This is a genomic window from Alteromonas sp. KUL49 (assembly GCF_006538345.1).
Lineage (GTDB): Bacteria > Pseudomonadota > Gammaproteobacteria > Enterobacterales > Alteromonadaceae > Alteromonas.
Window position 1 is genome coordinate 346,027 of record NZ_BJKL01000003.1, and the last position, 115,343, is coordinate 461,369.

Sequence of the window (115,343 nt, forward strand, 5' to 3'; positions counted from 1 at the left end):
AACTTTTACTTACTTTTTCGAAAACGTCTTTACTCAATCCTTCATGATTAAGTAATCTTCCCAACTGTTGTTTCATTAAACTCTGATGATGCTCAGAGAACTGCTGCCACTGGGTTAACGGCGTCACTATTCTTGACGCTACTTGTGGATTCACTTTATCGAGCTTCATTAGATAATCCGCTACATATTTATACCCACTACCGTCTTTAGCATGAAATCCGTAGCTGTTGTAGAACGCAAAGCTACCAATGACCGCACGGACTCTATTAGGGTTTGATTGCGAGAATTGGGGATGTTCAAGTAACATGGTTAGGTTCGCAAGTATACTTTCTGATTGCTTGGTTGCATGAAGTGTGAACCATTTATCCAACACTAGCGGGTCATTCTTCCACTTATTCTCGAACTTAGCCATCATGTCGTCGAAGTATTCAAGTCCGCTGACTTGTGCAGCTTTCAATGCAGCTAAACTATCAGTCATACATGTCGCATTATCGAATTGGGTGCTTACAACATCACTAAAGTCACTCACCCGTGCGAGTAATGAAAGAATAACGTTCTTACAACGTCTAGCGTTTACTGCCACTTGTTCGTAGCCACCATTTTGCGCATTACATGATTGGTAAATAGCGAATAGTTGTTTGCCAAATCGATGAGCAAATTGAGTTACGAACGCCTCTCTCGCCGATAGCAGTGAAGCGACGTCGATATTAGAGCGACTTTGGCACAGTGTTTCGAATGATGGAATAACCAAACACTCGCCTAGTAATTCAATGTTCTGACTTTCATTGGTAAAAGCGGTCTCTAAACCATGCCAAATATCGTCGGTAATGGCTGATGTGGGGTCGTCCGTTAACTGCGAGATACACAAGTCATACAATCGTTGCAATGCATCCCAACGACTAAATTGATCTGTAGCGAAAGAAAATATACTTAACAGCGCTTTTGGTGATAGATCTTGTTCAATTTTAACGGGTGCCGAAAAGTCACCAAGGATCACAGGTATCAAACCGGAAGTAACATTGCCAACTTCAAGTACCGCAGTGTCTTGCTCTAGTACAAAAATGCCATTTTGAATCAGCCCTGCTTCATCATCATAGCGATTGCCTAAACTATCAATTAATTCTATGCGAAGCGGTAACGTAAGGGCGTGCTTCTGCGACTGCCCCGCTGTAGCTGGCGTTTTTTGTGAAATCGATAAAAGTGTTTTAGCATTTTCGCCTTCGCTGACGTCTACTGACACGACTGGCGTGCCAGATTGACTGTACCAGCGTCTGAAGTTGGTCAAGTCTTTATCAGTGGCCGCTTGCATCGCATTGACGAAATCGTCGCAGGTAACCGCCTGCCCATCGTGACGCTCAAAGTAGATATCCATGCCTTTCTTAAAGTCATTTGCGCCCAAAAGGGTGTACATCATGCGAATAACCTCAGCACCCTTGTCGTATACCGTTACCGTGTAGAAATTATTCATCTCGATAACTTCATCTGGTCGTATGGGATGACTCATGGCGCTAGCATCTTCAGCAAATTGGTGTTCTCGCATTACTCGTACTTGCTTGATGCGATTGCTCAGTGCTGATGTCATGTCTGTACTAAATTGCTGATCTCTGAAGACAGTAAGACCTTCTTTTAAACTCAGTTGGAACCAATCTCTGCAAGTAACACGGTTGCCAGTCCAGTTGTGAAAGTATTCATGAGCGATTACTGATTCAACGTTAAAGAAGTCTTCGTCTGTTGCTGATTCTTCATCAACAAGGACAAATTTACTATTGAATACATTGAGCCCTTTGTTCTCCATGGCTCCCATGTTGAAGAAGTCCACGGCGACAATCATGTATATATCGAGGTCATACTCTAAATCGAAGACTTGCTCATCCCACGCCATTGCGCGCTTCAAGGATTCAAGTGCAAAATGTCCTCGGTCTCGCTTTCCTTTGTCGACAAACAATTCGAGTGACACCTCTCTGCCACTGCGAGTAGTAAAGGTATCTTTAAGTACGTCGAAATCGCCTGCTACTAGTGCAAACAAATAGCAAGGTTTTGGATGAGGGTCATGCCACTCAACCCAATGGGTTCCGTCTGGATTGTTTCCTGAATCAACTAAATTTCCATTACAGAGTATGTATGGTAGCGATGTGTTCCCTGTTATCTTCACCCTATACTCTGACAGAACATCCGGTCTATCAAGAAAGTAGGTAATACGGCGGAAACCCTCAGCTTCACACTGTGTGCAATACGCCCCGCCAGAAAGATATAGCCCTTCTAACGCAGTATTCTCTGAAGGGTTTACTTCTACAACAAGGGTAAGGTTAAACGTGTCCAAATCCGTGTGTATATGGAGTTCGCTATCAGACTTTTGATAATCCTTTGTTTCGACGCCATCTATCGCAGCACTAATCAGCGTTAAATCATGACCATCTAGCACTAGCGCCTCGTTATGATCACCTTGCCGAGAAACACTGAGTTGGCTGGTGACTAACGTTTTCGTCTCATGCAAAACAACATCTAAAAATACATTACTGACAAGAAAATTAGGCGCAGTGTAGTCTAACCTACGCTTGGCTAAAACGGTCATATGCAGTTAAGTCCTCGATAAATCTATGCTTTTTCGCTAAGGTCTGGTGGCGTAATACGTAATATTTTAACGCCTAGGTAGCCGTAAATTATAGCTAATATCGGGTTAATTACGTTAAAGAATGCATAGAATACGTAATCAAATGGATTAACGAGCAATACACTGTGCATATATGCACCACATGTATTCCAAGGAATCAATGGTGAGGTTAATGTTCCACCGTCTTCCAAGCTACGAGACAAGTTGAGTTGATGTAACCCACGTTTGGTGAATTCCTCTTTGTACATACGGCCGGGCATAACGATAGAAATGTATTGGTCTGCAGTTACTAAGTTAGTACCAAAGCACGTTAGGATGGTGCGTAGTATCATGTCTCCAGCAGATTTTGCACCGAGGAGAATCGCAGACACAGCACGTTTAAGTAATCCAACATTTTCCAAAACAGCACCAAAAGACATGGCACAAATAATCAACCAAATGGTATTCAACATTGATGACATACCACCGCGAGATAATAGGCTGTTGAGATTTTCGTCTGGTGTGGAAAAACTTACCCCATCAAATAACGCCGTCCAAACGACTTTTAATGTACCAATGGCGTGTGTATCACCTTGATCAGCCATACCAAGTATTACATCAGACTGAAACAGAACTGCCCAAATACCACCTAACAGTGCGCCAATGAAAACTGCTGGGAACGCGGGCATCTTTTTGATAGCAAGCGTGAGTAAAACCACAAGTGGTACAAGTAAAATAATGCTCAAATCGAAAGATTCATTTAAAAGCGCCTGCATCTGCTGAATGCGTTCAACCTTTGCGCCACCCTCTTCACTGAAACCAAGGATTGCAAACAAAATTAATGCGATGATAAAACTTGGAATAGTTGTCCAAAGCATATAGCGAATGTGCTCAAACAGGTCCGTACCTGCTACAGCCGGCGCTAGGTTTGTTGTTTCTGAGAGGGGCGATATTTTATCACCAAAATACGCGCCCGATACCACAGCACCAGCGGTGATAGTGGCCGACATGTCCATGCCCCCTGCTACACCCATAAGTGCAACACCTACCGTTGCAGCGGTTGTCCAAGAGCTACCGATACTCATTGCGATAACCGCACAAATTAAACAAGCAGCAGCATAGAAGAATGATGGGTTCAACAACTCAAGACCATAATAAATAAGCGTTGGAACCGTACCTGCAAGCATCCATGTACCTATCAGTGAACCGACGGCTAATAGAATAAGACAAGCCCCTAATGACATTGAAATGCCTTTTACAATGCCTTTTTCAATTGACTTCCAACTGTGGCCATTTTTCATACCGATAATGGCTGCCATGCCCATTGCAAGAAGTAATGCTATTTGGTTTGGCCCATATGATGAGTTGTCTTCAAAGAGAATTACTGCGCTTCCCATCATGACTACGAGCGCAACAATAGGAATAAAAGCGTCTAATAGCGTTGGTGTTTTGGTTTCTTTATTCATTTTTATAATTTTCTCTTAGCGCTACGCAATAGAGCGGTAAAACATTAGGGCAATAACTACAGGGCACACAAAGCGTACATACCAAGGCCAAACCTTCCAGAAAATACCTTTCTCTGCTTCCGGGTTCCCCGCTTTAAGTTCATTTAGGATATTATCTCTGCGCCATACCCAGCCCGCAAAAATACATAGTGCTAGTCCCAACAGGGGCTGACTGTATTGGGTCGTCGCTGTGATGACCAAGCCAAATAAACTGCCAAAATTAAAAATAATCACGCAGCTGGCTGCAAAAATCGCTAAGGCCATGAAAACAACAGCGCGTTTTCTGTCAATGTTTTTACTCTCGACCACATAAGCCACGGGAACTTCAAGCATCGATATCGACGACGTTACTGCAGCGATAGTCATTAGCGCAAAAAACACAAATGAAACGAACACACCTACAGTTCCAATGGTATCAAACAGTGCGGGCAGCACAGTGAAGATAAGGCTATCGCCTTCAATTAATGCACCTTGAGGCGTAAATATCTCGATACCATTATTCAGCGCTACGTACATTGCTGGAATAATTAGCATACCCGCAATAACGGCGACACCAATATCGACCAGCGCAACAGATGCACCAATAACGGGTAAGTTTTCTTGCTTACTCAAGTATGAGCCGTACACCAACATTGTTCCTACGCCAAGCGACATAGAGAAGAACGCCTGCCCCATTGCACTGATGAGCAAGTCAGGGTTGAGCACTGATGAAAAATCAGGCACTAAGTACGCACTCCACCCTTCAACAGCGCCAGGTTGGAAACTTACATATACGATTAACGCTAATATTAGAATGACTAAGGTTGGCATTAAACGAACTGACCACTTTTCGATGCCAGCTTTTACGCCACCAACAACGATGAACGCAGTGAGTGCCATAAAGATTGCACAAAAAATGATATTGCGAGTGTCACTAAAGGTTAGTAACCATTCGGATGCGCCTTCCAAGCCAACCAAGCTCACCGCTGAATCTGCAAAATGCACAAGCATCCAACCGCCCACAATAGCGTAAAAAGCGAGGATAAGTGATACAGTTAGACAACCCCACAACCCCGTTGCGCGGCCTACAAAGTTATTCGAAATCTTACCCAGAGCATCGACCATATTGGAGCGAGATGCCCTTCCTATAATCAATTCTGCCATTAGAACGGGATAAGCTAGCACAAATGCGAGTAGCAAATACATTAGTACGAATGCAGCACCACCGTTACTTGCTACTTTTGTTGGAAAGCCCCAAATATTGCCTAAACCCACGGCAGATCCTGCCGCCGCTAGAATAAATCCTATGCGCGAAGAAAATTCGCCTCTGACTGCCATTGTGTTTCCCTTTATTATTTTTGTAGTAATTGTTATTTAGACATAAAAAAAAGGGCTGGCCCAAGACCAGCCCTTCATTTAACGCTAATTAATTAGCTGAGAAGGCGTAACGACCTGTTTCAATCATATCAAACGTGATGTTGGCTGCTTCGTCAAGGAATGGATCTAGCTCATCGAGATCATCCGGTAAATCATCCAACGATGCCACTGCTTCCATACCCATTCTTGCTAAGCGTTCATTGGCACGTGCGAGTGATTTGACTTCCCGTTCTTTCTTCTCTTCTAAACGCTCTGATTTGACCAATGAAATAAACTCTCTGTCCTTGTTTTCACGATATTCAGCGATGTCTTCATGAATGTATGCAAACTCGGGGTCTTGTAACACGCGACGGTTGTGTTTTGCAGTAAGAACGTCAAGCGCGCCACTACTGTCAGCGAATGTCGTATAGTTCGCTCTATTTATGCTGTCCCAAGGTAGCGCGTTTTCTGCTTGACTCTCACCCCAATCTTCAGGCTCGATGGCGGATGGATATAGAATGTCTGGTACTACGCCTTTGTGCTGCGTACTTCCGCCGTTGATTCTGTAAAATTTTGCGATAGTGAACTGCACGCTACCCAGTGGGTTATCATACAAATCGTATATCTTACCCAGACCGCGGTGTTGCTGAACTGTTCCTTTACCAAAGGTTTGCTCGCCGATGATAAGTGCACGATTGTAGTCCTGCATTGCTGCAGCAAATATCTCAGAAGCTGAAGCGCTATAGCGGTCTACAAGCACAGTTAATGGACCGTCGTAAGCCACTAGGCCATCAGTATCACGATTTACATTAACTTTGTTATGACCATAACGAATCTGTACCACAGGCCCTTTTTCGATAAACAAGCCTGTTAATAGCGTGGCCTCAGTCAATGAACCACCGCCGTTGCCTCGAAGGTCAACGATAATCCCTTTCACTTCTTGGGCTTTTAGTGCATTAATTTCTTTTGCAACATCCGCGCTTAGGTTGTTGTAGAAACTAGGGATAGTGATAACGCCTAAAGGCTGACCTGCATTAGGACCAGTCTCAGGTGTGTATACTTCAGATTTTGCTGCACGGTCTTCTAGCTTTATTTTGTCTCGTACTAAATTCACAATAGTCGTAGAGGTTGCATCTGAAGCGCCCTTCTGGATCTGTAAACGTACAGTGCTGCCTTTAGGACCTTTAATTAGCTCGACAACTTCATCTAAACGCCACCCTACTACATCGACAAATTCTTCTTCGTCCTGCGCCACACCAACAATTTTATCTTCTGGCTTTAACGCGCCTGATTCATCAGCTGGACCACCAGGAACGATACTCTGGATAACGGTGAAATCGTCTTCTATCTGTAACACCGCTCCAATACCTTCGAATGATAGATTCATTTCCATTTGAAAACGATCTGCATTGCGCGGTGACAGGTAGCTAGTGTGAGCCTCAATAGTACGAGCAAAGGCGTTCATCGTGGTTTGGAAAACATCTTCGCTTTTGGTTTGGATAGTGCGTTTAATTGCGCGAGTATAACGCTTGGTTAAAAGCTCTTGTGTCTTTTCCCAAGTGCGATCCGCAAGTATTAAACTCAGCGCATCGTATTTTACTCGCTGACGCCAAATTTCATCGAGTTCGGCAGTGCTTGTAGGCCACGTTGCCTCTTCGCGATCGTAATAAAACTTATCGCCTTCCTGTTCGAAATCGAATGGTTCGCCCTCTAACAAAGACAATGCGTATTCATAACGCTCTATGCGACGTTGCGCACTGAGATTATACATCTCATAGGCAACCGACAAGTTACCGCGACTTAGCGCTTCATCAAAAGCATTTCTGTGCTTTTCAAACCCTTCCACATCAGACAACAGGAGCACTTGTTTATTGTGGTCAAGTGACTCTAGAAATCTGTCATAGACTCGAGAAGATAGCTGATCATCCAACGAAATTTCCATATAGTGTGAACGTGTAAAGAGTGCGCTCACCCTTTTAGCTGCAACACTGTGCTGTGTTTCTTGAGAAAGCACAGGTAGCTCTTCAACACTCGGTGTTGTAGTAACTGCAGACGCACCTACGCCCACCGTTAAAAAAGCTGTTGCTATGGAAACTCGAAGGATATCTTTCATATTACGACCTCTTGGAACGTGCCAAACGTAACGCGTCAGCGTTGACTTTGACAACCATACCCGAATCTAACTGAACATGGATGCCATCTTTAGCCACCTCGGTAATAACAGCAGGCATAGGCGCTTTGCCCAGTTTCACCGTAACGTTAGTACCTTGCTTAAGATCACTGTCTGTAAGCTTTTCAGGTGGTGTCTTATTTGGTCTTTGATTTTTCGGTTTAGTTCCGCCCTTTCTCTCAGCATGGCTTGAATCTGACGATTTTTCACCTTTTGGACGAGAAAATTGTTTGCGCTCTTTACGCTTGGGCTGTTTTGCTTGTTTTTCTTTTCTAAGCTCAGCCGCTTTCGCTTTACTTTCTTCAAGCTGGTTTTTAGCGTGATCCGCATGTTCTTTTTCTATCACATCACCTTCATTACCATCAAGGTCTACGCGATGAGCGCCTTCTTTAATGCTGTAAAGGTAGCGCCAACTGTTTGTATAGTGGCGTAGCGTTGAACGAAGCAAGGTTTTGCTTACTCTCGGCTCTTCCTCTAAACGGCTGGCTAGTTCTTGAAATATACCAATTTTAAGTGGGCGAGCCTCGCCCTCAGTGGTAAAACAATTCGGAAAGGTTTGTGCAAGGAAAGCGATAACTTCCTTACTGCTGTTAAACTTCTCTGGTGATTCCATTAATCTTTCTAAGTAGTTCAGGACAAATCTGTGTTATCTGCATCATCCCAAGTTGCCAGCGTGTGGTCAACCCAATCGAGCAATTCATCGTCGTCTATGTCTAATAAAAGTTTATCTTGTTGCCAGTTTTCCCACGTAAACTGCAAGATTTTTTCGAGTCGTGAGGTTTCGATGTCATCTTCAGCCCTATCGTAAATGGCATGGAGAATGAAATTGAGTCGTTCTGATGCCTCATCAGGATCATCATGCATGTCTTCCATATCTTCATAGGTTGACAATACCACATGAATATCGACGTTATATTTCATTGTGATTCCATAAGTTGTTGGAACAACTCTACGATAGCTACCAAGCCTTTTTCGTCCTGTTCGTCAAAACGGGAATATATAGGACTGTCGATGTCTAAAACACCAACGAGCTGATTACGAATTATGATGGGAATAACAATCTCAGAGTTTGAAGCTGCATCGCATGCAATATGGCCATCAAATGCATGTACATCGTCGATGCGCTGAACCGTTTTAGTTGCTGCTGCAGTACCGCAAACACCTTTACCGAGAGGAATACGGATACACGCAGGCTGCCCCTGAAACGGCCCAAGTACTAGCTGCTCTTCTTTGAAGAGATAGAAACCGGCCCAATTTACGTCGTCTAAGCCGTTAAACAACAAGGCACTGATATTAGCCAAGTTTGCAATTAGGTCAGGTTCTCCCTGAGTCAAACTTTTTACTTGGCTATATAATTGAGCGTAATGCTTCTCTTTCAAATGAAACTTCTCTTTACTGATTTATTGCGAAACTCACATTTACATGCGCAGAAACGCTTCTTTCACCGGGCAACGACACTGGCATTTCCCGAGCAAAAGTTTCACTGCGCATAATGGGAACGGGCATATTGCCACTTGTTTCAGATATTGCAACCACTTCACCCAAATCTACATTGAATTCCTGTGCTACTAGCTCAGCTTTTGAGCGAGCATTGGATAAAGCAAGTTTTAAAGCTCTTGTATAGGCTTGATTGTCGTCCATCACAATCAACGAAAATCCGGAGATACTGTTTACGCCGCGCTTCAGCGCGCCGTCAATAATGGCGTCATAATGATTAATATGATTGTGCGTTAGCTGTATTTCACGACGAACGATGAAACCCTTTTGCTGACGCCCCTGAGGTGAGTGTTCGTAGTTGGGCTGAACGCTAAGTTGCATGGATTGAATGTGACGCTCGACAACACCGCTCTCGAGTAAAAAGCCTACAACACTCGCTCTTTGTTGCTCGAGTTTACTATTGATTTCAGCGATTTCATTGCCCTTTCCTTCCAGTACCAATGTGACTTTGTAGCCGGTAGGTACAAGACTTACAGCGCCGCTACCACTGACATTGATAGTACGGTCGGGATCAGCGCCAAAAGCATTAGCACTCACAAATACACACAGGATTAAGCCGATAAGTGAAAATTTTTTCATAGTCTTCCTTCGTATTGCCACATTTGAACCATTACGTTAGAAACTATAATCTCACTTTTAGCTTAACCCTAGGTGAATACTTGCTAAATATGACTAAAAGTCTGTTTTTTTGATTACGCGTTACTTAAGAACTTGGCTAAGTGCTGATAAACAGTGATGAATATTACGAGTTTTAGCACTATGGCCCATGAGACCAATACGCCATACTTTACCAGCGAACTCACCCAGTCCAGCTCCAATTTCAAGATTAAACTCGTTGAGTAATTTTGAACGAGTTGCGGCGTCATCAATACCCTCGGGTATATTGACTACATTGAGTTGAGGTAGGCGATAACTACTATCTACCGCGAGTGTTAAGCCCAGTTCATTCAGACCATCGACAAGTTTCAAGTGATGTGATTTATGTCTTGCCCAAGCATTCTCTAGCCCTTCGTTATACAAAAGCACGAGTGATTCGTGAAACGCATACATCGAATTGACTGGTGCAGTATGGTGATAAGCACGTTTAGTACCTGTACCCCAATACCCCACAATTAGGTTCATATCCAAAAACCAGCTTTGTACTTTTGTCTTTCTTGACTGGATAACGCTCACAGCACGCTCGCTGAACGACACAGGAGAAATCCCCGGCACACAGCTCAAGCACTTTTGAGAACCTGAATAAATAGCGTCAATTCCCCATCCGTCCACATCAATTTCAATGCCACCGAGCGACGTCACTGCATCAACAATCGTTAGACAATCATATTGCTGAGCAAGTGCACATAAAGCTTTAGCATCGTTTTCTACACCTGTAGAAGTTTCAGCATGAACGAATGCGAGAATTTTAATATCCTTGTGCTCTGCTAGGGTCGATTCCACTTCGGCTAAGTCGGTTTGTTGTCCCCATGGGCTATTAACTGTTAAAGCAACACCACCACAGCGCTCAACATTTTCTAACATACGATTGCCGAACACGCCATTTATGCACACTAGCACCTTATCACCCGGCTCAACCAAGTTAACAAAACATGCCTCCATGCCTGCTGAGCCCGGCGCTGAAATAGGCATAGTTAGCGCATTACTGGTCTTAAATGCATATTGAAGTAACGATTTGGTTTCATCCATCAAGCCTACGAAAAGTGGATCTAAGTGACCAAGTGTGGGTCGAGCCATCGCATTCAATATACGAGGGTGGACGTCTGATGGGCCTGGCCCCATCAATGTACGTTCTGGAGGAATAAATGTTGAAAACTGATCATTTGAAGAAGACATACCCAATACTCGTCATCGAATCTAAACATTCTTGAAGTATTGTACGTTGGCGCATGAGATACAATAACCTGTTCCGAGCATTCATAAAATGAATGTGTTTTACCCATCTCATAAATATTATAGCTTTGGATAAGGTGTGAACAAATTGTGCTCAGTGCAGGTATAAAAAATAGACTGTGAAGAAATACTAAAACCAAAAATCAGACCACTTGTATCTTAATGATATTACAGCGCTTATTCGAAGTTGATCTGAATAATTGTGTAATTAGACGATTTTCAGCAAATATATGTTTATAAAATGAACAAATGTGAACTATACTATTTATCCGTTAAAGATTTGCATGAACCTCTCCCTTTGCAATAGTTAGCGCACGGCTCAGCAATGAGCCATTCCCCTAGGCCCGGAACGATTGTTTCCGGGCATTTTTTATCTGTTGCTTTATCTTTACAACTGACGAATTGCTTTTAAACTTGGCGCAAATTCGCTTTGTAGTTGGTAGCGTTTTCGACGTAGTGCTCTGCAGACGCCCTTAGTTTCATCGCGACTTGCTCTGGAAGGGTTTTTAACTATTTTTCCTGGTGAGCCGACAACCATACTGTAATCAGGCACTTCCATATTCTCAGTAATCAAAGTGTTCGCGCCGATGACACAAAATTTGCCGATTTTTGCTCCATTGAGTACAACGGCATTAATACCAATAAGCGAGTAGTCTCCAATTTCGCATCCATGCAGCATTACTTTGTGTCCTACAGTGACTCCCTCACCTAATCGGAGAGGAATACCAGCATCTGTATGCAGTACAGAACCATCTTGTACATTGGTATTTCTACCGATAGTAATAGTATCCATATCACCACGGACAACAGCATTAAACCAAACGCTAGCACCAGCCTCCAAAATCACCTTGCCGATAACATGTGCACCAGGGGCGACAAAGGCAGTAGTATCACATTGTGGTTGATATTCACCGAGGACGTATAACATCATTTACTTCCTTTTGACTCTATTTGACGCATCAAGCCTTCTTGCATAGTGGTTGCCACTAATTCACCGGAGCGATTAAAAATTTGACCGCGAACAATGCCACGGGCGCCACCGCTGAAAGGACTCTCCATGGCGTACAATAACCAATCGTTGAGATCCACCGGGCGGTGAAACCACATAGCGTGATCGATAGTCGCTATACGCAACGTTTTGTCGGTGACCGCTATCCCATGAGGTTGCAAAGAGGTACTCAAAAAATGGTAGTCAGAGGCATAGGCTAACGAGGCTTGATGAAGTTCTGAGTCAGACTCTAGTGGATCTCGCGCTTTTAACCAAAGATAACGCATGGGTTCACGAGTTTGTGCATGATACGAGTTCGCCGCATCTACTGTGCGTATATCAATGGGTTTATGGTAAGCCAATGCTTCTCGCATTGTGCGGGATATCTTGTCGATATTGTCTTCGTAGAAACTGATATCCGATTGCACATCTTCTGGTGCTGGAACATCGGGCATATCGGCTTTTTGATGGGTCATTCCAGGCTCTGGTACCTGAAATGATGCCGTCATGTAAAAAATACTTTTGCCACCTTGAATAGCTTTAACTCGTCTGGCAGAAAAGCTTCGTCCATCCCGCACTATCTCTACATCGTAAACCACCGGCCGCTTGGCATCGCCCGGCGAAAGAAAGTAGGTATGAAAAGAGTGTACAACGCGATTGGCGTCCACCGTTTGGTAGGCCGCACTCAACGCTTGCCCCAATACCTGACCACCAAATAAAGCTCTAAAACCCAAGTCCCAACTTTGTCCGCGATAAAGCCCCTCTTCTATGGGTTCTAGCGAAAATAATGATGAAAGTTTTACATCACTCATGAGACTGCTCCATTAATTCGGCTTTTGGATTACGGGGATAATAATTATCTGGCCGTTTAGCACTATGTTCAAAAAATCGGGTGTCTTTATACGGCAATTTCATGAAACCTGAAATACCCAATCCCTTAATACTGGGTATCAACCTTACTATTGACCGCAAGCATTGTTCAAATTGATATGCTTTTGTGTGATCTAACAAAGTAAAGTAGTTGTGTATTTTCAAATGCGTGGGTAAAGCCTCAAAAATTATGCAACCAGTGTGATGAATACTATTAAGTGTATGAATATGCTTCATGATCTCGTCGGGTAGCACGAGTAGTTCATCAGGGTCTTCACCATCTTCAAAGTACGAATGGAAGCGACTCTCTTCTGTAGCCACCGAAAGCATCGAGCGCTCAAATGGGATCACGCAACTATGATGAGGAATAAAGGGTTTAGTGGCGTCTTCGCGCTCTACATGTAGGGTATTTTTCGCGTTGAACATACAGCACTTAAATACACCTGTTTTATGTAAGGCAGCAGCCAGCGAAATAACATTATTAACCGAGAGTTCAAACGATTCTTGAAGCGATTTATCATAAAGATTTAAACTTGAATCAACATAGATTCCCTCTGGTGCCCAACGTATCGCGATGCCGCCCACCACCGGATAACGACCTAATCGACTGATCCCCGATACAAAGGCTTTTTCTGTATCCCCCATACCCTGCAGATAATTTTTGTAATAACGATCAAACTGTACGTCGTTGATGTTGTAGAGGCTCGGCTCATGATTAGGGGCGCTATCTCTGAGATAAGACTTTCTAGAGCTGTAAACTACTGTTTCTATATCTTGGGTAGACTGACTGATCCACGTTGGAATACTTGCGCTGTAGTCTCTTTTGTAGTGTTTTGAAAAAACGATGTTTTTCAACACATGCAAATGGTTAAAAAAGTAATCTGCTCCTTGCTTTCTTTCTTGTTCGTTCTCGCTGAGCATATAAGTAAGGATACTCGCGAGCATCTTGGGTAATCCAAGGGAATTGGGCGTAATGACTTTACTGCCATAACGACAGGATTGTCCAGAAGCTAAGGCATAAAGGGTACTTGCTAATCCATCCTCATCGAATCGAGGTGAAGACAACTCGCCATTTAACTGAGCATCGCCAATAAAGTAAACGTCACCCAATCTCGCATTTGTTGTATGCATTGACTGAGACATTAAGTCCATTACGTTACTGCTCGTTGCTTGCCCATGTTCGTCTAACTGTGCAAATACCGACGAACCCCAATCAATGAGTTCAACGGTTTCGGTAAGACTATTCCACACCAAATTAGAGGGCTTAATGTCTCCGTGTACCACAGGCTTAGTCACGTCGTTGTGAGTATTTGATCGTAACTTTAAAAGTAACTCGCCCAACTGCACCGCTATTTTAACCACTAAATGTGGAGCAAGAGGTCCACTGTTTAAGCTGAATTGCTCCAAATCTGCACCGGGCGCTCGAGTCATCACTAAAATGGGTTGCTTACCCACATGCTGAAAATCAACAACCTTAGGTACTTGGGGATGGTGAACTTGGGATTGCATGAAAGCCTCTTCCTCGAGGCGATCTCGCACATGTTGAGGTAAATTTAATCGAGCGAACTTAAAAACAAGTGCTTCGTTACTCGGAGAAACCCCTGAAAACGCGAAGCCGAACGCGCCTTTTCCCAATAAAGTGATCTGCGTGTATCCCAGACTCTCGAGCTGATGGGTACACAAAGCAACCCAATCTTTTAACTTTTTGGCGTCAGCGTGAGAGAGCAGATAAATTGACTGCTCTTCAGGAATATAAAAGTGTTTTATATCCCGCGCGCTATTCATTATTCCCCTTCTCGCTTTAACCAACGAAGAGACGAGGTAACGTCATCACCCATAACCGTCGTTAGCTCATCAAGTGCAGATGAAAGGTGTTCGTCAAGTTGCCAAGGCGGGTTAAGCACACAAACCCCCGAACCATACATACCGTTATCATCACTTGCATCTTCAACCACAAGCTCGGCAACGAAACTGGTTTTCGCGAGATCACCCAATACCTCGTACATTACTTCACTAGCACCGTGCTTTTTCCCTGCGCGAGCAGATAGTAGTGGATACCAAATCACAACGATACCTTGTTCCCAATGGCCAAACATCTTCTTCAAAGTACGAGACACATCCTGATATTCTTGGAATCTCTCATAAGGAGGGTCAATAAGTACGGCACCACGATTAGGCCTTGGCGGAGTCAAAGCGAGTAAGCCTTCAAAACCATCTCTTTTGTGGAGGTGACATCCGCTTCTACGCTTCATTACGTGTTGAAGCTTGTCAAACTCCGCTGGGTGTAGTTCCATGAGATGCAGAGTGTCATTCTCTCTAAGCAAAGATTGGCTTATTAACGGCGAGCCGGGATAACTGCTTTCGTCGTAAAAAGGTTTCACAATTGAGAGGTAGTTGTTGAGCAGACTAGAGCGCGTTTGCGAAATACTTTCCAATTTACTGATACCCGACTCAAATTCTTTATTTTGAGCCATCGTAGTTTCTTCAAATTGGTATTTACCTGCACCACTGTGAGTATCAAACAAGGTAAAGGGTTTATTTTTTTCTTCAGGTGTTCAATAACGCCCATCCACGCAATATGTTTTATTACGTCGGCGTGATTTCCGGCGTGAAAGCCGTGTTGGTAACTTAGCACTTAATGATCATCGCGGTTGTTTGTGGGTATCTTTGGATACCCACTTTACTGTATGTAAAACGCAATAATATCTCGTGTAGCCTCACCGTGACAAGCAAAGCCACACCACTTGCCGTTAACGTAGGTGAATCAACATAGTTTCTGGTTGAGTAAGGTATTGCATCCAAAGGTTATTAAACTTAACCATAGTCGCACCATCGATAATACGATGATCACCCGACCAATTAACCGTCATGATTTGCTGGCTTACCACATTCCCATTGTCGTCAAATCGCGGCAGTGATTGGGTTTTGCCCAAGGCCACAATGGCCGCTTCAGGCATATTGATGACAGGTGTAGCATTTATACCGCCAATAGCACCAATATTCGAAATACTGATAGTACCACCTTTCATTTGGTCTGAAGATAGTGCGCCCGCTCGTGCCTTACTGACTATATCTTGGTACTCACTGGCAATATCAAACAAACTTTTCTGTTGAACAGACTTAATGTTTGGCACCACGAGCCCCAATTTACCATCAACCGCAAAACCAATATTGTGGTCTTCAAAAAAGCTTATTTCCGTTGCATCAGCATTTAACTGACTATTGATGATTGGGAATTCATGTAATGCCAAAGATAGAGCTTTGATAAAGAACGGCATGAATGAAAGCGAGGTGTCTTTAGCTTCAAACATAGGTTTAAGCTGACGTCGCAATGCAATCAAATTATTCATCACCACGTCGTCAGACACGGTAAAATGAGGAATGGTAGATACAGAAGCAACCATCTGTCTCGCCATTGCTGCTTTTACGCCTCTTAGTTTTTCTACGCGAACCTTACCAGAAGCAGAGGCAATAGAAGTATTAGTCTCTGCCGCCTCATTGGCTGCAATTACTCTTTGTTCGGGCTTGCTTTCAATGTTTTGTGATTGAATACCATCAAGTGCGTTCAACACGTCAGCCTTTAAAACTCGCCCCTTTTTACCGGTACCTGTTAACTCAGCCAAATCAACATTATGTTCTCTTGCGATACGGCGTACTGCGGGGCTCGCTAATACTCGTCCATCAATAACGATTGGAGGTTCGAAGTCCCCTTCCGTTCCCACTGAATTTTGCGCTGACGTGTTTGCTGGTTTTATCCCATTGCTAGCGCTACTTTCATTTTGATCGCTTTGCGCCTTAGCGTTCTCTTCACTGCCACCTTGCATAGTACTGAGAGCGAACAAGGGTTTATGCACCTTCGCAATTTCGCCCTGTTGGTAGTAAAACTTTTTAACCACTCCACTGTGTTTAGCAGGGATTTCTACCACCGCTTTGTCGGTCATCACTTCAACCACACTTTGGTCTTCCAGTACCTCGTCGCCTTCTTCGACATTCCATTTAACAATTTCACACTCGACGATCCCCTCGCCAATATCTGGCAAGATGAAATCGATAAGTTGTTCGGTTTGTGATGATGGGATATCAACCTGTTGAGGGCTGGAATTAGAGGCACCATGTTCATTCGAAACGTTACTGTCTACTGGGGACTCGCTCGCATTGGTAGCTCTATCTGTAATTGTGTCTGTATCTAACGAGAACAGAGGTTCATCCACCTTGGCTATTTCACCAGCTTTGTAGAAAAGCTTTTTCACAACACCGCTATGCATGGCGGGTATTTGTACGGTCGCCTTATCTGTCATTACCTCAGCAACGGGTTGATCTTCTTCAATAACATCGCCTTCGTTAATCAACCATTCCAGAAGTTCACACTCAACGATTCCTTCACCAATATCAGGCAATATAAAATCTACAGTCATTGTTATATTCCTTAATAGTGAAGCGTACGTTTAATGGCTTCGTACGTCTTAGTTTCATCTGGCATGTATTCTTTTTCATGCGCCAGCGGATAAGGGGTATCAAGACCACAGACTCGTGCAATTGGTGCCTCTAGGTACAAGAAGCACTTGTCTTGAATAGTTGCTGCTATTTCACTTGCGAAGCCACCCGTAAGCGGTGCTTCATGGTTAATCAACAACCGACCTGTTTTCATTACTGACGACGCCACTGTCTGGGCATCCCATGGGGCGATACTACGCAAATCGATAACTTCACAAGACACGCCATCGTTTAATGCACGTTGCGCGGCTTTTTGTAATATTTCAATTTGCGCGCCCCAACCGACTAGAGTGATATCTTTACCCTCTTGCACTATGTCAGCCTTGCCTAGGGGTAAGGTGTAGTCTTCTTCCGGTACGTCACATACAGAAGCGCGATACAAACGTTTGGGCTCTAAAAAGAGCACAGGGTTTTTGTCTCTTATTGAGGACAACAATAAACCTTTGGCCTGGTATGGATCTCTTGGAATGACAATCTTGATACCCGGACAATGGGCAAAATAGGCTTCTGGTGACTGGCTGTGATAGTGCCCGCCATGAATTCCGCCGCCATAAGGCGTTCTAATAGTCAGTGTACCCACATCAAATTGCCCGCCAGAGCGGTATCTAAATTTGGCTGTTTCGTTAACGATCTGGTCAAAAGCAGGGAATATGTAGTCACCAAACTGGATTTCAGCCACTGGAACCGAGCCCTGTGACGCCAATCCGTTCGCAAATCCAATAATGCCTTGTTCCGTTAATGGCGTATTAAAGCATCGCCCTTTACCAAACTTCTCTTGAAGGTTACTTGTTGCCCGAAATACCCCACCAAAGTGGCCCACGTCCTCACCAAAGGCCATGACGCGTTGGTCTTTTTCCATCGCGGTAATGAGTGCATTGTTTACTGCTTGAAGTAGATTCATTTGTGGCATTACTTCACCCTCGCCGACGTACTTGGATATTGTTCAGGATACTTTTTGATATGACGCTTTAAATCAGCCAATTGCTCTTCTAGGTGCCAAGGCACTTCGTCCAACACATCAGTGACAAGCTCTTCCACAGGACATACGTCAATAGTTTCAGCAGTCTTTAAGGCGGTTAAAACGTCTTGTCGCACTGTATCAAGCTGCTTGGCATGGGCTTTGGTATCTAACCAGCCTTTGTTTTCTAACCAAATGGCGAGACGACTGATAGGATCTCTGGCTTGCCATCTTGCTTCCTCATCTTTTGATCGATAACCGCTCGGGTCGTCTGAAGTAGAATGCGCAGCTAGTCGGTAGGTCATTGCTTCGATTAACACTGGCGTATTTTGTTCAAGTGCAGTTTTGCGCGCTAATTTAGTGGCGTGGTAAACGGCTAGCGGGTCATTACCATCCACTCGAATTGTTTTTACACCGTAACCGATACCGCGAGAGGCAATACCATCGCCAGCAAATTGCTCGTCTGCTGGCGTAGAAATCGCGTATCCGTTGTTTCGGCAAAAGAATATTACGGGGCAATTAAGCACTGCTGCCATATTCAATCCAGCGTGAAAGTCTCCTTCAGAAGCAGCGCCCTCGCCAAAGTAGCAGATAGTCACAGCTTCGTTCCCTTGCATTTTTTGACCGTAGGCATAACCCGCAGCTTGTGGGATTTGCGTACCCAAGGGTGACGAAATGGTCATAAAGTTAAGCGCTTTATCGCCGTAATGGATCGGCATTTGACGACCTTTATTGGGGTCTTCTTTGTTACTGAACATTTGGTTCATGAACTGAGTAGTCGTATACCCGCGATAAGCTAGCGCGCCCTGCTCTCGATACTGTGACATGATCATGTCGTTGTCTGACAGCGCTGCCGCACTTGCTACGGATGCAGCCTCTTCGCCCGTACTGGCAAGATAAAAGCTAATACGACCCTGTCGCTGGGCTGCCACCATACGTTCGTCCAATACACGGATGTAACTCATCGTATGATGAATTTTTATCGCTATATCTTTAGAAATGTCGAGTTCTGGTGCCCCATCAACTTCAACGCCGTCTGCTGCGAGCAGTTGCAACATAGGAATATCAATAACACCATTCTCGATGAGATTGGCGACAGGCGTGGTGCCAACGTTGGCAAGATGATTTCTGTCTATCATGGTTTTCGCGCTCCATTTAAGGTCGCTATTGTATTTATAAGGTTTATACAATGTTTATTATTTGTTAATTACCATGCTAGTAGAATGTGTACTTTGCCACTTTGCTATTTATTGTTCATTTAACCAGCAAATTAGGAGCTTCGTCCGCCACGAACAATAATAAATAGGACAATTATCCTTTTACTCGTTCTTCTTGGAATTCTATTTGCCAATTTGCGGAGTGATGTATGTATTACAAATTGGTCATTTTTTCTTAGGAACTGAAACACTTTAATTTTTGAAAACTTATAAACCCTTGTATTTCAAATTAATTTGAAGTGAGAAAATGTAACAAGATGTGTAATTTGTTTCATTAGACACAAGTTATTACAAACCATGAGAAATTGTGCTAGAACTATAGACGTTGCCGCAATCGGCGAATTAATGCACACGCAAGCATTCGATCATCGAAAACAACAAACAACGCGGCAACTCCAGGGAACTTAAAAAGAGATAAATTATGAAAAAAACATTACTGAACACCCTAGTGGTAGCTGCACTCGCAGGTACTGCCGCTGGTTCGTATGCCACCGTCAGTGGTATTTCTGGTTCATCAGTAGAACAATTAAATGCGATGGAAGCGGCTTTTGATAAGAAGGGTATTTTAGCGAATGCCATTGAAGTCGACAGCAACCACGTTCGTGTTATTGTTCAGTTAGATGACGCACCTATGGCGCAATTTGAAGGCGTTAACCCTATGGTTAGTGGTCTTGTTGCAGATAAAGGCCAAAAGGTTAACTTTGAATCTAGCGCAGCGCTTACCTACAAAGAATTCCTAGTTTCTCAACAACAAGCGACAATTGCTCAAATTAAGCGTTTCGACGCAGGCTTTGCAGCTGATTACTCATACACCGCTGCGTTTAACGGTTTCGCTGGTGTAATCTCTAAGAATGCGCTAGACAGCCTAGCTTCACTTCCAGGCGTGAAAGCCGTTTATCCTGATGCTATTCAGCACTCTCAAATGGATGCCAGCCTTGACCTTATCAACGCCATTGATACGTGGGAAAAAGTAGGCGGAAAAGAAGGCGCAGGTGCGGGCGTTAAAGTAGCTATAATCGATAGTGGTATCCGCCCAGAAAACCCTTTGTTCAGCGGTGAAGGCTTCACTGCACCAGATGCATCTGAATTACCGGATGACGATTACTGTTCAGTAGATGCAGATTTCTGTAACGCTAAGCTTATCGTTGCCCGTCACGCAGTTGTTCCTGCAGGCTTTAGTGTTGTAGATGACGAGCATGACTCACCACTTGGCTTCAATGGTCACGGAACTCACGTAGCAGGTACTGCTGTTGGTAACTATGGTGTAATGGCTGAGCGTGATGGTGCAACAGCAGAAATTTCCGGTGTAGCTCCAGCAGCATACTTAATGGTGTACAAAGGTTTGTACGCAACACCTGCTAACCCAGCTTCATCAAGCGGTGCGAATTCAATGCTTCTTTCTATGCTTGAGTACTCGCTAATGGACGGTGCAGACATTGTGAACAACTCTTGGGGTGGCGGCGCAGGTGGTTCACCTGAAGGTTCTCCTTATGCAGATGTTTTCGATGCAATGAACGATGCAGGCGTAGTTACTGTATTTGCTGCAGGTAACGATGGCCCAGGTGCTGGCACTATCGGCTGCCCAGGGTGTTCTGATGCAGTGCTTACTGTTGCTAACACAACGACTGACCGTTTGTTTGCTAACGAAGTCACTATTGAGGGTGACACTACTATCGGAGCGATCCCTGCGATTTTCTCTGGTGAAGAAACGTTATTGTTAGACGAAGCCCTAACTGGCCCAGCAGTTTATGCTGGCGAAGTAGAACCAGAGAACTTTGAAGGTTGTGTGGCATACGCTGACGACACTACGTTCGCAGGCAGTGTAGCTGTAATTAGCCGTGGTGCGTGTTCTTTTGCAGATAAAATTGCCAATGCCGAAGCTGCTGGCGCAACAGCTGTTCTGATTTTTAACTCTGCAGGTCGTGGTGAAGCGCCATTCCAAATGGGTGGTCTTAGTCCAGATCAGGGCATTCCATCATTTATGATGCCTTACACTTCTGGTTCTGCACTTGCTGAGTTAGCGGCATCAACTGATGACGCGGTTAACGTAACTATCGGTGCAGATGTTGTTCGTTCAACGTCTCCAGCGCTAGCAGACATCATGAACGATTCTAGTTCACGTGGTCCAAACGGTGACCCACGTTTCCTTAAGCCAAACCTTGCTGCTCCTGGTACGCGTATCTTCTCTGGTGAATCTCCAGAAGCTCCAGGACACTTAGGCGAAGACTTCTCTTTCAAAGGTGGTACGTCAATGGCGTCTCCACACGTAGCAGGTGCTGCTGCCCTACTACGCCAAATGCATCCTGATTGGTCTTCACAGCAAATCAAGAGTGCTCTAGTTGCTTCAAGTATTCGTGATGTAGTTAAAGAAGACGGTATTACACCGGCTGATAACTTCGACATGGGTGCTGGTCGTCTTGACGTTCTACGTGCGAGTACTGCTGAACTAACTTACAGTGACCTAAGCTTAGTAAGTGCTGATTGTTTCTTGTCATGTGATATGACTATCACGGTAACGAACACCAGCGACGGTGATGTTAGTGTAAGCCCAACTGTAATGTTTGACGACGCAGGTATTTCTGCTTCTGTTTCTCCAGCTGACGCGACGCTACCAGCAGGCGCATCTGCAGAAATCACGCTAACTGTTGATGTTTCTACAGCAGACACAGGCGCTTGGACATTTGGTGGTATTAACTGGACAGACGGTGACGATGCAACCACTGACTACTTTGTACCTGTAGCAGTATACCCAATCAGCAGCGATGAGCCTTCTCTATTCACTACTATGGTTAGCAGTGACCTGGTTGCTGAAAACGGCATGGTTGAAGTAGAAGCGTCTGCTAACAACCAGTCTGTGACTGGCCTTATCAGCATCAAAGGTGAGCTGGATCATAAATTTGATCTTAACGAAGCAACCCTATCAGCTGTTAAGAACGGTAACCAAGAGCCGGTTAGCTTTGATGAAGACACAAACACTATCATGTGGGAAGGTGCATTGAATACAGCATCATTCACCATGACTGAAGATGGTACCATCGGTGACCTACTTCAGGGTTTCAACCTTCCTCGCTACCTGCCTATGAGCGCTATCGGTGTATCTCCTGTTACTTGTTCTTCAGTATGTGATGATACAGTGGTTGAAGTTAGCTTCGGCGGTAACATTATTACTTACCTAGGTCAAGAATATACGTCGATGCAAATCTCTTCTAACGGTTTTGTATCGCTTGGAACCGACTCAGGTAACGTTTCAACGTATCAGCCACACGAACTTCCTGGTTTGGAAGAGCCAAACAATGTTATCGCTCCTTTCTGGACTGATTTCGATCTTGACGGTACTTCAGATACAGATACTGGCGCAGGTAACATTTATGCAGCAAGCTTGACTACAGGTCACTTCGTTGTTGAATGGGAAGATGCGCAAATCTGGGGTGTAGAAGGTACTAGCGTTAACATGCAGCTTTGGTTCGACTACGAATCTGGCGATGTTCACTTTGTATACGGCGACATGAGCGCTCCTGTATACGAGACCGTTGTCGGTGCAGAAAACAGCACTGGTAGTGTTGGTATGACGCACGCAGCAGTATTCTCTGATGGCGTAATCGGAACTATGCCTTCTAGCAACCAAGAATACGTGCTAACTGCATCTTCTGGTGATGAAATCGAAATTGCATTCGCTGGTAACATCATTCCTGCAACTGAATACATGGACGACATGATGTATGTTGATGAAGATGCATCAGCAACTGCAATGGTTCTTATGAACGAAGCTGATAGCACAGTCATCAACACGTTCACTATGGAATCTCTGTCTGGCGACTTCCGTTCATTCGCGCCTATCACTATCGACAAGCCTGAGCTTGACGCGTCTAGTGTTATGGTTGCCACAGCACCTGAAAATGGTACAGCAACGGTTAACGATGACGGCACTATCACTTATGCACCTAATGCAGACTTCTACGGTGAAGACTCATTCACTTACACTGTAGATTATGTAGCTGCAACAGACGCTGATCCAGTGACTGTTGGTGAAGGTACGGTGAGCGTGATGGTTGCGGGTGTACAAGACGCACCGGTACTAACAGTACAGTCTCCTGCTTCTGTTGACGAGATGAGCACATTTACTGTGACTGCATCAGCTACAGACGCTGATGGTGACGATGTTGTTATCACTATTAACGGTGTTGAAACTACGTCTTACACTGGCACAGCGCCAATCGCAGAAGAAGGTAACATTAGAGTGACTATCACCGCTACAGATGGTATGGACACTGTAACTGATACTGTAACAATCCGCGTTAATAACAAAAACGACGGTGGTTCAACTGGTTGGTTAGCATTGCTACTTCTTCCAGTAATCTACCTACGTCGCAAAATGAAGTAATTCATTAGCTAGAAATTAAAAAGAGTCGCTTTTAGCGACTCTTTTTTTAACCTTTCGAAAAGTTATTCGTCACTTGTTCTATCAGCCATGTTGCTAATGGTTGCACTCAACGATTTATTGGTTTGAACTCCCATATCGCGGAAGTTTTCAACCTGCTTTACTATATTTCCTCTTCCGGTTGCCAGCTTATTCAACGCAGTATCATATTGTGACTGTGCATTTAGCAGTGACTTGCCGACTTTTTCAAAGTCAGTGACAAACCCAACAAATTTATCGTGCAGCTTAGCGGCATGTTGAGCAATGTCTTGAGCGTTTCGATTTTGATACTCATACTGCCAAATATTATTGATTGTACGAAGTGCGACCAACAGATTGGTTGGACTCACCAACATGATATTGTTGGATAGTGCAAGTGATACCAGTTCGGGATCTTCATCAATGGCTAATAAAAATGCAGGCTCCACGGGTACAAAAAGCAAAACATAATCGAGGGTCTTAATTCCCTCTAATTGATGGTACGCCTTTTTCCCCAACCCCTTAATATGATTCTCCAGTGATAATACATGTTCTGCTAAGTATTGTTTTCGGCTTTCTTGATCATCGCTGTTAAAATAGCGCTCGTAGGCATTCAAGCTCACTTTAGAATCAATAATTACGTCTTTATCATTGGGTAAGTGAACCACAACATCAGGTTGATAACGCTTGCCATCATCATTGTGACTAGAAACCTGAATATCAAATTCATGCCCTTCTCTTAGACCAGACTCTTTTAAAATACGTTGTAAGACTACCTCGCCCCAATTACCTTGAGCTTTATTGTCGCCTTTAAGTGCAAGGGTTAATGCGGCAGCCTCTTCGGTAATCTTCTGGTTCAACGCTTTTAAGCTGAGTATTTCAGTTTTAAGAGAAGCTCGCTCCTGTCCCTCGCGGATATGTTGATCGGTTATCTGACGCTTGAACCCCTCTAGCTCAGTTTTAAATGGCGATAGCAGCTCGTTGAGGCTTTTATGGGAGTTATCGCTAAACTTCTTAGCATTGCTATCGAGAACCTTAGTAGCGATGTTTTCAAAGTTAGTTGTCAACTTTTCTTCAGTGGCGTGAAGTAGCGCTAGTTTTTCTTCATGACTTTGCAATAAGGCATCAATGCGAGCCGTATGTGCCTCGTTTTTAGCAATAAGTCGTGTGTTTTGCGCTTGCAACTCAGAAGTTATTCGTTTTTCTTGTTCTAACGCTTCCGATAACAGCCTAGCGTTGTTTACTTTCTCGGTTAGCACGCCAACTTCAATATTCAAAGTTTGATTGATTTGTACTAGTTCATCGTGCTCTTTCCTGATGGCTATTATTTTATACAAAGCGAAAAGAAAGAAAGTAAAAGACAGTGATGAAAAAACGATAAATGTGGGAAAAATCCATTGAGATGCCAACAAAGCCATGCCCTTAATACTGATAATATATACAGCATTAAAGCAAAAACGGGTGCATTGCGCACCCGTTTTTTAATTAGCGATGTAGCGTGACTATTTAGATAGTTCGCTATCTAGCTCTTCAATTTTAGCCTGCCAAATAGCTGGGCCAGTTTTATGTGCGTTAGCACCTGTACTATCAACTGCAACTGTCACTGGCATATCTTCTACTTCAAACTCGTAGATTGCTTCCATGCCCAAGTCTTCAAATGCAACGACACGAGACTTCTTGATCGCTTTAGACACTAGATAAGCAGCGCCGCCCACAGCCATCAAGTAAACAGCTTTGTGCTTAGCTATAGAGTCTACAGTCGCTGGTCCACGTTCTGCCTTACCAATCATTCCAATAAGGCCGGTTTCTTCTAACATAAGGTCAGTAAACTTATCCATACGCGTTGCCGTTGTTGGACCTGCCGGACCTACCACTTCGTCACCAACAGCATCTACGGGACCTACGTAATAGATAAAGCGGTTTGTAAGATCAACGCCTTCAGGTAAGCCTTCGCCATTTTCCATCATGGTCTGAATACGCTTATGCGCTGCGTCACGTCCAGTTAGCATCTTACCTGAAAGTAGTACCGTTTCTCCGACTTTCCACTCTTGAATGTCTGCTTTTGTCACATCGTCTAAGTTCACACGACGAGTATTCTCACTCACTTCCCAAGTCACTTCTGGCCAATCTTCAAGTTTAGGTGGTGTGAGCTCTGCGGGGCCTGAACCATCTAAATAGAAGTGAGCATGGCGGGTTGCCGCACAGTTAGGGATCATAGCAACGGGTTTTGAGGCAGCATGGGTAGGCATAGATTTAATTTTGATATCTACTACAGTGGTTAACCCACCTAAGCCTTGCGCGCCAATACCTAGCTTATTGACCCGATCAAAAATCTCTAAACGTAGTTTCTCATCAGTGGTTTCGGCGCCGCGATCGATAAGCTCTTGAATATCCACAGGATCCATTAAGCTTTCTTTGGCTAATACCGCAGCCTTCTCAGCAGTACCGCCAATACCTATACCTAGCATGCCAGGAGGACACCAACCTGCCCCCATTGTAGGTAATGTTTTTACGACCCAATCGGCAATATTATCGCTGGGGTTAAGCATTACCATTTTTGATTTGTTCTCAGAACCACCACCTTTAGCTGCAATCATGACTTCAATTTTGTCACCGGCAACCATATCAAGGTGGACAACCGCGGGAGTGTTGTCTTTGGTATTTTTTCGCGCACCCGCTGGGTCTGCAACAATAGAGGCACGAAGTGGGTTATCAGGGTTGGTGTAAGCGCGGCGCGTCCCCTCGTCTACCATTTCCTGAACCGTCATGTCTGTCTTGTCCCAAGTAACTGCCATACCCACTTTTACGAAGCACGTCACGATACCTGTGTCTTGACATAGAGGACGTTTACCCTCAGCAGACATACGAGAATTAATTAGGATTTGCGCCATTGCATCTTTTGCTGCTTGGCTTTGCTCTTTGTTGTAAGCCTCTTCGACGGCTTTTACGTAATCTAACGGGTGATAATAGGAGATAAATTGTAGGGCATCTTCGATGCTGTCAATGAAATCTTGTTGACGGATAACGGTCATGACATCCTCTTTTTTCTTTGGCTTTCGTGGTCTTAGCTTAGTAAAAAAGCGTATACTAGCGCATCTCTTGTGATGGCACCATGTAAACTGTAGTGTCATTGCTAAACAAATTAACGATTTAACACTAAAGTGGTAGCTTCTTGGCCCCAATAGGATAACTTCGTTAAGCGTAGGTCATTGCTCCTGTTTTACTATGTTGTTTGATAAAGATTTAACTATTTCAATTACCCCCTTTCCTCTTGCGTCAGATACGTCTATTCACACGCTATTCTCAAATATTGCCCATTTGCCCGGTGCAATACTGTTTGATACCTGTCAATCAACAAAAAGTGATGGACGGTTCAATATTATGGTGTGGGGCCCGTTAAAAACGGTAAGAGCGAGTAATGGTAAAGTTGAGGTTATCAATCAGCAGAATAACGCAGCACACACCGTAGACGTTGACCCGTTCAAAGCGGTAGAGGACCAACTTCACTCTCAGCTATCAGGCGTTGTTGTACGAAAGCAGGACATATCAAAAGCAAAAGAGCTACCCTTTTTGGTGGGCGTGGCCGGTATGGCAGGATATGACACAGGCCGTTACTATGAGCAACTGCCCTGTATCGCTGAAAATGACTACCAGACACCAGAGTTTGAGGTGCATCTGTATCCTCATTCGATTATTCACGACAATCACACCAATGAGACGTTCTTTTGTGCATTGGGTGAGCCAGCATTGCCGGAATTTATTAATGACACCAGCACGGGTGACTTCAGTTTAACGTCGATATGGACCTCAAACCTCACTCAATCAGCCTATGTCGATAAACTAGACGCCATTCACAATTACTTGCGTGCAGGCGATTGCTATCAAATTAATATGGCACAACGCTTCTCAGCGACTTACTCTGGCTCAAGTTGGACTGCTTATCAACATTTGAGTCAAGCTAACAATGCGCCTTTCTCTGCGTATATGCAGTTAAATAACTCCAGTATCTTAAGTATTTCCCCAGAACGTTTTATAAAAGTAAAAGATCGCAACGTCGAAACTAAGCCTATCAAAGGTACCCGCCCGCGTTTTGACGACCCGATTGAAGATACTAAGAGTGCCGATGCTTTGTTAGATGCAGACAAAGACCGAGCAGAAAACCTAATGATTGTCGATTTGCTGCGTAATGATATGTCAAAGCACTGTGAACCTCACAGCGTAAAAGTACCCGCTTTATTTGCATTGGAAAGCTACGAGGCTGTACATCACTTGGTGAGTACTGTGGTTGGAAAGCTGAAACCCGATACATCGCCATTGTCATTACTTGCTTCGGCATTCCCAGGGGGGTCGATAACGGGTGCACCAAAGGTCAGAGCGATGGAAATCATTGATGAATTAGAACCACATCGACGTAACATTTATTGCGGCAGTATGTTTTATATGGGTTTTCGTAATGATTTAGATTCGAGTATTTGTATTCGTACAATACTGGCTGAGGGCAATACACTCTATTGCTGGGCTGGTGGCGGTATCGTCTTAGATTCACAACCCGAAGATGAGTATCAAGAAACCTTAGATAAAGTATCAAAAATACTCCCTGAATTGGAAAAGCTGAGTGACCAGAACTGAATTTATACAACGTTATTATCACTTACGGTCAGTAAAGCAGGCCCCTGATTATCCGCTCACTTATGAGGGAAGAGCTGCCTCCGTACTCATACCGTTGGTGGAACACCATGACGAACTTCGAGTTATCCTGACTCAACGAGCACTCCATTTGAAACATCACCCGGGCCAAATCAGTTTTCCAGGCGGTGGAGTTGAAGATTCAGACCTGTCTGTGTTCGACACAGCCTTGAGAGAGACCCACGAGGAAATTGGGATCCCTCCGAACTACATTGAGCCTATTGGCTCCCTTTCCCGTTATAGAACGATTAGTGGATACAGTATTGAACCAGTGGTTGGCTTTGTTCAACCGAATTATCCACTCATGATTGATACAAATGAAGTCGATTCTGTGTTCGAGGTTCCGTTAGGGTTTTTAATGGATCGAACCAATTACCTCGCTCACTACATTAGCCGAAAAGGCGAACAGCACGCCGTGTATTTTATCCCTTGGCAGGACCGCCTCATATGGGGAGCCACTGCTGCATTACTGCGAAATCTCTCTTATCACCTATCTCCCTAAACTCGCTTTTTGCATTTAGTTATTTTCGTAACTATATGTATACAAGTATTAGCAATTCTAATCTCTACATTAGGTAATCTAAATTGCAGTCGTTTGGTGCGGCGTGCAATATAGCCAAAGCATAATAATAAGAGCATAAGTTTATGATTAGTGTATTTGATATGTTCAGTGTGGGCATTGGACCATCGAGTTCGCATACAGTAGGGCCAATGCGTGCTGGCGCTGAGTTTGTTAAACAGTTATCTCAGTCACCCGAGGTTTTTAACAGAATTACTCACGTTACCGTAGAACTGTTTGGTTCTTTAGGACAAACAGGTATCGGCCACGGCACGGGTAAAGCAGTCATCTTAGGATTATTAGGTGAAATGCCAGATACTGTTGACGTTGACACGGTAGAGTCATTGTTGGAAGACGTAAGAAATACCGAGAAGCTGAACTTAAATGGTACCCATAAGGTTTCATTTCCGAGTAAAGGCGCAATTGTTTTTCACCGCCGCAAAACACTTCCAAGGCATGCCAATGCACTCACCTTTTTCGTCTACGACGGCGACACCTGCCTAGCTGAGCAAACCTACTACAGTATTGGCGGCGGATTTATTATCAAAGACGAAGAATTTGAAGCCGCTCGCAACGAGGCCATTAAAAACAATAGCGCCGTACCCTACCCATTTTCAACTGGTGCCTCTCTTATCAGCACATGTAAAGAGACAGGCCTAAGTATCAGCGCGCTCATGCTAAAGAACGAGCAAGTACTCAGTGACCTAAATACCAAGGCAGAGCTATTCTCTATTTGGAAAGTAATGGATGCTTGTATTCAACGTGGTATCGCGCAAGAAGGAATTCTTCCCGGTGGATTAAAAGTGGTACGAAGGGCCCCTGCTCTACACCGCAAGTTACAGATTGAACAAACCAATGATCCAATGAGTGCCATGGATTGGGTAAACTTGTTTGCATTAGCCGTTAACGAAGAAAATGCCGCCGGCGGTCGAGTTGTGACTGCACCCACTAATGGTGCTGCGGGTATCATTCCAGCCGTATTAAAGTACGTAGACAAATTTATTCGTCCGGTTGATGAGGATACTGCTAGCCGTTTTTTACTGACTGCAGGTGCTATCGGCATTCTGTACAAAGAAAATGCATCAATTTCTGGCGCAGAAGTTGGATGCCAGGGTGAAGTTGGTGTTGCCTGTTCAATGGCCGCTGGTGCACTTGTAGAGGTGTTAGGTGGAACGGTGGAAGCCGTTGAAAATGCTGCTGAGATCGGTATGGAGCACAACCTGGGCTTAACCTGCGATCCAGTAGGTGGATTAGTTCAAGTGCCTTGCATAGAACGCAACGCTATGGGCGCAATCAAAGCAATTAATGCAGCTAGGCTTGCACTTCGCGGAACGGGCGAACACAAAGTATCTCTCGATAAAGTCATTAAAACGATGAGAGATACGGGCAATGATATGAAGACAAAATACAAAGAGACCGCACGAGGCGGCCTGGCAGTAAATATTATTGAATGTTAATTGAGGGCGTTACTCAGTTTATTTAACTGGTAAGGTAACGCCTTTGAACATCTTCTCAACTTCATCGTTGTTTTTAAGCATCATTGCTTTTTCAACTTTATCTTTAGTTAGGTGTGGTGCAAAACGTTCGATAAAGTCGTACATGTAGCTTCTTAAGAAAGAACCTTTGCGGAAACCGATTTTAGTAGTGCTGTAATCAAACAGATGACTTGCATCTATTTTGACAAGGTCAGAATCTAGTTCTTCATTAACAGCCATAGATGCAATCACGCCAATCCCCACCCCTAATCTTACATAGGTTTTAATGACGTCTGCATCTGTTGCAGTGAATACGATTTTAGGTGAAAGGCCTGCGCGCTCAAAAGCCTGGTCTAGCTCAGACCGGCCAGTAAAGCCGAAGACGTACGTGACCAACGGATACTTTGCGATATCACTAATCTCAATAGTGCCTTTCTTTGACAACGGATGGTCTTTATTCACAATGACACTTCGGTTCCAGTGATAGCAAGGTAGCATCACTAGGTCGTTATACAAATGGAGTGCCTCAGTGGCTATTGCAAAATCTGCTTCTCCCTTTGCTGCTAAGTCACTGATCTGAGACGGCGTTCCTTGGTGCATATGCAAAGACACTTTTGGGTACTTACCCATAAACCCTTGAATAACATCCGGTAACGCATAGCGAGCTTGTGTATGAGTGGTCGCAATGTTGAGTTTACCTTGGTCCGGTAAGGTATGCTCTCGAGCAACCGCTTTAATGCTCTCTACTTTTGCAAGGATTTCGCGAGATATATTGATGACGTCATGGCCCGCATCAGTAACGTGAGTTAAATGCTTGCCACTACGACCAAAAATTTGAACACCTAGCTCGTCCTCTAGCATACGCACCTGCTTACTGATACCTGGTTGAGAGGTATACAGGCTCTCTGCGGTGGCAGAAACATTCAAATTATTGTTCAATACTTCAACAATATAGCGCAATTGTTGCAGTTTCATGGCTTTCCTCGCTCGTAATAGTCACCCTATTTAGTAACTACCGTTATAACCAAAATAACGCATTATTGCTATGAGATATTACGCTAAGCGTATAATTAAAGGTAAAAAACTTAGCAAACTATGTATAATTAACAATAACGTACGCAATATCTGTTACCAAATTGGTCAAGTTAAGGTGTTAGTGTTATGAGCACGCAAAAGCCATTAGCGTCATCGATTGATTATTCTTCCGTACTTGCTGCGGCAGTGCATGACATGAAAAATTCACTTTTTATGTTAATTCAGTCAATAGACACGCTAAGCGACGAACTACAACCCAATAACAATAGTGCAACTGCTCAATTGGCAAGTGTGCATTATGAAGCTTCGCGTCTAAACACCAACCTTGTTCAAATATTGTCTTTATACAGAGCTGAATTAAACAGCTTTCCCATCACTGTTGATGAGTGTTTTGTCACCGATTTGCTCGATGATGTTGTGGGCTCAAATGAGCGTTACATCGCGCAACGGGGTATTTCAGTGACCTTAAACGCCGAGCCAGACCTGAACTGGTATTTCGATAGAGACCTCATATACTTACTTATCAATGATGTCTTAGTTAATGCACTGAGATACGGCAAGAATACCATCGCTATTAGTGGCGTTGTGGAAGACGATTATCTTGTATTGCGAATCGAGGACGACGGTGAAGGCTATCCCGAATCAATGTTAGAGAGAAGCCATGAAGAGCTTAACGATTTTCAGTTAAGTCAGGGTCGTACAGGGTTGGGATTGTTTTTCGCACGGCTAATTGCTTCTGCGCATTCACAAAGTGACCGCAAAGGCGAGATTTCGTTGAGTAATGGTGGTACGCTTGGTGGAAGTGTGTTTGAAGTAAAAATTCCATAAAATCATTTAGTAATTTTTATTTGTGCACCTAACGCGTTAAAGAATTAAAACAGAGAACGGAATTACGCATGTACGAAGCCATAATAATATCTATCGTTGTACTGTTAATAGCAGCGATATTTATAAACGCACTTCAGCAGCACAAAGCAAAGGTTGACGCGGAGAGGCGTGCGGAAGCAGCAAAGCAGCGCACGATTATCGACGAAACTGAGAATGTCATTATGGCTTGTTCTAATATGCCCATCTCTCCCCGTCTGATGGATATTCTTCACACCCGTGTTGTCAACGCACTTAGAATTTACGATGAACTCAATGGCAGCGCCGAAACCAAACAGCGCGTCGCTGATGCAGAACAACGAACCTCGTCAGGGTCGGATAAAGAAAAATTAACTGATTTTGTTTTACCCAGTAACGACAAACTTATTATCCAATATATCCAAGCCGTGAAAAAACTCCGCGTGCTTTTGCGCTCAGAACACAGCCGTGGGAAAGTCGATTCAAAAGTGTATGCTGAGGAAGATCGTCAGCTAGAACGTCTACAGATAAAGGTTAACGTAGAGACGCTTATTAAACGAGGTAAAGGTGCGCTACAAACCAACATGCTTGGGTCAGCACGTCAGTATTTTGAAAAAGCCAAGTCAGCGCTTGAAAACCAAACCCAGCACGACGACTACACTAAAAATCGTATATCCAGTCTGAATGAATGGTTAGAAGAAATTCAATCAAACCTCAAAAGCGTTAACGCCCAAGACCGCGCTAAAAAGCACGAAGAAGAGCGTGACGAGCTTGATGAATTGTTTGCACCTAAAAAGAAATGGTAACTGCTCAGCGGTTTTCCTCATAGGTCTAGCAAGGCTAGACCTTCAATATGGTATTAAAACCGCCGAAGATTAGTCGTTTTCCGTCAAATGGCATAGGGTTAGTTTCAGGCGACATACGTGGGTCTTCCATCGCCGCTTTCCACCCTTCATCACGTACTACTTTAGAAGGCCAAACTACCCAAGAGAACACTACACTTTCATTATCCTCGGCTTTGACCGCCATCGGCAATGAAGTGACTTCACCTTCTGGCACATCATCACCCCAGTTTTCTACGATCTCTAACGCGCCAAACTCCTTAAACAACTCAGCAAAGGTACTGGCGTGTTGTATATACTTCTCCTTGTTTTCGTTGGGTACTGCAGCAACAAAGCAATCTACATATGACATGTTTATCTCCTCTTGTGTTACTTAAACTGTCCAAATTAATCAGACTAAGGGTTTAACCTTTAACACGCATTTCGCCCCACTTCACAGAGATGCTTACACTTTCCACAGTATCGCCTACCGCTCCCACTGCAAAGCAGGTATGATTTAGTTGAGTTGAACTCTCGGCCGCGAAAACGTTATTTGATTGATACTCACAGTCAAAAATGTGCTTTGACTGACTGTCCAAAAACGAAAATTTGAGCATCAACTTAGTGTAATCGGCAACTGCCGAGTTTTTAACTAGCGTATCAACTATGAACTGATCGCCCACCTGTTCAAAAAACGTATTATTGAAGGTTATCCCTGTGGCATGTTCACCGGGGACGTAAATGCCATCATTATCGAAAGTTAATGATGACAATATGATCGTAATAATGACACCACAAAGAAGTAGGCCTGCCATCAAACCCATTCCTAGAGCGACGCCATTTTTAAATGTGCTAAACATCAAAATTTCCTTATAGCATTTAACAATACGAATTAAACTACATGGTTTCTGACCATTTTTCGATAAAGTTAATCAACTCCTTAAACACCATTTTTGACGCTTGCGGTGCCGACCGGCTTAAACTATGTGTTCCACCTTCTACCTCATAGTAATCAAAATCGTGATTTATTGCCTCTAGCGCTTTTACAAATTCACGACTCATATAAACAGGAACTAGTTCGTCTTCCGTTCCATGGGAAAGAAAAAATGGAGGATCACTAGGATCTAAATAAGTTTCTGGAGACATTTGCCTTAGCGTTTGAGAGTAGTTTTGACTGCTAGCATCAACTAATCGTTGTACAGTCAATGATTCTCGGTATTTGGGCAGTGTAAAATTAGCTATTGGTGATGATTGCGCCACGACCGCACGAACCGAACTACTCTGTTCTGAATAAAGTCCATGATGTGCAAACTCGTCGAAGTTTCCTGTAACACCTGCCATCACTGCAAGATAGCTCCCAGCCGATGCGCCAACGAGAATGATTCTATCCGGGTCAAGACCAAAGCGAATAGCATTAGCTTTTAAAAAGCGTATCGCCAATTTTATATCTTCAATTTGTGAAGGGAACCTATACGTAGGAGACAATCGATACATAGCACTAGCGGCAACAAAGCCTTTTTCAGCAAACTTTCTGAGTTGTCTATTTTTGGAATTTTTATCTCCAGAAACAAAACCTCCGCCATGTATAAATAACACCACTGGTAAAGACTGGGTTCTATTGGTTTCTGGAAATGCAATATTGATGGAAAGCTGTGTGCCCTCCACTACGCCTATAGGGATATCCTTGTGCAAACCTGAATAAACGGCATCTTCTGCAAATGCCGTTATTGAAAGTGAAAAAAATACAGTGACTAAAAGCTTATAATTAACCACTAATCAGCACCACCGCCACAATCACCACCCGATGAGTCACTAGACCAGCTATCTTCTGTTCTACCGCCAGTTCGCTGGCCACTACTATTAAAAATGTCGCCCATAATGGGTAAGCTGGTGCTTTTTTGACTTGGGCCAAAGTTGAATTCTGATGATTCCTTTCTCGCGATGTAGCGCTGTGTACCGAAAATTACTAGCCCAAGAAAGATGATAATAAACGAGACGACGCTCACCCAGCCTTCGGCATAAAAACCATAGATTTGTAGTGAGGTGCCGATGACGATGATGAAGATGCCTATACAGTTTCGAAATTCCATATCTGACTCTCTTCTATTAGCTGTGAAAATTAAGTAGCCACATTCGAGTTACGCTGTAAAGCCTTCAAAAAAGTCGTCGGATCATCAACAGAGAGTACAGCACTAGACCTACGCTTAAACCTGCCAAATTGACCTTTGAAGGTCATTGGTTTCTTGAATTCTAAAATTACATTTTTGGTCGATCCAATGGGCGAAACAAAATGACTCATACCAGTATAGCTATCATTGAAGGACAAACTGCGAGCTTCTTTAATAAGTGCAATAGGTATATTGGCGGACCACGAAAGTCCATATCGATATCGTAACTCTGAGTTGTTGATAGTAATAGGATTAAATTTTGTTGAATAAATTTGAGCCAAATAGTGGATGACTGTCCACCCCGTAAGCAAAGTTACTATCCACGCCACCGCAGCATTTGACTCCTTTTCAATAAACACGTGTATTAGTGGCAATGTGGGAATTTGAGCGATGGCGATCACCCAAAACATATCTCTCGCATTAGCGCTATTTTCATAGCTGAATGAACGCGGCTGGGTTCGTTGATTTGAGGTATATTTTCTAACGAGAAACGCATAAAAAATCGTAGCAAAAAGTGACTTCGAGAGGAAACAAATACTACGCCCAAGCCTTGATGTGAGACAGCCCTCGATGTGTTCCAAGCTAAAGCGATTTGAGCTAGATGACTGTGAAAGGGTTTGAACTGTACGCTGGATGCAGAAAATATCTATAGTAAGCGCCAATACGACAATCAGATATATTGAAGGTGATGTGTCACTGGGCAAAACCGACGCGTAAAACGAACCTACTAATAAAAAAACGCCAAGCAATAAGCTGTAACCGCTCACACTAACGGTGGGTTTAACATTCAAATTGGGTTTACTCCCACAACCTATTAATTTTCGACTGTAGTTGCATCGGGTAACGATAAAGACTGCCTAGCCATCTCCAGGCGCGAAGTTACCTCAACAACATCGCCACTCTCTAGGAAATCACGAAGTACCAATTGGGTCGTTTGAGCAAGTTGCAAAGATGCATCACGATCAAAGTACTGCCCGACACCTGCAGCTGAGTATATATTGATTCTACCTTGATCCACAAAGTAATCATCTGGCACTGATGCATCTGGGTGTGTAGGAATGAATGATGTGGCATCGTTTAACAAGCGCTGAGCGTATGGCTTAGCAATAAACGCTAAAAACGCCTTGGCTAACGGTTTATTATCACTGCCCTTAGGAATAATAAACATGTCAGTAGGTGCCAATTCATAATGCGCGATATTATCTAAACTCCCTTCAGTTGCAGGGAATGGGAAAAAGCCTATATCGTCACGAACTGAATCAGGAATCTGAGATGTAAAAAAATTGCCCGACAACAGCATTGCGGCATGCTTTCGAAATATCATTGGATACGTTTGATGAAATTCATATTCCGCAGCGTCACTAAAAAAACACTGATTGTCTATTAAGCGCTTCCACTCTTCGAGCACATTGACCACTTTAGGGTCAGTAAAAGGGACTTCTCCTCTTGCTAAAGAAAGATAGAAATCTAGACCATTATTTCTCAGGTTGAGGTAATCAAACCAAGCTAGTAGCGGCCATGGAGTTTTTACACCAAGGGCAAAAGGAACTACATCAAACTTCCTTAATACCAAACAAGTTTCTAGTAATTCTTCTGTGGTGTTTGGTACATCTAGATTATGGCCATCAAATAGCGGTTTATTGTAGTAAAACCCCCAAAAGCCTGACGCATAGGGAATAGCAAATTGATTGTTGCTAACCGTAACACTCTCTTTCATTGCGCCAGAGTATCCCTGCATATAAGGCATTCCCCATAGGTCACTGACCGGTTCCACCAACCCTCTAACGCTCAATTCTCGCAGTCTAGATGGCCATGGCCAGTTCATTACATCTATATCACCTGGTGAGGAAAGCCACATGACTGATTTAGCTTTGTAGGTAGGATCATCGGCTGCAATATAGTCAATAGCTGTGCCAGGATGCTGTTTAATAAACTCCGCGGCAACACGCTCAAAAGCATTCCGTTGCTCTACACTAAAAACAAGAATGCTTACTGTTAACTTATTGATATTATTCGATTGTGCCCATGCGCACTTAAAACAACAAAACGTGGCACATATCAACAATATCCCACAACGTAGCGAGGTGGACACTTGCATTACACTCTTTACAAAGTTCTCTATTATTAGCGTAGCCGCTAAGTGGCTAAAACACTATATATCCTAAAAAGTCAACCCATCGCATCGTAACGATAATCACACTGTCAGAAGGTCTGTTGAGTAGGTAACCGTTCCATAACCACGGTTAACTGATTATTGATACCGGGGCTTGGGTACGGATTAAAAAATGCCACCTTCCACTGCACTTTAGGAAAAAGCATAAACATGGTTAAGGCTCCGAAGAGGCAGCCGATTATAAATGTGAAAGCAGTTTTCAATGTGTTCACCAATTATGGTATTTGAAAAAATACCGTTCTACTGTCTTAAAAAATTTTACATAACTCGTTGAACAATCGGCTGCGTGCAAAGCATGGCTTCATAACGTATCCAAAACTTCCTTCAGCTTTGAAACTATTTCTTCTCTTTCATCGAGTAAACCAGAGTTACCACAGTAGTCGGCAGCAAATTTACCATCTGAGTTTTGATACAAAATTAAAAGATATTTTTTTCCAATGTCAGGTGCAAATCGCCCGCTGTTATTTGGATCCCATAGTTCTACGTTAGTGTGTACTGTTGAGAATAAAGTTTGATGAATTTGTAGTTCATAAATCGAGCCTGAGTAAAAATCAGGTTCATCAACATCGTTAACCCATTCTCGTTTAACAGGCGTAGCTATTAGGATTGCTGATGATCGTTTTACTTCCGCTTCCAGTGAATAGTCTACAAATTCAGGAAAACACGCGGCAATTGAATCAGATGAAAACAACATTGTAAAAGCAAGCAACGCAGGGCTAACAATGCTTCGCTTAACCAAAGCAAATGTTGCTGCTATCGATGATTTTATCGTTAGTTTTTTAATCAACGCTGTAACCACTCTTTTGGGTTTTGGACCAAAACCAGGCCCCTACTCCTATGGATAGACTAAAAAATATAAAAATATAAATTGCGCTAGATATGGCCACAAAAAAAACTGTCTCCTCACTTACCACATTAAATACGAGAACGGTTAAATGAAGAATGAGTAAAGACTGTATGATTATGGCGAACTTAAAAGGACGATTCTTTTTTGCAGATAGTACTAAAAAATACGCAAACATAACCCCAAAGACAAATGGCAGTAGACCAATTAGAACAACGGCTATCCTAATGTGGCCGTCGTCTTGGGGTGTACTCGGTACCACGAGGATAACAATAATTAACAGAGCGAATACAATGACAGTTGAGGCAATGGCACCCTTTATAGCGGCCCATACACTCTCACCAGTTATATGTGGTTCGGTACTCATAATTTTTACGCAACGCCAGTCAAGAAAAGGGAATTTGGTTTTTATTTGGAATTACTGCTTAAATTTATTCAAATCGAAATGGTCTGGTGGAGGAAAAATCAGCGCTAGTACGGTGTAAACAATTAATGCAAATCCAAAGGATAGAATGCCAAATAGAACAAACCCGATTCGAGCTCGAGTGGGAGACCAACCAACAAACTCACCAAATCCTGCGGCTACACCTGCTAACAGATTGTTCTGTGACTTTTTCAAACTGCGAAACCTAGACATAAAAACTCCTTCTTTTTTGGAATGTCCTTCAATGTGTTTACGACCCATCCTCAGGAACTAAACACGGTATGATAAAACGATTACCGAAGCAAACTCATCAAACACTCTCTAGTCCAACTCAACGGAAAGCATCTCGAGCCCACTCTCGTATCCTGTTTGATTAAAATTATCCGACAGCTTATTCATAAAACCATGAAGATATGGGACTTCTTTAATTTCAACATTGTGTACTGAACTAAGTTCATCAACTAGTTCTGGAACGGAAAAATGTTGCTCCTGATGTGGAAAAATCAATGATACAGGAAACAAGGGTTTTACACGTCGGTGATGTCTAATTTGTGAGCCGTAAAAACAGATAGCGTGATTCACACTAGGTAACGAGAGCCTATTAGAGACTTTCCATATCGCCGATGCACCAACGCTAAAACCTATCAAGTTTACCGAGGTATCAATTTCAGCCATGCACTGCTCTAACTTTTCCGAGTAGGCTTGCAGTCCCACATTTTCAGAAAAGTATTGATAAGCATTGCGCTCACTTTCAAACTTCATATCTTGACCTTCATAGGGGTCTAGAATCAGATAATTGCTAGCAACCCCGCTTGCCAACGCTTCGAGTGCTTCTGTTTTTCCGAAAATATCAGAAACAAAAATGTTGATCACATCGCGCTCCAATATAGGAAAAATAGTGTGAGTGTTTATTCCCCTATAAACAGATAGTTACCAACCAGCACTGTACTTTTTATTCGCTCCAAAAGCTTCAACCTCTAAAGGTGCATTATCATACCCATATTCAGCCATATCAAAGAAGTGCTGGGTTACTACTTGATCCAAAGTCGATCTCTCAATTTGCAAAACGTGCACTAGTTCATGCGCTAACTTCGGCTTGTCTAGCTCAAAACCATTTCGAACATAAATCGAATAGCCAAACACTTGTGCATTATTCACTATGCCTTCGCCAATTAGCCCAACAGCCTCTCCAAAGATCTTTAAAACAGTGTTCTCGTAGGGGAAAGGAACTTCACTCACGTATACAATTCTTACCTTTTCTGGATGTAAAATCCCTATTTCAGTAGCAAGGTGTAATTCTCGCTCAGTCAAAGGAATGCCTATTTCCAGCCCGTTACGTTCGGTATCATGTGCCCACTCAATATACTGAGGTAATAAAACACCTGAAATAATTTTTTCATAGGAGAGGACAGCGATTACGATCAAAGCTATCAAGAATATTGCTGTAAACTTAACGATTTTCATTATCTAAATTCCTTTTTAAATTTTACAAAACCTTGTGTTTAACAAACCAAGATTTTTTATGGCTCGACATTGGGAAAATTCCAATAGCGGCCCAAACTACCAAATAACGAATAACAAGAGAACAAGGTATCGTGTTTTAGTGAGGTTACGCGCGGGTGTTTTACTATATTTTTGTAGTGGTTAGCAACTTTCGTGCATAAAAAAGCGGAACGGTAAGAAGCGCAAATGGTTGTAAAAACAGCTTATATATAGCCCAAGTAGATTCGTTAAACACTGAGTAGATAAAAAGTGGTAGCACTGCCAACGCAGTCAGAAAGTAGAGGTTAGCTATATTCAATTTACGCCAAAACAAACTATCTAGACCAAGCTTACTCCCCCATAACATGTAGGCTAACCCGCGTCTTTGAAACAAACAGAAGATCAAAAAAACTCAACGCAGCCAATGACCAAAACACCGTGGGATAGTAGTTGATATTTTCAATAATGCTCAATACATTGAACTGCGCTTGAACAACCACAGCCAGACTCATAGCGATAATTGTTGCTAGAAGGATACGCCAGTAGACTGCAAACAACTTAACTGATTCCTTTGATATATTTCTATTCGCAAACGAGAAGCAAATATTTAACTAAAGACGCTTCCACTCAGAGCGAAGCACCGAGTATAGAAACAGAGCCCCCATATAGTTTTATAATGATAAGACCTTTGTTTTTCTTTGCGTGATGGATAAACTATTCTCCCAACCACTTTAAAGTGGCACTCTTAACCATAATATCAAATTCATCTTGAGTTATTTTGCCGTTCGCCAAATCTGACTCTGCTGAAAAAACAGTCGTCTGATATTCGTGTTCAATAGCAGCAAGAACGTAGCCGAGCTCTTTTTCTGTGATACTTCCTTTATGAAATTGTTGCATCGCTAACTTTTTATTCCATAGATCACCCTCGGGAGGGAGTGGTAAAGTAAAATCAAGGGTCAATAGCCTTTCGTCAGATACTTGCAAACCCAGCGCTATCGATTCTTTGGCACATTCATAAAGCATGTAGTCTATGGAGTCTTGAAGACCATAGAGATGCCAATCAAAGCCAGCAACACAAGCGCCGACGATTTCGCCGTTTTGGTCAGTAATAGTTATGCTTCTTTCAGCACACCCTGCGACACAACATAGTGCCATGAACGCGGTAGATAACTTTTGCCGAGATGTTGACCACATTAAGCAAAATACCTTTAAATCATTTTAAATGAGCAATAAATCTGACTCTATTGGAACAAACTTGTTTGCAGCATTAATCAGTGAAACCGCAGTGAGTTTTTCTACACCATAAACTTCAACAGAAGTGTTCTTTTTCACTTTGATCCTATCTACTAATAAGTCAAAGTCACCATCACCTGACACGAGAACTATGTTGTCACTCTGTTCAGCATACTCCATTGCGTCGAGTGTAATACCGACATCCCAATCCCCTTTTGCAGAACCATCGGATCGTTGAATAAATGGTTTTAGCTTTACCTCAAAACCAATTGCTCTGAGTATATTTTGAAACTGACGTTGCTTTTCGTCTTGTCTGTCGATGGCGTAAGCAACGGCGTTAACCACTTTTCTGTTGTGTGTAGCTGCAGCCCAAAACTTGTTGTAATCGAAGTTTCGTCCGAACGCTTGTCTGGTTGTGTAGTAGACATTTTGTACATCTACTAGTATTGATACGGTTTCCATTGATATTCGCTTTTACAACAATCAGTTACACTTGAACAATAGCTGTTTATTATGCCCCATCAAGCACGTTTTAACACGCGCTCTAAATAAACGACTCTGGTTTTTCCCAATTGAGCAGTTTTAAACTCAACATAACCTCTTCGCTTGTACATAGCTAAATTAGACGCACTAAACTCTCCGGTGAATAGTTCTACGCGATTGGCCTGGGGAAATAGAGTTTCGAGGGCAGAAAGTAGCTTACCACCAACGCCCTTACCCTGAAGCTCAGGCCACACTGCCATGCGGCCAATATGGCAAGTATCAGACACTAAGCGTGCTTGGCCGCTTGCTAATAGCTGACCTTCTTCAACTATTTTCAATATGGTCTTACTTTCAAAATCTGCTTTCAGTTCGTCAAGAGTTTGCGTTAGCGGTGGAATGCTAAAGTCATTGTGCAATTGGGCCTCTGATTGGTAAGCAAGGCGCTGAAGCTCAAGTAATTTCTCTGCATCCTCTATGGTAGCGTGACATATTTCCAAACAATTAATTCCTTTTGGACGGTGTTTGAGGTTTGGGCAATTCTACTTTTACGGCTTGCATATTCAACCAGCTCGGCATTAACCAATGCTCTCTAATTTTGGGATTCAGATAACTTGTCTGCGGCAAGACTTTCTAGATCGTTGTACAGTATTGGTTCTGGTGCAGCCTCTGCTTGTGGTTTCGGTCCGAACTGAAAGTCAAATTGCATGTAACCGCTAACCTTTACGGGTTTACCATTTGAATATCCGGGAGAATAACGCCACTTTCTTAGTGCTTCGAACATTGAGTCATCAAAAACACCTTCCGGGCTAGATTCAACAATTTGTATATCGATGTAACAACCTCTTTCGTCTATTACAGTAGAAGCTTTCACATACCCTTCGATGTTATTTTCTAGAGCTATTTCGGGGTCCTTAGGTGGAACACTGCGTAAAAGTCTAGGTTTTACCTCTAGTTCCTCGTCTGTAATGTCTAAAACGTTACCTGAAGTACTGTTGGACGCTAAGTCATACTCTTCTTGGCTTAAACAGAATAACGAGCTATTAGTCGTGTGCACTTGTGGTGTTGGATCTTCCTTCTCTAGCTCTTCCGCATAGTTCCTGTGAGCTTCAACAAGCTGTTCCAGTCTGGACGTTGGTTTAGTTGATTTACACCCAACGAGTGTGAAGATGAGTAAAACGATTAATATACGCAACATAAATTCCCTTTTAAAAATAATTATCTCAACTCTTAAGTTAATGCACTGATTCAACCTCAGTTAGAGCTACTAGTACTCTTATTGGATACTATAAACCACTGTTAGCAAATACAGCCACATTGCCATAACGACTAAAAAACTACTCCAAAAAGCGATAATTCTATGAAGTATATGATTGTAGGTGATGTGAATATAAGCATGTATTGTACGTAGCCCCACAAACAACCACGCTAACACAGAAGCGATAGAGCTATCAGATTGCTCAAAGAGCATTAACGCAAGGCAAGCAACATAGAACAAAACAGGAACTTCGAATTGATTATTGAAGCATCGTGTGGAGGCAATAACATTCTCTGGAAAGTCTCCGTCCATTAGCTTGAACGCTTTAACTTTCGAGCTTCCTGATTTGACGCTTAAGATCCTACACCGAACTGCCACAAGGCCAACGAAGAATGTAAGGCAGACCATAGCAAACATTGGTAATAGCATACGTTAAGTCCTTATAAACAATGATTCGACAAGCATAATGGGCGTACAATATTCGCAAAACGCTAAGAAGTTAAGTGAGCAAAAGATCAAAAAGCACTCTCTCTGTTACTAGAAGCATGCTAACGTCATCTAGAGCGACTATTTCCGCTTAAAGGCCTTGTTATGCATATTCAACATCTCTTCCCAACTTTTACTTTCCGGGAGCCAAGGCTGGTCTTTATTAGTCATGATTTGAAAAAAAGTGTATTCTCCTTTACACGGTTACTAAGAATATCATTAGAAATGACGATAAGGTTGTAGTCTTTACCCAAGGAGGCATCAATCACATCTTTGATGCGTCTTGCATAGGTCTCCTCTCTCCCCTCATCTCCGTTTGCTATCTCCCATTCATATCGTATTAGCGTAGGGCTATTATCATTATGGAATTCTTCGAATAACCTATTCCTTCTACGTATATATTTTTCTCTAATTTCAGAAATAGCACCATCAATTTTAGATGGATCAATTTTATCATTCGAAAAAACTGGAAAATCATGCTGAAAACGCAAGCCAGTATACAGATCTTTAACACGGAGCTCGTTGTCACATACCTCAACGCCATTATTGAGAAATTGTTCTTCAGAAAAGCCAACTAATGATTTCTCAAGTGCATTTACATCTGTGATTAACCAATCAAAAAAATTTGTTCCTGTATCTCCAGAAGTTCTAATTCCAAACTTTGGTAAGCAAGAGCATCCAATACTATAAAAAGCCATAATTTTGTATCTCTACATTTTTTCTAAGAATCAACCCAAGCATAACATCCACATCTAGTGTCTAGAAGGCTAAATACCTACCGCTATGTATCATTGCTAACATAGTGACTAAGTTTGAATATAGCGACACTCGCAGTCAGAAAAGGTAGTGTACTGAGTACTAGAAAAATGCTTTCGCCAATTAGCACAGACACATCCTCAGGGTCCAATAAGAGCGAAATTACGAGCCATTCTACTAGTGAAAGTGCCACTGAGGCTACTATTGAGATAAAGAGTACCTTGTTCCAAGGAACAGCAGATGAATTGAGTAGTTTATATGAACCTACGGCAACAAAAATGACGCCAATAAATCCAATAAGTGCTGCAATAAATTCAGAGGCTGAGTAAAAAACTAAATATAAGCTATCTTCCATAATCTTTGCCCTTAATATCTAATTGTTAAGCGTACAACACTAAACCAAAGCGCATCAGTACTATTTAGGTACCATCTTTTAGATACCAACAGAACACGAATACAAATGCTATCAGAGCAGGTATGGTGGATGCGCCACTACCCGAGTATCCGTTTAAATGCAGCAGTTTTTCAAATGGAGCGACTTTCTTTCTATCTTGTTCCAAATGGTAAAACTGAAACGCTGAATTTAACCATTAGTATCTAGCGCATGGCATAGGCAATTTGCAGTGCCTCTGTAACGAGTCTATTTCTGAACGTCTATAAGATATCATCGCTTTTGATGCCCTGAAGTTGATAGGTCAATGTTTGTTCGAGCATATACCAATCTGAAAACATGTATTGTGTGCAACTCACCAATTTAGAGTCCACATTGCCGTGTTCAGTGCAGCCTAATTCATTGTTTGACGCAGAGTTGTAATAGAACCTGGAAATTTGTGACATCGCAGGCCTGCCATTTAATTCTGTTCTAAAGCCACCTTTGCCAGCGTGAATCAGCCATTTTTCATCAGTTTTATGTGCTGAAAAGCATGGTGCTTCTTTTGTTTCCGCATAAATTATAAACTTTTTCACTTCCGGATCAGAATCGATCTCTGACGTAGTCAAGGCTCTACCCTCTTTATTGAAGCTATTGTAATGATCGCCTTTACACCAGGTTATAGCGTCAAAGTTTGTAGTGGCCGAGTACCGATAAAGAGACAAAAAGTCTTCTGAATGGTCGAACAATACTGCGTAATCTTGCAGCTTACCAGGTGGCCACCATTTGTACGTAAATGGCGCGATAGTTAGAACTAAGATCAAAACAATAAACATACATTTATTTTTCATCTTGAAACCAAGAAATGAGCTATTGAGCAAAAATACAATTGGAAACAGCTGAGCTGCGATTCATACCCAGCTGTAAAGTGACCAACTTGTTAAGGTTTATCATTAACAACGTTTGGCAGTGGCGTTAGGTATTCGATGGTTTTATTGCAAGTAGAGTATTCTCCAGAAGTAAAAAACTGTAGGAGTATCAAACCTATTGCCACGAATGGTAAAACAAAAACCAAGTGCCGATAAGCAAAAGCTCAATCGTAAATTTTAGGTTATCAACTAATGATAGTGGCTCTGGTTCGCACAAATCATTCTTAAGTTCTATTCTCAGCCAAGTTGAACCTTCGTGGATAATTTCAGAGGAACCTTCTTCAAGACATTCATTTAAAGTCCTTTGAAGTTCAAGCAATCCGTCTCTACTACCTACGATGGAATTTCCATCATAGTCGTCAAATTGTAAATACTGCTTTTCCATGAAATTATCCTTTTAGGGCTAACGCAACCATACGCTCGCATCCCAATGTTATTAAAAGCAACTGAATAAGATGCCTAATGTTATACATCTCGGTGTCTATACACTTTATCAAGGTCTTGTGTACCTGAGCCATCGATTGCTTCAAAGCCTCTACGCTTAGCTAAGTGAAGACCTTCTGTGGTTGTTGGGCGCGTTAAAATAGGTATATCTTTCGCCTCTCGTAGTTGCTGCACCGTTGTCAGTAAAGAAGCAATAGATTGGTGTCGTGCCTTTCTTCCATCTGAGGCGATTACGCCAACATACAAAGCAGTAGCACTTCTGAAATCTTTAGTAATATGCTCTACAGTAAAGCCTCTACCATCAAGTTGGTTGTTCATGACCATTTCAAAGCCGTTTTTGTTCAATGGAAGAACTGAATAGAAGCCTATAATTTTGGTCAAAGAAATAGCTCCTTTCTTCTTGATTTCCTCTAAAATCCAAAACACTTTTTCATTGTGATGAAACCACGCTTTCATTTGATTGTAGCTAGAGAAATTGTCACCAAATATTCCACCACAGTATAAGTATGCTCCCTTTAAATCATTTCTCTTTACTCTTCGAACCTCCAAATCAGGCTCATCGAATCTAGGAATAAACGGAAAAACTGTTAACATAATACCAACCCCTCCAATGGAAACACCGACTATACTCACAACTACAATAAAAGAACTCTGAATTGCTAGGGCAGTAGGAACACCAGCCATAAAACCGCCAATCCCAATCAAACTACTTCCAAATTGAACATAACTTTTTTTATCCATTCAATTTAACCCTGTATAAAATTTGAGAACTGAAAAGTCGTATTATGTTTTCCCTACAGCTGTATGAGATAACACCTAAATTTAGGCATTACGCCCTAATGTTAATATTTTCTAATATACATAACTGTAAGTGATTACCAAATACAAAAACGTCAACACAAATAAAAGACCACCGACGTTTTTTTAATTAGAATTCATTGGTAGTCCACCTACGCACAACAAAGAGCTAACGGAGAATCAAGACACGCGAGGCAAATTTCGACATAAATGCTTTGTTATTTGAAATAGCTGATAAATGGGCCATATGTTTTGGAGCTTCCATCTAGACCATTGCGTACTGATATGAATAGATTAGGAGCATCCCGCTCAGATTCCAGAGTAAATGACAATCCATCTAAAACTAAAGCATTTCTTAAACTACAAACAACCGATAGTTGATGTTCCGCACTGTACGAATCTCTATCAACCAAGTTGTCGCTATTTAAATTTCCACGTGCAAAATGTGTAGATATAAACTCACTTTCCAAACTACTACAGTTTCCAAATTGGATCGTATGAAGATCACCTGGACCGAAGAAAGCTAACAATATAAGAAGTGTCATTTTCAATCCTTTTCATATAACACTAGGCTGAGCAGAAGCACTCTTTGTCGCACCAATTGCGCCCCTGCAGTTCTATCTTATTTTTTATATGTTAGAAACTGCTGATCATTTTTACTGACCAGTCCCCCCACGTTTGCCATCTGAAAATCGTATGCATAGCAAGTGCTAATACGACGAACAAAGAAAATGACAATACCGTACTGGCATACAAACGGTTATGTACTTTCCAGTCAAAAAGCATAAGAGAGAGGTAAACTACACACATAAAAACAAACATGGAGTAGCCAGGTATTGAAAGTAAGTGTGTGACGCGATTTAAGCCCTCTGGCATCATTTGAATAGCTGCCGCGATCATGAACCGTTTATGGTGAGCTGGATTTTTAATACTCAGAATACCCAGTGCGTAAAGCACTAAGAAAATTAGCCACTGTAAAAAAACACCGCCTAGAAAACCACCTGCTCGTAATCTGGCTTGTGCATCTTCTGGGTTGAAAACACCGAAGCCTACCAAGCGATGATAAAACTCGTAAGCCATTATCGACCCAGTTAACAAAATTCCGAGCACTAGGAAAACGCTCAACTTTCCAAAGGTTTTGTGGGTTAAATAGCGACCTTTGCCCGCTAATTTTATTTGACCAAGAAGCAACAAGTACCATGCTGAACTAAAAACACCATGCAAACCAGTCCAGAAAGTAACTCGCTCTATATTACTGGGGTTAAAAAACCAACTTAACCCAAAACCTCCAAACACTATGAAAGTAATAAAAAGCGCGAATACGCCAAAAAACCGATTGTCTGCTGACCCACTTACAGATGAACTATTCACGACTACCGATGATTCCATGTTCTAAATTTCCTTACTGAGACTCATTGCACACCCTGTTATGTGTTTTCACTAAGCTTTTCTACAAGCTTGTGTTCAAGACTCTCTCCACTACTCCCCAAATAAACTGGGATATTCAAGTGTTCTACTATTGATGTCTCAAACAATCTTTGCCATGTGGATGATAACTCCAATGCGATCGCTAAACAGCGGTTAGTTTCAAAACACTGGTATGAACGAACAATTTCGTCGACTGCCTCTGGCGTCAAACCGGCAGTATTGAATGGATGCTCAAATAGGACCCAAGAATTTTTAGGCGCTTTAGCTAAGATATCCTTGTGTAACTCTTCTATTCCCTCAGAATTAAAACCTCCAACTGGGAATGTGTGAACGATGTTGCCCGACACTTTTATTTTATAATCACCATGAGGTTTCATAGTTACTCCACAATTGAAAGTTTGTATTAGTTCGCACCTGATTTAAGCCAATTGATGATGATATTTTCTAACACCTGAACGGAATATACGCTATCAATAATCAAATCGCTGGTGCCACGTGCCTGCAAATTCGTCTTGATATATGCGTCCCTTAAAAACTCATTGCATTTAAGCAAGTACTGATTAATGTTGCGAGTTGAGTCGCCTTCTGACTGTGCAATACTTCTGGAAATAACGCGAGCAAGGCATATTTCCAATGGCATATCCAATAATACGACTTTGTCGATGAGCTCGGAAATGGGCGCTCTACATTTTCCAAATGGCTCTTCGACAACAACGTATTCAGATTTTGCGCTAGATCTGAGTTCTAGTAACGCTTCATGCATTCTCGGTGTTTTAATATCGGTGGCATTAGCACCGTTTAGCACCCACTGTTTCATGTCTTTTGGATATGAACACTCATCAACAAAGTCGTCGAAGAACATGACGGGACATGACAACGAACTAGATAGTTCTTTAACGAGTGATGTTTTACCACTTCCAGAGATACCGCTAATAGCTACAACTTTCATCTATAGTTAAATACTTTTTAGAAGTGGTTTAGCAGACACATTTTATTATGCGTTTATCGCTAGTTAATAAAACCTTGCCCGTAATAGTGAATATTGTTTTCTGGGCCTTCAGTTAGGAAGCGATATACTTTATTCACAGGGAGAGTCATGGCTTTACCATCCTCACCAGAAACCAAAATCGTTCGAGTTGTAAAACTTAGGGGCATGACTTCTTTAATCTCAGGATTTCGTTCAACATAAGAATCATAAGCTTCCCAAAGATAATCACCTTTCGCTGTTCGAGTGATAACTTCACCAACATAAGCTCCGCACCATAGCACCGTATTTTCTAGCTCCTTTTGAGGAAAAGAACTAATCTTTTGATGAACAGAAAGTAAATACGAATCTAATAGCTTTAGGCTGTCAAGGCTATAATCCAAACCGCTTCTATTCAATTGGTCTGCCCCCGCTATATCAGATTCGTCCTTTATTTCCCCAGCACATAGCTTCGCGAAAGTAGAAAAAATTCCCGAAAGATTAGGATCTACCTTAACCACATCTTCTTCTTTTGAGTGAACTTTGTTGACGGTAAGTAATAGAACTAGCGCTAAAAATAACTTCAATATGTTTCTCCTTTATTCATAACACTACACTAAAAGACCCTCGTAGCGAGTTGTGACAAAAACCAAGTTTTCTGTTTTATGTCTCACTCATCACCATTAAAAGCCTCTAGTTCCTCTTTTGACCTTATCCAAGATTTTACTCGGCCAACAGAAATTCCGATATCGTCTTCAAAACATATTTCTGTTCCATCTGGATCTATCTCTTGATCGATCATACGTGTAAGGCTAGCTAAGCCTTCAAAAACCCATTTGCCTTTTCGACCCTTTTCATCTGACCAATCACTATTTTCATCCTTACCTAGCTTTCCATATTCAATGGCCTTTGTGTAGGCGTGGTTCCTATCTTCTGCTTGAAGAATGATGGTATTCGTAAAGGCTCGGCATCGACGTTTTGGATTAGACAGGTCTTCGTGGTCGAATTGAAAACGTTCGACTAGAGCGGCAACCCACCACGTCGAGTTTACTTTTCCTTGTTTAGACATATCCTTTTTTCCTATCGCTCATTACTAGAATGAAGCGCTCTCTTTCGTTTTTGTCATAGTAAAAGAAGCGAGTGGCTTGATTGTTTTGCTAGATACCACAGCTATTCATTGCTTTGGGCCAGATAATTGATTGACCATCACTCTTGTATTCAGGAAAAAACTAACACGTTGCTCACGATGTTATCTACTACCCAGAATGAAACGCTCAAATGAGTAAGCTCATAACTTTGACCAGTTTCTTCAAAGTCATCCTCTAGAGTGAGTTGAGGAAAGTCCGCTCGGAGTTCGCTAATCGCTCTACCTACTATGAATTTATGTTCAAGTTTTATTGTTCTAGAAGATGACGTGAAAGTGGTTAGCAAAAAATCGTAATCGGAAGAGAAACTCAATTCTAATCCATCCTTGTATGACCATATTATGTCCCTATCCTCAGGGTTACTTGGTATAGGAATGAAGTAATCGATATTAAGAGGCTGGCCAGCAATAGACCTAACCTTGGTCATATCCATTCCGAACAATAAGCCATTTATTCCTACGTGAGGTTGAATATTCACTTGGCACTGGTCTTATCCACTTAAAGTGGACATCCTTATTGAGCTTAAAGCACTGAAACAAATGTCCGAGCTGCTTGGTAGCGCTAAAATTAGCTTGTTAACTTTCATCACTCAACACTATTTTTAAAATGCAGTCGGCGTTCGAATATAAAACAACATGCTTTCCAGCAGTTAAAGCCCCACCATTGGAAATTGTTTTTCTGTAACACGGGGTAATCACAAAATAATCAATCTCAAACTCCTTGTTTCCAACTCTAATTAGATCTCCAGGTGCATGCCCACTTTGAGGTTGAATACGCAGAACTTCAACAATACCAGTCGAAACGTCATAATCATTAGTCGTCAAATTTAAGTAAACTGAAAACTGATTTATAAATGTGTTTACAAGCGACAGAGTTCCAACTACCGTTGCAATGCTTCCCCAAAAAAGGTTGAACATTCTCTTGGCTTGTTTTTTGTTTTTGACTGCTCGATACAAAACCGCTGGCCCGAGGATACAAAAGGCAACAGGAACATACATGTTTTCAATTGCAGGAAACATCGATACTTGAAAAATGGATTCCATAAAATCAAACTTAAATGAGAGCTTTAACTAAGCTAAGAGTCATAAAAGCGCGACGATAATAGCGCTGCCGCCGCGCTGATACGACCAAGCGGTTGTCGCAGTCAACTGCGACCTGAGCGTTTTGTTAGGCGTCAACATTTGCGCCTTCTGCTTTCAGTTGTTCCAATAGCTTATCGAGGTTCTTTGTATGAGTTGATATATAAACCTTACCATAAACACCACCATCCGCGACTAACGCCTCAATTCCATTATTACTAAACGGATAAATTTGAGAAATATGTTTGACAGGTATTTGTCTTTTAAAACACCAATAATTCCTGCCTACCAAATAGCCACCCTCTACTCTAACCGCGCTAGCACGTATGTATAAGGCTATCAAAAATGATATCGCCGCTGAGAAACCAATAAACCCACCAAAAAACAAAGGCAACTCTAAGATGCTGATATGTTCAAACGTCACCTCTAGGCTAAAATCACTTTTGAAGAATCTGACAACAAAAACGAAAATCAACGGGATGCATATAGCCAAACTCATAAATTTAGTCAGTGTTAGCCATAATTCTTTCCATAAAACTTCGTATTTCAAATTATCCTCCTTGATATCTTGTATTCAAATAATAGGCAGTATCACCTGAGCTAAAACACGAGCGAAACAACAGAGCCCTCTTATTTCTATCCCAGTAAACTGGTTGAGTGCCTCGTTATGTGTTCCTATACCGCCAATCCATTGATAGAAGTTCTTTTTCACCTTCAAGCTGACCAATTTTCACATATACATTGATTCCTTGATCATGCGTTCTATTATCAGTTACGAGCGCAAGAAAAGGCTCTTGCCAAAATTTCTCTTGATTCAGACAGACATACATCTCGCCCACAAAACGTACTTGGTTGTGTTTTGTTAACGAAGGAATCATACCTGAAACACCGTCATACCAAATACCCTCTTGAAGTTGGTCTGTGAGGATTTCGGCAGCAATGTATTCAAAGGACGAGGATACCATTCCTTTATATAAGTCTAATTTTTCCCCTCTGAGCAAGCGTTCAATATTACTTACGAATCTATTAATAGCTTCAGATTTCACGAAACACCTAACACCCTACTTAGCCTTGCCGTTTTTTAGTGTCGGCTGTACTTGATTGTTATGTTTCTCGTAGTGAGATTTGAATGCGAAGTAATTTATACCTGCCGTAGCGAAGCAAATTACTCCCCCCATTAAAAAAACAAATAGGCATTACTCATCGAGCCCATTTCGATAAAGTAACCGGTTAGTGCAGATACAGAAGACACTGAAAAGACAGTCCCCAATCCAACAAACATAGCAAGTGGTGACTTTGCGCCAAATAGCTTCATGTCCACGCTTGGTTTTTCCCAGTAATCTTTTGACTTTTTCAACCACAGATTAATTGATGAAGTGACAAAAGACATCGCTGAGAACCCGAAAACTCCCAATACAAAGTTATCAATTCCGAACTCAAAATTGTCATGAATTGGGGCGAAACTTAACCCAATCCCATGAGCGACACTGGCACCAGAAATCAAAATCAAATAAATAAGATTACGATGTCGAATCTTCATAGAGAAACATAAAACCTCGATTAGGAGCAAATATACAATGCGGTAATCGCTAAGCCGAATTGTGTTTCTGTCTCAGCGGCTCGTGCGGCGGGTTGCAACTTAAGCATTATTTATACATTCTCCCACCGACGATAAATGTAGACAATACTTTTATTGAACACGTCGAACAAACACGAGACTTTAGCAACATCAGGCTCCTCATTAACGAAAATACGAAACTGAAGGTTTGTTGGATGCTTACGTTCATGGAAACAACAATTATCCTGAATTTCTAACAAAGCATTTTCATAATCAATTTCAGACATAATAATTGACGACATTTCATATTCAATCAGCTTTAGGTCGTCTGCTGGTAGTTCTGAGGTATATAAAAGCACTTCAAATGACTCTTGTAAGTCATATTGGCAATATTTGCTGAGACCCGATTTAGCTACGTTTTTATTATCATCGGTACAGCTAACGAGCAAACAGGACGAAAGAATAAGTAAGATAAATTTCATGATGTATAACACTAAACTGAGGGGTCAAAGAACATTGAGAAAATAGCGGAACCGCATTGTGTTTTTGTAAAAGCGGTCCATGCATCGCGTTGCGACATAAGCATTTTGTCATACGTTACACCATTCTTCACTTATCGAAAATTCCAACTTTTTCAGTTCCTCATACACTAATGTGCACTCGAAAGAATAGATATCCTTGTCTTTCGTATGAATTAAAACGTGATAAGCATCGTTAAAAGGACTTCCGTCTTCTTGCTGAATTTCTATATGAGAAAAGCCTGATGGATCTAGTATCCAATGGGTCGCTCCGTCTCTTTGGTAATAGATTTTTCCATTTTTCTTAAATAGTCGATGCGTGACGAGGTCGCGATAACCTTTGGGTTTAAACAACCACCGTAACAGAAGCACCAGACCAGTGCCACTTCCATAAGTGAGAGGTTTTGTCTCTACTTCCCATTCAAACATATGAACTCAATATTGACTTATAAGACTAAGCTAATGGCAAAATCACAATGCGAAAATAGCGACGCCGAATTGTGTTTTTGTGCCAGCGACTTGCGTTTATTGTCAGGTGTGTGCGTCACGAAACGAAAAGTAGTTCTCCCGACACAAGACGCCACTGTAAACCATATTTCTTAATGTGAATTAACCTCTCATAGGCGCAAAGAACCCCGCAATAGTTACCAATTAATAATACTGCTTCCAGATTCTCGCGATCAACGGCAACATGCGATACGTAATAATATTCGTTTGGCGGTTCAATTAAATGTTTGAAACTGAAAAACGTTGCATTAACCATAATTGATTTCCAGCTGACTTTTTTGCTGCCGCTTTCCCTATTGATGAGTTCGACTACAAGAGGTTTTGGCATTTTACTTGTTGATATGAACACATCTATGTTTTTTTTGAATTCTTCATCTTTTAACCTGCCATATTGAAAAGTATTCATTATGTATATTTCAGAGACAGCATCTTGCATGATTTCATTAAAAACGAACTCATATGCTTGGTGTTCCAAACTCATTTGGGAGTTTGCATTCACATATAATGGTATGCTTAAAACGAAAATAAAGAATAAATTTTTCATGCTCTTACCTAACACTAAGTTAAGGCCAAAAAATAATATTGGAAAATAGAGGTTTGTATCCCAACGAGAGCGAGTGACTACAGTGATTTGTTATGTGACTTCACTTTGATACAACCAATTTCTTGTCTTGAATAACTAGCTTTACCTTTGAGTACTCGTCTTGGTATGTGTTTGCACCAATATTTGTTAGTTCTAATAAAAAGTAATCATCTTCATTGTCCATGTCTATGTCTTCTATACCGGAAAAGATGCCACCATTCGTAACAACTCCAGCGTCTACAAATAATAAAACATGCCTTTGTTCAGATTGTGGACTATTGCCACCAAGAAATGCTCGATAAAAATACTCATATTCATTGACTCTGATGACATTCGAAACATCGTCAATGACAAGCTAAGTGGAAATCAAGGTTTTCTCATTCGTGACTCGATGAATAGCGTATATGTCATAGTAAGTGAAATGGTGAGCGCTGTTTGCCGATGACTCTTTTGCGTACAGCTGAAATTGATCATTCGAGAATATTACTTCGCACTGCTCAGCAACTGCGCCCAAAGAAGCGAATATGAAAATAAGAGCAACTGTTAAATATTTCATAAGGTCACTGGTCTTACCCACTAAAATTGGACGTACATGTTAAGCGGAAGTCGCTTCGTATTCATATGGACTGACATAGCCCAGTAACCGAAGGGAACGTGTTTAGCGCTTTGTTAAACGATCAACTAGAGCCCATGATGGCGTCTTATGTGTATTATTTTACCGTGGTCATTAAATTCCAATGACATGATATTTATTGCCGTATATTCGACGGGTTCGTCCATGTGACTAGGTTGCCCTTTTGCATGTTCCTTAAACTTAACGTGTTCATCCTTAAATTCATCTGCCAAAAATGACAAAAAGTAATCAACGTCTTTTGGCGTTGAATCTGGTTGCTGACGTTGATTTTTTGCTTCGATAAATCGCTGAGTCAATTCCCTTAACTCAGACTCATGAAGCGGCTCGTTTGCAAGCGTTGCCAAAGAAACTAGGTAAACGAATAGAATTGAAAGTGCCTTTTTCACTGAATTTTCCTTGGTTGCTTACACAAAATTAAGGGGCAAAAATACATTGCGAAAATGTTGGGGACGCATTGTGTTTTTGTCCCAGCAGGCCGCGAAGCGGGTTGCGACTTGAGCGTTTTGTTTGGTGCCATTGCTTATACCCCCATCATAGCTACGAACCATTTTGGCCAATATGCTCCAAAGATAGAACAACTTACTATAGATACTAAGAGTGGCCTTATGTCTTTTAACCAAAGTGACTAATAAGCTACTAGTTACCCAATACAGCGATATCTTTTTTCTACTTGCTGTGAATTCCATTTCTAACTTTTGGCACATAACATTTAGCAAACGGGCACAAATGCAGCGGTAAAATGCGAAGCACCGCTACGTTTGTGTTCCAGTGTGGCACGCAGTGACACACGTGTTAAGCGCCTTCTTAAGTCTCAAAGCTGACGTATAAAAGACGATTTGTTTCCCGATGATACATAATTACAACGGCACCTTCTATGTGGCTTCTTCTCGCTTTGATTGACCATATCTTTGAAGCAACGTTAATGGATTCTGCATCCGTTTCTCCATTGAAACATTTACCAATATTGCCTTGTTGGGCTGTTTGCTTTCTTGCGTCGCTGAATAGCGAATTGTCTTCCCTACCAAATATCCATTCGTTTTCTTTGGGTGACTGAAACTCGAATTTTTCAAGTTGGATGCAGTAATAATCTAGGTGATCTCCGTTGAAAACTGGTGGAGATTGATGGCTGTAAATCACCTCATAGTTTTGGTCGGTTGTTATGTTTCCGTGATTTAGTGTGAATACAGGATTTTGGCTGTGCGACATTCCCATAGGTGTGTAAGAGAAAATAAAGAGAGATAAAAATCCACAGACTAAGAGAAAGGATAAGCCGGATAAAATTAGATATGTGATTTTTAAAATTTTCATCGAAGAATTAATTTATCCTGGACTTAATACTAAGCTAAGGGGCAAAAGCACAATGCGATAATCGCGAAGCAGCATTGTGCTCTTGTCCCAGCAGCCCGCGCAGCGGGTTGCGACTTAAGCGTTTTGTTAGGTGTCATTCTTGCCAGGTTTACCATCAGTCCATATATCATGCATTTTTCGGATATGCTCACCAATCCAGGTCAGTTTCCAACGTCTTGTTGATATAGCTATCCCAAAAATTCTAAAAGTTAAACTATCGTTAATTACTATATCTTTTTTCTCAAGTTGTCTAAGGTAATATGACTCTCTACCCGTTTTTGCAAGAAATTCCCATCTTTTCAACATTTTCGAATATTTAAAATAGAGCAATACTTCAGCTTCATGAGGAGTTATTAATTTTGTTCTTTCAATTATAACAGGATCTATGGAAACACCATTTTTAATGTCTTTAAGGATTCCTCGCCAAATTGCGGACAGCTCTTTTTGCGTATCACTTATATTTTCAGCACCTTCTAACCATTCGGTAAAAAGCTCTAATTGTTCTATAGATTCGACTTTTCCTTCTGGCTCTCGATCTATCACTGCCGCTAAATGTAAGGATGTATTTTCACGTTTCTTCTTGTCCTTGTACTCTTCTAGTTTAGCTTTGACACTGTCTCTAAGCTCTTCACCGAGATACTGAAAAGTTGGAGTAAACAGTTTGTCAAATCCAACTAACCAGTTCGTCGATTCCTTGGATTCTTTTTTTTCGTCAGTCATTTATTAATACCTTTTGGCACCTAACACTAAACTTAGGGGCAAAAGCGCAATGCGATAATCGCGAAGCCGCATTGTGTATTTATCCCAGCGACCCGCGTAGCGGGTTGCGACTTGAGCGTTTTGTTAGGCGTTCAACTGAACTCACGCGGCACTGCCGCCGCCAATTGCCAAACAAACCGCTGATTTAAAAATGATAAAACCACGATAAAACAACCCAGTACGAAATGCTAGATGTAACGCGGCTACTTAAATAGAAACACCAGCTGACACAACCAATAATGAGAGTTGAACAACGAGATTTCAAACGACCTCGTGAAACAGCCTATTGGCAGAAATGTCACAAATGAACTGATAATTGATTTTGTAGGGAACAACCGCCTAACACCCCGTTTAGGGGCAAAAATACGAGGGCTATAATAACGAGCGAAGCGAGGACAGCCCACGTGTTTTTGTCCCAGCACCCCCCGCGTGCGTCTACAGCGGTTTGTTAGGCGACTCCCAAAACATCCTATTTTTCCCGCTTAAATGTAACTCGAACTCTTTTTCCAGAACCATTGCATGCAGTGTACAAAATTAAAAATAGATATCCATTTTTGGCTTGTTCCTCTATTTCGTTTCTTTGAGGAAAAGTTCCCATCCATTGCGTGCCTATGTCGAAGCGATGAGGTATGGGTTGTGAGTCGCTCGGAGCTTGCACTACGAATGCTTCGTCTGGTCTATTCCTAAATAAATACGCTTTCCACCAAGACTCATAAAACATACCACCAAGATTTGTAATAGTTGTTGGTCTATCGCCGACATTTTGCGCAATAACGGATACGTAAGTATTCTCATCTTTTTCCAAACCACCAAAAACTTTCATGTTCATTGATGCTCGAATATTGATCTTTGCGCCCGAGGCTAAGTACTTGTATGCGTCCCAGCCTAAAACAAAAGTCGAAATAACAGCAGCATACGCAGCGATTATTAAAGTGAGAGTATCTTTTGAGTTTGAAAAAATCGATTCTTCCATATTAACATTTCAATTTATTGGTAGTCCGTTGCACGCGTCGCCTAACGGTTCACATTTGGGGCGCAGGCTTGCTGGCTTTAATAGCGAGTGACGAGCGAAGCCAGTGAGCTTGAGTCCCAATGAGCGAAGAGAATGTACATGATGTGTTTGTTAGAACTCTATTCCGCAGGCTCTGCGACAATCGACAATTTAAAGCTTGTAGAATGGCCATTATTTAAAGGTGATATTTTGACAAAGTAGTCCTGATTGGGAAGTAATAAAACATCATTTATACCACCATTAACCGGAGAGCTTTTTCTTCGGCTGTAATTGTCGTCGGCAACAACATTCCCATCAGAGGATAAAACTTCAAGTTCAATGGATTTAGATAGATTAGTGACAAAGAAATTAGCAATAGAAGGCTTTGATACATTAAATCTAAAGTAAGTTTGATTTTCACTACTTGTAGCACCATATACTGACGCCTCTTTAGGAATAAAACCGATGTATTTAGCTCTTCTTATTGAATTATTTTCGGCTACTGAAGATACTGGGGTTCTTGTTGTTGAAAAGACAGCATCCAACACTCTACCAATATGTTTTTGTGTACACTCTCGAATTTGTGCATCGGCTATAATCCTCAAATCTTCCTGAAACTGTATAGCTGTTGCACCATGGGATTCTCTCGCATTTAGAGTAACAGAGCCATTTGCTTTCGGATTAAAGCTTTTAATTGTCACATTCCCTTTAATATCCGCTGAAATTTCATATTCTGAGCCAGACAAGCAAAGTTGTTGCACAACATTTATAGCCTCATTAATTTTAGGGTTTGCATTGGCAATTCCGACATAAAAAACAATGTGATACTTGTAAATATTTTCCAGTTCATAATATCTCCTTTGAATTGCACATAGTTCTAACACTAAGCTAAGGGGCAAAAGCACAGTGTGATAATTGCGAAGCCGCACTGTGTTTTTGTCCCAGCAGCCCGCGTAGCGGGATGCGACTTGAGCGTTTTGTTAGAACTCGTTCTTACCAAATCCTTGCCTTTGGGTTGTTAAATGAGATTTTAGTGACCTCTGGATACATTACTGGATAAAACTTAAAATTACCCCATCCAAACTTTCACCGTTATTTTTTACTACTACAAATTTTAAACTTTGAGCACGTATTTTTTTAGCGAGAGATGGACACGTATCCTCAACAGACTCCGGAGTGATTTCGAATTCAGTATTGTCAGGGTGATCGAATAACTTTCTACGCCACTGCATGTGCTGAGATATTTCGGATCTGATCTCCCCCAACAGTTGCACATGAGCTTCTTTGGTCAAACTAAACTCCGAGAGTTATAACAATATTATTATCAGGAAATACCCCTCTCTACAAACAGGAATATTTCCTCCTATCACACAAAAATTCCTTTCAAAGCCAATCAACTTCACGAAAAGGAATAATTCCGTCTTTCCGTCCAGGTTAAACACAGGACTTTTCCGTATATCACTGAAAAACCTCTTAACCAGTCCCACCTTATATCATAAAAACAACATGATAAATCTAAAAACCCCCACTCTACCAACACATCTCACATCACCGATACTTTCGCTTTGTGTAATCCCACAACGATTGTGCCGCTACTGATAGTTCTTTATGGGCTAGCTTTATCATGCCCACCGATTTAATTAGAGGGTCCTCATTAATAGTGAGTGACACTAGCCCCAACTTTTTCATGTTGGGTACGCATAGTGATGGCATTACTGCGATGCCTAGGCCCTGTTGTATTAACTGGCCCAAGGTGCCCAATTGGCCGGTTTCAGCAACAATGCGTGGTTCGCCGTATTGGCTAAGGTGTTCATCTGTCCACTGTCTAACTGCAGAACCTCTGTTCATGATGACAAAAGGGTGTTGTAGACAGTCGCGCCAGCTAACGTTTGAGTTGTGTGCGAGTGGATGCTCTGCGTTCACGATCACCACAAAGGCGTCGTCGAACAGGGGTAAAAAGTCTAAGCCTTCTTTACGTTGGGGCTCAAAGGTAAAGCCTACTTCAGCGCCGCCATCTAATACAGTTTCGACGGCTCGCTCCATGACTACGTCGAAGATCCGAAGCCGTATATTAGGGTGGCGTGTATTGTAGTTTTTTAAAAGGTTGGGAAGCTTTGATTCAGCAAACGATGGCATAGCAGCTATATGCAGTTTGCCCTGCTCCATTGAAAACAAATTTTGAATATCGTTAAAGGTGTCTTCCCAGTCCTGAAGAAGTCTGATGGCGTTGGGTAATAAACTTTGCCCTTCGGGAGTCAGTTCAACCCGCCTTGTTGAACGTGAGAATAACTTGCCACCTAATTCACTTTCCATCTTTTTAATGGCTGACGAAAGCGCGGGCTGGGTTAAGTGCAAACGGCTAGCGGCATCGGCAAAGGTAGTCGATTTCGCTACCTGTACAAATGCCCTTAAGTTTTTATGGGAAATGTTCACTTCTGCCCTCAGTTATTATCAGTATTCTTATCCACTTATTAATAAACTTTTTTTATTAATAACGCAATTTAATCAATTTTACATATTCACTAAGGTCGGCAATACTAATTTTTGAATAATGTAGTAGCAACCAATGACAACTTTTGTACAGGAGACCCTCATGTCAGGTTTCGACAAAGTAGTAAGTAGCTATTCCGAAGCAATGGAAGGGTTACAAGATGGAATGACAATCATTGCCGGCGGCTTTGGTTTATGTGGTATTCCGGAAGGACTTATCGCTCAGATTAAAACCATGGGTACCAGAAATCTTACCGTGGTATCTAATAACTGTGGCGTTGATGATTTTGGCCTAGGTATTCTTTTGGAAGACAAGCAGATTTCGAAAATGGTGTCTTCTTATGTGGGCGAAAATGCACTGTTTGAACAACAGTTACTGAGCGGTGAACTTGAAGTCGAACTGACGCCTCAAGGCACCCTAGCGGAAAAAATGCGCGCTGGCGGCGCTGGCATCCCTGCCTTTTATACCGCTACCGGTTACGGCACGCCCGTAGGTGAAGGTAAAGAAACGAAAGTATTCGACGGTAGGCCTTACATCTTAGAAGAATCTATTCGTGGTGATTTTGCTATTGTTCGCGCGTGGAAAGCCGATAAATATGGTAACTGTATTTACCGTCACACCGCGCAAAACTTTAACCCGATGGCCGCAACGGCCGGTAAAATCACTGTGGTTGAAGCAGAAGAAATCGTTGAACCTGGTGAGCTAGAGCCGAGTCAAATTCATACACCGGGTATTTATGTCAACCGGGTAATTCAAGGTAGCTTCGAAAAACGTATTGAACGCAGAGTAGTTGCGAAGGAGGCTTAATTATGGCGCTATCCAGAGATCAAATAGCTAAACGCGTAGCAAAAGAATTTAAAGACGGCGATTACGTAAATCTAGGTATTGGCATACCTACCCTAGCGGCTAACTTTGTGCCAGAGGGTATTAGTGTAATGCTGCAATCTGAAAACGGTTTGCTGGGTATGGGTCCAAACCCAACTGAAGAGCAACTCGACGCCGATATGATTAATGCGGGTAAAGAAACCGTTACCGCCATTACCGGCGCATCAATCTTTAGTTCGGCCGAGAGCTTTGCCATGATCCGTGGCGGTCACGTCGACTTTACGGTATTGGGCGCATTTGAAGTAGACGTACAAGGTAATATCGCGTCTTGGATGATCCCAGGCAAACTTATTAAAGGCATGGGCGGTGCAATGGACTTAGTTGCGGGTGCTAAAAACATTATTGTTACCATGACACATACCGACAAACACGGTAATCCTAAGTTGCTTCAAGAATGCACCTTGCCGCTCACAGGCGTAAATTGCATTACTAGTATCATTACCGATTTAGCTGTGATGGAAGTAAGCAACGGCGCATTTGTATTGAAAGAACGCGCTCCAGGCGTATCTGTGGAAGAGATTGTTGAAAAAACCGGCGCTGAAGTCGTTTACAGTGGCGAGATTCCAGAGATGACCTTTTAGTTGCGTTTTACAACGCTATACAAATGTTAAGAGGCGGGATCATCCTGCCTCTTCCTTTTTTCAAACACCTCTTTCACCTTTCATCTTCATGGGCTTTGGGCGATAATATACGGCGTATTATTTATGAGGCTTCATCTTGCGAGTTACAGACCTACCCGTCAATCACAAAATCATCGACAAGCTTTCTGTTAAAGGCATTGTTGAACTTACTGAAATTCAGGAAAACACCATTCTTCCAGCCCTTCAAGGTAAAGACGTTATTGCATCTTCTAAGACTGGCTCGGGAAAAACCTTTGCATTTTTGGTGCCTGCAATTCAGCGTTTAATGTCACAAAAGCCATTGTCCCGACGGGATCCTCGCTGTTTGATCTTAGCGCCTACTCGCGAACTCGCTAAACAAGTATTTTTAGAAGCCAAGTCACTCACGTCAGGGCTTCAGTTACATTGTGCTCTGGTTGTGGGCGGCGAGAACTACAATGACCAAGTCAAAGCCTTGCGCAGAAACCCGCACATTATCGTAGGTACTGCGGGTCGAGTAGCTGATCACCTCAAAGATAAAACCGTTTTCTTAAACGGCTTGGAACTACTTATTTTTGATGAAGCTGATCGCATGTTTGATCTTGGCTTTGCTCCCCAACTCAATATGATTAACGGTTTTGCCGACCACAGAAAGCGTCAGACTATGTTGTTCTCGGCAACCCTCGACAATATTGAACTTAATCATATGACGCAGAAGCTCACTCAAGGTGCAGTGCGCGTGGCTATTGGTGAGTCTACTCAAATACACGGTGATATCTCACAGCAGTGTTATTTTGCCGACAACATCGAGCATAAAGATAAGTTACTTCACGCTATTCTCAATGCGAGCGAATACAATCAAGCAATTGTGTTTACTGCTACCAGAGATGACACCGACCGCCTTGCGGCTTTGCTCAACGAACACAACCTTGAGGCCATTGGCTTACGCGGAGACTTACCACAAAACCAACGTTCATCAATTATGAGCGAGTTTGCTCGTGGTCAACACTCGGTGTTAGTTACCACTGATGTAGCGTCGCGTGGTTTAGATCTTCAAAAAGTGGGCCTAGTGGTTAACTTTGATTTGCCTAAACAAGCAGATGAATACATTCACCGCATAGGTAGAACCGGTCGCGCCGGTCAGCAAGGAGATGCCGTTTCTTTAGTAGGCCCTCGCGACTGGAATAGTTTTGAGCAAATTAAGCAACACCTGAAGTATGCGGTAGAGTGCAGCGCACACCCGGAGTTTCCTGCTGAATTTAAAGGTTTTACGCCTAAAAAATCGCGAGGAAAAACGGCGCCAGCAAGACGTTCGAATAAAGGCGGCAACGAGCAGAAAGCCAAGCAGCCTAAAGTTCAGAAAAGAGTTAATACCTTGGAAGGTAAAGACATCGGCATGGTGCCGGTGAAACGAAAGCCTCGTCCCGTAGTCGATGAGTCAGACGACGAATAGCTACAAAAAAGCGAGCATAAGCTCGCTTTTTTAATCTTTGTGTGGAATTAGTATTCCCACCAGCATTCTTGCCACCACGACAAGAACTCTTCAAAATCGATATAACCATCGTTGTTGCTGTCGATAAGCTTAAAGCCCTCTTCAACATGACTGGCTTTAGTTTTTGGTGAGATAACGGTAAGTAAATCAATAAACTCACGTAAATCTATTTGACCATTTCCATCACGGTCGAAAAAACTGAAGTCTTTTTTGATCTCTTCAATTTTTGCTTCGGAAAGTTGGACGCTCACTGGCTCCCCTTACTACTTACTGGATGTAACAAGAGTGTAACGCCCAACATGGTCAGTGTCTACGCTTTGTTTTCTTGTGCTTTAAGTGCCCGCTCTCGCTGTGCCCGCGCTTTCTCTTCGCGCTTTGCTTCCATAGTATCTCGAGCACCAGTACCTACGTGTTCTTCTTGGCGAGCATTAGCCAACTGAACCTGCTTTTCACGCTCTCTAAAGCGCGCAATTTGGTCTTCGGTGTGCGTACCATAGCAATGTGGACAGCTTACGCCTGGTTCGTATTTATCACTCAGCTTGTCTTCTGCGGTTATTGGTAAACGGCAGGCGTAACATTGGTCGTAGTGGCTCTTTTCAAGGTCGTGATTAACCGCAACCCGATTATCAAATACAAAGCAGTCACCTTCCCACAAAGACTCGTCTTTAGGCACATCTTCTAAGTACTGAAGTATTCCGCCTTCCAAGTGGTAAACTTCTTCAAAGCCCTGCTCTTTCATGTAGGCAGTAGACTTTTCACAGCGAATGCCGCCCGTACAGAACATAGCAACTTTCTTGTTTTTCTTAGGGTCCATTTCCTTGGCTACGTAAGCCGGGAATTCTCTGAACGTGTCTGTTTTTGGATTAATGGCGTGTTTGAACGTACCGATCTCAATTTCGTAGTCGTTACGGGTATCAATTACCGTTACATCTGGATCACTGATCAACGCATTCCAGTCTTTAGGCTTTACATAAGTACCCACCGTTTTAAGTGGATCGATACCTTCTACACCCATGGTCACGATTTCTTTTTTCAGTTTTACTTTCGTGCGGTAAAACGGCTGTGTTTCGTGGAGTGATTCTTTAAAAGAGATAGGATTGATGCGCTCATCGGCATTTAGATAAGCTAGAAGACCGTCAATGCCTTCTCTGGTGCCAGAGACTGTGCCGTTGATACCTTCGTTAGCAAGTAACAAAGTACCTTTTATGCCATGACTTTCCATGGCTTCAAGCAGCGGCTGGCGCATTGCTTCGTAGTTTTCGAGCGCGACAAATTTGTACATCGCGCAAACGATATATTGACTCATTGATTGTTCACCTTTGCTAGTTGGAACGTAAAACCAGTGCAAAATGCGGCGCGGAGTCTAGCAGAGCCGGTTGGATAAATCTAGGGGGCGGCCAGTAATGGTGATTGGCGAGCCTGCTCTACAACCTCGTGTAGCAGCGTATTGTCTTCAGTGAGTTCATGGCTCAACAAAGCATCTTGGCGTTTTTGTGTGGCAAGGGAGCAATTAGCAACGATATCAGAGGGAATGCGAGATGCATCGTTTTTGATACTCAGTGGCAAAGGAAACAATGCGTTGAACAACCGCCGACTGCCGTTTTCGCCGTTATTCACTAACTGATTAATTTGCTGGGCATTTCGCCAGTCTTGCTCACTGCACTCCAATGGTATTTTTCGGTAGTGATTAGCCGCTTGGGTTATTGCTATTTCATCAGAGGACGATGCTACTGGCAATATAGAAAGTGGCGACGATAAACTCCCTTCCTGCATCGCCAAATAGAGTACAAATTGGGCTCGGTTGCCTGCAGATTGACCAATCGTGCCCTGCCAATCCCATTTAATGGCATTATCGAGCGTGATTAGCTTTTCATCTTGCATATTTGTGCTTAAATAACAGTAACGTAAATAGGTTGTCGGCGGCTTTTCTGATTTCTTAAGTGCTTGATAACAATCTTTGTGTTCGCGTTAATTGCCAGAGCAAATAACGTGATTCGCAAAGAACTTATATGGGCGTTACTTAACGCCCTCGGTTAACGGATTTCAAATGAATTTTGCTAACAAGCAAGTTTTGATCATTGAAGATCAACGCCCTTTTCTCTTGCTTTTACGAGGCTTGCTCAATGCCATGGGTGCTTCAAAGGTCGTTACCAAAGCAACAGCTGAACAAAGTATCTCTGAGTGTAAGAAAAATAAGTTTGACGTTATTCTTTGCGATTTGCACTTAGGCGTTAACAAAAAAAATGGCTTTGAATTAATCGAAGAACTAAGAGCAAGAAAGCTCATTAAACCCACGTGTATATTTATCATTATTAGCGCGGATAGCGCTCGTCCTGTCGTGTTAGGCTCCCTCGAACGAAGCCCCGATGATTACCTCATCAAACCTTTTTCTCATGCGCAACTCAAAACAAGAATTGTCAGAGCATGGCAAAAAAGAAAGTTTCTTACGCCAGTGTTTCGTGCGGTAGCCGATGACGATTTACCAACAGCAAAAAAAGCCTGTGAAAAGCTATTAGATGCACCGTCGCATTATAAAGGCAGCTGTGAAAAACTGCTTGTAGAAATTTATTGGCAACTTAATGAGCCAAAACCTGCATTGGATCTGTTGTCGAAATATGGTGATGGTCGCCCCATCATGTGGGCTCAAATAGCATTAGCAAAAACACACTTGCTCATGAAGCAACCACAACAAGCCATACGGATTATTGATGGTGTGTTGGCTAAACACCGATTCAGTGCAGACGCACATGATATTCTGGCTCAGGCCCACGATATGCTGCAAGAAGGCACTCTCGCACTTGATGCCATTAAAACTTCTATCAAACTGTCACCATTCTCGTTAGAGCGTCACTTTATTGCCTGTACCATTGCCCAAAATAACGATGACTATGTGCTTGCGTCTGAGTCGAGTAAGGCCATATGGGACCTGTCAAAACGCTCGGTACACCACAACACTATGCATTGGTGTGGCTATATAAGAAGCCTACTTGACGTTGCTGAACACACCGACGAAAAAAGTGTGAAAAATCGGTACCAACAAGAGGCGCTGCTTGAATTGCAAAGAGCAAGGTTTGACGAATATCTACAACGTCTCTCTTCTAACTTCAGTATTGATATATACAACGATATTGTTCAAGCACGGCTAAACGCCATAGACGGTAAAATGTTAGATGCCAAGAAAAGTATTGTGCGTTCACAAGTGGCCATTGAAGAGAAGTTCGGAGAAGTCCCCCCTATATTCTTACCTGATAGTTTAAAAGTGATGTACGACATTGGTGAATTTGAAGAAGCGCAAGAGCTAAACCAAATAGTTGAAAAAATTCCCCATACGTTAGATCCGAATGGTCTATATTTAATTAAAAAGAAGGGATGAGTGCAAAAGAAAAGCTCACCCAATATCAACAGTTTAACAAGCAAGGTATCGAGTTATATCAGGAAGGACAGTTTGAAAAAGCGCGTGATGCCTTCGGATTAGCTCAGCAATTCGCGCCTGTGAATACTGGTGTTGCGCTTAACTTACTCCAGTGTTTGTTGCGAATACTCGATAAAGGCAAAAAGCCTGAGCCCAAGCTAGTAACTGAATGTAGAAGAATACACAAATTGATTGACGACATGCCGTTAAAGCGTCAACACCAAGAAAAATACGATGCACTCCACAACGAACTCATGACGTATATAGGGAAAAAATGAACACACGATCACTATTCACAGTTGCCATAGCCAGTGCTGTTTTAGTTGGCTGTAATCACACTCCACCCTGCGAAGATATTTTGGAAGTTAATCGACAAATGGCGATGTGCGAAGGCCTTGCCGAACGTATGTCTGATAACCGTTATCCCCAACAAGCCCTGTCAGCTCGGAAACGTTACGAATCTGAATGTGAGAATTTTCGCTACTACCGAGACGAGTACGACACCATATGTAAATCGGATAGAGTCGGTATTGGTGCGCCAGACAGAGTACAAAGAGACGACTAGAGTTGACACGGCACTCTTGTCACATCTTCAATAACTGATATGCTCACCCTAGTATCAGTAAAACGTAGAGTGCTGTAATTGTTAAAGTTTACGCCAGTTTACCAATGGATAGCATTTGCCGCTGTCAGTGTGACTAGCACATTGACGATGGCTAACGAGTTAGCGTTTGTACGCACTCAACTTGGCGAAAAATACACCTGTGCTCACAAGGCCCTCGACCTTGCCTATCAAAATTTGGGGTACAAGGTGAAGTATCTCACCTTACCTAGTGAACGAGGACTGCAAGAGTCTAACAACGGTCACTATGACGGCGAAATGCTTAGAGTAAAAGGGCTTGAAGAGGATTACGCTAACCTTATTCCCGTTGAAGTACCTATCTGTTACGTGCAATCAATTATTGTTGCCCGCCCACACGTAGATTTAGCGTCTTACGACAATTTCAAAAAGTATCGATTTGGGATCACCCAAGGGTTCGTAGGCTTAGAACGTATGGTCGAAGAACATCAACTTCCGGTGATTAGAGCGGTAGATCACGAAACCTTACTGCAAATGCTCGATAAAAACAGAATTGAGATGGCCGTTGTAAACCGGGAAACCGCAGAAGCCTTTTTGAAATCGCGCCCAGCAGATAGTTTTATCATTATCGAGAAGTTTGTTCGCAATGTAGGGCTTTATCACTATTTACATAAAAAACATGCCATGCTGGTTCCCAGTATCACCGAACAACTGCAATCGATAAGTCATTTGGGATTTATCGATATTCCGAACAAAGAGTAACCAAAAATAATTCATTCAAAACGTCGAGTCACAGGAATACTAAATCGTGTATAAAAATCTAATATTTACCCTATCGATTATAGTTGTTGTTGCAATATCCATTACCTTCCCTTCGTTATTTCTGGCTATTGGTGATTTTAAGCTTACCGAACTCATCGTACCGCTTCTTATGCTCATCATGTTTGGCATGGGCACATCGGTGGGCATAGAGGACTTCACAAGAGTAGTAAAAATGCCCAAACAAGTGGGTATTGGTTTGATTTGCCAATTTACTATCATGCCCATTCTTGGTGTTACCCTGGCCAAGCTTTCTGGTCTTCCTCCTGAGGTTGCAGTCGGGATTATTCTCGTGGGATGCTCACCAGGCGGTTTGGCATCAAATGTAATGGCCTATATCGCTGGCGCTAATCTTGCGCTGTCTTTAACGCTGACCTCTTTTTCAACGATTCTCGCCCCTATACTTACGCCGTTACTTATGCTTCTGCTCGCTGGAGAAGCCATCGATATTGATGCCATTGGAATGTTTTGGAGTATCACCAAAATCGTGTTACTCCCTGTAGCGGCAGGTTTGCTATTTAATCACTTCCTGCATGGAAAATTCCCGCTTATTGATAGACTTATGCCTATGGTTTCCATGGTCGGTATTGTAGTGATTATCGGCGTCATCACAGCCGCAGGAAGAGATACCTTAGTCACACTTGGTCTATTGGTGATCTTACTCATGGCGTTGCAAAATGTGTTGGGCTTGGGATTAGGCTATACAGCGGCAAAACTACTTAAACTTGATGAAGCCTCCGCGAGAGCCATAGCTTTTGAGGTAGGAATGCAAAACTCTGGTTTGGCTTCGGGCATCGCTGTGCAAATGGGAAAAGTGGCTACCATGGGAATTGCACCGGCAGTATTTGGACCAGTGATGAACGTGAACGGTTCTATACTGGCCTCTATCTGGAAGCGCTCAACACCTGAAGCATCATCGAAAGACTAGGCATTGAACGCTTTACTCATGAACACAGTTATTTCATGAAGCCTTCGACATCTTCAATAACGTCATCGATGTTATCAATAAGCTCGCCACGCTGTTTGGGTGACAGCGTGTCTGCGAGTGTGGCCACCATTGTCACCCAAATATGCCTGTTTTCTTCGCGAGCTTCTTTGTATTGAGGATCTCTGTAATCATCTGGCTGACTCATCAAGCTCCTTAAATCCTCGACAAAATTAGGATTAGTAGCCCGCGTCGCAAACAGTCGTCTGGCAGCTTGTTGCGTATTGCGTCGATAATCAATCCAAAACTGTCCTGTCGCCTGTAATTGAACACCGTAACTTTTCACAATGTCATACTGCTCATCAGACAAGTCGCCCACCCGACTTTCCATATTCTCCACAAGGCGCTTAATTCGACGTTCCATGTTTTCCTCAGACGAACGCTCGGCGTACTCTTGAAGTTCTTCCTCTTCTTCCTTATTTTCACGCTCAAACGCAGCAAACAGCATAATAATTTGGTCATCAGACAGAGTTTCTGCCATTTCTGCCAATTGAGGTGCCAGTTCTACCCTAAGCCTGTCCCAGTGGCTCCCTACGGTATCAACATGCTGAGCGATAACGTCGTAACTCAGATTATCTTGCTCGATGTCGCTGCGTAACTCAGTGAGTTGGGTGTGATACTGCTTCAACTCCTGTTCTTTGTGCCAACGAAGCCAACCCTGCAAATACCTATCAAACGTCTTTTCTTGGGCGTCATTCAATTCTATGTAGTCATCGAGGTACCAGTACACTACCCAATCTAAATTGTTGTACGCAAATTTTGACGAGCATGCTCCTAGTAACAATACTCCTATCAAAACTATCAATTTCTTCATTTTAAGTCCTTTCAAACAATCACTGACTTCGGCGAAGTGTTCACACATGGTTGCGTTTTTTCGCACATGGAACAAAACTTGTCATTATGTTGACCTACATCTACTCAAACGGTTCCCGCAATACATTAGATCAGCTAGCATTATGATGCGGTAGACCCATAAAGGAACAATGATGTCTAAACGAGTTGCAGTACTCACCTCTGGCGGTGACGCCCCAGGAATGAACGCTTGTATAAGAGGCGTAATACTTACTTGCGAACAGCGAGGTTATACACTCTTTGGCTATAAACACGGCTACAATGGACTACTTCAACAAGAGTATATTCCCTTGTACTCGAGTAATACTCACAATCTCAATCAACAAGGTGGCACTATACTGCACAGTGCGAGGTGCCTCGAGTTCAAAGAGACAGAAAGCGCAATATTAGCTGCCAAGAACCTCAAAGCACTTGAAATTGACACCCTTATCGTAATCGGCGGTGACGGTTCGTTCAGGGGAGCAACCCATCTTTCTCATTATTGGAACGGTCAAATATTGGGGCTACCAGGCACCATCGACAACGATATTTCGGGCACAGACGCTACCATCGGTTATTACACCGCCATTGATACTGCTGTGTCGTCGATAGATAAGGTCAGAGACACCGCGGATGCTTTCGAGCGTATATTTCTGGTGGAAGTCATGGGACGGCACGCTGGATTTTTAGCGCTGAGCGCCGCTGTTGCATCGGCTGCTGATTACGTCATTTTACCGGAGCTTTTTACGACTGAATCAGAGATGCTTGCAAACATATGCCATCAGATTGAACAGCGTAGAAAGCTAAAAGGTACTGTGAGTTTTATTATCGTAGTTGCTGAAAACGTGTGGCCTGGAGGGCTCAATAAACTTGCTGATTCACTCACCAAACGGGCAAACGCTGAGGTGCGCCCAGTCATCTTAGGGCATGTTCAACGGGGTGGCTCACCGGTGAGTCAAGACAGGATATTAGCCAATACGTTAGCACATTATGCAGTTAATCTTGTAGGTGAACCCACCACAAACGTAATGATAGGTATGGTAAATGGTAATCCCGTTGAAGTACCGCTGTCGGTAACCCATACTCCAGGAAAACCTCTTTTAAAATCAACACTTGAGTGTATGCAGAGTATCATGAACAAGCGTTACGCGTAACGCTTGTTCACTGTAATTACATCTTCATTGCCGCTTTAACTTTGTCTCTGTGACTGCGACTTACTTTAAGTTCCGTATCATTCTGCAAAATAAGATGATACTCGCCGCTGATGTGACTAACGAGCTTTTTCACAAAGCGGATGTTCGCAATGGCCGAGCGATGGACACGAACAAACCACTGTGGATTTAACTCTTGCTCAAGCTCTTTCATTGTCTTGCGCATAATGTGCATACCGTCTAACGCGTGCACACACATGTAGTCTCCCGCCGCATCAATCCATTGAATATCCTGTACACTCACTCGCGTCACCTCTGAGCCATCTTTAATGGCAAGTACATCAGGATAAGGATTGGTTTCTACTGGCTCACCACTGGCAAGTTTACGTAAAATTTCTTCACAGTCATCGCCGGTTAGTTCAGCGACTAGACTCACTAGCTTTTGCGATTGCTCGTCTTGGTATTGGGTGCTGAAGTGGTCGCGCACCTTGTCTAGCGCGAGCTGAAGTCTTTCATCGTCAGCGGGCTTCAATAAGTAATCCAACGCATGAATATCGAACGCCTTAATAGCGTAACTGTCATACGCAGTAACAAACACGATAATAGGAATAGGTTGATTCAATTCGCGGAGCTTATGAATCACTTGAAACCCGTTTAATCCTGGCATTTGAATGTCTAGAAACACTAAATCAGGTCTATGTTGCGAAATACTACTTACCGCATCTAGGCCATTTTGACATTCGGCAAGCACTTCAATGTCGTCATGACGTTCAAGTCTTGCACGCAATCCGCGTCTTGCTAAGGGTTCGTCGTCGACAACCAGTGTTCTAATGCGAAACTCCGACATATTTTAATTATCCTTAATATCGTATGGAATTCGAATACGTACGCGAATTCCAGAAGGCTGGTTGTGATCAATTGAAAACGCAAAATTGCGTTGATACAACGACTGCAACCTCTCTTTAATATTTGCTAACCCAACCCCGTTTTCACGGGCTAGTTGGCCGTTTTGAATATCGGCTCCAGGACCATTATCTGCCACGTCCATCAGCAAGTCGTTTCCGAAGCGACTCGCAGAGATAGCAATTTGACCACCACTCTCCATTTTGGAAATAGCATGTTTAATTGCATTTTCAATAATAGGTTGCAACAACATGCTGGGTACGTGGGCATTAAAACAGTTTTCATCAATATCCCACTTCACCTCGAGTCGGTCATCAAAACGGACTTTTTCTATCTCAAGATACAATCTCAGCGCTTTAATCTCTTGCTCCAGTGGCACCCGCTTAATTGGATCGTTATCTAAAGAATAGCGCAAAAAGTCGCTCAAACGAGACACCATTGCCTCTGCAGTGTCATTTTCTTTAAGCAAAACGAGCGTTGATATAGCGTTCAACGTATTGAAGAGAAAATGAGGGTTGAGTTGGTAACGCAACATTTTAATGTGTGCTTGGTGAGCCATCGTCGAGGCTTTAAGCGCGTTTTGCTTCTCTTTTTGTAGCATTTGAAAGTTTTTGATGCCGAAGTAAACACCCGTCCAACAACCGATAACAATCAATGAGTTAATAGTGTTGGTGAAGTACATGTACCAGGTATCAGGCCTGTAGCCATGTTTATAAATTTCCCAGTAATTAACATTCTTTACCACGGCCCAAACCAAGGCTACAACGTAGCAAGCCGCCAGAATGGTAATGATCATACTGAGCGCAGAACGCTTTCGCGCCCATCGAAAAACATAGCGTAACGGAATGGTAAGGATCCAACCCGCGTAGGCATTAAGAAGGATAACGAAAACCCAAATGGGTCGCATGTCGTGAAGGAAGGAGCCAATGTAATAAACGAGTGCAAAGCCAAACCAACCCGCACTTTGTAACGTCCAGAACAGACGCTCGTTACTCTCAAAAACTCGTTCGAATCTAGTCACATAAACACCGGTGTAACAAATATTAGGGTGATTATACGTCGATATGAGTGGCTTTGTACCGACTTGGTCGTATCAGCTTGGCGACTTATCGCAGTGTAGAATCGGAAAAATACCGCTGAACGCAATAATTGTTGATTCATCTATGGTGCAAGGAAACTAGTGCCAAGGTCACCCTTTAGGTGATCAATGTGTGTTTGGCTAATACGTCGCTAACCACTTTCTCATCACTATCAAACTGTAAGCCGTAATACACGAAATCTTCTTCAGGATGCTGGTTCTTAACAATTGCCTTCAACGAATTTTCCGTTTCGCCCACTCTAAAACTCAGCGTCAGGTCCACTCCCTCGTCGAGGATGGGCCAATCCGGATTGACCGGCATAGCCAGTCTGCAGCCTTTATTAGAGATATCAACAACAATGCCCGTGGTTTTAACGCCTGATCCTACAATCTCCGAACTTACTGAAACTGCAATACCCGGTTGGGCACGTTTTGATGAGCGCAGGCCTATAGACTCAACTCTTTCTGGGAAGCTTGTTATTAAAAGGCCAGACGGCTTTGACAGTAACTTGAGTACGGTACTCCTAAACGCGATAACCTGCCCAACAGTGCCTTCTAGCACGTAGCGGACTACCAGATCATTCTCGACAAATAATAGATCGCGAATCGTCATCCACTTCGCCGACGCTGGCACTTGAAAAACTAAGCAGTTGGGAATTTCCATCCCAACATAAGCAACTCTCACTCTTTTGGGTGCCGTAGGCGTTGCTATTTGAAGATCAACAACGGTACCTGGCTTGAGTGAACGCAGGTTCTCGATATCGTCCTTGCTGAGTTGATTGCTCAAACTGTTATCTGCCATTAAGACTTCCGTAAATGCTTACATTAAGACAAGACTATAAGAATGTATCTGTCGATGACGAGCAATTCTTTAGTGGCCTTGTTATATTAGTAGTGCGAGCATCATCAATGATGAAACGCTTTGTAAATGTAACTAATTTTTCCTGCGCTGACAAAGTCTTCATGCGTTATCTGTCGTCAGTCAGCTTATCGAGTAGCCGTAAATATGTTCCCAACAGACAGTAAAATTCAGTATCAGCTAGCCATTCCAAACCCTGAGTATCATGAGTTCACCATTGAAATGACGGTACCAGCGCACAGCAGTGAGTCAGTGATGTTAACCCTACCTGCATGGATCCCGGGCAGTTACATGATTCGGGATTTTGCTAAAAGTATTGTTACCTTCGACGTTCAATCACTAGATGGCAATAATACAGTTGCATGGCATAAGGCAGACAAACAAACATGGGCTATTGAATCACACGGTAACGCTTTTACCGTTTTATATACTGTTTACGCAAACGACCTTTCTATTCGCTCAGCATTCATCAACCATGAATACGCTTTTATCAATGGCACGAGCGCGTTCTTGCAAATAGAAGGGTCAGATGAAACACCTTGCGAACTCACTGTTATCAAACCAAACACATTAAATCCGCTCATCGAAACCAGCCTTCCGATGAGCATAGACAGTGACTCTTTATGGCAATTTACGTCGACCAACTACGACGACCTCATCGATCATCCGCTCTTTGTTGGTGAGTCTTTATCACAGAGTTTTTGGGTTGATGGGATTGAGTTTGTGCTCCTATTCTCGGGAACTACGCCCGTAGACATTGAAAGAGTGACCAAGGACCTCATTCCGATTTGCGAGCACCATCTTTCACTGTTTGGTAAACCTTACCCTGTTACCCGCTATGTGTTCATGACATTACTCAGTGAATCCGGTTATGGCGGCTTAGAGCATATGAGTTCTACTGCGTTGCTTTATCCAAGATACGACCTACCGCTTATGGGTGAAAGCGATGAAAAGTCCGACGGTTACATAACGTTTCTGAGTTTGTGTAGCCATGAGCTTTTCCATACATGGCACGTTAAACGTATTAAACCCGCAATAATGGTTACACCCGACTTGTCACAAGAAACGTATACCAATCAACTATGGATATATGAAGGTTTTTACGAGCTTTTACGATGATGTCACTCTGGCAAGAGCAGGCACTATTACGCCTCAAAAGTACTTAGATATTATTGCGCAAACTTTCACTCGTGTTGCTCAAAATGCAGGCCGTTTTAAACAGTCAATTGCAGAAAGTAGTTTTGACGCCTGGACCAAATTCTACAAGCAGGACGCCAGTGCCACCAATAATATTGTCAGCTACTACGCTAAGGGTGGCATTGTCGCCTTCGGCCTTGATCTTTTGTTACGCGAACAATCAAATAACCAAGTCAGCTTAGATTCAGTGATGCAAGTGCTGTGGCGTGACTATGGGAAAGACCTCAAAGGCACACCAGATGACGTTATTCAAACGCTATGTACCAATGAGTTTTCTATTGACGTCTCTGACTACCTCAATGCTGTGGTGTATGGTACACAAGATGTTCCACTCTCACAGTGGCTGTCAAATATAGGGATCAGCCTTCACTACAGAGCTCGAACTGGATTAGCGGACAAAGGCGGTATTTCCACTTCGCCTGCGATTAAGCATCAGCTTGGCGCGACGGTTAAAGAGTCTTCTATTGGAGTAAAGGTAGCGCAAGTGTTCAATGGCTTGGCAGCGTCAATTGCAGGTATTTACGTAGGAGACACTATCATCGCCGTTAACGATACGGTAGCGTCTATGGCACTATTGCAACGCTTATTAGACACCAGTACCGGTGATAAAGTGAATGTTACTTTGATTCGTGACGGCAAACTGCTTACGGTTTCGCTTTCTCTCATTGAAGCTCAAAAAGATGTCTGCTACTTCTCCATCGATAATACTGCGCGATTCAATGAGTGGCTTGGAGTAAGTTAAATCGTTGAAACGGGTTCATCAAGCAACACTATCACTGTGGTGAACCCGTAACGATAGTTTCTGGATCGAGTCGCATTGTACCTAAATTGATGCGCCAATCTAAATGAGGCCCTGTGGCTCGCCCAGTTTCCCCGATGGTACCGATGGCATCGCCCACTTTTATTTTATCACCAACACTTACCGCTATTGTGTCTAAATGAAGAAAGGTCGAAAACACTCCCATACCGTGATCTAAGATCACGGTGTTTCCCGAATAATACAAATCATCCGCAAGCGTGACCGTTCCTGGTGCTGGAGCAGTCACTGGGGTTCCGGTAGGTCCACCCACATCAACGCCAAAGTGCGGTCGCTTAGGTACACCATTGAGTACACGTTGGCTGCCATAAACACCGGTAATTGGCCCTTTTGCAGGCCATACAAACCGAGTAAACACCGCGTCGATATCGGTTACCATAGAACGCGCTTTACTCACATTGGCACCGTCTCGCCTGATACGTTCTAAAACCGCATGAGGTGGCGACACCATGTTTTGCGCCAACCCATCAATACGCTGAATATCGTATGTTCTTTCGGTTAACGTAAACTCTCGAACAAAACGACTTCCACTCTCAGTGACAACGGCAAACGTATGTTCCAGTTCGGCTTCTCTTTCAAAACCAACAACAAACTTACCTTGAGCATTTACCTTAATCTCTTTGTCATCAAGATAAACGCTAGCGCCAGGGGGTATTTGCCCTCTCACTAAGCTACCTTGGGTAAGTTTTCCATTCAGTGTAAGAGGCACATCATCAGCAGATGCAAAACTACTTATCAGCACAAAAGCCAATGGTAACCACACAAAATGGGAGAATACTCGTTTACTCATGGTTGTTTCCTGCTAACTGATAGTCTTTGGTTAGCCAGAGACCATGGCTCCCTTGCCAACGCCTTCGTAAGCAACAACTTTGACGCTTACATTGGGAGTACGCTTCTTTTGTTCTGACAACATAAATTGCGCTAAGCACTCAACAGTAGAGTCGGTTTCAATGACTTCACAGTCTGCTTTGGGAATGAGTATTTCAAAATACCCTTGTGATGACTCATATCCATAGCAATAGTAATCATCAGGGGCACTTACTTCCCCAATAATTTTGCGGTCTTGATAACTAATTTCATCTTCTTGCGTAGAAATATAGATATCTTCCCAACGCTTAGCCCAATAGGCTTGCTCTTCGTGGTTAAGCACTCCGTCGATATAGATATCAACTTTGGAACGGTGACCGTGAGCAATGCGCTGGCAGTTACCGTCGTGCTTCTTTAGACCATGTGTGTAGTGGTAAAAAGGTGTAGGTATTATCTCAGTGCGCAAATGTAGGGTGATATTATCTACGTTATCTGGCAAATGTGTGGCGAGGACTTCTTTTAGATAAACACTCACCGATTCCATAGTAATGCGTTGAGCATACAAAATTGCATAGGCTTCAGGCGGACAATGCAACATTATGTGTTTGTTGTCGGTGTACTCAAAGCGGATCTCTACTTGGCCGCTATCGTCATCGTTAAACACATCGCATTTTTCATAGTCGGCTGGGATCAGCAACTTATGGTCAACATATTCATCGATGAGGCGCTTAAGATCTTTTTTCACCTTACCGAAGTCCTGAACCATACTCTCTTCGTTGAGCTCACCGTCTAAAACGACATCAACAATCCAGCTTTCTCCTACCATGCCACGCTCTGGGCAAAGGTAAGAAAAATCCATCACTGTTAAATCGTTAACAAATAACTGCATAACAACCTTAATTACTTTTGTTCAATCTTGCGGGTAACGCTGTGGCTACACCAATTATTCCGCGTATTATACGGGTTTTACGCCTAATCCCCAGTGTTTAATCACCTCGGCGGTTTAACTGATCTTTTAAGTTCGGTGGAAGGCCTTTAAGTGTAAGTGTATCCGTTGCCGGATCGTAGAAAACTCTATCGCCCAACAACTTTCTATCGAAGCTTAATGATATACCGCCGCCCTGGCCGGTAAACTTAGCGAGCTGACGAAGCGCCGCGGGATCCGGTTGAATTTCGTTCTCTAAAGGCGTTTCAAGCTGCGACGTAAAGGTAGAAAAATTTGCGCTATCGTCTTCTGCTGCTGGAAGTCGGGTTGCCAGTTCTGCAACAGACAAACTCTCGCCAGCATCTATTTTTTCTTTAAAATAGGTTTTTACTTCTTCCCGATGCTGATGCTGCTCCTGTGGATCAAGTGACTCACTGGCAAGGTACGCATCCACACTAGAAATAAGCTGCTTGTTCTGTTGCTTTATGTCCACTAGCTCTTCGCAACCCACAAACTGCATGAAAAAGTCGGAAACTTTACGTCCCATACGCCCTTTAATAAAGCTTACGTATCGCGCTTGCTCAGGCTGAACTTCCCACTGAGTAAGGTCAATTCGTACCGCTAATTGCATTCGCGCTAGGTCTAAATGTTCTCTGGACGATAGCTCTAGTGCTTGAGTCACCTCAACGTGAGAGCGCGTATTAAGCAGTGCTATCATTAGATATTGAGTCGCCAAATATTCGTATTGGCAAAAAATCAAAAAGCCTGTTTCTACTGTGCCAGTATCGGCAAGAGTTTTTACCAGTCGATCAGCAGAGAACACTGAGAACTGATGAAAATCATCTTCTAAAAGCTCACCACCCGCTTTTTCTTATCTAAAAACGCTTTTAACCCATCGGCAAAAGCACTGTCTGCGTCATCACTGTCAACAAAGTGCCCTACGCCCTTACCAGGCTTGCTGTTAAAGCTATGGTTGATTTGATGGGCAAGTAACTCTATTTCTGGCGTAACCGCTAAGCAATTGTCTCGCGGAATCGCTTGAATTTTATCCTCTTTGTTTAAAATCAAACGGTGAACAACAAAGTGATGGATAAGTGCGCTCATAGATAAATTAGTATCCTGTACAAAAAACGTAGGCTTAGGGCCTAAAAATGCGGGATTTTAGAATGAATGATTGTTATCACTCAAACAACGATTATAATCATTTTATTATCAAAACCATTCTTTTTGTAAAAGAATTCATAAAAAAGAGGCGTTACAATGCCCCAAAACAGTCGATACAGTAATACTGATTTCGAAGCGCTAATGAACGAAGTGATTCTTACTCTTGAAAAACAAGACGCCGACCGTGATTTGTCGCTCATGGTACTCGGTAATGTAATTACCCATATCTTGAACACGCAGGTAGCGGAAAAAGACCGTGAAGCTATGGCAACGCAGTTTGCCAACGTTTTAGTTAAAAGTGTAAAGAGCTAACTGGGATCCATTATGATCTTGGCAGAATCACCTCGACGTCAACGGGTCGCTAAGCTTGTTAGCTGGGGACATTGGTTTGCACTGGCGAATATCATTATCGCTGTTGTTATAGCCTCAATATTTATCTTTTCATCCCCTATTCCCAGTACCGCGCTGGGTACTGTGTATTTGCTTAGCAACTGGCTTGGGCACATAGGCTTTCTTACCTTTTTCGGTTTTGTCATTTTTATACTCCCCTTGTGTTACCTCGTCAGTAATACTCGCTTTATCAAAGGAATATCCTCCGCTGTGGCAGCCTTTGGGCTGGCGCTACTTGCCTTCGATGCCTTGCTATACAACAGAACGGGCTTTCACATTAGTTTTCAGGCCGCCGACTTACTCAAGAATGAGGCGCAAAACCAGATTGGTGTATTTAGCTGGCAACAGTGGGTATTTTTACTTCTGTTGTTTTTGGTGTGGTTTGGATTTCAATTAGTATTAGCTAATGCAATTTGGAAGCGTGTAGAAAAATTCTCACAGTTTAAAGTGGGGATGCCCGTCGCCTCATTGTTTGTCACCTGCTTCGCGGCAAGTCATATTGTTCATGTATGGGCAGACGCCAATCTATATCAGCCTATTATCAAACAGGACAATATGTTTCCGCTGTCGTACCCCGCAACGGCAAAAACTACCATGTCTCGCTACGGACTGCTCGACCTTACTGCTTACCAAGAGCGAAAAGCATTACAGTTTGATTCAACGATTCATCAGATCCGCTATCCTTCACAGCCCGTGTATTGCTCTATCGATACAACTCGGGATTTTTCAGTGCTAGTGCAAATTGATGATGCTGAAATTAGCGCGAGTACAACTGCAAATTTAACTCAATTCGACCAATTCTATACCACAGCCACCTCGGTGAAGGGGCTAGTGAATTCGGTACTTTTTGGTGTACCAGAGATTTATCAAGCGAGCCTAGATACGGCGAGACCTGTATTACTCGCTTTACCTACAGGGTTTGGCATGCCGGTGTCGGTGTATGCTGACACACAATATCTGGGTGTTATTCCAAAATCTTATGCGTCTGACGCTTTTACTGAGGCTAACGGACTGTCGGTAGCATTTTTGACCGCAAGTCAGATTGAAAGCTTTCTTAACAGCACCAATACCGATGAGCAGAACATTATTGTTGCTACTGGGTTTGGCGATGCGGAAAAAGCAGGCTCGCTTTTCACCAACCTGAATATTGCCGCTAGTGTTGCAAGTACCGAAGACTTGGCACCCACAGTGCTCGGTGTACTTGGTTGTAATGCAAGCCCGAGTTACTACTCTACGGGGCAAAACTTAGTAGCGCCCAGCCGAAACTGGTTAGTGAGTACGTCTGGTGAACGTGTAGTCGTACTTCATAATGGTATTCGCACTGAAGTCCTCAGTAATGGCAGCTACACGCTAACCAATGCAAGTACACTTGAAAGAAGTAACGAACAACTCAATGTGGACCTACTAAGCCAAGCCATTAAACACCTTTCGATGTTCTCTTCGCAAAACTAGGGCTGTATCTCGTTCAGCCCTTCTACGATGTCAACGTTGGTCATATCTGCATTTTGTGGAATGGGCTTCCCGCGCAAAAAGTAGTGTTTTGAAACGCTTGCGGTTTGCGCGGCAACGATGTCTCTCCAGCTATCACCAATCATAATGCTGTTTTCAACATCAATGTTTAGCTCTGCTACTGCATCGTAAAACATACCGGCCTTTGGCTTTCTGCATTGACATTCAACAGTGAACTTTCCATCACCTTGATCAGGATGATGAGGACAAAAATACACGGGAACATCTACGATCCCCTTGCTGGTAAAAACTTCTTGTACCTTGTTCATCAAATGCTTGAAGTCGCTTACTTCATACATGCCTCGCGCAATACCTGATTGATTGGTAACAACAACAGGTAGATAACCGGCTTTTTGAAAGCGCAGTAAGAGTTCAAATATACCGTCAACAAAATCAAACTGTTCGAACTGGTAGACGTATCCTTTATCCACATTAATGACGCCATCTCTGTCCAAAAAGAGTGCTCTAGTCTTTTTTACCGTTGGGTTCACGCTGTTTTCTTCCATACTTGTAAATGAAAATCTGCGGTGACTTGGGTGAGTGATCGACACATTTGATCAATACTATCTTTGGGAAGCTTCCAATAAAAAGGCGTCATTTTTATTAGCGCTAACGCCTGCTCGGGTGCGTCAAAAGCTAGCGTGAATTGGATGTTCTTCGTAGTGAGAAGTGAAAACCCCTCTCGCTCTGACGATGGAAGCGTGTGCTTGCGCGGAGAGTCGTACACAAGCGATTTAAGCTCAAACAAATGCATTGGTGCAGGGTCAACGGTAAGAAGAACTCCCTCTTCTCCTAGAACCCTTTCATATTCCTCGTTTTTACCCGGCGCGAATACTTGGATGATCGCATTTAAAGATTCGTTTTCGATTGGCAGATCAAAACTGCTCGCCACAGCAAAATTCAACGACTTGATTTTTTTGCAGCAAGGTCAACCGCTACTTTTGAAATATCGCTACCACTGGCGTTGATCTCGTAACCGAGTTTAGCAAGAGCGTCATAGCAATACGAAAGATACGCCCCTTCTCCGCAACCTGCGTCATACAACTGAATGGGGTGACTATTGCCTTTGGGGATCTCGTTATCTAGAACATCTACCATGGCCTCCATCAAAGGCAGATAACCGCCGGCCTCATGAAACTCCCTTCGTGCGAGAACCATGGCTTTGTCGTCACCCGGTTGCTTTGACTTTTTGAATTGCACCGGCAGTAAGTTCACATAACCTGACTTGGCTTTATCAAAACTGTGATTATTCTCACATTTCACAGGCTGATGAGTAATGTCTATTGGGCTAGTGCAAAGCGGACAACGCCACATAAATAAATCTTCAGATAAAAAGTAAAATGAAATTTTACCAGATTTACGCAAATGTCTGACACAAATTGTCACGATATCTAACAGTTAGATAAGTTACAGTGGTGAAAATACCAACCACTACATATTTGAAGGGATGTTTACCCTACATGGCGCATGACAATACAATTGCTCTCGTTGAAGATGACGGCGAATTGGCAACTCTCATTGGTGAGTACCTAACCAATCAAGGTTTCCACATCAGCATATTTCACAATGCTGAAGACGCCATGCAGCATATCGTTAAAGCACAGCCCGCACTGGTTATTCTAGATATTATGCTACCTGGAATGAGCGGAATGGATCTGTGTAAAAAGATACGCGCCGAGTATCACGGTTTTATTCTGATGCAAACCGCCCTTGAAGATGATATCGACCAGATGATGGGGCTAGAATTTGGCGCTGATGACTACGTCATTAAACAAGTACAACCTAGATTACTACTGAGTCGAATTAGGGCGCTACTGCGTCGTTCAGAGCGGCAAAAGATCAATGATGAAAGTCATAATACCTCAACGACGACTTCTGTAGGGCCATTAAAGATAAATACCAAAGATAGGTCTGTAACCTTGTACGATACACAGGTTGATTTAACCTGTGCAGAGTTCGAACTCCTTGAACTTTTGATTAAATCAGTAGGTAATGTTGTTAGTCGTGATGATATTCTTCAACAACTGCGTGGTTTCGACTACGATGGATTCGACCGCTCCATTGACCGGCGAATTTCTAGATTGCGGAAAAAGGTTCAAGGTAAAGACGGAACTGAGCTTATAAAAACTATACGTGGTGTTGGTTATCAATTGTGTTTATAGAAGGAACTATAAAACATGTTTAAATCCTTTATTGGCCTGTGGTTACTCGTTTTTACCCCGTTATTTTTCCTTATTTACCCCAGTAGCTTTAACCCGATAATTAAGTTCAACACACACGTTGAAGAGCAAAGGTACATCGAAATATATGGGGGCACCTTTGACTTAATTGAGTCGGCACTTCCCCCCTATAACACAGACAACGTGGCCTCTGAATTCAACAATATTCGAGGTCAGTTCGGCTTTGATATCGTGTTAACTTCAACATCCGCATTAGCGCTTAACGAAGACTTAGCGAAGGTACTCTCAGAGGGAGGCATAGTATTTGTTAATGACGAACCAGAATACTTACTCAAACGCCTGTATAAAACTGACTCTGTTATTCAGCTGTACACTGACTTTTCTGCTGATGAAGAAATCTATAATGGTGCCAAAGGAACGGTCGCACTAATAAAGCAAAGATTTGCTGGATTGTCCGCAACCGAGTTAACCGATGAAATTGCGAGTCTTGGCAATAAATTCCCTTATGACCTCTCGTTGTATACCGCTACACAGATAGCAATCACACCTACTGAAAAAGAAATGTTGCACAATGGTGGGTTCTTTTGGCGAGAGCCTAACGCGTCTCAAGTGTCTTTTTACATTCCTGTTGATAGCAGTAACCAGTTTTTGGTGGCGAACCTGATCCCTACTACATCAGTAAATGCATCGGTCATTTTGATTCTCATCGGTGTTTTTATTGTAGCTATTTCGATTGGTATGTTTTTATGGGTTTACCCGCTGTGGAGAGATCTCAATCGTTTGGTATCAGCCACCGAGCAACTGGGACAAGGTGAGCTTGGAAGCCGAGCATTCGTATCTTCAATCAGTGTTGTTGCCAAACTAGGACGAACATTTAACTTAATGGCGGATAAACTCTCACAATTACTGATTGGTCAAAGAACACTTACAAACGCTATAGCTCACGATCTGAGAACACCGCTCTATCGATTAAAGTTCGCTGTAGAAATGCTAGACGATACGGCTGACGAATCAAAGAAAGCGCGCTACAAAACATCGATTGATAACAGCATTAAAGACCTAGATCACTTGGTTAATCAAACACTGATGTTGTCTCGATACAGCAATGAAAAAGAACTTGTAACCTTTGTCGATTACAACATAACCGCCATAGTGTTAGAGGAATTCACTGCAACCTCTTCATCACACGTTGGAATTCATTGGGAACTACACCAAGTAGATAACGACGTGCGATTGTCAATAGATAGACTTGCCGTGAAACGCGCAATAAACAATCTTTTGTCTAACGCGAATAAGTTCGCAACAAGTAAAGTACACGTACACACCTACATCGCCGATTCAAAACAAAACTTTGTCATTGAGGTCAGCGATGATGGCCCCGGCATACCAGACAATGAGCAAGAGAGTATCTTTATACCATTCACACAATCCAGTTCCACAAACCCTGCAGGCAACAATGGTCATGGATTAGGGTTGGCTATCGTTAGACAAATTGCCAAATGGCACGATGGACAGATCAGTGTAAGTACAAGTAGTTTGGGCGGCGCAAAATTTACACTTGAGCTGGCGATTCGTAATAGCCAATAGATTAGTGTTGCCCTGCCCTTGCAACAGAATGTGCGAAACGATTTAACCAGCCTGATGCAAGACTTGGCTTGTAGATGAGCTCAATATGCTCCTCCCACTCATGATTAAAGTCTGTCACGTCTATCACCGCCAAGTTATTGTTGTAGGCGACGAAATCGGGTACGTACGCCAGCGCTTTTCCATTTTTGACCAGCGACATCAACATACTAAAATCATTACAACGATAAGTAATGGTTCTCGGTGACTTTTCGTCGGGCCAATTATCCGATCCTCTACCCCGCGTAATACCACAGAAGGGCGACACATCTGGACAGGCAAAACCGAACTGACAAAGCTGTTCAAGGTTGAGTGCTCCGTCAGAAAATTGATTGAATAAGGAATGATGCTTCGATGCAACAACTGTAAACTTTGAAGACCCCATTACAATACGCTCAAAATCAACAGTATAGGAACTTTGATCCAACGCTACACGTGTGACAAACGCTAAATGTGACTGGCCTGTAGCGACCTTTGTTAATGCTTGCCCTTCCCAGTTGGCTTCAACATTAAACTCAAAGCTTTCACTTGATACCTTAGAAACAACGTCAGGAAGGAAATGTTGAAGAATCAGTGACGGGCCCACAACATTTACCGTAGTTTTACGACTTTCTCCAGTAAACTCACTTATTGCCTGCTCTGCCTCATGAACCAAGTGCAAGGCATATTGACGAAATTTCACCCCTTGTTGATTCAATACTATGTTACGTCCGGTACGATCAAATAACCGTGTGTTTAGTCTATCTTCAATACGTCGAATCGTTTTTGACAAAGCACCAGGCGTGATGTGCAACTCTGCGGATGCAAGATGCAAATTATTGCTTTGTGCCACAACGAGGAATTTCTTTAAATCTTCTATATCCAAAACAGCCCAAACAATTCCAAATTGGAAACAATAATATCTTTATTGTAGCTTAATAGTTAAAGACAACAATGGAACAATCAATACCATAGGTAAACGAAAGACACTTTTTCAGAAAGACAGAGAGTAAACCATGAAGCATTTGGCTAGCTTTAGTGTTGCATTAATATTGTGGCTGTTCCTGAGCTCAACATCGTTTAGCTCCAATGAACCACACAAACATCACGGTGAACATGACCGGGTAGGCTCTCACGGCATGGTGTTATTCACGGACGGAGCAGAACTCTACGCCAGCCATCTTCCATTATATGCCACACCCCACGACTACCAGTTAGTCTATTTGGTAGACAGTGCCAATGAAACAGACTTATTGAAACGACTGACACTCAGTCAAGGTGATGCCCCACCCGATTATCAACAGAACATTGTAACCTTGTTGCCCGATCAGTTTGACCTTAACCAACTCATTAATGGTGAATCATTCGAGATTGACGTGCAGTTTTTTAGGGGGCATTTTGAACGTAATGGCGAGAGGTGGTTTAAAGAGGAAAACCTTAGATTTGTTCGACCTGTGTACAGGCGTTCTTTATCTAACTTATCCCAAATAGATGATTCAACTACGATAGTTTGGGATAGGATTCACACGCCACTCAACCAAACCCAGTTGTATATATTTCCAATCCAAGCCGCTCCCTCATTTGATGCCATTGTGTTGGGTACAAGCTGTCCAGATACCATCAAATATTTAAGTGACGTTCCTGAGATACAACAGTTAGAACAAACTTTTTCACTGTGCGAATCAAGCCAACTCCTCTACTTTGAGACTCAAGATTTCGTTAAATAGCATCCCAATGTAATAGTAAGCAACACATTGTTACCTCGCATTAAAGCAGTGTCACAAACTGACACAGAGTGTCCCATAGTGTTCCGTACAGCAAAGACCGATTTGCATATTATGTGGATACTGTTTTGTGATTATATGGAAGGTAACAATGAAAAAGCTCACACCCATCGCGCTTGTTTTGGCGCTAAATACATTTACCGATAATGCGTCTGCAGATACATGGATAGGACTAGACCTTGGCGTTGGTTCATCTGACTACACATCATCGTCTGACAATATTGATACATCAGGTGTTGCGTCGCTCACCATTGGCTATGAACTCACTCCAACTTGGGGAACGTCAGTCACTTTACTCACAGGGTCAGGTACCAGTATCGCTAAAGATGACATTGGCGAGGCAACCGAGGCCGACGAAGACCTGGACTACAGCGCGATTTCTTTGAATGCCCATCGATATTTCACGCTGACAGACAATCAGTCTGTATATGTCAGTGTAGGCGTTAACTACAACCAAACCAAAGTTGAACTTTTGGAGTCTACGCCAATTGATGAAAGCGGTGCTGGATACACCCTCAGCGCGGGCTGGGAGTATGATTTTGGTCAATGGCGAGTCAGAGCTGGAGCTCAACGATTAGGACTAAGCAGTGTAGATGTTAACACTGCAACCTTAGGAATCATCGTTGAGTTCTAATCATACGAATAGTGGGGAGTTATATCTGACTCCCCTCTTTACTTAGGCAACAGCACCACTCGCCTTGTCAGTGCCACCAGATTTAGTCGTTAACTCTGCTTCAAGCGCTTCGAGGGATTTACCTTTGGTTTCTGGGAATAACTTCGCCACAAGTATCAAACCAATAGCCGCAAACGCACCGTAGATAAAAAACACCGTAGCAGCGCCCCAATTCGCCAACTCCCATGGAAACACTAACGTGACCGTAAAGCTCACCATGCTGTTAATCACGCCCACAAACGAAATGGCAACGCCGCGAATATGATTCGGAAATATTTCGGAGAACATTACCCACATCACAGGCCCTAGGGATACTGCAAATGACGCTACGAACCCTAGAATTCCCACTAGGATGATTGTCGCATTTAAATTGCCCGCCAAGCTCAATACAAGCCCTTGCGCCTCATTAAATTCAGGTTTGCCCACAGAGTCGATCACCGCATTTTTAAAGGCCACATCCGAGTCGTACTCAATGTCTTGTATGGTGGCGATATCACTCAGTTTCGGATGCTGCTCTACGATTTCAGTAATGTCTGCACTCTCTAACTTATAGGTTGCTTGGTTAAAGCCATAAGAAATACACGCCATTGAAATCACCACACCTGACAGCCCAACAACAAGTAAAGGTTTACGCCCCCATTTGTCGATAAAATACATTGCCACTACAGTAAATAGAACATTGATTAAACCAACCAGTATGGCCTGTGCAAATGCGGCATTGGTGCCAACACCGCTTTGTTCAAAGATACTTGGCGCATAGAAAAATACCGTGTTAATACCAGTGATCTGTTGTGCGATACTGACAATCAAACCAACCACAAGAGCAAACCGCATCTTATTGCTAAATAAGAATCTTAGACTGTGCAGAATCGATGTATTTTGTCCTTTAATAGACTCTCGTATTTGAATAATTTCATCTTCATAACTGCGTTTAGAATCACCGCCATGTAACGTATTCAGTACTGCTTGCGCTTCTTCATCCTTGTGTTTTAGTGCGAGCCAACGAGGGCTACGAGGTATAGTGAACAGTAGACCAAACCAAAGCAATGCAGGGATAATCTCTAAACCTAGCATCCAACGCCATGTATTGGTATCAATGCCAAGGGTAATTACCCAATCCGCGGTGGTTTGGCTTGCTTGCAACAAGTAATAATTCGCAAAATATGCCGCTGAAAATCCAACAACAATATTCAGTTGATTGACCGACACCATTTTTCCACGTTTTTCAGGCGGGCTAATCTCGGCAATGTACATGGGTGCGACCATAAGTGAACAAAAAGCGAGTCCACCAACGAATCGCGCAATAACGAGTAGCTCATAGGTAGGTGAAAACGCAGAAGCAATTGCTGAAATCAAATAAAGGAATGCAATGATTCTGAGAAGGTAGCGGCGCCCGAATACATCAGAGAGTACGCCGGCTGACAAGGTTGCGATAATAGCGCCTAACGTAGGGGCACTAAACACAAAACCGAGCTGAATGTCGCTGAGTTGAAACTCACTGGTGAGGTAATTAGCGGTCCCAGAGATAACAGATGCATCGAATCCAAAGATAAAACCACCCAAAGACACAATGATGGTGTAAAGCAGTACTGGCGATATTTTCATACACTTAACGATTTTTATCATTTTTTTAACAGATAATAGCTAGTGTATACAAAAATTCCTGCCCTTTTCTTTTATGCAATTTACTTTGATTATGTTTTTTCTTATCCGATGCTGAGTCAAAAAGTCTTACTTCATTGGCACGACTATCACTTAGCAAACATTTTGAAAATACTGGAAAAGTCTTTGTCAGCGTATCCACCTTGTTCATGCAGACGATATAACGATTGGGCCGCTGCCGCGAGTGGTGTTGCAGAACCTGTGCCTTTAGCGGTTTCCATGGCTAAGTTTAGGTCTTTATTCATTAATTTGACCATAAACCCACCGTTGTAATCGTTTCGCGACGGCACATTGTCCATCACGTCTGGACATGGATTGTATTTTTGTAACGTCCAGTTGCAGCCAGAGCTTTGTAACATAATGTCTGACATGACTTTGGGGTCGATACCGTTGTCTATGGCTAAACTCAATGCTTCAGACGTACCAGACATCAACACCGCCAACAGCATGTTGTTGCATATTTTTGCAATTTGTCCTGCCCCCACATCACCGGCGTGAAACAGGTTTTGCCCCATACAGGAAAGTATAGGCTTTGCCCGTTCAACAGCGTCATTGGTGCCACCCATGATAAAGGTTAATGTTCCTGCCGCAGCTCCTGCAACGCCTCCGGATACAGGCGCATCGATAAAGGTATTTCCAGATACCTCAACGGCTTCACCGACTCTTTTTGCCGTAGCGGCGTCAATAGTAGACGAATCGATAAATAGCGTATTTGGTTTAGCAGCGTTGATTATCCCAGAGTCGCCGATATAAAGACCTTCCACGTGATGCGCTGCCGGTAACATAGACACCACCACATCAGCATCCGCTACTGCGTCTACCGCAGAATGCGCAGCTTTTGCGCCCTCTTTTACTTTTTGCTCCAGCGCAGCCTGTACCAGATCAAATACCACTACATTATGACCCTGTTTAATAAGGTTTGAGGCCATTGGCCCGCCCATGTTGCCCAAACCGATGAATGCAACTGTTTTCATGTTATGCTCCTAAATCCTTCAAAGGGTGAGTTTCATCGCTCCAGGGTGACGCAAAATAATTGGCTATTACCTCAGCGGGTACGTTTGACACCGATGGATACTGCCATTTGGGATTGTTGTCTTTGTCGATTAACAGCGCTCTAACGCCTTCTTGGAATTCACCACTCTCACCACAACGGCATGACATAATAGCTTCCATTTTGAAGCAATCGGCCAAGGATAATTCAGCGCCTCTCTGACACTGCTCAAATACCAGATGCGCAGTTATTGGCGAACCTACACTGAGCGTTTTCTGCGCTCTGCTTAACCATTTATCGTTATTCATATCAGCAGACAAAATTGCCGAAACCACTTCTGCACAGGATTCACCACTGCAAAGGCCATCAATGTAATCTTGATGAGCTTCAACATTTGATACCGGAGGGTTCACTGGCGATGAGAGTTCACTAATGACAGTAGTCACTTGTTGACCAAGATTTGCCTCAGCCCATGAATGCTCTTTAAGATTTTCGAGTAGAACGTCGAATTGGCTGCTATCGACTAATGCATCCGCTAAACCCACATACATTGCATCGGCACCATTCATATTCCCCCCAGTTAGCCCAAGAAATAGTCCTGACTTACCAGGCAATCTCGGAAGAAAATAGCTTCCGCCCACATCTGGGTACAAACCTATTGTAATTTCAGGCATCGCAAGACGAGACGTTTCGGTAACAATACGATGGCTCGCACCACATAAGAGGCCCATACCACCGCCCATTACAATGCCACTTCCCCACACAATTATTGGCTTGGAGAAGTTGTGAATGGTGTAGTCTAACGTGTACTCAGTGGTGAAGAACGATTCCAAGAACGGAGGAATCGTGCCGTCCGAGGTCTTCATTGCGTTGTACATTGAAACAATATCGCCACCTGCGCAAAAGGCTTTGTCACCATGGCTAGAAATAACCACGCATACAATTTCGTCGTTTTTTGACCACCCATTCAATGCGTCGAGCATGATACTCGCCATATCCAAATCAAGGGCGTTTAGCGCTTTCGGTTTATTTAACACCAGTGAGCCAATTTTGTGTCCACTGGTAGTGAGGTACTCTTCAACCAGTACCACGTTATTATTATTCGACATTGTTTCTCCCTGTAGAGAGGTGCTTAAAGCACTTCTCTTTCGTCGCTTACTAATCTACGGCCAATAATGACTCGCATGATCTCGTTGGTTCCCTCTAGGATCTGATGAACACGCACATCTCGCATGTGTCTCTCTAGCGGGTACTCTTTGATGTAGCCGTAACCACCATGTAACTGTAGCGCATCGTTGCACACCTTAAATCCGACATCAGTCGCAAAGCGTTTGGCCATAGCACAGTAAGTCGTTTTATCTGCGTGATCATTGTCGAGTTTACTGGCCGCCATACGAACCATTTGCCTCGCTGCCACCAGCTCTGTTGCCATATCAGCTAGCTTAAATTGAAGTGCTTGAAAAGACGCTATGGGCTTACCAAACTGGCTGCGCTCATTGAGATATTGTTGTGCGGTATTTAGTGCTTGCTGTGCCGTGCCAATGGAACAGGTAGCAATATTAATTCGACCACCATCTAAACCTTGCATGGCCATTTTGAAACCTTGACCAAGTTCACCAAGCAGCCACTGTGACTCAAGCTTTACGTTATCAAAAGTAATCATGCGAGTTGGCTGAGCATTCCAGCCCATCTTTTCTTCTGGCTTGCCATATATAATGCCATCAGCATTCGCAGGAACCGCAAACGCAGAAACACCACTCGCTCCCTCGCCGCCGGTGCGGGCCATTACTACCAACACATCAGTACTACCCGCGCCCGAGATAAACACCTTAGAGCCGTTAAGCAGGAAGCCATTACCTGTGGCCTTTGCCGACGTTTTAAGTGACGCCGCGTCAGAGCCTGCACCGGGTTCGGTTAAACAATAAGATGCTAGTTTTGCACCTGCCACCAAATCAGGGCACCATTGGGCTTTGGTTTCTTCGGTACCCCAGGTGGCGATCATCCACGTCGCCATATTATGAATAGTTAGCATGGCGGTTGTCGTGGTGCAGCCCATGGCAAGCTGTTCAAAGATAATCGATGCATCTAGTCGTGAAAGCCCCAAACCACCCTCTGTTTCAGGCGTGTATAGACCGCAAAAACCCAACTCGCCTGCTTGACGAAGTTCATCTACCGGGAAATGATGTTCCTTGTCCCATTTCGCCGCATTAGGGGCGAACACCTGATCGGAAAATTGCTTTGCGGTTTCAGCAAAGGCCAACTGATCCTCTGATAATTCAAAGTTCATAAATCTACCTCTGTCGTTAGGCGCCTATGATTACTCAATAAACGCCTGCATTCGTTATTCTTGTTTTTTATTAGTCAATGGAAATCGTAAGGTTCGGACCTGACGGAATATCGTCTTCTAACCAACGAGAAGTAATGGTTTTAGTTTCGGTGTAGAAGCGAATAGCTTGTTTGCCGTAGGCGTGTAGATCCCCGTAAAACGAATTTTTCCATCCGGTAAACGAGAAGAACGGCATAGGAACAGGAATAGGCACGTTAATACCCACTTGACCCACTTCCACATTGCGTTGGTATTTACGGGCCGCCGCACCACTGTTGGTAAAGATAGACGTACCATTACCGTAAGGGTTGGCATTAACTAAAGCTAAAGCTTCTTCCAAAGTTTCTACCTGCATGCAACACAAAACAGGGCCAAAAATCTCTTCTTGGTAAATGGCCATTTGAGGAGTTACCCCACTAAAAACGGTTGGACCAACCCAGTTGCCAGATTCGTATCCTGGTACAGTAAATTCAGAACCATCAAGTAAACACTCTGCCCCTTCGTCTTTACCTTGCTGAATAAGGCTAAGCACACGAGCTTTGGCCTGCGGACTGATGAGCGGGCCAAAACCCGCATTTTTATCATCCCATACACCTGGTTTTACTTCTGCAATGCGAGACGCCAACTCAGGGATCCACGATTGTGAGTCACCGACAAATACCGCCACTGAAATTGCCATACAACGCTGACCGGCAGCGCCTACCGACGCACCCACCAGATTGTTGAGCACATGGTCTTTGTTAGCATCAGGCATAATAACCGAGTGGTTTTTTAGCACCAGCAAAACACTGTGCACGCTTCATGTTAGCCGTAGCTGTTTTATAGATATGCTGGCCTACTGGTACTGAACCAACAAAGGATACCGCTTTGATTCTTGGGTCGGTAAGCAGCGGCGTGACCTGGTCTTTACCACCATGCACCACGTTGAGCACACCTGCAGGCCCGCCGGCTTCAAGGAAAAGCTCAGCCAGTTTCATGGGGGTGAGTGGATCTTGTTCTGATGGTTTAAGTACAAAAGTGTTACCACACGCAATCGCTAACGGGAACATCCACAGGGGGATCATGGCCGGAAAGTTAAAGGGTGTAATTCCCGCACAAACCCCCAAGGGCTGGGTCATACTGTAGGTATCGATGCCTCGTGCAACATTCTCAACGGTCTCCCCCATCATTAGTGCTGGCGCATTCATTGCCTGTTCTACTACTTCGATACCACGCCATACATCGCCTTTGGCATCATCGAAGGTCTTACCCGTTTCGGAGGCGAGAATAGTAGCGATTTCATCGTGATGTTCTTTGAGCAACGCTTGATAGCGCATCATCACTCTGGCTCGCTCGGCCACAGGGACATCTTTCCACGTATCGAATGCAGCTTGTGCAGAAGCGATAGCTGCTTCCATTTCACTGTCTGTGATACAAGGCGCTTGAGCAATGACTTCATTATTTGCAGGATTAGTGACCGGAATAAATTGAGTAGTTTCTGAGGCTTTGATTTCGCCGTTAACTAACATGGATACGTTGCGCATTATCGTCTCTATTTGCTGATGCTAATGACACAATAGTAATCAAATTGTTACCTTAACGTAAACGGAAAGTGATTATTATTAGATAATTATTGTAACTCTAACGTTACATACATTTTACATACCTAGTTAAGCCTAAAAGTGAGTATTCTTAAGCCATTAGTCTACGTGCACTTTATGGTATCCGCTGTTAAGCTATAACTAAGCAGTTGCAGTTACTTTTTTGGAGCCGTGTGGAATATCGCATCGCAATAGTTGAAGACAATGCCACCGCACGTACAACGTTACGCGGGCATTTGTTGCCAATTAAAAACCTTGAGGTATTCAGCTATGCGTCTGGCGCAGAACTTAAAGGTGCCCTGCGCAAGCAACACTTTGAGCTGTTACTGATGGACTTCCATCTGGGTCAAGATCGAAATGGCGTTGAATGGATCCATATGCTGCGGGAAGCAGACTTTATTCGCCCAAGCACGGGCATCATTTTTCTCACTTCTGACCGTTCGCCTCAAACTATTGGCCAAATCATCGATATTCAACCTGATGTATTGTTGATTAAGCCTTACACCATTGCATCGTTAACTCGCCAAGTTAAACACTATTTAAGTTATCGAAAGTTTGTCGACCCTGTACTCAAGTCCTTAGACAATCAAGACTATAAAGGGGCATCTACATTGTTGATGAGTTTGACCAAAGAAGGCATTCCACCTCGTTTAAATGCCGACGTCACTCGATTAAAGGCCCGCATATTGGTGGAAGCAGGTCAGACCCATGCGGCAATGAAAATTTACGAGAGTGTACTTGCACGGTCAGACAAAGTCTTGTGGGCACAATGGGGAAAAATTAAGTGTCAGTACGTGGCGGGACTTTGGCCGCAAGTTCAACAAGAGCTCAGTCAAATGGTGACGTCGAGCCTAGCTCGTGACCGCGCATTCGAGTGGCTTGCTTCATTATCCTTTGAACAACAATCGTTCAATCAGGTAGAAGATTTTTTAGACAAAGTTAAATTCAGCGAACTCAGTTTACCTGCCACACGCTTAAAGTCCCTCGCGTATCAAAAGCAGGATAAAGTTGTGGAAGCCATCGACTTATTGCAAAAAAAACGTGCGATGCATCGTAGCGCCAAGGACAGATTCAACGACTTTACCTTTGAGTTGGCCGAGTTTTACTTGATGCTTGCCGAAGATGCCCCCATGACCAATCGCAAAGAGAGCTTGTCTCAGGCCAGAAAACTTGTTGGTATTGCCGGTAGAAATCAAAGCGATCCACAAACACTGCAAAAACGGGACTACCTGTTAGCGTTCTCGTCAGTGCTTGATAACGACCTACAAAAAGCTTCTCAGTTTCTTGAAGCAGGATACATGGAAAACCACCTCCGTACCGAGCCCAGTATTCTGGTCATTGCTGCAAAAATTCATCACGGTCTTGGTGAAGATGATAAAGCCAATCACCTTATGGCATTAGCCAAAGAAAAGAACGCCAACTTGCAAACGATTTCTGAGCAAGTGGTGAATGACGATATTATCTTTACCGGTGGTGAACAGATTGGCTACAACGAACAACAATCAGTTGAACTCAACGAAATGGGCACTCAATTCTTCATAAAAGGGAATTACCCATCGGCGATGAAACACTTCTACGAGGCTTTTGTACTATCGCCCACTACTGCAGCATTTGGACTAAACTTGCTGCAGTGTATGATTGAATCTCAAACTCCCTTCTACAAGCGCTTTGGTATACGAAAACTACTCAATGCCATCAACGGACTCACACTCAGCCCGAGCAATGCTAATCGTTTATCTCAATTGCATGAATATGCCGAGGCTAACTCGTTTGCGCTGTTGCCAGTGGAAGAAACTGAACTAATGGGGTCAGAGTAATGTTAATTTACGAATTTAAGTACTCTGACCCTATTATTTTTTAGTTTGTTAGACGGGTCAATAAGCTAGACGTATCCCAACGGCTACCGCCCAGTTTTTGCACATCAGCGTAATATTGGTCAACTAATGCTGTTAACGAGAGCGTTGAGCCATTGCGTCGAGCTTCATCTAAGGCGATACCCAAATCTTTGCGCATCCAATCAACGGCGAAGCCAAACTCGTACTCGTTTTTAAGCATTGTAGTGGCACGGTTTTCCATCTGCCACGATTGCGCTGCGCCCTTACTAATGACATCGACCACTGCATTGCAATCGAGCCCTGCGTTTTGACCAAAGTGAAGAGCCTCAGCTAGCCCTTGAACGATACCGGCGATACATATTTGATTCATCATCTTGGCCAATTGACCGCTGCCACTCTCTCCAAGTAATTGACTATGGCGTGCAAAGCTATCGATTACCGGTTTAACACTGTCAAAAACAGCCTTGTCACCGCCAACCATGACGGTAAGTTGGCCGTTTTCCGCACCCGCTTGTCCGCCAGACACAGGAGCATCTAATACCGCGATGTTTTTCTCTTTACCTTGAGCATAAAGCCAGCGTGCAACTTCTGCAGATGCGGTGGTATGATCAACAAGCACACTGCCTGCTTTCATATTATCAAGCGCTTCAAGCCCAACAGCCTTTACATCATTGTCGTCGCCCACGCACATCATAACAATGTCGGCTTCTTTTACCGCAGCACTCACGGTCACTTCATATTCGCCGCTATGTTCTTGCGCCCAAGTATGGGCTTTTGCGGTGGTTCGGTTAAAAACCGTAACCATATGACCCGCTTTTGATAAGTGGCCTGCCATGGTATATCCCATTACGCCAAGGCCCAAAAAAGTTACTTTTTTACAATCCATGTCAAACCTCCGAGATTAAAAGTCGTTATACTGGATCCTATCAAACATCATCTGTTGACTCTATAACACTAAGCCTGATGCGCACTTACTACGTTTACACTTCAAAAGGAGATGAACTGTGACTCACAAAATCGCGTTTTTCAGTACCAAAAGCTATGACGAAACCGCCTTCAATCAAGTATTGGAGAAAACGAGTGCCCAAGAGATTCACATCACCTATTTTCCTCATACCCTGGATCACGACACGGCAGCACTATGTGACAATGCCGACACTGTCTGCGTTTTTGTTAACGATACACTTGATAAAACTACCCTTGAAGTTCTTGCAAGCAAAGGCGTTAAACATATCGCCCTTCGTTGTGCCGGATTTAATAATGTCGATTTGGACGCTGCAACAGCGTTGGGAATTCTCGTCTCTCGGGTGCCAGCGTACAGCCCCGAAACAGTAGCAGAGCATACACTGGCCTTAATACTCACCTTAAATCGCAATACTCACAAAGCCTACAACCGAGTGAAAGAAGGCAATTTTGAACTTGCCGGCTTAATGGGATTCACCCTACACAATAAAACGGTTGGTGTGGTTGGAAGTGGTAAGATAGGCAAAGCAACCATGAAAATCCTACGAGGTTTCGGCTGTGAAATATTGTGTTATGACCCCTACCCCGATAATGAAGTTATCGCTCTAGGTGTTGAATATGTCGCCTTGAATACACTGCTTTCGAGTGCAGACATTGTTAGTCTGCACTGCCCGCTTACCGAAGAGAGCCATCACCTGATCAACGCTGCGTCGATTGACGAAATGAAAAAGGGAGTAATGCTAATAAATACGTCCCGTGGTGGCTTAGTAGACACACAAGCGGTCATCGATGGGCTTAAATCCAAGCAGATTGGATACTTGGGTCTCGACGTTTATGAACAAGAATCTGAACTGTTTTTTAAAGACTTGTCAGACGATATCATTCAGGACGATAGATTCCAGCGTTTACAGACTTTCCCTAACGTACTTATCACTGGGCATCAAGGCTTCTTCACCCGAGAAGCACTCGGAGAAATCGCTACTGTTACTTTAAACAACATACTAGATTTCCAGGGGAATATTCCAAAACCAGCAAACTTTGTAAATCTAGATCGTTAGGAATGGAGAGTTGGGCCAGAGTACTTGAACCATCTTTCAATGTACTCTGCACCCTCTATTTTAATGGTTTCTCGAGCAAAAAGTGCATGTATCGGCCAAGCCAAACAAACGGCTCGGTGGTGTTGTATTTGCGCTCTGTGGTGAGTAGTTCATCGTAAAGTAAGGTCTGCTTTTCTAAGTCTCTCATATAATCATGAAAACAGCGGATCCCCGTGACTTGTTTCACCTCAAAGCCAACACTTTTACAATGCGCTAATACGGGTTTTGCGGGTAATGGTTGGTTGGGGTTAAGTTTGACTTGCTTCTTAACTTTCAAGCCTTGAGCAATATAATCGAAATTCCCATAAACCGCATTTGAGAATATTGCGGCGTCTTTGTTAAAGAAACTCAAACTCAGCTTAGCGCCAGACTTCATTTGATCGAACATAGAAGTAATGGCGTCGTAAGGCTTCTCAAGCCACTCAAGCACTGCATGACAAACGACTACATCGTAATCGTTGAGATCATCGATTAATTGTAGCGTCTGTTGCCGAATGACTATACTGGGGTCTAACGTATCTCGGGCATACGCAAGAACATCCTCAGAGGGGTCTGTCAGCGTAACCCTGTGACCCATGCTGTGAATGTACTCAGACATTACTCCGGTCCCGCCGCCGATCTCAATTACTGAAAGCGACCCACCCCCCAATACTGGGGATTAGTGCATCGCACAGTAACGTATGACGCAACTTTCCTTTGGTAGTGCCATAAATATTCTTCGCAAATTTATTCGCGATACCATCAAAATGTCTATCGTTAGCCATAACTACGCAGGGTTTGGAATATCAACAAATTGTACACTCACGTCCAAGTGCTCAGACAGGTGCTCACCCAGCGCTTTAACTCCATAGCGCTCGGTGGCGTGATGGCCTGCGCTAAAAAAGTGAATTCCACATTCTCTTGCTACATGAATCGTTTGTTCAGACACTTCGCCCGTCACGAAAGCATCAACCCCCGCTTCTACTGCCTGCTCGATAAAGCCTTGACCACCACCAGTGCACCATGCAATTGAAGAAATAGGTTTGTCGTTAACACACTCACCCAACGCTTCACGCCCGAGTACATTTTCAATGCGTGACGCAAACGCTTGATGAGTGCAAGCTTCCGCCAGTGTTCCTCTCATCAATACACCTTTGGGTTTAACACCTGATACAGGTTCAATGTTGTCTACACCGAGTAGCTTGCCCAATTGCGCGTTGTTTCCCAACTGCGGATGCACATCCAACGGAAGATGGTAACCAATCAAGCTGATGTCATTGTCGAGTAATGCTTTGATCCTCGTCTTTTTCATACCTGTGATAGGTTGCCGTTCACCTTTCCAAAAGTAACCGTGATGTACCAGGATAGCGTCGGCTTTCATTGTAATAGCTGTATCAATGAGCGCTTGAGAAGCAGTAACACCAGTGACTATATTCTTAACTGTTGAGGTACCCTCTACTTGCAGTCCGTTTGGGCAATAATCACTGATTTCATTACTAGAAAGTAGTTCGTCAAGGTAAGAAACAAGAGAATTTAACTGAACAGACACACGGCCTCCGATGGAAAGTTAGACATATTGGTCAAAAAACGTTATAAAACTACGCGATTTAGCAGAACATAGCTGATTTTCGCAGCAATACGCGTGAAATGGCAACCTTTGCCAAAGTAACAAAAGGGTGTACCGCTGCGCTGTTGGTCTTGTTCTACAAGGTAACCTTAACCAAAAAGAGCAATAATACATGGCAAAGTTAGACAAAGACACAGTAATCGCTGCATTCACAGAGGCATATACCAAAGCAAATGGTAAAGCGCCTGATATTGAAGTAAAGAGTGGCTGGTACAGTGTAGATGGTGGTAAAAACATTCGTTTAGCACAGCTACAAGAAATGACTGATAGCCTGTCGGGTGCTTCAAGTGAATCTGTTGAAGCTCCTGCTGAAAAGGCGAGTAAACCAGCCAAAGTTAAAGCCGCTAAAGCTGTTAAAAAAGCCACTCCTGGATTTTCAGTGAAGGACTTTTGGGCAGAGCAACTAAGCGCAGGTTCTACCCTTCCTCGCTAGTTGACGCGGGAAAAACTAAATCATCAGCTAAGCCTTGTGCAACAAACGGAACAAGGTGGCTGATGACTTGGTTAATATCTACATGCTTATCAAAATCTGACTCTGCAATTTCAGTAAGCGCCTGTGCAGATGCCATAGAAAATACAAAACTTCCCATTGCAAAGTGCAATCGCCAAAACAGTTCTTCTTGCGCCAAAGAGGGCAGCCTTCGCTGAATCTCGCTTACCAAAGTTCTTACCGTCGATCCGTAATCCGTCATGATAAAACGACGCAAGTGTCCTTGGGTTTCGTTGTAGCCACGTCCGAGTAATTGGACAAATGTCGCCGTACCGTTTGGCTGAATTTGGTTCAACTTAAGCATAGGCTTAATAAGCGCACGCAACAGTTGAGCGACACCCTCGCTTCCATCGTTAAAAGGAAGCTTCTTTAGTGTGGTTTTAACCTCTGGCATCAGTAGATCAAAATAACGTTTTAGCACGGCCTGAATGAGGTTTTTTTTACTACCAAAATGATAGTTAACCGATGCCAAATTAACGTTGGCTGCAGCAGTAATTTCGCGCATGGAAGTTTGGGTAAACCCTTGCTTTGAAAACAAGTGTTCCGCTGCATCCAAAATATCAGCTTTGGTAGTTTTTGCCATATTCAGTACATCTTTAATCTAACGTTTAAACTTTGATATCGCTTATATTAAAACCAGAATCTCACTTTACTCATTAGGGTGTTTACACCCTTTTCAACAGCCGTTGACGCTGCCAAACCAAGCTTTTCAGCAACATTCTTTCTCACTGCGTATTTAACGCTGTAGATCTCACGTGCTGGATATTGAGCAAGTATGTAATCATCCGAGGTTGATAGTTCGTCAACTAAACCCAGTTCTTTCGCTTTAATTCCAGGCCAATACTCGCCGGTGGCAACGCGTTCAATATCCATATCTGGACGTTGACTAGACACGTGGTCTTTAAATAGCACGTGGATCTCTTCGATTTCTTCTTGGAATTTAGCGCGTCCTTCGTCGTTATTTTCGCCAAAAACTGTCAACGTACGCTTAAACTCACCAGCGGTGTGTTGTTCGAATTCTATGTCATTTTTCTTGAGTAGCTTATTAAAGTTAGGAAGCTGAGCCAGTACACCGATTGAGCCAATGTACGCAAACTGAGAAGCTACTATTTTATCAGCGACACATGCCATCATGTAACCGCCGCTCGCGGCTACTTTATCTACTGAGATGGTCAATGTGAGCCCCTTGGCTTTAATACGCTGAAGTTGTGATGCCGCTAAACCATAACCGTGAACTACGCCACCGCCACTCTCTAAGCGCACCAGTACTTCGTCTTTTTCGTCGGCAACCAATAAAATGGCGGTGATTTCTTCGCGAAGTTGCTCAACTTCGCCTGCATCCATAGAGCCATTGAAATCAATAACAAACAAACGAGGTGCTTTGTCCTCATCATTTTGTTTGGCTTTTGCGTCTTGTTTTTGCTGCTTCTTTTCGTCCTTTGCACGCTTTTTCAATGTCGCCTTGTCGAGCAACAATTGTTGTGCATATTGAGTCATTTCTTTAATTTGTGCCGTTAAAGACACGATTTCTAGCTGTCCTTTTCCTGGTTTTTGCTTCGCCGCCAAACCAACAATTGTTGATAGCACCACAATAATTGCCACTACAAGGGTAAGTGCTTTGGCCAAAAACAAGCCGTATTCGTACAAAAACTCCAAGTGAAACTCCTAATTAAACTGCTCTGACATTCAGAACGTTATATCTAACCCAATAAACCCAGCAGTGGTTTAATAAAAAAGCCACCAAGAGCTATTAAGACTCATGGTGGCTTATTCTATCAGCCTTAAGTTACTGTGACGATAGGGTTAATGTACCTATTGTGTTAGCAGTAATGTCAGCTTCAGTGAAGTAAAGGTCTCTTAGTGTAGGTTGGTCGGAATACAAACGGGTTTGATCATCAAAGTGCTCCGTTCCATAGTTACGAGACTGTGAGTAAGTCAATATGCCTCGACCTTCTGGGCCGTCATCGGTGAAGTTAATAACCATCATCCAACTACTACCGTAGTTGATGTGATACCCCTTTGCATCCGCACTCATAATAGTATCTGAGTTCAGCGGCGCATAGGTATGACGAGGCATGAGTGTACCGTTGTTTCCCGTCACAATATTAAATACGTTGAAACCACCTTCAATATTGTGTGCACCACCCCATGGGATCCTTACGCCAGACGCCATACCATTAGGTAGGCTGCGCTCGATAAATTGCACATCTCCAAACTCGGCATCAGGAGCCACACCAGCTTGATTTAGCACGTCTACCGCACGAGCAAACTGTGCCAGTGTCTCATCATTAGATACCAAACCTCTTGGTGTTGTTACTGGTTCCTCCACATTGTAGGGAACTTCCCACTGAGGGTTTTTATTAAACTGGAAGGCAAACTCACGGAACACGTGTCCACCAACACTGTCCGGGTTCATAGCTCCGTCCCAAGACCCCAACGCCGTACAAGCATCAGAAACATCCACCGTTGCAGAACCAATATCCACTGGCGTATCGCCCTGAGATTCACACAATGCCAGAAGATCACTTAGCACTGCATCCGCGAGGTAGCTGCGATTGTTGATGAGTAAACCTTCAACCTCTTCAGGAGTAAATACACCGTCACTGCCTGCCTCATTCTCAATAAACTGTTGCCCCATTCTCGAACGAAGGCTTTGTTGGTTACCCACCTGACCATAGAGTGGTGAAACTCCAGTTATCGGTGACGATAAGTTAGTTAGCCAAAAGCTATCATTAGAGTTTTGTACTGAGTCTGTACCTTCATATTTAGGTGCTTTTTCGTAAGGCACAGGTCCATTGAAATCGAACACGGAAGCAAAACCCGGTAGTACGGTAAATCCAGCAGCAGCTTTTGTCCCAATCAATAACGGATTAGTAGTCAGTTCATTGATCGCAAAATCAGTGAGATGTGGAACGGTAGAATCATCAATATAGAAAACCTCACCGTCAGCAGAAGCCGCCATCGTATTGTTAAAAATTACGCCATCGTAATCTTTGAACGCCTGTTTGAATTCTTCCATATTTCCAGCCATATTCATGGCCAACCAATGATCAACGACGTCAAAGTTCGCAAGGTTAGCATCTTTAATCGCAAAGGCATTCGCTGAATTCCAGTCGAATGATCCTGGAACCTCTATCATTGGACCATAGTTAGTGTAATAGCCCGTTTTAGCCATAGTTACCGTTTGACCTGGCCCTACGGCTACTTCAATTTGCATAGGTTTTTCGTAAATAATACGCGGAGAACCATCAACAGAATGTGTCAATCCAGAGGTATCAGTTTCATCAAGACTCAATTGATACACCACAAAGTGCTCAGCCGTTGAGAAGGTATGTGTCCACGCCACGTTTTCATTGAATCCAATATTAACCGCTCCCGGTAAGCCCATAAGTGAACCACCAAGCACATTCAAATGACCGGGTACTTGTGCGTGGAATTGCCAAAAGCGCAGATTACCTGTGTGTGGGAAGTGTGGATTGCCCAGTACCATGCCCTTGCCGTTGGCCGTTTTATCGCTACCTAAGCCCCAACCGTTTGACCCTAAATCTAGCGGATTAAGCTCTGGCATGGCAATTGACGGCTTCATATCCATAGTAACTTGGGTGTCGCTGGCAACGATTTGTGGTAGGTAATCTTTGCCCTCTGGCGCAGCTAAAAACATTGGCCCCAAGAAATTGGCAGCACCGGGAAGAAGCGCTACGCCTAAGGCATAATTAAATAAATCGATGCTATCGATATCTTGTACCCATGGCTGACCTGCACACGCTGGATCTTGCTCGTCTACTGGCGTTTCATTGATATAACGATTGTATCCCGCCGTATAACCTTGATACATGGCACGGCTATTAGCCGAAAGTGATGCATAATTCTTCTCTGCGATTTCTCGAATACCGATGGTCAAGAAGCCAAAATCGCTAATCACATTTTGCGTGTCACCTGAGCCCAAAACTTCATCAGGTCCGAAATACTTCGCTCGCTCTGAATTATATTTAACGATTTGATCTGCCAAGATACACATATTGTCCTTAGCGAAGGCGTAACCTACACCGTATGACATACTCTCAAGATTATCTGCAGATACGTGAGGAACACCATACGTTGTCCATCGTATTGTCGCGTCTAATGAACCATCAGTATCAAAAGCTTGGATAGTTTCGACTACTGGTGGTACTGGGTCTGGAGCAGGCGCCTCTGGCGGAGCCACGTTATCAAACGTATTTTGATTATCTCCACAGCCTATTAGCGCCAAAGATAAACTGACAGCAATAGCACTTCGAATAGGATTAAAAGGAAGGAGTTTGTTTATCACGTAGAATTCCTCGTCATTAAGTTCACGTGTTATTTTTCAATTGTTGTTATTCTGTAACAACACATCCGACCATTTAACACTACATTAACATTGTCGAGGATTCAAATTAGATTGGATTAAATGTACAAAAAAGCCGGCAAGTGCCGGCTTTTGTCGTCTAAATGAGCTTAAGTTGCTGAATTAATTAGCAACTACGCTCTCATTGGTGATTGGTAGTACTGTTGCATCTGTACTAATATAGCCCGCAACCTGTGATTGCATTTCTAGCGTAACTTCGGCACTTGGTGCTGGGTTTAAGCTAGATGCGTGAGCACCACTGGTGAACAACACTAGGCCACTTAGTGGGTCTGTACCCATTTGCGTCGTAGATACTTGAGACAAGCCTATAGTCGATGCAAGCGGTAACTGTCCAGACAATGGTAGCGCCGTTGATACTGGAATAACTTGGTCTGGTAGATTTTCATCAGTACCATCGCCTACAACAGTCAACATGTGTACGGGGGTAGAAGCTCCCAGTGTTTGCGCGTAGTTTGTCGGATCACCTGAATCCATCACTGTTTGAGCAGCAAAAGCAAACTCTGCAAATACTGCGTTAACCGCAGCCAGTGCATCACCCTCTAGCGCACCCATGAAGGTCGCAACCGCCTGAACTAACTGGGCTTCAGTAACATCAGTGGTTCCGTATAGCTGTGTAAGCAAAGCACCAAACTCAGGAGACGCTTCGGACAGCAGTAAACCTTGAATTAACGGTCCAAACGCCGGTGATTCAAGAAGGAACTGGGCTAAACCGCCTCCAGGTGACTCCAAAGAGGCCTGCTTAATAGCAAACATTCCGTCGAGAGCTGCTAGCTGTCCACCCATAGTGGTGTTAGCAACCGCTGCAAAATTACCACCTGTGATAGCACCTAACGATACGCCCATTACAGATACGCGAGACAAGTCGAAATCAACCCCCTGCCCTGCGGTGGTATCTACAACAGCGTTGAGACCCAAGCGAAGGCCCAATAAATCAGATACACTCTGACGAAGGTTATCACGAGCCGTTGGTAGGCTAGCCAAGTTCATGTAGTGAGTAGCACTGACTGACGTTGCATTGAGATCGTCTACACCGTCTCCGTTCAAATCGAAACCACGGCTACCGTGCAGTGGTTGGTCAATAGCCACCGTTGCAATACCGGCCAATGATAAGGCGCCAGTGATAGCTAACATAGCTTCTTTTTGACTTGTAATACCGTGAGCCAGAATAGCGACTGGCCAGCCTGCTTCCGGTTTACTAATTGGGAAGCCAAGCGCAGTGGCAATCGCTGGGTCAGGTACAGTCACCTGAACGTCAAGAAGTTCAGTACCCATGTTGCCACCGTTCATTTGTGGGATTGGGTTGAACTTAGTGATATTTCGCGCGCTATCAAGCTTTTCACCGTTAACACGCAAATCCGCTAAACCCAGTGCAGTACACATTTCGTAGTTTGGACCTGGAGTTGCTACCGCAAGTACTTCAGCTGGGGTACCTGCCAACACAATACCACTGTCACATGCCGCTTCCCAGAAGGTATTTACCGGTGCTAATGGGTTGTCCGCACTCGGAACGCCCAAGAAATAAGGTAGCGAAACGTTGCCTTCAAAACGTTGAGCTGCACAGAAAGGTCCTGCCTGTTGAAGGATTGCAGTAGAAACACCAACCGCGAAATCATTTACCGCGCCCCATACGCCTGCCAGTTGTCCTGTAGCCGTACCCGCCAGTCCAGCACAGGTTTGTAACATGCTGAAATCGGTCGCTTCAATCAACGGAACTAAAGGTGCAGCTTCTGCTGGTAGCCCAGCAATACCAAGCTGTACCGCGCCATCTACCGTATCAGCGCTAACCAAGCCCAGTGCTTCCATTGCCGTAGGTGCCACATCAACGTCACTTACCGTAATAATTGGAAGTGCGGTTGCAGCAGTTGGATCACCAGCAGCGGCGCGCGCGGCAAACTCACTCACCATTAGCGCTTTGATAGACTCTAATGCAGTGGATGTAGACTGGGTTGTAAACGCTGAAACATAGGTAATCTCTTCACGCGCAAAACCCACCGACATTACTGGGTTAACCAATGAATTTACTAAGCCTTGTAATGATAGCTGTGCTTCACTAGACAGTGGGAAGGTGTTGATATCCTGGCGAACCGAATCCCACGTTGTCGAACCTTGAACCGACTTACCTGAAGAATCTTTCAGGTCCGTGGTCATTACCAACATGTAACCATGTGCTGGTTTCAGTGGCTTCAACGGAACAAATGTGATGGTGTCTGAATCAGCAAGCGAAAGAACATAGTCGGCGCCATACTGAAGCTGATCACCAATCTTACATCCAGCAGAAGGCGTAGAGATTTGCGCACAATCTGCATCACTCTGGTCTAAGCCCAAAGTCGCTTCGAACAACAAAACGCCCGCAGAAAGTGAAGATTCGTCTAATGAAACGCCCACAGGTGTTTGAACATCAATAACAAATGGATGTTGTGTAGACCAACCATCCAACACATTTAATGCATTTTGTGGATCGGCAAAATCGGTCGGATCAGCTACCGGTATATTTAAGGTGTAATCGAAGAAGCCATCGTCACCAGGTAGCATAAGTAAGTCGTTAGGAACATTAAGGTTACCTGCCGCCGGATCAAAAACGATTCGAGAAAAAGGAGTTTGGACTTCAGTTTCTGATTCAATATCAGACAGGGTTTCGTTTGAGCCACCACAGCCTGATAGACCCAGTGCGAGGGCGACACTGGTACTTAATATGAGTTTTCTCATTGTTACTCCCTACAAGCAATATTGTTATTCTGCGTCTAAAACACGCTCTACCCAATGTAGATACTTGGTAATGATACCCTTTTTGGCAAGCAGTAGGCGTTTTAAACAAGTTAGACCAGTTGTATCTGTCTCAATCTTATTGACTTTGTTTCAACTTTGCAAAGTTTTGTTAACCCTATTTGTTAACTTTTTTACGTTTTGATTTTTTCAGCCTTTGAGGTTTTACTTTACGGCCTGTCTGAGTATGATCCCGCTACCGTCAAACCAAGACGAATAAGTTAGGTTTTCCGCTATAACAATTAGGAATCAGATGAATAATTATCAAGCACCCAATGACTTACTTAAAGGCCGTGTTGTTTTGATCACTGGCGCTGGCGATGGTATTGGTGAACAGGCAGCAAAAACATATGCCAAACATGGTGCTACCTGCATACTTCTGGGCAGAACGGTAAGTAAGCTTGAAAAAGTGTATGACTACATAGTTGCCAATGGTGGCGAAGAACCCGCTATCATTCCCCTAGACCTAAAGGGCGCTACACCTGCCCATTACGAGCAGATGGCGCAAACCATCAGTGAGCAATTTGGAAAGCTGGATGGCGTTCTTCACAATGCTTCTATTCTCGGACACCTCAGTGCATTCAAAGATATCGGCGAAGAAGAATGGCGTGACGTGATGCAAGTCAATGTGAACGGGTGCGTGTTCATGACACAGGCACTGATTCCCGTACTTAAGAAAGCCGACAATGCGTCGGTGATTTTCACTACGAGTAGCGTGGGTAGAAAAGGGCGTGCTTTCTGGGGCACGTATGCAGTTTCTAAATTCGCTACTGAGGGAGTGATGCAGACTCTTGCAGATGAGTATAAAAACACAGGATTACGTTTTAATTGTATTAACCCTGGTGGTACTCGCACCAATATGCGTGCGCAAGCTTTTCCCGCAGAAAACCCAGAAACACTGAAGACACCAGAGGATATCATGCCAATGTATCTTTACCTTATGGGCAATGACAGCGTCACAGTAAACGGTGAATCGTTGGACTGTCAGCCAAAATAGGTAAATCCAGCGTTGCTGATTTTAAAATACACGCTGAACCAAACAAAAAAGCCATGGCATGCCATGGCTTTTCCTAATCGATTAAAGCGAACTAACCTTCAATTTTCGCCCATGTATCACGTAGACCTACCGTGCGATTGAACACTAGCGCATCGGACGTTGAATGCTTGTCCAAACAAAAATAGCCCGTACGTTCAAATTGCCACGCACCAATTTTTGGAATGCGGTTATCTAAGCCCGGTTCAACCCACCCCTCTTTCACTTCGAGTGACGCTGGATTGATGGCATCCGTAAAGCTCTCTTCTGCTGCGGGATTAGGTACATTGAATAAACGGTCGTAAAGTCTAAACTGTGCGGGTGCGCCTGTTGCACCATCAACCCAATGGATTACGCCTTTTACTTTTCGTCCATCAGCTGGATCTTTACCCAAAGTATCTGGATCATACGAACAATATACGGTAGTAACTTTGTCATTCGCATCTTTTTCGGCGCGAAGCGCTTTGACTACAAATGCGTTACGTAGACGCACTTCTTTATCAAGCACAAGTCGTTTGAACTTCTTGTTCGCTGACTCCCTGAAATCCTCCGCTTCGATCCAAATTTCACGTCCAAATGACAATGTACGTGTCCCCATAGATTCGTCATTAGGGTGATTGGGAGCTTCAATAGTAATAGACTCACCCTCAGGAAGGTTTTCGATAACCAATTTAATTGGGTCTAACACAGCCATCGCACGTGGTGCGTTGACGTTTAAGTCATCGCGTATACATGCCTCTAACATGGACATCTCAACCATGTTATCCATTTTAGTTACACCAATACGAGTACAGAACTCGCGAATAGAGCCCGGTGTATAACCGCGACGACGTAAGCCCGCAATGGTCGGCATGCGCGGATCATCCCACCCTTCAACGTGGTTCTCTTCAACTAATTGAATAAGTCGACGTTTGCTTAACACCGTGTATTCAAGATTTAAGCGTGAGAATTCGTACTGACGAGGGGTACACTCAATAGAAATGTTTTCGATCACCCAGTCGTACAAACGACGATTGTCCTGAAACTCTAATGTACACAGAGAGTGAGAAATCCCCTCAATGGCATCAGAGATACAATGAGTAAAGTCATACATTGGGTACACACACCATTTGTCACCCGTTTGGTGATGATGCGCGTGTTTTACGCGATAGATTACTGGGTCGCGCATACACATGAACGAGGACGCCATATCGATTTTAGCACGCAAACAGCATTGGCCTTCGTCGTATTCGCCCGCCGTCATTTTCTCAAATTCACGCTTATTGGTGTCGATGTCAGTATCGCGGTAAGGGCTATTGGTGCCTGGAGCTTTAAGCGTACCTCGCATTTCACGCATTTCTTCTTGAGTGGAAAAATCCACATAAGCTAAACCTTTTTCAATAAGCTCTACAGCATAACCGTGCAGCTGATCGAAATAGTTTGAAGAGTAACGTTCCTCACCGTCCCAAGCGAATCCCAACCAAGACACATCTTCTTTTATCGCGTTGACAAAGGAAATGTCTTCTTTTGCTGGGTTGGTGTCGTCAAAGCGCAAATTACACGTGCCGGTATAATCTTGAGCAATACCGAAATTCAAGCAGATAGACTTAGCATGGCCAATGTGTAAAAAACCATTTGGTTCAGGTGGAAAACGGGTTTTAACCGTATTGTGTAATCCACTCGCCAAATCGCCATCTATAATTTGGCGGATGAAATTGGTCGGACGATGCTCAGTCTCGGCCATTTGCTCGTTCCCCTTAAAAGAAGTTTTACTATTATTTGAGTGAGTATAACATTGACTCAAAACAGACAACCATGATTAATTACTGTCATTGATTCTACTCGGTTAAATTAACAACACTAAACCAGTAAATTTTTTTAATCACCGACGCTGGTCAACCAAAATGTGATAGTCTTAATGTTAATTGCCGTATAAGTCACTGTAATAAGGTGTCTATGAAAGAAAAAGCAACTTCATTTGATATTGCGCATCTCGCTGGTGTATCTCAATCTACAGTATCTCGCGCTCTGAACAATAGCCATTTGGTTAATCAGGAAACCCGTGAAAGAGTTCAGCGGATAGCCAGAGAGCTTAATTACAAAGTCGACAAAAACGCGAGTAACTTACGCAAACAAAAAAGCAGTACGATTGCCCTACTCCTTTTTGAGGATCCAACGTCTGACGACTCAATGATCAATCCGTTTTTCTTGTCTATGTTAGGCAGCATCACTCGCGCTTGCGCAAACGCTGGATACGACCTCTTGGTGTCTTTTCAAAATTTAGACGACGACTGGCATGCCGAATATGAAGACTCAAATAAGGCCGACGGCATTATCCTGCTTGGTTATGGAGATTACACTGACTACCAAACCAAAGTTGCACAACTCGAAGAGCAAGGTACTCATTTTGTTCGCTGGGGCGCGCCTGACGAGGAGCATCCGGGCGTAAGTGTCGGTTGTGATAATTATCAAGGTGGATTTAGCATTACTGAGCACCTTGTCCGTGTAGGTCGCAAGCGATTTGCTTTTGTGGGAGATTCAGGAGCACATGCTCCAGAGTTTATGGCGCGCTATAAAGGCTACAAAGATGCGTTAGACAAATACGGCCAAACGGAATACGTCACGCAATTTGACGCATTTTCTACCGAAGAATCAGGTCGTGAGGCCATTGATAAAATACTCTCGCAAAAAGAATTGCCTGACGCCATTGTGTGCGCCTCTGACTCAATTGCTATGGGTGTGCTCGGCGCGCTCAGAGAGACGAAATTAGTGGTGCCAAACGATATTGCCGTTGTGGGTTACGACAACATTGCGGTGTCGGCATTCACAACACCGCCCCTCACTACAGTGAGTCAAAATACCAAGCTCGCGGGCGAGTTGCTCGTGACGACATTGATAAAAGCAATAAACAACGAAAAAGTTAACGATTACCTAATGCCTGCTGAGGTCATCATCCGAGAATCTTGCGGCGACACCCTAGCTTAACTCACTCTTGGTGCTTCGTATAACGTCAACGTACAAAGCACCAAATTGGTCATCTCCTCCGACCACATTAACCTAATGGCTAAATGCACTCAGACTTGCCTTAGGTTAAAATGTGACCAACTTTTACTCATTGGCACATTGCATCCATTTCTAACCCTTCTGAGGCACCTTTTTGAACAAAGCAACTTTCTCTATCGATATCGTATCCTCAATGATTTTAGTCAGAAAAACCGGCTATTGGGATATTGTCACCGATATCGCCTACATTACTGATTTAGCTCAGGCTTTTGCGCGTTTTAAATCACGTCAATTCGTTGTTTTTGTGGATATGCGAGGATGGATTTGTTCTGACGAAGTGAAAAAGTCAGAATTTAAAACGGATATTGAGCTCGATCGTAGAGCACAAGTTGCTGAATGCTGGGTTGTTGACGAAAACAAGTACTCAGATCATCTGTTGAAATTCGTAGCTTTACCGTCACTGGACTTTTTGCGCACACAATCCCTTGATGAAGCAAACGAGTGGATTGCTCGACAAACATTAACAACAAACGAAATAGATAAATTGAAAGCGTGGTTGCAATTAAGTTAGCAGTTCCCGCAAACAATAAAGGGCACGCTTAACAGATAGAATGCGTGCCCTTTGTGAATACAAATAGCTACTGATAGCTCATTTGCTGGCTTAGTAGGTCGATAAACTCAGGGTTTAAAATCGCGCCGTCGCGCACCCACACCTGAACACCATTTGCATCAACAGTCGATGTTAGACTTTCCCCTTGCGCAATACTGACTTCCTCGCCGCTGATAGCCTCTTTCCACAAACCAGGCTCTAGGTAGTCTAAGACTTCAAAGCCTTGCGCTTCTGTACCTTTATTCAAAAGCACTAACGCAGTTTGCTGAGAATTTTCATCTTGCAACACGCGATAAAACGCCGCTTTGTGACCGTTCAACTCAATGTTGTACTGCAAACCTCGCTGAAGCGCAGGTGTTGCTTTTCTGACGTTGGCGATCGTCGATAAGTTATTTTGAATATGGTGAGTTTTCGCAAGTTCAATATTATCTTGACCAAAATAGTTGCGATTACCTGAGTGCTCAGCAGTACCGCGCATAAAACCGATTTCGGACCCTTGATACACCACTGGGATACCACGAGCGGTGAATAACCAGTTATGAGCATTGATAAAACCATCGTCAGTGGCATTCATACGAGGCATATCGTGGTTATCGTAAAACGTTGTCAGATCATAAGGATTATTATAAGGACCATGGGTCAAGTAAAGTACATCAGCAAGTACGGCATAGTCACTCTCTGCTGGATTTTCGAATACGCTGAGCATGGCTTTTTGCATAGGAAAATCAAGAACGCTCACCCCACCGTTTTTCGGTAAGGTATGTTGTGCAATAAAATTAGCATCGTATTGAAAGCTCTCGCCAAACATAAAGAAGTCTGGCTTAACTTCTCTGATGCGATCTGCAGCCTCTCGCCAAAAGCTGTGAGGCACGTGTCGAATAGTATCTATGCGAAATGCGTCAGCGCCCTGAGAAATCCAATACAAATAGCTATTGATAAGATAATCTCGAACCACGGGGTTCTCATCATCTAAGTTAGACAATTTCACTAGGTCTGGGTAGTTGTGAAAAAAGCTATGTAACGGGTTGTTCTCAGGGTCGAGTGCTTCAGGCGCTAAGTTTTGATGATCGGCCACCAGATTGCCATCAATATCATAGAGCTCGCCAAACCCTTGTTGGTCTTGCGGCATGGTAAAACTGGGCGTTCCATGGTTACCTACAATATCAAACACTGATTTAAGGCCAAACTGGTCTCGCATGGCCTGTGTATATTGAGCCACCGACAAATCTTCACTCACTAAATGTTCATCAGCTTTGTAGAAGTTTGTCGCCCAATACCCGTGATACCCAGTTTTACCGCCGTCTTTAAACTGGCCGCCATAGGTGATTTGCTCATCACCGGTAAAATGTTCATCTGGGTTGTCGACCACTGGCGTCATCCATACCGCAGTGAATCCCATATTAGCGATATATTCACCATTATCTAGGATCCCTCTTAGGTCACCTCCCATGTAACCAACATAAGCTTTCTCTCCATTCTCACCTTCTAACGGAAGCATCCATGTGGGGTTGTCACCACCTTGGTCTTCAAAGTTGTTGGCTGCATCACCGTCAACAAAGCGGTCAGTCATAACAAAATAAACAGCCTCTGCAGCAAAAGGCGTTTTAGTACCGTAAATTTCTGGAGATTTTGAAACGGCAGTTTCCGTTGACGCGCATCCGGTCAACGTTGCTAATGCCATAGATAATGCGATTGTATTTTTACGAAAATTCATTAGTAGCTAACTTCCTATTACGCTGACACTTCTGCAGACTTCGGTTCTTTGACAAAATAAACACTGATGGCCCCAAGTAGCATGGAAATACCCGCAACCACGATGATGTATTTCGCGTCATTATCAAACACGCTACTCAAGATCCAACCCGCGGTAAGACCGGAAACGATCTGAGGTGCTGCTACTGTGAAGTTAAATATGCCCATATACACGCCCGTTTTATTCGCAGGAAGTGCTCCTGCCAACATGGCATAAGGCATTGCCAAAATCGCTGCCCATGCAATACCAATCCCTATCATTGGAATAAGTAGGTTTACAGCACCCTGTGGCACAGTGACTTCAGTGATCAATAAGTTAACGTTAACTGCATTAAGGTCTTGGAATAGTAAGAAGCTGACGTAGCTGATACCACCCAGCGCTAGCGCGCCACCGTAAACTAGCTTTCTTCCTAGGGTGTCAGCAAGTTTGGCTAATACAATAGAAAACAGTGCAGCGAAGACGGAATATGCAGCAAACAGAATACCAACCCAATCGCCGGCAGCGCCTTTGGCTGCAGAGATTGCTTCTGGTACGACAGCTACCGAGGCAATGTAATCTGGATCGAACCACTGTTTATCTACGCCCCAAATGTGCTGGGTAATGGCTGGCGTGGTGTATACCCACATGATGAACAATGCAAACCATGAGAAGAACTGGACAACCGCTAACTGGCGCATCATTGGTGGCATTTCACCGACAAGGGTAAAGAATCCTTTAAGGCGTTCTCCTGTAGACAATTTTTCTTCGGTGGTCGATACAGCATCAAGGCCTTTGTACTTATTGTAATCTTCAGGCGCATATTCTTTGGTTCTAAACACAGTCCAAAGCACGGTGCCAAGCAGCACAGTAGCGCCGATGTAGAACGCCCACATGACAGATGGTGCAACCTCACCCATTTGGGCAGTGTTTTCTAGGCCAATCACATTGGTGAGTACAAACGGTAAAATTGAACCAATGACTGCACCAATGTTTATGAGCAGCGACTGTACTGAATAACCAATGTTTCGTTGCGAGGCAGGTACCATATCTGACACAAGTGAACGGAAGGGTTGAAAGCACACGTTAAACGACGCGTCCATCAATGCAACCATCAGTGCACCCATTAACATAGGGGCAAGAAATGCAACGAATATTGGTGCGTTAGGTAGCAATATCATGCCAACTACCGCAGCTATTGCACCGGCAAGAATAAATGGTCTACGTCGCCCTAGTCTATTCCACGTTCTATCCGATGCTGAACCTACGATGGGCTGAACGATAAGCCCCATAATTGGCGCAACCAACCAAAACAAAGAAAGAGAGTGCAAATCAGCACCCAAGTCTGAGAGTATTCTACTTACATTCGCATTTTGTAGTGCGAATCCAAATTGAACACCCAAGAAGCCAAAACTGACATTCCATATTTGCCAAAATGATAAACGTGGTTGTGATACCTGCATTATTCC

At 43.3% G+C, this 115,343-nt stretch carries 120 protein-coding genes and 3 pseudogenes (1 of these 123 running past the window's edge); 30 read left to right on the forward strand and 93 right to left on the reverse strand.

Features of this window, described 5'->3' with window-relative positions; translation table 11 throughout:
* From pepN to EYS00_RS07325, 16 genes and pseudogenes are all read right to left on the reverse strand, one after another.
* Positions 1-2,572, reverse strand: partial view of an aminopeptidase N gene (gene pepN / locus EYS00_RS07250; RefSeq protein WP_130635890.1) — the 5' portion only. It extends 29 nt beyond the left edge of the window; the window shows 2,572 of its 2,601 coding nt (coding positions 1-2,572); the start codon lies at positions 2,570-2,572; its stop codon lies beyond the left edge, outside the window.
* A 23-nt stretch (positions 2,573-2,595) separates the two neighbouring features.
* Positions 2,596-4,056, reverse strand: a complete 1,461-nt coding sequence (gene nhaC, locus EYS00_RS07255) for a Na+/H+ antiporter NhaC (protein WP_130635891.1) — start codon at positions 4,054-4,056, stop codon at positions 2,596-2,598.
* 21 nt (positions 4,057-4,077) lie between these two features.
* The gene (locus EYS00_RS07260; RefSeq protein ID WP_130635892.1) at positions 4,078-5,412 is read right to left on the reverse strand and encodes a sodium-dependent transporter; all 1,335 of its coding nucleotides are present in this window, start codon (positions 5,410-5,412) and stop codon (positions 4,078-4,080) included.
* A gap of 88 nt (positions 5,413-5,500) precedes the next feature.
* Positions 5,501-7,543, reverse strand: a complete 2,043-nt coding sequence (prc, locus tag EYS00_RS07265; RefSeq protein ID WP_130635893.1) for a carboxy terminal-processing peptidase — start codon at positions 7,541-7,543, stop codon at positions 5,501-5,503.
* Position 7,544: 1 nt separating this feature from the next.
* The gene (gene proQ / locus EYS00_RS07270; RefSeq protein ID WP_130635894.1) at positions 7,545-8,213 is read right to left on the reverse strand and encodes an RNA chaperone ProQ; all 669 of its coding nucleotides are present in this window, start codon (positions 8,211-8,213) and stop codon (positions 7,545-7,547) included.
* Positions 8,214-8,230: 17 nt separating this feature from the next.
* Positions 8,231-8,521: a hypothetical protein gene (locus EYS00_RS07275; protein WP_130635895.1), complete on the reverse strand. Its 291-nt coding sequence runs from the start codon at positions 8,519-8,521 to the stop codon at positions 8,231-8,233.
* On the reverse strand, positions 8,518-8,979 hold the full coding sequence (locus tag EYS00_RS07280; RefSeq protein WP_130635896.1) for a GAF domain-containing protein: 462 nt from the start codon (positions 8,977-8,979) through the stop codon (positions 8,518-8,520). The genes EYS00_RS07275 and EYS00_RS07280 overlap by 4 nt, the downstream gene beginning before the upstream one ends.
* A gap of 13 nt (positions 8,980-8,992) precedes the next feature.
* Positions 8,993-9,676, reverse strand: a complete 684-nt coding sequence (locus EYS00_RS07285; RefSeq protein ID WP_130635897.1) for an SIMPL domain-containing protein — start codon at positions 9,674-9,676, stop codon at positions 8,993-8,995.
* 120 nt (positions 9,677-9,796) lie between these two features.
* Positions 9,797-10,876, reverse strand: a complete 1,080-nt coding sequence (locus EYS00_RS07290; protein WP_130636027.1) for an alanine--glyoxylate aminotransferase family protein — start codon at positions 10,874-10,876, stop codon at positions 9,797-9,799.
* 519 nt (positions 10,877-11,395) lie between these two features.
* Positions 11,396-11,915, reverse strand: a pseudogene (locus EYS00_RS07295) (gamma carbonic anhydrase family protein).
* Positions 11,915-12,787, reverse strand: coding sequence for an acyl-CoA thioesterase II (gene tesB, locus EYS00_RS07300; protein WP_130635898.1), 873 nt, complete (start codon positions 12,785-12,787; stop codon positions 11,915-11,917). The pseudogene EYS00_RS07295 and the gene tesB overlap by 1 nt, the downstream one beginning before the upstream one ends.
* Positions 12,780-14,630 (reverse strand): serine/threonine protein kinase, encoded by a 1,851-nt coding sequence (locus EYS00_RS07305; protein ID WP_130635899.1) that lies wholly within the window; start codon positions 14,628-14,630, stop codon positions 12,780-12,782. The genes tesB and EYS00_RS07305 overlap by 8 nt, the downstream gene beginning before the upstream one ends.
* Positions 14,630-15,370 carry a 23S rRNA (adenine(2030)-N(6))-methyltransferase RlmJ gene (rlmJ, locus tag EYS00_RS07310; protein WP_242618682.1) on the reverse strand — a complete coding sequence of 247 codons (741 nt, stop codon included), beginning with the start codon at positions 15,368-15,370 and terminating at the stop codon, positions 14,630-14,632. The genes EYS00_RS07305 and rlmJ overlap by 1 nt, the downstream gene beginning before the upstream one ends.
* 225 nt (positions 15,371-15,595) lie before the next feature.
* Complete coding sequence (locus EYS00_RS07315) at positions 15,596-17,260, reverse strand: dihydrolipoyllysine-residue acetyltransferase (RefSeq protein WP_130635900.1); 1,665 nt, start codon at positions 17,258-17,260, stop codon at positions 15,596-15,598.
* An 11-nt stretch (positions 17,261-17,271) separates the two neighbouring features.
* Positions 17,272-18,249, reverse strand: coding sequence for a transketolase C-terminal domain-containing protein (locus EYS00_RS07320; protein WP_130635901.1), 978 nt, complete (start codon positions 18,247-18,249; stop codon positions 17,272-17,274).
* Positions 18,249-19,436 carry a thiamine pyrophosphate-dependent dehydrogenase E1 component subunit alpha gene (locus EYS00_RS07325; protein ID WP_130635902.1) on the reverse strand — a complete coding sequence of 396 codons (1,188 nt, stop codon included), beginning with the start codon at positions 19,434-19,436 and terminating at the stop codon, positions 18,249-18,251. The genes EYS00_RS07320 and EYS00_RS07325 overlap by 1 nt, the downstream gene beginning before the upstream one ends.
* A 499-nt stretch (positions 19,437-19,935) precedes the next feature.
* Here EYS00_RS07325 and EYS00_RS21160 point away from each other — a divergent pair, with 499 nt between their 5' ends.
* Positions 19,936-23,895 (forward strand): S8 family serine peptidase, encoded by a 3,960-nt coding sequence (locus EYS00_RS21160; protein WP_130635903.1) that lies wholly within the window; start codon positions 19,936-19,938, stop codon positions 23,893-23,895.
* 62 nt (positions 23,896-23,957) lie between these two features.
* Here the strand turns inward: EYS00_RS21160 and rmuC are convergent, their stop codons facing one another.
* Together rmuC and EYS00_RS07340 are read right to left on the reverse strand one after the other, a co-directional pair.
* A complete protein-coding gene (rmuC, locus tag EYS00_RS07335; RefSeq protein WP_130635904.1) occupies positions 23,958-25,328 on the reverse strand; it encodes a DNA recombination protein RmuC in 1,371 nt (456 codons plus the stop codon).
* A gap of 84 nt (positions 25,329-25,412) precedes the next feature.
* Positions 25,413-26,942 carry a fumarate hydratase gene (locus EYS00_RS07340; RefSeq protein WP_130635905.1) on the reverse strand — a complete coding sequence of 510 codons (1,530 nt, stop codon included), beginning with the start codon at positions 26,940-26,942 and terminating at the stop codon, positions 25,413-25,415.
* A gap of 193 nt (positions 26,943-27,135) precedes the next feature.
* Between EYS00_RS07340 and pabB the strand changes: the two genes are divergently transcribed.
* The 3 genes from pabB (at position 27,136) to EYS00_RS07355 (ending at position 30,612) form a co-directional block, all read left to right on the forward strand.
* Positions 27,136-28,539, forward strand: coding sequence for an aminodeoxychorismate synthase component I (pabB, locus tag EYS00_RS07345; protein WP_130635906.1), 1,404 nt, complete (start codon positions 27,136-27,138; stop codon positions 28,537-28,539).
* Entirely contained in the window at positions 28,526-29,098 is a 573-nt protein-coding gene (locus EYS00_RS07350; RefSeq protein ID WP_130635907.1) for a CoA pyrophosphatase, read from the forward strand. The genes pabB and EYS00_RS07350 overlap by 14 nt, the downstream gene beginning before the upstream one ends.
* A gap of 143 nt (positions 29,099-29,241) precedes the next feature.
* Entirely contained in the window at positions 29,242-30,612 is a 1,371-nt protein-coding gene (locus tag EYS00_RS07355; RefSeq protein WP_130635908.1) for an L-serine ammonia-lyase, read from the forward strand.
* Positions 30,613-30,630: 18 nt separating this feature from the next.
* On the opposite strand, the gene cysB is transcribed toward EYS00_RS07355, so the two are convergent.
* A complete protein-coding gene (gene cysB, locus EYS00_RS07360) occupies positions 30,631-31,605 on the reverse strand; it encodes an HTH-type transcriptional regulator CysB (RefSeq protein ID WP_130635909.1) in 975 nt (324 codons plus the stop codon).
* Positions 31,606-31,791: 186 nt separating this feature from the next.
* Here cysB and EYS00_RS07365 point away from each other — a divergent pair, with 186 nt between their 5' ends.
* Positions 31,792-32,493 (forward strand): sensor histidine kinase KdpD, encoded by a 702-nt coding sequence (locus tag EYS00_RS07365; RefSeq protein ID WP_130635910.1) that lies wholly within the window; start codon positions 31,792-31,794, stop codon positions 32,491-32,493.
* A 68-nt stretch (positions 32,494-32,561) separates the two neighbouring features.
* Positions 32,562-33,314 carry a hypothetical protein gene (locus EYS00_RS07370; RefSeq protein WP_130635911.1) on the forward strand — a complete coding sequence of 251 codons (753 nt, stop codon included), beginning with the start codon at positions 32,562-32,564 and terminating at the stop codon, positions 33,312-33,314.
* 34 nt (positions 33,315-33,348) lie between these two features.
* On the opposite strand, the gene EYS00_RS07375 is transcribed toward EYS00_RS07370, so the two are convergent.
* The 45 genes from EYS00_RS07375 to EYS00_RS07580 form a co-directional block, all read right to left on the reverse strand.
* Complete coding sequence (locus EYS00_RS07375; protein ID WP_130635912.1) at positions 33,349-33,702, reverse strand: DUF1428 domain-containing protein; 354 nt, start codon at positions 33,700-33,702, stop codon at positions 33,349-33,351.
* A gap of 52 nt (positions 33,703-33,754) precedes the next feature.
* Positions 33,755-34,189 (reverse strand): hypothetical protein, encoded by a 435-nt coding sequence (locus tag EYS00_RS07380; RefSeq protein ID WP_130635913.1) that lies wholly within the window; start codon positions 34,187-34,189, stop codon positions 33,755-33,757.
* Positions 34,190-34,226: 37 nt separating this feature from the next.
* Positions 34,227-35,102 (reverse strand): alpha/beta hydrolase, encoded by an 876-nt coding sequence (locus tag EYS00_RS07385; protein ID WP_130635914.1) that lies wholly within the window; start codon positions 35,100-35,102, stop codon positions 34,227-34,229.
* Complete coding sequence (locus EYS00_RS07390) at positions 35,102-35,419, reverse strand: hypothetical protein (RefSeq protein ID WP_130635915.1); 318 nt, start codon at positions 35,417-35,419, stop codon at positions 35,102-35,104. The genes EYS00_RS07385 and EYS00_RS07390 overlap by 1 nt, the downstream gene beginning before the upstream one ends.
* Positions 35,420-35,448: 29 nt before the next feature.
* Positions 35,449-35,907, reverse strand: coding sequence for a hypothetical protein (locus EYS00_RS07395; RefSeq protein WP_130635916.1), 459 nt, complete (start codon positions 35,905-35,907; stop codon positions 35,449-35,451).
* Between the two features lie 404 nt (positions 35,908-36,311).
* Positions 36,312-37,595 carry an ABC transporter substrate-binding protein gene (locus EYS00_RS07400; RefSeq protein ID WP_130635917.1) on the reverse strand — a complete coding sequence of 428 codons (1,284 nt, stop codon included), beginning with the start codon at positions 37,593-37,595 and terminating at the stop codon, positions 36,312-36,314.
* A 104-nt stretch (positions 37,596-37,699) separates the two neighbouring features.
* On the reverse strand, positions 37,700-37,822 hold the full coding sequence (locus EYS00_RS20875) for a hypothetical protein (RefSeq protein ID WP_258313016.1): 123 nt from the start codon (positions 37,820-37,822) through the stop codon (positions 37,700-37,702).
* A 149-nt stretch (positions 37,823-37,971) separates the two neighbouring features.
* Entirely contained in the window at positions 37,972-38,457 is a 486-nt protein-coding gene (locus tag EYS00_RS07405; RefSeq protein WP_130635918.1) for a hypothetical protein, read from the reverse strand.
* Positions 38,458-38,932: 475 nt separating this feature from the next.
* Entirely contained in the window at positions 38,933-39,151 is a 219-nt protein-coding gene (locus tag EYS00_RS07410) for a PspC domain-containing protein (RefSeq protein WP_165399335.1), read from the reverse strand.
* Positions 39,152-39,259: 108 nt separating this feature from the next.
* Positions 39,260-39,811, reverse strand: a complete 552-nt coding sequence (locus EYS00_RS07415) for a dienelactone hydrolase family protein (protein WP_242618683.1) — start codon at positions 39,809-39,811, stop codon at positions 39,260-39,262.
* A gap of 57 nt (positions 39,812-39,868) precedes the next feature.
* Positions 39,869-40,402 carry a hypothetical protein gene (locus tag EYS00_RS07420; protein WP_130635920.1) on the reverse strand — a complete coding sequence of 178 codons (534 nt, stop codon included), beginning with the start codon at positions 40,400-40,402 and terminating at the stop codon, positions 39,869-39,871.
* A 163-nt stretch (positions 40,403-40,565) separates the two neighbouring features.
* Positions 40,566-40,787, reverse strand: a complete 222-nt coding sequence (locus EYS00_RS21260; protein ID WP_130635921.1) for a hypothetical protein — start codon at positions 40,785-40,787, stop codon at positions 40,566-40,568.
* The gene (locus EYS00_RS07430) at positions 40,771-40,977 is read right to left on the reverse strand and encodes a hypothetical protein (protein WP_130635922.1); all 207 of its coding nucleotides are present in this window, start codon (positions 40,975-40,977) and stop codon (positions 40,771-40,773) included. Before EYS00_RS07430 ends, EYS00_RS21260 begins: the two co-directional genes overlap by 17 nt.
* Positions 40,978-41,134: 157 nt before the next feature.
* The gene (locus EYS00_RS07435) at positions 41,135-41,614 is read right to left on the reverse strand and encodes a hypothetical protein (RefSeq protein WP_242618684.1); all 480 of its coding nucleotides are present in this window, start codon (positions 41,612-41,614) and stop codon (positions 41,135-41,137) included.
* A 24-nt stretch (positions 41,615-41,638) separates the two neighbouring features.
* On the reverse strand, positions 41,639-42,115 hold the full coding sequence (locus tag EYS00_RS07440; protein ID WP_130635923.1) for an NYN domain-containing protein: 477 nt from the start codon (positions 42,113-42,115) through the stop codon (positions 41,639-41,641).
* 59 nt (positions 42,116-42,174) lie between these two features.
* Positions 42,175-42,633 carry a GNAT family N-acetyltransferase gene (locus EYS00_RS07445; protein WP_130635924.1) on the reverse strand — a complete coding sequence of 153 codons (459 nt, stop codon included), beginning with the start codon at positions 42,631-42,633 and terminating at the stop codon, positions 42,175-42,177.
* A gap of 92 nt (positions 42,634-42,725) precedes the next feature.
* Positions 42,726-43,331 carry an energy transducer TonB gene (locus tag EYS00_RS07450; protein WP_130635925.1) on the reverse strand — a complete coding sequence of 202 codons (606 nt, stop codon included), beginning with the start codon at positions 43,329-43,331 and terminating at the stop codon, positions 42,726-42,728.
* Positions 43,332-43,409: 78 nt separating this feature from the next.
* Entirely contained in the window at positions 43,410-43,820 is a 411-nt protein-coding gene (locus tag EYS00_RS07455) for an MAPEG family protein (RefSeq protein ID WP_130635926.1), read from the reverse strand.
* A gap of 224 nt (positions 43,821-44,044) precedes the next feature.
* Positions 44,045-44,575 (reverse strand): hypothetical protein, encoded by a 531-nt coding sequence (locus tag EYS00_RS07460; protein WP_130635927.1) that lies wholly within the window; start codon positions 44,573-44,575, stop codon positions 44,045-44,047.
* Positions 44,576-44,658: 83 nt separating this feature from the next.
* Entirely contained in the window at positions 44,659-44,988 is a 330-nt protein-coding gene (locus EYS00_RS07465) for a hypothetical protein (protein WP_130635928.1), read from the reverse strand.
* A 299-nt stretch (positions 44,989-45,287) separates the two neighbouring features.
* Entirely contained in the window at positions 45,288-45,854 is a 567-nt protein-coding gene (locus tag EYS00_RS07470) for a hypothetical protein (RefSeq protein WP_130635929.1), read from the reverse strand.
* 193 nt (positions 45,855-46,047) lie between these two features.
* Positions 46,048-46,317 carry a hypothetical protein gene (locus tag EYS00_RS07475; RefSeq protein ID WP_130635930.1) on the reverse strand — a complete coding sequence of 90 codons (270 nt, stop codon included), beginning with the start codon at positions 46,315-46,317 and terminating at the stop codon, positions 46,048-46,050.
* 80 nt (positions 46,318-46,397) lie between these two features.
* A complete protein-coding gene (locus EYS00_RS07480) occupies positions 46,398-47,117 on the reverse strand; it encodes a hypothetical protein (RefSeq protein WP_130635931.1) in 720 nt (239 codons plus the stop codon).
* 275 nt (positions 47,118-47,392) lie between these two features.
* Positions 47,393-47,719, reverse strand: a complete 327-nt coding sequence (locus tag EYS00_RS20680; protein WP_207301690.1) for a hypothetical protein — start codon at positions 47,717-47,719, stop codon at positions 47,393-47,395.
* Positions 47,720-47,810: 91 nt separating this feature from the next.
* On the reverse strand, positions 47,811-48,563 hold the full coding sequence (locus EYS00_RS07485) for a hypothetical protein (RefSeq protein ID WP_130635932.1): 753 nt from the start codon (positions 48,561-48,563) through the stop codon (positions 47,811-47,813).
* A gap of 38 nt (positions 48,564-48,601) precedes the next feature.
* On the reverse strand, positions 48,602-48,979 hold the full coding sequence (locus tag EYS00_RS07490) for a hypothetical protein (RefSeq protein ID WP_130635933.1): 378 nt from the start codon (positions 48,977-48,979) through the stop codon (positions 48,602-48,604).
* A 26-nt stretch (positions 48,980-49,005) separates the two neighbouring features.
* Positions 49,006-49,551 (reverse strand): AAA family ATPase, encoded by a 546-nt coding sequence (locus tag EYS00_RS07495; protein WP_130635934.1) that lies wholly within the window; start codon positions 49,549-49,551, stop codon positions 49,006-49,008.
* Positions 49,552-49,610: 59 nt separating this feature from the next.
* The gene (locus tag EYS00_RS07500) at positions 49,611-50,153 is read right to left on the reverse strand and encodes a hypothetical protein (RefSeq protein ID WP_130635935.1); all 543 of its coding nucleotides are present in this window, start codon (positions 50,151-50,153) and stop codon (positions 49,611-49,613) included.
* A gap of 83 nt (positions 50,154-50,236) precedes the next feature.
* Positions 50,237-50,635, reverse strand: a complete 399-nt coding sequence (locus EYS00_RS07505) for a DUF4288 domain-containing protein (protein WP_130635936.1) — start codon at positions 50,633-50,635, stop codon at positions 50,237-50,239.
* Positions 50,636-50,784: 149 nt separating this feature from the next.
* Entirely contained in the window at positions 50,785-51,138 is a 354-nt protein-coding gene (locus EYS00_RS07510) for a hypothetical protein (protein WP_130635937.1), read from the reverse strand.
* 148 nt (positions 51,139-51,286) lie between these two features.
* Positions 51,287-51,754 carry a hypothetical protein gene (locus EYS00_RS07515; protein WP_130635938.1) on the reverse strand — a complete coding sequence of 156 codons (468 nt, stop codon included), beginning with the start codon at positions 51,752-51,754 and terminating at the stop codon, positions 51,287-51,289.
* Between the two features lie 124 nt (positions 51,755-51,878).
* Positions 51,879-52,340, reverse strand: a complete 462-nt coding sequence (locus EYS00_RS07520; RefSeq protein WP_130635939.1) for a hypothetical protein — start codon at positions 52,338-52,340, stop codon at positions 51,879-51,881.
* A 115-nt stretch (positions 52,341-52,455) separates the two neighbouring features.
* Positions 52,456-52,836: a hypothetical protein gene (locus EYS00_RS07525; RefSeq protein WP_130635940.1), complete on the reverse strand. Its 381-nt coding sequence runs from the start codon at positions 52,834-52,836 to the stop codon at positions 52,456-52,458.
* Between the two features lie 131 nt (positions 52,837-52,967).
* Entirely contained in the window at positions 52,968-53,330 is a 363-nt protein-coding gene (locus EYS00_RS07530) for a hypothetical protein (RefSeq protein WP_130635941.1), read from the reverse strand.
* A 110-nt stretch (positions 53,331-53,440) separates the two neighbouring features.
* Positions 53,441-53,830, reverse strand: coding sequence for a hypothetical protein (locus EYS00_RS07535; RefSeq protein ID WP_130635942.1), 390 nt, complete (start codon positions 53,828-53,830; stop codon positions 53,441-53,443).
* Positions 53,831-53,938: 108 nt separating this feature from the next.
* Positions 53,939-54,295 (reverse strand): hypothetical protein, encoded by a 357-nt coding sequence (locus tag EYS00_RS07540; protein ID WP_130635943.1) that lies wholly within the window; start codon positions 54,293-54,295, stop codon positions 53,939-53,941.
* A gap of 115 nt (positions 54,296-54,410) precedes the next feature.
* Positions 54,411-54,917 (reverse strand): hypothetical protein, encoded by a 507-nt coding sequence (locus EYS00_RS07545; RefSeq protein ID WP_130635944.1) that lies wholly within the window; start codon positions 54,915-54,917, stop codon positions 54,411-54,413.
* Between the two features lie 100 nt (positions 54,918-55,017).
* Complete coding sequence (locus EYS00_RS20880) at positions 55,018-55,140, reverse strand: hypothetical protein (RefSeq protein WP_258313017.1); 123 nt, start codon at positions 55,138-55,140, stop codon at positions 55,018-55,020.
* A 497-nt stretch (positions 55,141-55,637) separates the two neighbouring features.
* Entirely contained in the window at positions 55,638-55,976 is a 339-nt protein-coding gene (locus tag EYS00_RS07550) for a hypothetical protein (RefSeq protein ID WP_130635945.1), read from the reverse strand.
* A gap of 418 nt (positions 55,977-56,394) precedes the next feature.
* Entirely contained in the window at positions 56,395-56,898 is a 504-nt protein-coding gene (locus EYS00_RS07555) for a hypothetical protein (RefSeq protein WP_130635946.1), read from the reverse strand.
* Positions 56,899-57,024: 126 nt separating this feature from the next.
* The gene (locus tag EYS00_RS07560) at positions 57,025-57,657 is read right to left on the reverse strand and encodes a hypothetical protein (protein ID WP_130635947.1); all 633 of its coding nucleotides are present in this window, start codon (positions 57,655-57,657) and stop codon (positions 57,025-57,027) included.
* Between the two features lie 508 nt (positions 57,658-58,165).
* The gene (locus tag EYS00_RS07565; protein WP_130635948.1) at positions 58,166-58,669 is read right to left on the reverse strand and encodes a hypothetical protein; all 504 of its coding nucleotides are present in this window, start codon (positions 58,667-58,669) and stop codon (positions 58,166-58,168) included.
* 158 nt (positions 58,670-58,827) lie between these two features.
* Complete coding sequence (locus EYS00_RS07570; RefSeq protein ID WP_130635949.1) at positions 58,828-59,616, reverse strand: hypothetical protein; 789 nt, start codon at positions 59,614-59,616, stop codon at positions 58,828-58,830.
* A 120-nt stretch (positions 59,617-59,736) separates the two neighbouring features.
* Positions 59,737-59,979 (reverse strand): hypothetical protein, encoded by a 243-nt coding sequence (locus tag EYS00_RS07575; RefSeq protein ID WP_130635950.1) that lies wholly within the window; start codon positions 59,977-59,979, stop codon positions 59,737-59,739.
* Between the two features lie 256 nt (positions 59,980-60,235).
* Positions 60,236-61,120 (reverse strand): LysR family transcriptional regulator, encoded by an 885-nt coding sequence (locus tag EYS00_RS07580; protein WP_130635951.1) that lies wholly within the window; start codon positions 61,118-61,120, stop codon positions 60,236-60,238.
* Positions 61,121-61,280: 160 nt separating this feature from the next.
* Here EYS00_RS07580 and EYS00_RS07585 point away from each other — a divergent pair, with 160 nt between their 5' ends.
* From EYS00_RS07585 to EYS00_RS07595, 3 genes are all read left to right on the forward strand, one after another.
* Positions 61,281-61,985 (forward strand): CoA transferase subunit A, encoded by a 705-nt coding sequence (locus EYS00_RS07585; protein ID WP_130635952.1) that lies wholly within the window; start codon positions 61,281-61,283, stop codon positions 61,983-61,985.
* Positions 61,986-61,987: 2 nt separating this feature from the next.
* A complete protein-coding gene (locus EYS00_RS07590; protein ID WP_130635953.1) occupies positions 61,988-62,644 on the forward strand; it encodes a CoA transferase subunit B in 657 nt (218 codons plus the stop codon).
* A 136-nt stretch (positions 62,645-62,780) separates the two neighbouring features.
* Positions 62,781-64,115: a DEAD/DEAH box helicase gene (locus tag EYS00_RS07595; protein WP_130635954.1), complete on the forward strand. Its 1,335-nt coding sequence runs from the start codon at positions 62,781-62,783 to the stop codon at positions 64,113-64,115.
* 47 nt (positions 64,116-64,162) lie between these two features.
* Here EYS00_RS07595 and EYS00_RS07600 read toward each other — a convergent pair whose 3' ends face one another.
* The 3 genes from EYS00_RS07600 to EYS00_RS07610 all read right to left on the reverse strand — a co-directional run bounded on the left by EYS00_RS07600 (position 64,163) and on the right by EYS00_RS07610 (position 66,035).
* Entirely contained in the window at positions 64,163-64,405 is a 243-nt protein-coding gene (locus EYS00_RS07600; RefSeq protein WP_130635955.1) for an EF-hand domain-containing protein, read from the reverse strand.
* 59 nt (positions 64,406-64,464) lie between these two features.
* Positions 64,465-65,460: a rhodanese-related sulfurtransferase gene (locus EYS00_RS07605; protein ID WP_130635956.1), complete on the reverse strand. Its 996-nt coding sequence runs from the start codon at positions 65,458-65,460 to the stop codon at positions 64,465-64,467.
* Between the two features lie 80 nt (positions 65,461-65,540).
* Positions 65,541-66,035 carry a VC2046/SO_2500 family protein gene (locus EYS00_RS07610; RefSeq protein ID WP_130635957.1) on the reverse strand — a complete coding sequence of 165 codons (495 nt, stop codon included), beginning with the start codon at positions 66,033-66,035 and terminating at the stop codon, positions 65,541-65,543.
* A gap of 166 nt (positions 66,036-66,201) precedes the next feature.
* On the opposite strand from EYS00_RS07610, the gene EYS00_RS07615 reads away from it, so the two are divergent.
* The 5 genes from EYS00_RS07615 to EYS00_RS07630 all read left to right on the forward strand — a co-directional run bounded on the left by EYS00_RS07615 (position 66,202) and on the right by EYS00_RS07630 (position 69,893).
* Entirely contained in the window at positions 66,202-67,527 is a 1,326-nt protein-coding gene (locus EYS00_RS07615; protein ID WP_242618685.1) for a response regulator, read from the forward strand.
* Positions 67,524-67,844: a hypothetical protein gene (locus tag EYS00_RS20885; RefSeq protein ID WP_242618686.1), complete on the forward strand. Its 321-nt coding sequence runs from the start codon at positions 67,524-67,526 to the stop codon at positions 67,842-67,844. The genes EYS00_RS07615 and EYS00_RS20885 overlap by 4 nt, the downstream gene beginning before the upstream one ends.
* Positions 67,841-68,131 carry a hypothetical protein gene (locus EYS00_RS07620; RefSeq protein ID WP_130635958.1) on the forward strand — a complete coding sequence of 97 codons (291 nt, stop codon included), beginning with the start codon at positions 67,841-67,843 and terminating at the stop codon, positions 68,129-68,131. Before EYS00_RS20885 ends, EYS00_RS07620 begins: the two co-directional genes overlap by 4 nt.
* 78 nt (positions 68,132-68,209) lie before the next feature.
* The gene (locus tag EYS00_RS07625) at positions 68,210-68,908 is read left to right on the forward strand and encodes a hypothetical protein (RefSeq protein ID WP_130635959.1); all 699 of its coding nucleotides are present in this window, start codon (positions 68,210-68,212) and stop codon (positions 68,906-68,908) included.
* Between the two features lie 46 nt (positions 68,909-68,954).
* Positions 68,955-69,893, forward strand: coding sequence for a bile acid:sodium symporter family protein (locus EYS00_RS07630; RefSeq protein ID WP_242618687.1), 939 nt, complete (start codon positions 68,955-68,957; stop codon positions 69,891-69,893).
* Positions 69,894-69,921: 28 nt separating this feature from the next.
* Here the strand turns inward: EYS00_RS07630 and EYS00_RS07635 are convergent, their stop codons facing one another.
* Positions 69,922-70,764, reverse strand: coding sequence for a DUF6279 family lipoprotein (locus tag EYS00_RS07635; RefSeq protein WP_130635961.1), 843 nt, complete (start codon positions 70,762-70,764; stop codon positions 69,922-69,924).
* Positions 70,765-70,936: 172 nt separating this feature from the next.
* On the opposite strand from EYS00_RS07635, the gene EYS00_RS07640 reads away from it, so the two are divergent.
* A complete protein-coding gene (locus EYS00_RS07640; protein WP_130635962.1) occupies positions 70,937-71,935 on the forward strand; it encodes an ATP-dependent 6-phosphofructokinase in 999 nt (332 codons plus the stop codon).
* 16 nt (positions 71,936-71,951) lie between these two features.
* Here the strand turns inward: EYS00_RS07640 and EYS00_RS07645 are convergent, their stop codons facing one another.
* From EYS00_RS07645 to EYS00_RS07655, 3 genes are all read right to left on the reverse strand, one after another.
* Positions 71,952-72,779: a LytTR family DNA-binding domain-containing protein gene (locus EYS00_RS07645; RefSeq protein WP_130635963.1), complete on the reverse strand. Its 828-nt coding sequence runs from the start codon at positions 72,777-72,779 to the stop codon at positions 71,952-71,954.
* 3 nt (positions 72,780-72,782) lie between these two features.
* Positions 72,783-73,856, reverse strand: coding sequence for a sensor histidine kinase (locus EYS00_RS07650; protein ID WP_130635964.1), 1,074 nt, complete (start codon positions 73,854-73,856; stop codon positions 72,783-72,785).
* Between the two features lie 175 nt (positions 73,857-74,031).
* Positions 74,032-74,715, reverse strand: coding sequence for a PilZ domain-containing protein (locus EYS00_RS07655; protein WP_130635965.1), 684 nt, complete (start codon positions 74,713-74,715; stop codon positions 74,032-74,034).
* Positions 74,716-74,729: 14 nt separating this feature from the next.
* Between EYS00_RS07655 and EYS00_RS07660 the strand changes: the two genes are divergently transcribed.
* From EYS00_RS07660 to EYS00_RS20895, 3 genes are read left to right on the forward strand one after another with little or no spacing between them, the layout of a single operon-like run.
* Positions 74,730-74,939, forward strand: a complete 210-nt coding sequence (locus tag EYS00_RS07660; protein ID WP_130635966.1) for a hypothetical protein — start codon at positions 74,730-74,732, stop codon at positions 74,937-74,939.
* Positions 74,920-75,891, forward strand: coding sequence for a hypothetical protein (locus EYS00_RS20890; RefSeq protein ID WP_258313018.1), 972 nt, complete (start codon positions 74,920-74,922; stop codon positions 75,889-75,891). Before EYS00_RS07660 ends, EYS00_RS20890 begins: the two co-directional genes overlap by 20 nt.
* Positions 75,863-76,711, forward strand: a complete 849-nt coding sequence (locus tag EYS00_RS20895; RefSeq protein WP_258313019.1) for a PDZ domain-containing protein — start codon at positions 75,863-75,865, stop codon at positions 76,709-76,711. The genes EYS00_RS20890 and EYS00_RS20895 overlap by 29 nt, the downstream gene beginning before the upstream one ends.
* 31 nt (positions 76,712-76,742) lie before the next feature.
* On the opposite strand, the gene EYS00_RS07670 is transcribed toward EYS00_RS20895, so the two are convergent.
* The 3 genes and pseudogenes from EYS00_RS07670 to yejK all read right to left on the reverse strand — a co-directional run bounded on the left by EYS00_RS07670 (position 76,743) and on the right by yejK (position 79,622).
* On the reverse strand, positions 76,743-77,576 hold the full coding sequence (locus EYS00_RS07670) for a M23 family metallopeptidase (protein ID WP_130635967.1): 834 nt from the start codon (positions 77,574-77,576) through the stop codon (positions 76,743-76,745).
* Positions 77,577-77,606: 30 nt separating this feature from the next.
* Complete coding sequence (locus tag EYS00_RS07675; protein WP_130635968.1) at positions 77,607-78,482, reverse strand: 6-carboxytetrahydropterin synthase; 876 nt, start codon at positions 78,480-78,482, stop codon at positions 77,607-77,609.
* 97 nt (positions 78,483-78,579) lie between these two features.
* Positions 78,580-79,622 (reverse strand): annotated as a pseudogene (gene yejK, locus EYS00_RS07680) (nucleoid-associated protein YejK).
* A 156-nt stretch (positions 79,623-79,778) separates the two neighbouring features.
* Here yejK and EYS00_RS07685 point away from each other — a divergent pair.
* A complete protein-coding gene (locus EYS00_RS07685) occupies positions 79,779-79,994 on the forward strand; it encodes a DUF1414 domain-containing protein (protein WP_130635969.1) in 216 nt (71 codons plus the stop codon).
* 12 nt (positions 79,995-80,006) lie between these two features.
* A complete protein-coding gene (locus EYS00_RS07690; protein WP_130635970.1) occupies positions 80,007-81,524 on the forward strand; it encodes a DUF3413 domain-containing protein in 1,518 nt (505 codons plus the stop codon).
* Here EYS00_RS07690 and EYS00_RS07695 read toward each other — a convergent pair.
* From EYS00_RS07695 to EYS00_RS20910, 3 genes are read right to left on the reverse strand one after another with little or no spacing between them, the layout of a single operon-like run.
* The gene (locus EYS00_RS07695) at positions 81,521-82,072 is read right to left on the reverse strand and encodes a D-glycero-beta-D-manno-heptose 1,7-bisphosphate 7-phosphatase (protein WP_242618690.1); all 552 of its coding nucleotides are present in this window, start codon (positions 82,070-82,072) and stop codon (positions 81,521-81,523) included. The genes EYS00_RS07690 and EYS00_RS07695 overlap by 4 nt on opposite strands.
* Positions 82,069-82,473 (reverse strand): hypothetical protein, encoded by a 405-nt coding sequence (locus EYS00_RS20905; protein ID WP_242618691.1) that lies wholly within the window; start codon positions 82,471-82,473, stop codon positions 82,069-82,071. The genes EYS00_RS07695 and EYS00_RS20905 overlap by 4 nt, the downstream gene beginning before the upstream one ends.
* 8 nt (positions 82,474-82,481) lie before the next feature.
* Positions 82,482-82,895, reverse strand: a complete 414-nt coding sequence (locus EYS00_RS20910) for a putative RNA methyltransferase (RefSeq protein ID WP_242618692.1) — start codon at positions 82,893-82,895, stop codon at positions 82,482-82,484.
* A gap of 146 nt (positions 82,896-83,041) precedes the next feature.
* On the opposite strand from EYS00_RS20910, the gene EYS00_RS07705 reads away from it, so the two are divergent.
* Both EYS00_RS07705 and EYS00_RS07710 read left to right on the forward strand, forming a co-directional pair.
* Positions 83,042-83,743, forward strand: coding sequence for a response regulator transcription factor (locus tag EYS00_RS07705; RefSeq protein WP_130635972.1), 702 nt, complete (start codon positions 83,042-83,044; stop codon positions 83,741-83,743).
* A 15-nt stretch (positions 83,744-83,758) separates the two neighbouring features.
* Complete coding sequence (locus EYS00_RS07710) at positions 83,759-85,348, forward strand: ATP-binding protein (protein ID WP_130635973.1); 1,590 nt, start codon at positions 83,759-83,761, stop codon at positions 85,346-85,348.
* A 1-nt stretch (position 85,349) separates the two neighbouring features.
* Here EYS00_RS07710 and EYS00_RS07715 read toward each other — a convergent pair whose 3' ends face one another.
* Positions 85,350-86,249: a LysR family transcriptional regulator gene (locus EYS00_RS07715; RefSeq protein ID WP_130635974.1), complete on the reverse strand. Its 900-nt coding sequence runs from the start codon at positions 86,247-86,249 to the stop codon at positions 85,350-85,352.
* Between the two features lie 130 nt (positions 86,250-86,379).
* On the opposite strand from EYS00_RS07715, the gene EYS00_RS07720 reads away from it, so the two are divergent.
* Both EYS00_RS07720 and EYS00_RS07725 read left to right on the forward strand, forming a co-directional pair.
* Positions 86,380-87,090, forward strand: a complete 711-nt coding sequence (locus tag EYS00_RS07720; RefSeq protein WP_130635975.1) for a hypothetical protein — start codon at positions 86,380-86,382, stop codon at positions 87,088-87,090.
* Positions 87,091-87,238: 148 nt separating this feature from the next.
* The gene (locus EYS00_RS07725) at positions 87,239-87,781 is read left to right on the forward strand and encodes a porin family protein (RefSeq protein WP_130635976.1); all 543 of its coding nucleotides are present in this window, start codon (positions 87,239-87,241) and stop codon (positions 87,779-87,781) included.
* Positions 87,782-87,823: 42 nt separating this feature from the next.
* Here EYS00_RS07725 and EYS00_RS07730 read toward each other — a convergent pair whose 3' ends face one another.
* The 5 genes and pseudogenes from EYS00_RS07730 to EYS00_RS07750 all read right to left on the reverse strand — a co-directional run bounded on the left by EYS00_RS07730 (position 87,824) and on the right by EYS00_RS07750 (position 94,322).
* Positions 87,824-89,425: a sugar porter family MFS transporter gene (locus tag EYS00_RS07730; protein WP_130635977.1), complete on the reverse strand. Its 1,602-nt coding sequence runs from the start codon at positions 89,423-89,425 to the stop codon at positions 87,824-87,826.
* A gap of 146 nt (positions 89,426-89,571) precedes the next feature.
* Positions 89,572-90,456 (reverse strand): 3-hydroxyisobutyrate dehydrogenase, encoded by an 885-nt coding sequence (gene mmsB, locus EYS00_RS07735; protein ID WP_130635978.1) that lies wholly within the window; start codon positions 90,454-90,456, stop codon positions 89,572-89,574.
* A gap of 1 nt (position 90,457) precedes the next feature.
* A complete protein-coding gene (locus tag EYS00_RS07740) occupies positions 90,458-91,582 on the reverse strand; it encodes an enoyl-CoA hydratase/isomerase family protein (RefSeq protein ID WP_130635979.1) in 1,125 nt (374 codons plus the stop codon).
* 23 nt (positions 91,583-91,605) lie between these two features.
* On the reverse strand, positions 91,606-92,760 hold the full coding sequence (locus tag EYS00_RS07745; protein ID WP_130635980.1) for an acyl-CoA dehydrogenase family protein: 1,155 nt from the start codon (positions 92,758-92,760) through the stop codon (positions 91,606-91,608).
* Positions 92,761-92,830: 70 nt separating this feature from the next.
* Positions 92,831-94,322: pseudogene (locus tag EYS00_RS07750) on the reverse strand (CoA-acylating methylmalonate-semialdehyde dehydrogenase).
* Positions 94,323-94,552: 230 nt separating this feature from the next.
* Here EYS00_RS07750 and EYS00_RS07755 point away from each other — a divergent pair.
* On the forward strand, positions 94,553-96,196 hold the full coding sequence (locus tag EYS00_RS07755) for a response regulator (RefSeq protein ID WP_130635981.1): 1,644 nt from the start codon (positions 94,553-94,555) through the stop codon (positions 96,194-96,196).
* A 40-nt stretch (positions 96,197-96,236) separates the two neighbouring features.
* On the opposite strand, the gene EYS00_RS07760 is transcribed toward EYS00_RS07755, so the two are convergent.
* Complete coding sequence (locus EYS00_RS07760; protein WP_130635982.1) at positions 96,237-97,100, reverse strand: NAD(P)-dependent oxidoreductase; 864 nt, start codon at positions 97,098-97,100, stop codon at positions 96,237-96,239.
* Positions 97,101-97,218: 118 nt separating this feature from the next.
* Here EYS00_RS07760 and EYS00_RS07765 point away from each other — a divergent pair, with 118 nt between their 5' ends.
* Positions 97,219-98,235 carry a 2-hydroxyacid dehydrogenase gene (locus EYS00_RS07765; protein WP_130635983.1) on the forward strand — a complete coding sequence of 339 codons (1,017 nt, stop codon included), beginning with the start codon at positions 97,219-97,221 and terminating at the stop codon, positions 98,233-98,235.
* Positions 98,236-98,290: 55 nt separating this feature from the next.
* Here EYS00_RS07765 and EYS00_RS07770 read toward each other — a convergent pair whose 3' ends face one another.
* Both EYS00_RS07770 and EYS00_RS07775 read right to left on the reverse strand, forming a co-directional pair.
* Positions 98,291-98,872: a methyltransferase domain-containing protein gene (locus tag EYS00_RS07770; RefSeq protein WP_242618694.1), complete on the reverse strand. Its 582-nt coding sequence runs from the start codon at positions 98,870-98,872 to the stop codon at positions 98,291-98,293.
* 168 nt (positions 98,873-99,040) lie between these two features.
* Entirely contained in the window at positions 99,041-99,802 is a 762-nt protein-coding gene (locus EYS00_RS07775; protein WP_130635984.1) for a Nif3-like dinuclear metal center hexameric protein, read from the reverse strand.
* Positions 99,803-99,992: 190 nt separating this feature from the next.
* Between EYS00_RS07775 and EYS00_RS07780 the strand changes: the two genes are divergently transcribed.
* On the forward strand, positions 99,993-100,313 hold the full coding sequence (locus EYS00_RS07780) for a hypothetical protein (protein WP_130635985.1): 321 nt from the start codon (positions 99,993-99,995) through the stop codon (positions 100,311-100,313).
* Here the strand turns inward: EYS00_RS07780 and EYS00_RS07785 are convergent.
* The 4 genes from EYS00_RS07785 to EYS00_RS07800 all read right to left on the reverse strand — a co-directional run bounded on the left by EYS00_RS07785 (position 100,297) and on the right by EYS00_RS07800 (position 107,463).
* The gene (locus tag EYS00_RS07785; RefSeq protein WP_130635986.1) at positions 100,297-100,953 is read right to left on the reverse strand and encodes a TetR/AcrR family transcriptional regulator; all 657 of its coding nucleotides are present in this window, start codon (positions 100,951-100,953) and stop codon (positions 100,297-100,299) included. The two genes, EYS00_RS07780 and EYS00_RS07785, sit on opposite strands and share 17 nt — an antisense overlap.
* Positions 100,954-101,000: 47 nt before the next feature.
* Entirely contained in the window at positions 101,001-102,026 is a 1,026-nt protein-coding gene (gene sohB / locus EYS00_RS07790; RefSeq protein ID WP_130635987.1) for a protease SohB, read from the reverse strand.
* Between the two features lie 130 nt (positions 102,027-102,156).
* Positions 102,157-104,679: an acylase gene (locus EYS00_RS07795; protein WP_242618695.1), complete on the reverse strand. Its 2,523-nt coding sequence runs from the start codon at positions 104,677-104,679 to the stop codon at positions 102,157-102,159.
* Positions 104,680-104,859: 180 nt separating this feature from the next.
* On the reverse strand, positions 104,860-107,463 hold the full coding sequence (locus EYS00_RS07800) for a VolA/Pla-1 family phospholipase (RefSeq protein ID WP_130635988.1): 2,604 nt from the start codon (positions 107,461-107,463) through the stop codon (positions 104,860-104,862).
* A 310-nt stretch (positions 107,464-107,773) separates the two neighbouring features.
* Here EYS00_RS07800 and EYS00_RS07805 point away from each other — a divergent pair, with 310 nt between their 5' ends.
* A complete protein-coding gene (locus EYS00_RS07805) occupies positions 107,774-108,517 on the forward strand; it encodes a YciK family oxidoreductase (RefSeq protein WP_130635989.1) in 744 nt (247 codons plus the stop codon).
* 91 nt (positions 108,518-108,608) lie between these two features.
* Here EYS00_RS07805 and glnS read toward each other — a convergent pair whose 3' ends face one another.
* Positions 108,609-110,276 (reverse strand): glutamine--tRNA ligase, encoded by a 1,668-nt coding sequence (gene glnS / locus EYS00_RS07810; protein ID WP_130635990.1) that lies wholly within the window; start codon positions 110,274-110,276, stop codon positions 108,609-108,611.
* Between the two features lie 212 nt (positions 110,277-110,488).
* Between glnS and EYS00_RS07815 the strand changes: the two genes are divergently transcribed.
* Together EYS00_RS07815 and EYS00_RS07820 are read left to right on the forward strand one after the other, a co-directional pair.
* Entirely contained in the window at positions 110,489-111,517 is a 1,029-nt protein-coding gene (locus EYS00_RS07815) for a LacI family DNA-binding transcriptional regulator (RefSeq protein ID WP_130635991.1), read from the forward strand.
* A 172-nt stretch (positions 111,518-111,689) separates the two neighbouring features.
* Positions 111,690-112,106, forward strand: a complete 417-nt coding sequence (locus EYS00_RS07820) for a hypothetical protein (RefSeq protein WP_130635992.1) — start codon at positions 111,690-111,692, stop codon at positions 112,104-112,106.
* A gap of 67 nt (positions 112,107-112,173) precedes the next feature.
* Here EYS00_RS07820 and EYS00_RS07825 read toward each other — a convergent pair whose 3' ends face one another.
* Together EYS00_RS07825 and EYS00_RS07830 are read right to left on the reverse strand one after the other, a co-directional pair.
* Positions 112,174-113,859, reverse strand: a complete 1,686-nt coding sequence (locus EYS00_RS07825) for an alpha-amylase family glycosyl hydrolase (RefSeq protein ID WP_130635993.1) — start codon at positions 113,857-113,859, stop codon at positions 112,174-112,176.
* A 17-nt stretch (positions 113,860-113,876) separates the two neighbouring features.
* Positions 113,877-115,337, reverse strand: a complete 1,461-nt coding sequence (locus EYS00_RS07830; protein WP_130635994.1) for an MFS transporter — start codon at positions 115,335-115,337, stop codon at positions 113,877-113,879.
* Positions 115,338-115,343 lie beyond the last annotated feature (6 nt).

Coding starts and splice junctions, on each gene's coding strand:
- EYS00_RS07690 (WP_130635970.1), top strand. CDS start 80,007: ATGATCTTGGCAGAATCACCTCGACGTCAACGGGTCGCTAAGCTTGTT.
- EYS00_RS07540 (WP_130635943.1), bottom strand. CDS start 54,295: ATGTTTGAATGGGAAGTAGAGACAAAACCTCTCACTTATGGAAGTGGC.
- EYS00_RS07555 (WP_130635946.1), bottom strand. CDS start 56,898: ATGAAAATTTTAAAAATCACATATCTAATTTTATCCGGCTTATCCTTT.
- EYS00_RS07325 (WP_130635902.1), bottom strand. CDS start 19,436: ATGATAGACAGAAATCATCTTGCCAACGTTGGCACCACGCCTGTCGCC.
- EYS00_RS20910 (WP_242618692.1), bottom strand. CDS start 82,895: ATGTGGCGTTGTCCGCTTTGCACTAGCCCAATAGACATTACTCATCAG.
- EYS00_RS07365 (WP_130635910.1), top strand. CDS start 31,792: ATGAGCACGCAAAAGCCATTAGCGTCATCGATTGATTATTCTTCCGTA.
- EYS00_RS07530 (WP_130635941.1), bottom strand. CDS start 53,330: ATGAAGATTCGACATCGTAATCTTATTTATTTGATTTTGATTTCTGGT.
- EYS00_RS07760 (WP_130635982.1), bottom strand. CDS start 97,100: ATGGATTGTAAAAAAGTAACTTTTTTGGGCCTTGGCGTAATGGGATAT.
- EYS00_RS07275 (WP_130635895.1), bottom strand. CDS start 8,521: ATGAAATATAACGTCGATATTCATGTGGTATTGTCAACCTATGAAGAT.
- EYS00_RS07645 (WP_130635963.1), bottom strand. CDS start 72,779: ATGTCGGAGTTTCGCATTAGAACACTGGTTGTCGACGACGAACCCTTA.
- EYS00_RS07490 (WP_130635933.1), bottom strand. CDS start 48,979: ATGAAACCTCATGGTGATTATAAAATAAAAGTGTCGGGCAACATCGTT.
- EYS00_RS20875 (WP_258313016.1), bottom strand. CDS start 37,822: ATGTTTATGCTTTTTCCTAAAGTGCAGTGGAAGGTGGCATTTTTTAAT.
- EYS00_RS07720 (WP_130635975.1), top strand. CDS start 86,380: ATGAAGCATTTGGCTAGCTTTAGTGTTGCATTAATATTGTGGCTGTTC.
- EYS00_RS07635 (WP_130635961.1), bottom strand. CDS start 70,764: ATGAAGAAATTGATAGTTTTGATAGGAGTATTGTTACTAGGAGCATGC.
- EYS00_RS20880 (WP_258313017.1), bottom strand. CDS start 55,140: ATGGACAATGAAGATGATTACTTTTTATTAGAACTAACAAATATTGGT.
- EYS00_RS07800 (WP_130635988.1), bottom strand. CDS start 107,463: ATGAGAAAACTCATATTAAGTACCAGTGTCGCCCTCGCACTGGGTCTA.
- EYS00_RS21260 (WP_130635921.1), bottom strand. CDS start 40,787: ATGTTATGGGGGAGTAAGCTTGGTCTAGATAGTTTGTTTTGGCGTAAA.
- EYS00_RS20890 (WP_258313018.1), top strand. CDS start 74,920: ATGTTCCCAACAGACAGTAAAATTCAGTATCAGCTAGCCATTCCAAAC.
- EYS00_RS07620 (WP_130635958.1), top strand. CDS start 67,841: ATGAACACACGATCACTATTCACAGTTGCCATAGCCAGTGCTGTTTTA.
- tesB (WP_130635898.1), bottom strand. CDS start 12,787: ATGAGTGATGTAAAACTTTCATCATTATTTTCGCTAGAACCCATAGAA.
- nhaC (WP_130635891.1), bottom strand. CDS start 4,056: ATGAATAAAGAAACCAAAACACCAACGCTATTAGACGCTTTTATTCCT.
- EYS00_RS07390 (WP_130635915.1), bottom strand. CDS start 35,419: ATGGAATTTCGAAACTGTATAGGCATCTTCATCATCGTCATCGGCACC.
- EYS00_RS07470 (WP_130635929.1), bottom strand. CDS start 45,854: ATGAAAAATAAATGTATGTTTATTGTTTTGATCTTAGTTCTAACTATC.
- EYS00_RS07585 (WP_130635952.1), top strand. CDS start 61,281: ATGTCAGGTTTCGACAAAGTAGTAAGTAGCTATTCCGAAGCAATGGAA.
- EYS00_RS07565 (WP_130635948.1), bottom strand. CDS start 58,669: ATGGAAGAATCGATTTTTTCAAACTCAAAAGATACTCTCACTTTAATA.
- prc (WP_130635893.1), bottom strand. CDS start 7,543: ATGAAAGATATCCTTCGAGTTTCCATAGCAACAGCTTTTTTAACGGTG.
- EYS00_RS07610 (WP_130635957.1), bottom strand. CDS start 66,035: ATGCAAGATGAAAAGCTAATCACGCTCGATAATGCCATTAAATGGGAT.
- EYS00_RS07480 (WP_130635931.1), bottom strand. CDS start 47,117: ATGGATAAAAAAAGTTATGTTCAATTTGGAAGTAGTTTGATTGGGATT.
- EYS00_RS07305 (WP_130635899.1), bottom strand. CDS start 14,630: ATGAATAGCGCGCGGGATATAAAACACTTTTATATTCCTGAAGAGCAG.
- EYS00_RS07380 (WP_130635913.1), bottom strand. CDS start 34,189: ATGTTTAGCACATTTAAAAATGGCGTCGCTCTAGGAATGGGTTTGATG.
- EYS00_RS07825 (WP_130635993.1), bottom strand. CDS start 113,859: ATGAATTTTCGTAAAAATACAATCGCATTATCTATGGCATTAGCAACG.
- EYS00_RS07785 (WP_130635986.1), bottom strand. CDS start 100,953: ATGGCAAAAACTACCAAAGCTGATATTTTGGATGCAGCGGAACACTTG.
- EYS00_RS07320 (WP_130635901.1), bottom strand. CDS start 18,249: ATGCCACAAATGAATCTACTTCAAGCAGTAAACAATGCACTCATTACC.
- EYS00_RS07400 (WP_130635917.1), bottom strand. CDS start 37,595: ATGCAAGTGTCCACCTCGCTACGTTGTGGGATATTGTTGATATGTGCC.
- EYS00_RS07710 (WP_130635973.1), top strand. CDS start 83,759: ATGTTTAAATCCTTTATTGGCCTGTGGTTACTCGTTTTTACCCCGTTA.
- EYS00_RS07485 (WP_130635932.1), bottom strand. CDS start 48,563: ATGGAATCATCGGTAGTCGTGAATAGTTCATCTGTAAGTGGGTCAGCA.
- EYS00_RS07545 (WP_130635944.1), bottom strand. CDS start 54,917: ATGAAAAATTTATTCTTTATTTTCGTTTTAAGCATACCATTATATGTG.
- cysB (WP_130635909.1), bottom strand. CDS start 31,605: ATGAAACTGCAACAATTGCGCTATATTGTTGAAGTATTGAACAATAAT.
- EYS00_RS07780 (WP_130635985.1), top strand. CDS start 99,993: ATGGCAAAGTTAGACAAAGACACAGTAATCGCTGCATTCACAGAGGCA.
- EYS00_RS07460 (WP_130635927.1), bottom strand. CDS start 44,575: ATGGCTTTTTATAGTATTGGATGCTCTTGCTTACCAAAGTTTGGAATT.
- EYS00_RS07515 (WP_130635938.1), bottom strand. CDS start 51,754: ATGGAATCCATTTTTCAAGTATCGATGTTTCCTGCAATTGAAAACATG.
- EYS00_RS07740 (WP_130635979.1), bottom strand. CDS start 91,582: ATGTCGAATAATAATAACGTGGTACTGGTTGAAGAGTACCTCACTACC.
- pabB (WP_130635906.1), top strand. CDS start 27,136: ATGTTGTTTGATAAAGATTTAACTATTTCAATTACCCCCTTTCCTCTT.
- proQ (WP_130635894.1), bottom strand. CDS start 8,213: ATGGAATCACCAGAGAAGTTTAACAGCAGTAAGGAAGTTATCGCTTTC.
- EYS00_RS07375 (WP_130635912.1), bottom strand. CDS start 33,702: ATGTCATATGTAGATTGCTTTGTTGCTGCAGTACCCAACGAAAACAAG.
- EYS00_RS07730 (WP_130635977.1), bottom strand. CDS start 89,425: ATGAAAATATCGCCAGTACTGCTTTACACCATCATTGTGTCTTTGGGT.
- EYS00_RS07495 (WP_130635934.1), bottom strand. CDS start 49,551: ATGAAAGTTGTAGCTATTAGCGGTATCTCTGGAAGTGGTAAAACATCA.
- EYS00_RS07510 (WP_130635937.1), bottom strand. CDS start 51,138: ATGACCAAGGTTAGGTCTATTGCTGGCCAGCCTCTTAATATCGATTAC.
- EYS00_RS07770 (WP_242618694.1), bottom strand. CDS start 98,872: ATGTCTGAGTACATTCACAGCATGGGTCACAGGGTTACGCTGACAGAC.
- glnS (WP_130635990.1), bottom strand. CDS start 110,276: ATGGCCGAGACTGAGCATCGTCCGACCAATTTCATCCGCCAAATTATA.
- EYS00_RS07420 (WP_130635920.1), bottom strand. CDS start 40,402: ATGAAAATCGTTAAGTTTACAGCAATATTCTTGATAGCTTTGATCGTA.
- EYS00_RS07260 (WP_130635892.1), bottom strand. CDS start 5,412: ATGGCAGTCAGAGGCGAATTTTCTTCGCGCATAGGATTTATTCTAGCG.
- EYS00_RS07705 (WP_130635972.1), top strand. CDS start 83,042: ATGGCGCATGACAATACAATTGCTCTCGTTGAAGATGACGGCGAATTG.
- EYS00_RS07675 (WP_130635968.1), bottom strand. CDS start 78,482: ATGCAGTTATTTGTTAACGATTTAACAGTGATGGATTTTTCTTACCTT.
- rmuC (WP_130635904.1), bottom strand. CDS start 25,328: ATGGCTTTGTTGGCATCTCAATGGATTTTTCCCACATTTATCGTTTTT.
- EYS00_RS07315 (WP_130635900.1), bottom strand. CDS start 17,260: ATGACTGTAGATTTTATATTGCCTGATATTGGTGAAGGAATCGTTGAG.
- EYS00_RS20885 (WP_242618686.1), top strand. CDS start 67,524: ATGAGTGCAAAAGAAAAGCTCACCCAATATCAACAGTTTAACAAGCAA.
- EYS00_RS07355 (WP_130635908.1), top strand. CDS start 29,242: ATGATTAGTGTATTTGATATGTTCAGTGTGGGCATTGGACCATCGAGT.
- EYS00_RS07395 (WP_130635916.1), bottom strand. CDS start 35,907: ATGTTTTGGGTGATCGCCATCGCTCAAATTCCCACATTGCCACTAATA.
- EYS00_RS07535 (WP_130635942.1), bottom strand. CDS start 53,830: ATGAAATTTATCTTACTTATTCTTTCGTCCTGTTTGCTCGTTAGCTGT.
- EYS00_RS07805 (WP_130635989.1), top strand. CDS start 107,774: ATGAATAATTATCAAGCACCCAATGACTTACTTAAAGGCCGTGTTGTT.
- EYS00_RS07685 (WP_130635969.1), top strand. CDS start 79,779: ATGCCCCAAAACAGTCGATACAGTAATACTGATTTCGAAGCGCTAATG.
- EYS00_RS07815 (WP_130635991.1), top strand. CDS start 110,489: ATGAAAGAAAAAGCAACTTCATTTGATATTGCGCATCTCGCTGGTGTA.
- EYS00_RS07505 (WP_130635936.1), bottom strand. CDS start 50,635: ATGTCTAAACAAGGAAAAGTAAACTCGACGTGGTGGGTTGCCGCTCTA.
- EYS00_RS07560 (WP_130635947.1), bottom strand. CDS start 57,657: ATGACTGACGAAAAAAAAGAATCCAAGGAATCGACGAACTGGTTAGTT.
- mmsB (WP_130635978.1), bottom strand. CDS start 90,456: ATGAAAACAGTTGCATTCATCGGTTTGGGCAACATGGGCGGGCCAATG.
- EYS00_RS07590 (WP_130635953.1), top strand. CDS start 61,988: ATGGCGCTATCCAGAGATCAAATAGCTAAACGCGTAGCAAAAGAATTT.
- EYS00_RS07475 (WP_130635930.1), bottom strand. CDS start 46,317: ATGGAAAAGCAGTATTTACAATTTGACGACTATGATGGAAATTCCATC.
- EYS00_RS07410 (WP_165399335.1), bottom strand. CDS start 39,151: ATGTCTAGGTTTCGCAGTTTGAAAAAGTCACAGAACAATCTGTTAGCA.
- EYS00_RS07640 (WP_130635962.1), top strand. CDS start 70,937: ATGTCTAAACGAGTTGCAGTACTCACCTCTGGCGGTGACGCCCCAGGA.
- EYS00_RS07465 (WP_130635928.1), bottom strand. CDS start 44,988: ATGGAAGATAGCTTATATTTAGTTTTTTACTCAGCCTCTGAATTTATT.
- EYS00_RS07290 (WP_130636027.1), bottom strand. CDS start 10,876: ATGGGGCCAGGCCCATCAGACGTCCACCCTCGTATATTGAATGCGATG.
- EYS00_RS07725 (WP_130635976.1), top strand. CDS start 87,239: ATGAAAAAGCTCACACCCATCGCGCTTGTTTTGGCGCTAAATACATTT.
- EYS00_RS07615 (WP_242618685.1), top strand. CDS start 66,202: ATGAATTTTGCTAACAAGCAAGTTTTGATCATTGAAGATCAACGCCCT.
- EYS00_RS07605 (WP_130635956.1), bottom strand. CDS start 65,460: ATGAGTCAATATATCGTTTGCGCGATGTACAAATTTGTCGCGCTCGAA.
- EYS00_RS07745 (WP_130635980.1), bottom strand. CDS start 92,760: ATGAACTTTGAATTATCAGAGGATCAGTTGGCCTTTGCTGAAACCGCA.
- EYS00_RS07455 (WP_130635926.1), bottom strand. CDS start 43,820: ATGCTATTACCAATGTTTGCTATGGTCTGCCTTACATTCTTCGTTGGC.
- EYS00_RS20895 (WP_258313019.1), top strand. CDS start 75,863: ATGAAGGTTTTTACGAGCTTTTACGATGATGTCACTCTGGCAAGAGCA.
- EYS00_RS07450 (WP_130635925.1), bottom strand. CDS start 43,331: ATGTTGCGTATATTAATCGTTTTACTCATCTTCACACTCGTTGGGTGT.
- EYS00_RS07660 (WP_130635966.1), top strand. CDS start 74,730: ATGCTTACATTAAGACAAGACTATAAGAATGTATCTGTCGATGACGAG.
- EYS00_RS07655 (WP_130635965.1), bottom strand. CDS start 74,715: ATGGCAGATAACAGTTTGAGCAATCAACTCAGCAAGGACGATATCGAG.
- EYS00_RS07435 (WP_242618684.1), bottom strand. CDS start 41,614: ATGTGGTCAACATCTCGGCAAAAGTTATCTACCGCGTTCATGGCACTA.
- EYS00_RS07285 (WP_130635897.1), bottom strand. CDS start 9,676: ATGAAAAAATTTTCACTTATCGGCTTAATCCTGTGTGTATTTGTGAGT.
- EYS00_RS07670 (WP_130635967.1), bottom strand. CDS start 77,576: ATGAGTAAACGAGTATTCTCCCATTTTGTGTGGTTACCATTGGCTTTT.
- EYS00_RS07440 (WP_130635923.1), bottom strand. CDS start 42,115: ATGGAAACCGTATCAATACTAGTAGATGTACAAAATGTCTACTACACA.
- EYS00_RS07830 (WP_130635994.1), bottom strand. CDS start 115,337: ATGCAGGTATCACAACCACGTTTATCATTTTGGCAAATATGGAATGTC.
- EYS00_RS07340 (WP_130635905.1), bottom strand. CDS start 26,942: ATGACCGTTATCCGTCAACAAGATTTCATTGACAGCATCGAAGATGCC.
- EYS00_RS20680 (WP_207301690.1), bottom strand. CDS start 47,719: ATGACACTTCTTATATTGTTAGCTTTCTTCGGTCCAGGTGATCTTCAT.
- EYS00_RS07370 (WP_130635911.1), top strand. CDS start 32,562: ATGTACGAAGCCATAATAATATCTATCGTTGTACTGTTAATAGCAGCG.
- EYS00_RS21160 (WP_130635903.1), top strand. CDS start 19,936: ATGAAAAAAACATTACTGAACACCCTAGTGGTAGCTGCACTCGCAGGT.